Annotated in this window: 103 protein-coding genes (2 of these 103 running past the window's edge); 39 read left to right on the top strand and 64 right to left on the bottom strand. The window is 69.1% G+C overall.

Going from position 1 to position 112277, the window contains the following annotated elements:
- The 5 genes from ACERLL_RS05960 to ACERLL_RS05940 form a co-directional block, all read left to right on the top strand.
- Positions 1 to 903, top strand: the 3' portion of a protein-coding gene (locus ACERLL_RS05960; protein ID WP_373655154.1) for an alpha-ketoacid dehydrogenase subunit beta. Its footprint begins 75 nt before the window's first position; only the last 903 of its 978 coding nucleotides appear in the window; the start codon falls outside the window, past its left edge; its stop codon occupies positions 901 to 903.
- Between the two features lie 2 nt (positions 904 to 905).
- Entirely contained in the window at positions 906 to 3575 is a 2670-nt protein-coding gene (locus ACERLL_RS05955; RefSeq protein WP_373655153.1) for an FAD-dependent oxidoreductase, read from the top strand.
- A 169-nt stretch (positions 3576 to 3744) separates the two neighbouring features.
- Positions 3745 to 5292 carry a conjugal transfer protein TraF gene (gene traF / locus ACERLL_RS05950; RefSeq protein WP_373655152.1) on the top strand — a complete coding sequence of 516 codons (1548 nt, stop codon included), beginning with the start codon at positions 3745 to 3747 and terminating at the stop codon, positions 5290 to 5292.
- A gap of 163 nt (positions 5293 to 5455) precedes the next feature.
- Complete coding sequence (gene traF, locus ACERLL_RS05945) at positions 5456 to 6997, top strand: conjugal transfer protein TraF (RefSeq protein ID WP_373655151.1); 1542 nt, start codon at positions 5456 to 5458, stop codon at positions 6995 to 6997.
- A 78-nt stretch (positions 6998 to 7075) separates the two neighbouring features.
- Entirely contained in the window at positions 7076 to 7555 is a 480-nt protein-coding gene (locus tag ACERLL_RS05940) for a peroxiredoxin (protein WP_373655150.1), read from the top strand.
- 397 nt (positions 7556 to 7952) lie between these two features.
- Here ACERLL_RS05940 and ACERLL_RS05935 read toward each other — a convergent pair whose 3' ends face one another.
- Both ACERLL_RS05935 and ACERLL_RS05930 read right to left on the bottom strand, forming a co-directional pair.
- On the bottom strand, positions 7953 to 8741 hold the full coding sequence (locus ACERLL_RS05935) for an ABC transporter permease (protein ID WP_373655149.1): 789 nt from the start codon (positions 8739 to 8741) through the stop codon (positions 7953 to 7955).
- Positions 8742 to 9722: an ATP-binding cassette domain-containing protein gene (locus tag ACERLL_RS05930; protein ID WP_373655148.1), complete on the bottom strand. Its 981-nt coding sequence runs from the start codon at positions 9720 to 9722 to the stop codon at positions 8742 to 8744.
- A 65-nt stretch (positions 9723 to 9787) separates the two neighbouring features.
- On the opposite strand from ACERLL_RS05930, the gene ACERLL_RS05925 reads away from it, so the two are divergent.
- Entirely contained in the window at positions 9788 to 11023 is a 1236-nt protein-coding gene (locus ACERLL_RS05925) for a TraB/GumN family protein (RefSeq protein ID WP_373655147.1), read from the top strand.
- Between the two features lie 187 nt (positions 11024 to 11210).
- Here ACERLL_RS05925 and ACERLL_RS05920 read toward each other — a convergent pair whose 3' ends face one another.
- The 11 genes from ACERLL_RS05920 to ACERLL_RS05870 all read right to left on the bottom strand — a co-directional run bounded on the left by ACERLL_RS05920 (position 11211) and on the right by ACERLL_RS05870 (position 25287).
- Positions 11211 to 12374: a GNAT family N-acetyltransferase gene (locus ACERLL_RS05920; protein WP_373655146.1), complete on the bottom strand. Its 1164-nt coding sequence runs from the start codon at positions 12372 to 12374 to the stop codon at positions 11211 to 11213.
- A gap of 112 nt (positions 12375 to 12486) precedes the next feature.
- Positions 12487 to 13236 (bottom strand): lysophospholipid acyltransferase family protein, encoded by a 750-nt coding sequence (locus ACERLL_RS05915; RefSeq protein WP_373655145.1) that lies wholly within the window; start codon positions 13234 to 13236, stop codon positions 12487 to 12489.
- Positions 13230 to 13802, bottom strand: coding sequence for a D-glycero-beta-D-manno-heptose 1,7-bisphosphate 7-phosphatase (gmhB, locus tag ACERLL_RS05910; RefSeq protein WP_373655144.1), 573 nt, complete (start codon positions 13800 to 13802; stop codon positions 13230 to 13232). The genes ACERLL_RS05915 and gmhB overlap by 7 nt, the downstream gene beginning before the upstream one ends.
- A gap of 5 nt (positions 13803 to 13807) precedes the next feature.
- Positions 13808 to 16006 (bottom strand): glycine--tRNA ligase subunit beta, encoded by a 2199-nt coding sequence (glyS, locus tag ACERLL_RS05905; protein ID WP_373655143.1) that lies wholly within the window; start codon positions 16004 to 16006, stop codon positions 13808 to 13810.
- Positions 16003 to 16881, bottom strand: a complete 879-nt coding sequence (gene glyQ, locus ACERLL_RS05900) for a glycine--tRNA ligase subunit alpha (protein WP_373655142.1) — start codon at positions 16879 to 16881, stop codon at positions 16003 to 16005. The genes glyS and glyQ overlap by 4 nt, the downstream gene beginning before the upstream one ends.
- 204 nt (positions 16882 to 17085) lie before the next feature.
- The gene (locus tag ACERLL_RS05895) at positions 17086 to 18579 is read right to left on the bottom strand and encodes a hypothetical protein (protein ID WP_373655141.1); all 1494 of its coding nucleotides are present in this window, start codon (positions 18577 to 18579) and stop codon (positions 17086 to 17088) included.
- Between the two features lie 52 nt (positions 18580 to 18631).
- Positions 18632 to 19870, bottom strand: a complete 1239-nt coding sequence (locus ACERLL_RS05890; protein ID WP_373655140.1) for a murein transglycosylase domain-containing protein — start codon at positions 19868 to 19870, stop codon at positions 18632 to 18634.
- A 78-nt stretch (positions 19871 to 19948) separates the two neighbouring features.
- On the bottom strand, positions 19949 to 20521 hold the full coding sequence (locus tag ACERLL_RS05885; RefSeq protein ID WP_373655139.1) for a hypothetical protein: 573 nt from the start codon (positions 20519 to 20521) through the stop codon (positions 19949 to 19951).
- A 47-nt stretch (positions 20522 to 20568) separates the two neighbouring features.
- The gene (locus ACERLL_RS05880; RefSeq protein WP_373655138.1) at positions 20569 to 21624 is read right to left on the bottom strand and encodes a hypothetical protein; all 1056 of its coding nucleotides are present in this window, start codon (positions 21622 to 21624) and stop codon (positions 20569 to 20571) included.
- A 302-nt stretch (positions 21625 to 21926) separates the two neighbouring features.
- Positions 21927 to 22862, bottom strand: a complete 936-nt coding sequence (locus ACERLL_RS05875) for a prenyltransferase (RefSeq protein ID WP_373655137.1) — start codon at positions 22860 to 22862, stop codon at positions 21927 to 21929.
- A gap of 184 nt (positions 22863 to 23046) precedes the next feature.
- The gene (locus tag ACERLL_RS05870) at positions 23047 to 25287 is read right to left on the bottom strand and encodes a primosomal protein N' (RefSeq protein WP_373655136.1); all 2241 of its coding nucleotides are present in this window, start codon (positions 25285 to 25287) and stop codon (positions 23047 to 23049) included.
- 73 nt (positions 25288 to 25360) lie between these two features.
- Here ACERLL_RS05870 and ACERLL_RS05865 point away from each other — a divergent pair, with 73 nt between their 5' ends.
- Positions 25361 to 25948: a DUF1054 family protein gene (locus tag ACERLL_RS05865; protein WP_373655135.1), complete on the top strand. Its 588-nt coding sequence runs from the start codon at positions 25361 to 25363 to the stop codon at positions 25946 to 25948.
- An 89-nt stretch (positions 25949 to 26037) separates the two neighbouring features.
- The gene (locus ACERLL_RS05860; RefSeq protein WP_373655134.1) at positions 26038 to 27414 is read left to right on the top strand and encodes a glutamate--cysteine ligase; all 1377 of its coding nucleotides are present in this window, start codon (positions 26038 to 26040) and stop codon (positions 27412 to 27414) included.
- 62 nt (positions 27415 to 27476) lie between these two features.
- Here ACERLL_RS05860 and ACERLL_RS05855 read toward each other — a convergent pair whose 3' ends face one another.
- From ACERLL_RS05855 to dinB, 4 genes are all read right to left on the bottom strand, one after another.
- Positions 27477 to 27908 carry a hypothetical protein gene (locus ACERLL_RS05855; protein WP_373655133.1) on the bottom strand — a complete coding sequence of 144 codons (432 nt, stop codon included), beginning with the start codon at positions 27906 to 27908 and terminating at the stop codon, positions 27477 to 27479.
- Positions 27909 to 27944: 36 nt separating this feature from the next.
- Positions 27945 to 28634, bottom strand: a complete 690-nt coding sequence (locus ACERLL_RS05850; RefSeq protein ID WP_373655132.1) for a class I SAM-dependent methyltransferase — start codon at positions 28632 to 28634, stop codon at positions 27945 to 27947.
- A gap of 547 nt (positions 28635 to 29181) precedes the next feature.
- Positions 29182 to 29781, bottom strand: a complete 600-nt coding sequence (locus tag ACERLL_RS05845) for an NAD(P)H-dependent oxidoreductase (protein WP_373655131.1) — start codon at positions 29779 to 29781, stop codon at positions 29182 to 29184.
- Positions 29782 to 29827: 46 nt separating this feature from the next.
- Positions 29828 to 30928 (bottom strand): DNA polymerase IV, encoded by a 1101-nt coding sequence (gene dinB / locus ACERLL_RS05840; protein WP_373655130.1) that lies wholly within the window; start codon positions 30926 to 30928, stop codon positions 29828 to 29830.
- A gap of 105 nt (positions 30929 to 31033) precedes the next feature.
- Here dinB and ACERLL_RS05835 point away from each other — a divergent pair, with 105 nt between their 5' ends.
- On the top strand, positions 31034 to 31393 hold the full coding sequence (locus tag ACERLL_RS05835) for a DUF488 domain-containing protein (RefSeq protein WP_373655129.1): 360 nt from the start codon (positions 31034 to 31036) through the stop codon (positions 31391 to 31393).
- A 55-nt stretch (positions 31394 to 31448) separates the two neighbouring features.
- Positions 31449 to 31913, top strand: a complete 465-nt coding sequence (gene rimI, locus ACERLL_RS05830) for a ribosomal protein S18-alanine N-acetyltransferase (RefSeq protein ID WP_373655128.1) — start codon at positions 31449 to 31451, stop codon at positions 31911 to 31913.
- Between the two features lie 21 nt (positions 31914 to 31934).
- On the opposite strand, the gene ACERLL_RS05825 is transcribed toward rimI, so the two are convergent.
- Positions 31935 to 32600, bottom strand: a complete 666-nt coding sequence (locus ACERLL_RS05825) for a class I SAM-dependent methyltransferase (protein WP_373655127.1) — start codon at positions 32598 to 32600, stop codon at positions 31935 to 31937.
- A 133-nt stretch (positions 32601 to 32733) separates the two neighbouring features.
- Here ACERLL_RS05825 and ACERLL_RS05820 point away from each other — a divergent pair, with 133 nt between their 5' ends.
- The 3 genes from ACERLL_RS05820 (at position 32734) to ACERLL_RS05810 (ending at position 35115) form a co-directional block, all read left to right on the top strand.
- Positions 32734 to 33456: a TIGR04219 family outer membrane beta-barrel protein gene (locus tag ACERLL_RS05820; RefSeq protein WP_373655126.1), complete on the top strand. Its 723-nt coding sequence runs from the start codon at positions 32734 to 32736 to the stop codon at positions 33454 to 33456.
- A gap of 26 nt (positions 33457 to 33482) precedes the next feature.
- A complete protein-coding gene (locus ACERLL_RS05815; RefSeq protein ID WP_373655125.1) occupies positions 33483 to 34343 on the top strand; it encodes a patatin-like phospholipase family protein in 861 nt (286 codons plus the stop codon).
- Positions 34344 to 34404: 61 nt separating this feature from the next.
- Positions 34405 to 35115 (top strand): hypothetical protein, encoded by a 711-nt coding sequence (locus tag ACERLL_RS05810; RefSeq protein ID WP_373655124.1) that lies wholly within the window; start codon positions 34405 to 34407, stop codon positions 35113 to 35115.
- Between the two features lie 74 nt (positions 35116 to 35189).
- Here the strand turns inward: ACERLL_RS05810 and ACERLL_RS05805 are convergent, their stop codons facing one another.
- The gene (locus tag ACERLL_RS05805; RefSeq protein ID WP_373655123.1) at positions 35190 to 35333 is read right to left on the bottom strand and encodes a DUF3096 domain-containing protein; all 144 of its coding nucleotides are present in this window, start codon (positions 35331 to 35333) and stop codon (positions 35190 to 35192) included.
- Positions 35334 to 35423: 90 nt separating this feature from the next.
- Between ACERLL_RS05805 and ACERLL_RS05800 the strand changes: the two genes are divergently transcribed.
- Positions 35424 to 36710: an aminopeptidase P N-terminal domain-containing protein gene (locus ACERLL_RS05800; RefSeq protein WP_373655122.1), complete on the top strand. Its 1287-nt coding sequence runs from the start codon at positions 35424 to 35426 to the stop codon at positions 36708 to 36710.
- A gap of 20 nt (positions 36711 to 36730) precedes the next feature.
- On the opposite strand, the gene ACERLL_RS05795 is transcribed toward ACERLL_RS05800, so the two are convergent.
- From ACERLL_RS05795 to ACERLL_RS05780, 4 genes are read right to left on the bottom strand one after another with little or no spacing between them, the layout of a single operon-like run.
- Complete coding sequence (locus ACERLL_RS05795) at positions 36731 to 37336, bottom strand: LEA/WHy family protein (protein WP_373655121.1); 606 nt, start codon at positions 37334 to 37336, stop codon at positions 36731 to 36733.
- Positions 37333 to 38700 carry an NAD(P)(+) transhydrogenase (Re/Si-specific) subunit beta gene (locus ACERLL_RS05790; protein WP_373655120.1) on the bottom strand — a complete coding sequence of 456 codons (1368 nt, stop codon included), beginning with the start codon at positions 38698 to 38700 and terminating at the stop codon, positions 37333 to 37335. Before ACERLL_RS05790 ends, ACERLL_RS05795 begins: the two co-directional genes overlap by 4 nt.
- Positions 38697 to 38990, bottom strand: coding sequence for an NAD(P) transhydrogenase subunit alpha part 2 (locus ACERLL_RS05785; RefSeq protein WP_373655119.1), 294 nt, complete (start codon positions 38988 to 38990; stop codon positions 38697 to 38699). Before ACERLL_RS05785 ends, ACERLL_RS05790 begins: the two co-directional genes overlap by 4 nt.
- The gene (locus tag ACERLL_RS05780; protein ID WP_373655118.1) at positions 38987 to 40120 is read right to left on the bottom strand and encodes an NAD(P) transhydrogenase subunit alpha; all 1134 of its coding nucleotides are present in this window, start codon (positions 40118 to 40120) and stop codon (positions 38987 to 38989) included. The genes ACERLL_RS05785 and ACERLL_RS05780 overlap by 4 nt, the downstream gene beginning before the upstream one ends.
- Positions 40121 to 40749: 629 nt before the next feature.
- Between ACERLL_RS05780 and ACERLL_RS05775 the strand changes: the two genes are divergently transcribed.
- A complete protein-coding gene (locus ACERLL_RS05775; RefSeq protein WP_373655117.1) occupies positions 40750 to 41265 on the top strand; it encodes a hypothetical protein in 516 nt (171 codons plus the stop codon).
- Between the two features lie 311 nt (positions 41266 to 41576).
- On the opposite strand, the gene ACERLL_RS05770 is transcribed toward ACERLL_RS05775, so the two are convergent.
- The 3 genes from ACERLL_RS05770 to ACERLL_RS05760 all read right to left on the bottom strand — a co-directional run bounded on the left by ACERLL_RS05770 (position 41577) and on the right by ACERLL_RS05760 (position 46451).
- The gene (locus tag ACERLL_RS05770) at positions 41577 to 45071 is read right to left on the bottom strand and encodes a pyridine nucleotide-disulfide oxidoreductase (RefSeq protein WP_373655116.1); all 3495 of its coding nucleotides are present in this window, start codon (positions 45069 to 45071) and stop codon (positions 41577 to 41579) included.
- 135 nt (positions 45072 to 45206) lie between these two features.
- Positions 45207 to 45824, bottom strand: a complete 618-nt coding sequence (locus ACERLL_RS05765) for a hypothetical protein (protein WP_373655115.1) — start codon at positions 45822 to 45824, stop codon at positions 45207 to 45209.
- Between the two features lie 27 nt (positions 45825 to 45851).
- Positions 45852 to 46451 (bottom strand): hypothetical protein, encoded by a 600-nt coding sequence (locus ACERLL_RS05760; RefSeq protein ID WP_373655114.1) that lies wholly within the window; start codon positions 46449 to 46451, stop codon positions 45852 to 45854.
- 1010 nt (positions 46452 to 47461) lie between these two features.
- On the opposite strand from ACERLL_RS05760, the gene ACERLL_RS05755 reads away from it, so the two are divergent.
- The 3 genes from ACERLL_RS05755 to kaiC are packed head-to-tail and all read left to right on the top strand — an operon-like array spanning position 47462 to position 51722.
- Positions 47462 to 49933 (top strand): putative bifunctional diguanylate cyclase/phosphodiesterase, encoded by a 2472-nt coding sequence (locus tag ACERLL_RS05755; protein ID WP_373655113.1) that lies wholly within the window; start codon positions 47462 to 47464, stop codon positions 49931 to 49933.
- Positions 49934 to 49942: 9 nt separating this feature from the next.
- The gene (gene kaiB, locus ACERLL_RS05750) at positions 49943 to 50251 is read left to right on the top strand and encodes a circadian clock protein KaiB (RefSeq protein WP_373655112.1); all 309 of its coding nucleotides are present in this window, start codon (positions 49943 to 49945) and stop codon (positions 50249 to 50251) included.
- Positions 50244 to 51722, top strand: coding sequence for a circadian clock protein KaiC (gene kaiC / locus ACERLL_RS05745; RefSeq protein ID WP_373655111.1), 1479 nt, complete (start codon positions 50244 to 50246; stop codon positions 51720 to 51722). Before kaiB ends, kaiC begins: the two co-directional genes overlap by 8 nt.
- On the opposite strand, the gene ACERLL_RS05740 is transcribed toward kaiC, so the two are convergent.
- Positions 51696 to 52559, bottom strand: coding sequence for a YceI family protein (locus ACERLL_RS05740; protein WP_373655110.1), 864 nt, complete (start codon positions 52557 to 52559; stop codon positions 51696 to 51698). The two genes, kaiC and ACERLL_RS05740, sit on opposite strands and share 27 nt — an antisense overlap.
- A gap of 694 nt (positions 52560 to 53253) precedes the next feature.
- Here ACERLL_RS05740 and ACERLL_RS05735 point away from each other — a divergent pair.
- Both ACERLL_RS05735 and ACERLL_RS05730 read left to right on the top strand, forming a co-directional pair.
- Positions 53254 to 53523: a high-potential iron-sulfur protein gene (locus ACERLL_RS05735; protein WP_373655109.1), complete on the top strand. Its 270-nt coding sequence runs from the start codon at positions 53254 to 53256 to the stop codon at positions 53521 to 53523.
- A gap of 537 nt (positions 53524 to 54060) precedes the next feature.
- Positions 54061 to 54975, top strand: coding sequence for a hypothetical protein (locus ACERLL_RS05730; RefSeq protein ID WP_373655108.1), 915 nt, complete (start codon positions 54061 to 54063; stop codon positions 54973 to 54975).
- A gap of 102 nt (positions 54976 to 55077) precedes the next feature.
- On the opposite strand, the gene ACERLL_RS05725 is transcribed toward ACERLL_RS05730, so the two are convergent.
- Positions 55078 to 55329, bottom strand: a complete 252-nt coding sequence (locus ACERLL_RS05725) for an SHOCT domain-containing protein (protein ID WP_373655107.1) — start codon at positions 55327 to 55329, stop codon at positions 55078 to 55080.
- Positions 55330 to 55519: 190 nt separating this feature from the next.
- On the opposite strand from ACERLL_RS05725, the gene ACERLL_RS05720 reads away from it, so the two are divergent.
- The 3 genes from ACERLL_RS05720 (at position 55520) to ACERLL_RS05710 (ending at position 57607) form a co-directional block, all read left to right on the top strand.
- A complete protein-coding gene (locus ACERLL_RS05720; protein ID WP_373655106.1) occupies positions 55520 to 56017 on the top strand; it encodes a cyclic nucleotide-binding domain-containing protein in 498 nt (165 codons plus the stop codon).
- Positions 56014 to 57060 (top strand): AI-2E family transporter, encoded by a 1047-nt coding sequence (locus tag ACERLL_RS05715; protein WP_373655105.1) that lies wholly within the window; start codon positions 56014 to 56016, stop codon positions 57058 to 57060. The genes ACERLL_RS05720 and ACERLL_RS05715 overlap by 4 nt, the downstream gene beginning before the upstream one ends.
- A 157-nt stretch (positions 57061 to 57217) precedes the next feature.
- Positions 57218 to 57607, top strand: a complete 390-nt coding sequence (locus ACERLL_RS05710; RefSeq protein ID WP_373655104.1) for a DUF302 domain-containing protein — start codon at positions 57218 to 57220, stop codon at positions 57605 to 57607.
- A gap of 54 nt (positions 57608 to 57661) precedes the next feature.
- Here the strand turns inward: ACERLL_RS05710 and ACERLL_RS05705 are convergent, their stop codons facing one another.
- Positions 57662 to 58087 (bottom strand): NfeD family protein, encoded by a 426-nt coding sequence (locus tag ACERLL_RS05705; RefSeq protein ID WP_373655103.1) that lies wholly within the window; start codon positions 58085 to 58087, stop codon positions 57662 to 57664.
- 139 nt (positions 58088 to 58226) lie between these two features.
- On the opposite strand from ACERLL_RS05705, the gene ACERLL_RS05700 reads away from it, so the two are divergent.
- The gene (locus tag ACERLL_RS05700) at positions 58227 to 58655 is read left to right on the top strand and encodes a hypothetical protein (protein ID WP_373655102.1); all 429 of its coding nucleotides are present in this window, start codon (positions 58227 to 58229) and stop codon (positions 58653 to 58655) included.
- A 12-nt stretch (positions 58656 to 58667) separates the two neighbouring features.
- Here the strand turns inward: ACERLL_RS05700 and ACERLL_RS05695 are convergent, their stop codons facing one another.
- From ACERLL_RS05695 to senA, 10 genes are all read right to left on the bottom strand, one after another.
- Positions 58668 to 59078: a MerR family transcriptional regulator gene (locus ACERLL_RS05695; protein WP_373655101.1), complete on the bottom strand. Its 411-nt coding sequence runs from the start codon at positions 59076 to 59078 to the stop codon at positions 58668 to 58670.
- Positions 59079 to 59468: 390 nt separating this feature from the next.
- Positions 59469 to 61082 carry a mercury(II) reductase gene (gene merA / locus ACERLL_RS05690; protein WP_373655100.1) on the bottom strand — a complete coding sequence of 538 codons (1614 nt, stop codon included), beginning with the start codon at positions 61080 to 61082 and terminating at the stop codon, positions 59469 to 59471.
- An 814-nt stretch (positions 61083 to 61896) separates the two neighbouring features.
- Complete coding sequence (gene arsC, locus ACERLL_RS05685) at positions 61897 to 62322, bottom strand: arsenate reductase (thioredoxin) (protein WP_373655099.1); 426 nt, start codon at positions 62320 to 62322, stop codon at positions 61897 to 61899.
- Positions 62323 to 62350: 28 nt separating this feature from the next.
- The gene (locus ACERLL_RS05680; RefSeq protein ID WP_373655098.1) at positions 62351 to 62878 is read right to left on the bottom strand and encodes an arsenate reductase ArsC; all 528 of its coding nucleotides are present in this window, start codon (positions 62876 to 62878) and stop codon (positions 62351 to 62353) included.
- 189 nt (positions 62879 to 63067) lie between these two features.
- Positions 63068 to 63370: a CC/Se motif family (seleno)protein gene (locus ACERLL_RS05675; RefSeq protein ID WP_373655097.1), complete on the bottom strand. Its 303-nt coding sequence runs from the start codon at positions 63368 to 63370 to the stop codon at positions 63068 to 63070.
- The gene (arsB, locus tag ACERLL_RS05670; protein WP_373655096.1) at positions 63367 to 64455 is read right to left on the bottom strand and encodes an ACR3 family arsenite efflux transporter; all 1089 of its coding nucleotides are present in this window, start codon (positions 64453 to 64455) and stop codon (positions 63367 to 63369) included. The genes ACERLL_RS05675 and arsB overlap by 4 nt, the downstream gene beginning before the upstream one ends.
- Positions 64456 to 64554: 99 nt before the next feature.
- Positions 64555 to 65004, bottom strand: a complete 450-nt coding sequence (locus tag ACERLL_RS05665) for an ArsI/CadI family heavy metal resistance metalloenzyme (RefSeq protein WP_373655095.1) — start codon at positions 65002 to 65004, stop codon at positions 64555 to 64557.
- 75 nt (positions 65005 to 65079) lie between these two features.
- A complete protein-coding gene (locus ACERLL_RS05660; protein ID WP_373655094.1) occupies positions 65080 to 65433 on the bottom strand; it encodes an ArsR/SmtB family transcription factor in 354 nt (117 codons plus the stop codon).
- 92 nt (positions 65434 to 65525) lie between these two features.
- Complete coding sequence (locus ACERLL_RS05655; protein WP_373655093.1) at positions 65526 to 65873, bottom strand: YnfA family protein; 348 nt, start codon at positions 65871 to 65873, stop codon at positions 65526 to 65528.
- A gap of 108 nt (positions 65874 to 65981) precedes the next feature.
- The gene (senA, locus tag ACERLL_RS05650) at positions 65982 to 67319 is read right to left on the bottom strand and encodes a selenoneine synthase SenA (RefSeq protein ID WP_373655092.1); all 1338 of its coding nucleotides are present in this window, start codon (positions 67317 to 67319) and stop codon (positions 65982 to 65984) included.
- An 86-nt stretch (positions 67320 to 67405) separates the two neighbouring features.
- Here senA and senB point away from each other — a divergent pair, with 86 nt between their 5' ends.
- Complete coding sequence (senB, locus tag ACERLL_RS05645) at positions 67406 to 68365, top strand: selenoneine biosynthesis selenosugar synthase SenB (protein ID WP_373655091.1); 960 nt, start codon at positions 67406 to 67408, stop codon at positions 68363 to 68365.
- Between the two features lie 88 nt (positions 68366 to 68453).
- Here the strand turns inward: senB and selD are convergent, their stop codons facing one another.
- The 3 genes from selD to ACERLL_RS05630 form a co-directional block, all read right to left on the bottom strand.
- Positions 68454 to 70808, bottom strand: coding sequence for a selenide, water dikinase SelD (selD, locus tag ACERLL_RS05640; protein WP_373655090.1), 2355 nt, complete (start codon positions 70806 to 70808; stop codon positions 68454 to 68456).
- A gap of 2 nt (positions 70809 to 70810) precedes the next feature.
- Complete coding sequence (locus ACERLL_RS05635) at positions 70811 to 71926, bottom strand: cobalamin-independent methionine synthase II family protein (RefSeq protein ID WP_373655089.1); 1116 nt, start codon at positions 71924 to 71926, stop codon at positions 70811 to 70813.
- Positions 71927 to 72088: 162 nt separating this feature from the next.
- Positions 72089 to 72316, bottom strand: coding sequence for an RND transporter (locus ACERLL_RS05630; protein WP_373655088.1), 228 nt, complete (start codon positions 72314 to 72316; stop codon positions 72089 to 72091).
- Positions 72317 to 72427: 111 nt separating this feature from the next.
- On the opposite strand from ACERLL_RS05630, the gene ACERLL_RS05625 reads away from it, so the two are divergent.
- The 4 genes from ACERLL_RS05625 to ACERLL_RS05610 are packed head-to-tail and all read left to right on the top strand — an operon-like array spanning position 72428 to position 76265.
- Positions 72428 to 73873 (top strand): dihydrolipoyl dehydrogenase family protein, encoded by a 1446-nt coding sequence (locus ACERLL_RS05625; protein ID WP_373655087.1) that lies wholly within the window; start codon positions 72428 to 72430, stop codon positions 73871 to 73873.
- 43 nt (positions 73874 to 73916) lie between these two features.
- The gene (gene arsS, locus ACERLL_RS05620; RefSeq protein ID WP_373655086.1) at positions 73917 to 74882 is read left to right on the top strand and encodes an arsenosugar biosynthesis radical SAM (seleno)protein ArsS; all 966 of its coding nucleotides are present in this window, start codon (positions 73917 to 73919) and stop codon (positions 74880 to 74882) included.
- A complete protein-coding gene (locus ACERLL_RS05615) occupies positions 74875 to 75579 on the top strand; it encodes a TIGR04283 family arsenosugar biosynthesis glycosyltransferase (protein ID WP_373655085.1) in 705 nt (234 codons plus the stop codon). Before arsS ends, ACERLL_RS05615 begins: the two co-directional genes overlap by 8 nt.
- Complete coding sequence (locus ACERLL_RS05610; RefSeq protein WP_373655084.1) at positions 75576 to 76265, top strand: TIGR04282 family arsenosugar biosynthesis glycosyltransferase; 690 nt, start codon at positions 75576 to 75578, stop codon at positions 76263 to 76265. Before ACERLL_RS05615 ends, ACERLL_RS05610 begins: the two co-directional genes overlap by 4 nt.
- On the opposite strand, the gene ACERLL_RS05605 is transcribed toward ACERLL_RS05610, so the two are convergent.
- Positions 76193 to 76879 carry an ArsR/SmtB family transcription factor gene (locus tag ACERLL_RS05605; RefSeq protein WP_373655083.1) on the bottom strand — a complete coding sequence of 229 codons (687 nt, stop codon included), beginning with the start codon at positions 76877 to 76879 and terminating at the stop codon, positions 76193 to 76195. The two genes, ACERLL_RS05610 and ACERLL_RS05605, sit on opposite strands and share 73 nt — an antisense overlap.
- 90 nt (positions 76880 to 76969) lie before the next feature.
- Between ACERLL_RS05605 and ACERLL_RS05600 the strand changes: the two genes are divergently transcribed.
- Genes ACERLL_RS05600 through ACERLL_RS05590 form a run of 3 tightly spaced genes read left to right on the top strand, consistent with a single transcriptional unit; the run spans position 76970 to position 79453 of the window.
- Positions 76970 to 77839, top strand: a complete 870-nt coding sequence (locus tag ACERLL_RS05600; protein WP_373655082.1) for a sterol desaturase family protein — start codon at positions 76970 to 76972, stop codon at positions 77837 to 77839.
- Positions 77826 to 78830 carry a VTT domain-containing protein gene (locus tag ACERLL_RS05595; RefSeq protein WP_373655081.1) on the top strand — a complete coding sequence of 335 codons (1005 nt, stop codon included), beginning with the start codon at positions 77826 to 77828 and terminating at the stop codon, positions 78828 to 78830. The genes ACERLL_RS05600 and ACERLL_RS05595 overlap by 14 nt, the downstream gene beginning before the upstream one ends.
- A complete protein-coding gene (locus tag ACERLL_RS05590) occupies positions 78827 to 79453 on the top strand; it encodes a class I SAM-dependent methyltransferase (protein ID WP_373655080.1) in 627 nt (208 codons plus the stop codon). Before ACERLL_RS05595 ends, ACERLL_RS05590 begins: the two co-directional genes overlap by 4 nt.
- Positions 79454 to 79535: 82 nt before the next feature.
- Here ACERLL_RS05590 and ACERLL_RS05585 read toward each other — a convergent pair whose 3' ends face one another.
- The 4 genes from ACERLL_RS05585 to ACERLL_RS05570 form a co-directional block, all read right to left on the bottom strand.
- Positions 79536 to 79742, bottom strand: coding sequence for a CopZ family metallochaperone (locus tag ACERLL_RS05585; protein WP_373655079.1), 207 nt, complete (start codon positions 79740 to 79742; stop codon positions 79536 to 79538).
- Positions 79743 to 79778: 36 nt separating this feature from the next.
- On the bottom strand, positions 79779 to 82298 hold the full coding sequence (locus tag ACERLL_RS05580; RefSeq protein WP_373655078.1) for a heavy metal translocating P-type ATPase: 2520 nt from the start codon (positions 82296 to 82298) through the stop codon (positions 79779 to 79781).
- Positions 82299 to 82412: 114 nt separating this feature from the next.
- On the bottom strand, positions 82413 to 82820 hold the full coding sequence (locus tag ACERLL_RS05575) for a heavy metal-responsive transcriptional regulator (protein WP_373655077.1): 408 nt from the start codon (positions 82818 to 82820) through the stop codon (positions 82413 to 82415).
- Positions 82821 to 82911: 91 nt separating this feature from the next.
- Positions 82912 to 83856, bottom strand: coding sequence for a DMT family transporter (locus ACERLL_RS05570; protein WP_373655076.1), 945 nt, complete (start codon positions 83854 to 83856; stop codon positions 82912 to 82914).
- Between the two features lie 239 nt (positions 83857 to 84095).
- On the opposite strand from ACERLL_RS05570, the gene ACERLL_RS05565 reads away from it, so the two are divergent.
- The 4 genes from ACERLL_RS05565 to ACERLL_RS05550 all read left to right on the top strand — a co-directional run bounded on the left by ACERLL_RS05565 (position 84096) and on the right by ACERLL_RS05550 (position 88915).
- Complete coding sequence (locus tag ACERLL_RS05565; protein ID WP_373655075.1) at positions 84096 to 85322, top strand: amylo-alpha-1,6-glucosidase; 1227 nt, start codon at positions 84096 to 84098, stop codon at positions 85320 to 85322.
- 129 nt (positions 85323 to 85451) lie between these two features.
- Positions 85452 to 87419, top strand: coding sequence for a copper-translocating P-type ATPase (locus ACERLL_RS05560; RefSeq protein ID WP_373655196.1), 1968 nt, complete (start codon positions 85452 to 85454; stop codon positions 87417 to 87419).
- Positions 87420 to 87556: 137 nt separating this feature from the next.
- Complete coding sequence (locus ACERLL_RS05555; RefSeq protein ID WP_373655074.1) at positions 87557 to 88096, top strand: Spy/CpxP family protein refolding chaperone; 540 nt, start codon at positions 87557 to 87559, stop codon at positions 88094 to 88096.
- Between the two features lie 243 nt (positions 88097 to 88339).
- Positions 88340 to 88915: a class I SAM-dependent methyltransferase gene (locus ACERLL_RS05550; RefSeq protein ID WP_373655073.1), complete on the top strand. Its 576-nt coding sequence runs from the start codon at positions 88340 to 88342 to the stop codon at positions 88913 to 88915.
- Here ACERLL_RS05550 and ACERLL_RS05545 read toward each other — a convergent pair.
- From ACERLL_RS05545 to ACERLL_RS05500, 10 genes are all read right to left on the bottom strand, one after another.
- Complete coding sequence (locus tag ACERLL_RS05545) at positions 88912 to 92013, bottom strand: efflux RND transporter permease subunit (protein ID WP_373655072.1); 3102 nt, start codon at positions 92011 to 92013, stop codon at positions 88912 to 88914. The two genes, ACERLL_RS05550 and ACERLL_RS05545, sit on opposite strands and share 4 nt — an antisense overlap.
- Before the next feature lie 274 nt (positions 92014 to 92287).
- Positions 92288 to 93901: an efflux RND transporter periplasmic adaptor subunit gene (locus tag ACERLL_RS05540; RefSeq protein ID WP_373655071.1), complete on the bottom strand. Its 1614-nt coding sequence runs from the start codon at positions 93899 to 93901 to the stop codon at positions 92288 to 92290.
- The gene (locus ACERLL_RS05535) at positions 93885 to 94181 is read right to left on the bottom strand and encodes a hypothetical protein (RefSeq protein WP_373655070.1); all 297 of its coding nucleotides are present in this window, start codon (positions 94179 to 94181) and stop codon (positions 93885 to 93887) included. Before ACERLL_RS05535 ends, ACERLL_RS05540 begins: the two co-directional genes overlap by 17 nt.
- Before the next feature lie 291 nt (positions 94182 to 94472).
- Positions 94473 to 94823: a DUF3147 family protein gene (locus ACERLL_RS05530; protein WP_373655069.1), complete on the bottom strand. Its 351-nt coding sequence runs from the start codon at positions 94821 to 94823 to the stop codon at positions 94473 to 94475.
- Positions 94824 to 94856: 33 nt separating this feature from the next.
- Positions 94857 to 96131, bottom strand: coding sequence for a TolC family protein (locus ACERLL_RS05525; protein ID WP_373655068.1), 1275 nt, complete (start codon positions 96129 to 96131; stop codon positions 94857 to 94859).
- 10 nt (positions 96132 to 96141) lie between these two features.
- Positions 96142 to 97107: a M56 family metallopeptidase gene (locus ACERLL_RS05520; RefSeq protein ID WP_373655067.1), complete on the bottom strand. Its 966-nt coding sequence runs from the start codon at positions 97105 to 97107 to the stop codon at positions 96142 to 96144.
- Positions 97104 to 97508 carry a BlaI/MecI/CopY family transcriptional regulator gene (locus ACERLL_RS05515; RefSeq protein ID WP_373655066.1) on the bottom strand — a complete coding sequence of 135 codons (405 nt, stop codon included), beginning with the start codon at positions 97506 to 97508 and terminating at the stop codon, positions 97104 to 97106. Before ACERLL_RS05515 ends, ACERLL_RS05520 begins: the two co-directional genes overlap by 4 nt.
- A gap of 83 nt (positions 97509 to 97591) precedes the next feature.
- Positions 97592 to 98236, bottom strand: a complete 645-nt coding sequence (locus ACERLL_RS05510; protein ID WP_373655065.1) for a cation efflux transmembrane domain-containing protein — start codon at positions 98234 to 98236, stop codon at positions 97592 to 97594.
- Positions 98237 to 98298: 62 nt separating this feature from the next.
- Positions 98299 to 98514, bottom strand: a complete 216-nt coding sequence (locus ACERLL_RS05505) for a GDCCVxC domain-containing (seleno)protein (protein ID WP_373655064.1) — start codon at positions 98512 to 98514, stop codon at positions 98299 to 98301.
- Positions 98515 to 98565: 51 nt separating this feature from the next.
- Complete coding sequence (locus ACERLL_RS05500; RefSeq protein WP_373655063.1) at positions 98566 to 99144, bottom strand: TMEM165/GDT1 family protein; 579 nt, start codon at positions 99142 to 99144, stop codon at positions 98566 to 98568.
- 254 nt (positions 99145 to 99398) lie between these two features.
- Between ACERLL_RS05500 and ACERLL_RS05495 the strand changes: the two genes are divergently transcribed.
- Genes ACERLL_RS05495 through ACERLL_RS05485 form a run of 3 tightly spaced genes read left to right on the top strand, consistent with a single transcriptional unit; the run spans position 99399 to position 101423 of the window.
- Positions 99399 to 99764, top strand: coding sequence for an ArsR/SmtB family transcription factor (locus ACERLL_RS05495; RefSeq protein WP_373655062.1), 366 nt, complete (start codon positions 99399 to 99401; stop codon positions 99762 to 99764).
- Complete coding sequence (locus ACERLL_RS05490) at positions 99757 to 101094, top strand: MFS transporter (protein WP_373655061.1); 1338 nt, start codon at positions 99757 to 99759, stop codon at positions 101092 to 101094. The genes ACERLL_RS05495 and ACERLL_RS05490 overlap by 8 nt, the downstream gene beginning before the upstream one ends.
- Before the next feature lie 2 nt (positions 101095 to 101096).
- Positions 101097 to 101423, top strand: coding sequence for a rhodanese-like domain-containing protein (locus ACERLL_RS05485; RefSeq protein WP_373655060.1), 327 nt, complete (start codon positions 101097 to 101099; stop codon positions 101421 to 101423).
- 220 nt (positions 101424 to 101643) lie between these two features.
- Here ACERLL_RS05485 and ACERLL_RS05480 read toward each other — a convergent pair whose 3' ends face one another.
- The 7 genes from ACERLL_RS05480 to dtd all read right to left on the bottom strand — a co-directional run.
- A complete protein-coding gene (locus tag ACERLL_RS05480) occupies positions 101644 to 104826 on the bottom strand; it encodes a sensor domain-containing protein (RefSeq protein WP_373655059.1) in 3183 nt (1060 codons plus the stop codon).
- A 169-nt stretch (positions 104827 to 104995) separates the two neighbouring features.
- A complete protein-coding gene (locus ACERLL_RS05475) occupies positions 104996 to 108106 on the bottom strand; it encodes an efflux RND transporter permease subunit (RefSeq protein WP_373655058.1) in 3111 nt (1036 codons plus the stop codon).
- 12 nt (positions 108107 to 108118) lie between these two features.
- On the bottom strand, positions 108119 to 109327 hold the full coding sequence (locus ACERLL_RS05470) for an efflux RND transporter periplasmic adaptor subunit (protein ID WP_373655057.1): 1209 nt from the start codon (positions 109325 to 109327) through the stop codon (positions 108119 to 108121).
- Positions 109317 to 110633 (bottom strand): TolC family protein, encoded by a 1317-nt coding sequence (locus ACERLL_RS05465; protein WP_373655056.1) that lies wholly within the window; start codon positions 110631 to 110633, stop codon positions 109317 to 109319. Before ACERLL_RS05465 ends, ACERLL_RS05470 begins: the two co-directional genes overlap by 11 nt.
- A gap of 73 nt (positions 110634 to 110706) precedes the next feature.
- Positions 110707 to 111024, bottom strand: coding sequence for a hypothetical protein (locus ACERLL_RS05460; RefSeq protein WP_373655055.1), 318 nt, complete (start codon positions 111022 to 111024; stop codon positions 110707 to 110709).
- A gap of 70 nt (positions 111025 to 111094) precedes the next feature.
- The gene (locus tag ACERLL_RS05455) at positions 111095 to 112168 is read right to left on the bottom strand and encodes a lipocalin-like domain-containing protein (protein WP_373655054.1); all 1074 of its coding nucleotides are present in this window, start codon (positions 112166 to 112168) and stop codon (positions 111095 to 111097) included.
- A gap of 4 nt (positions 112169 to 112172) precedes the next feature.
- On the bottom strand, positions 112173 to 112277 hold the 3' portion of the coding sequence (gene dtd, locus ACERLL_RS05450; protein ID WP_373655053.1) for a D-aminoacyl-tRNA deacylase. It continues 351 nt past the right edge of the window; only the last 105 of its 456 coding nucleotides appear in the window; the start codon falls outside the window, past its right edge; it ends in the stop codon at positions 112173 to 112175.

Here is a 112277-nt window from a genome sequence, read left to right as displayed (position 1 = left end):
GCCATGGGCGAGGACATCGGCCTGCCCGGGGGCACCTACAAGGCCACGCAGGGGCTTTTCGACAAGTACGGCGAAGAGCGGGTGATGGACACGCCGATCTCGGAGAACAGCTACACCGGCATCGGGGTGGGCGCCTCCATGATCGGCTGCCGACCCATCGTCGAGATCATGTCGGTGAACTTCGCCCTGCTGGCCACCGACCAGATCATCAACGCCGCCGCCAAAATCCGCTACATGTCGGGCGGCCAGGTGGGCTGCCCGCTCGTGGTGCGCAGCCCCGGCGGCGTGGCCCACCAGCTCGGCGCCCAGCACTCCGGCCGCCTGGAGAAGCTGTTCGCCGGCACCTCCGGGCTGCGCGTGGTGACTCCGGCGTTCCCGGTGGACGCTTACGGCATGCTCAAGACCGCGGTGCGCTGCGACGATCCGGTGGTGATCCTGGAGCACGAGGCCATCTACAACCTCAAGGGCGAGGTGCCCGACGAGGAGTACTTTGCGCCGCTGGAGGGTGCCCGGGTGGTGCGCGAGGGCACCGACGTGACCCTCGTCGGCTACCTCATGAGCACCCACTGGAACCTGGCCGCCGCCGACAAGCTGGCGGAGCAGGGCATCTCCGCCGAGGTCATCGACCTGCGCAGCCTCAAGCCCATCGACGGCGCCACCCTGCGGGCCTCCCTGGCCAAGACCCACAAGGCGGTGATCTGCACCGAGGACGAGGCGCCGGTGGGCATGAGCGCCGAGATCATGGCCGTTCTCAACGAGGAGTGCTTCTTCGAGCTGGACGCCCCGCCCGTGCGCGTCACCGCCGAGGACGTGCCCATGCCGTATAACCACGAGCTCGAGAAAGCCGCCCTGCCCGACGCGGACAAGATCGTCACCGCCACGCAGAAACTGCTGGGACACTGAACATGGCGAGCAGCTACACCATCAAGATGCCGCAGCTCTCGGACACCATGACCGAGGGCGTACTGGTGGAATGGGAGAAACAGCCCGGGGAGCACGTCGCGCGCGGCGACGTGGTGGCCCAGGTGGAGACCGACAAGGCCATCATGGACGTGGAGGTCTTCCGCGAGGGCTACCTCTCCGGCCCCATCGCCCCCGTGGATGCCACCGTTCCCGTGGGCGACGCCCTCGGCTACCTGGTGGAATCCGAGGACGAGGTGGTCCACGAGGAGGCCGAGGGCGGGGCCCCGGCCGCCAAGCCGGAGGCCGCTCCCGCGCCGGAGGAGCAGCCGGCCGCGCCGCAACAGCCCGCCACCGAGCAGCCGGCGGCCGAGGCGCCCCAGCAAGCGGGCGGCCCCCAGGCGCCCGCGCCGCGCCCCAAGGGCAAGAAGGCCACCCCCTATTCGCGCGTCCTGGCGCGCCTGCTCAGTGTGGATCTGGAGCGTCTGGTAGGCACCGGCCCCGACGGCGAGATCACCGCCAAGGATGTGGAGGCTGCCGCGCCCGCCGGTGCCGCCGCGGGCGGCGAGCCCGCCAGCGGCGCCGTGGCGCCGCGCCGCTCCATCCCGGGCCACGAGCGCGACATGACCTCCCTGGAGCGGGCGGTGGCGCACAACATGCAGGACGCGCTCACCATGCCGCTGTTCCGGGTAAGCATGCACGCCCACCCGGAGCGCCTGCAGCAGGCCGCCAAGTCCATGGGCATCAGCTTCACCATCCTGCTGGCGCGCGCCTGCGGCGAGGCCATCAAGAAGCACCCGGCCATGAACAACGCCTACCAGTTCGGCGACAAGGTGGTGGAGCGCTCCAACGTGGACGTGGGCATCGCCGTGGAGGCGGACAAGGGCGGCCTTGTGGTTCCCGTGCTGCGCGACGTGAACAACCGCGAGCTCTCCGACCTGGCTAGCGGCTGGAAGGACCTGGTGAGCCGCGCCCGCGGCCGGCGCCTGACGCCCGCGGAATACGAGCACCCCACCTTCATGCTCTCCAACCTGGGCATGTTCGGCGTGGAGCACTTCGACGCCATCCCGGTGCCGGGGGCCAGCGGCATCCTCGCCGTGGGCGCGGTCACCGAGCAGGGCATGGGCCTGACCCTGTCCTGCGACCACCGTGTCATCAACGGCGCCGACGCCGCCCGCTACCTGGGCGACCTCAAGACGCTGATCGAGAACCCGGATTCCTGGCTGGAGGGCGGCTTCCCGCTCATCCCGGAAGGGGACTGGGACGTGGAGGTGGCAGTGATCGGCGGCGGCACCGGCGGCGAGGACGCCGCCCGCGAGCTGGCCGAGAACGGCCACTCCGTGGCCCTGATCAACGACGACGAGCTGCCCGGCGGCGAATGCCTTTGGCGTGGCTGCATCCCCTCCAAGGCGTGGCGGGCGAGCGCCAACCGGCTGCGTGACCGCGCCGGCGACAGCCAGCTCGGCGTACGGGGTACGGACCAGGGGACCCTGGACTGGAACGCCCTGGAGACGCACCGCAAGGGCGTCATGCAATCCCGCGGCGAGATGGCCTACAAGGCGGACAAGGGCCTGAAGATCGACTACCGCCAGGGCCGCGCCCGCCTCACCGGCGATCACAGCCTGGCCTACACCGACGCCGACGGCAACGAGCAGCAGCTCACCTTCGGCGCGGCCATCGTCGCCACCGGCGCCCCGCCCTTCGTGCCGCCCATCCCGGGCGCCGATAGCGAGGGGGTGGAGACCTCCAACTCCATCTGGCACCTGCCCGAGCCGCCCAAGCGCCTGGCCGTAATCGGCTGCGGTGCCATCGGCCTGGAGATGGCGCAGATCTTCCGCGACTTCGGCGCCGAGGTGACCACCTTCGAGATCGCCGACCGGGTGCTCCCCGAGGTGGAAGGCGAGGTGGCCAAGAGCCTCACCCAGATCCTGGAGGGCGAGGACCGGCTGGCCCTGAATCTGGGCGCCAAGGTGGACAAGATCGACGGTGCGGTGGGCGACATGACCGTTCACTACACCGACGCCGACGGCAAACAGGGCACCGTGCAGGTGGACCGGGTGCTGGTGGCCACCGGAAAGCGGCCGAACTTCGACGGCTTCGGCCTCGACGCCGCCGGCGTGGACACCGAGACCGGCTTTATCAAGGTGGACGACCGCTGCCGGACCAGCGTGCCGCACATCTTCGCCGTGGGCGACGTGGTGCCGGGCCTCATGCTGGCCCACACCGCCGCCACCCAGGGCCGCGTGGCCGCCGCCAACCTCCTGGGCGAGCGCGCCCGCTACGATCAGGCGCTGGACTGCGGTGTGATCTTCACCCGCCCCGAGGCCGCCTTCGCCGGCCTCACCGAGGAGCAGGCCAAGGAGGCCGGCTACGATCCGGTGGCCGCCAAGACCCTGGTGAAGATCGACGCCATGGCCATGATCGAGGGCGAGGAGGAAGGCCTGATCAAGATGGTGGTGGACAAGACCACCCACCGGATCCTGGGCGTCCACATCCTTGCCGACCACGCCGACAACCTCATCGGCGAGGCGGTGATGATGGTTTCCGGCCGGCTGACCGTGGATCAGGTGGCGGAGGCCATCCATCCCCACCCGACGCAGACCGAGATGTTCGGCGACCTGGCCCGCCGCCTGCTTTCGCGCCTCAAGCGCGCCGCCAGGAAGGCCAAGGCCTGAGCGCGGCGGGGTCCGGAACCGGACCCCGAAACCGCCCGCCCGTGGCCCCGGTCCGGTGACCGGGGCCATTTTTTTATCGGTATCCCCGGAAAAATTCGGTATATTCCCCGGTATGATCGGGGTTTTCCCCGATGAACAACGGGCTTTCCAGCAAAGGGGATCGGAAGCCATGCCTGCATCGCCGCGCAAAGACCGCGGGCGGGCACCGGGAATCCGATACGGGCGGGCCTTCCTGGCCGGGATCGTCGCCGCCTGTACCGTTCCGCCGGCGCACGCCCTGGACACCTTCTTCGTCGGGCCCCGGGCCCAGGGCATGGCCGGAGCCCTGACCGCCGCCGTGGACGACACCGACGCCCAGTACTACAACCCCGCCGCTTTCGGCTTCTTCCACCGCGACGCCAGCATCCGCTTCGACAACAACGACCTGGCCCGCAAGCTCTACGGGCACGGCGCCGACGCCGGCATCGGCCTGCGCGCCTCCGGGAAGATGGGCGAGTACCTGCACACCCTTTCGACCACGGATCTCGACGCCCTCACCAACGGCATCGATTCCCCATCGGAGGCCGAGGACCTGCTCGCCTTCACGGAGAGCCTCGGCGGCATCGACGACAAGGGCACCGGGCTGATGGTGGACAGCAACGCCGGCGCCGCGGTGCGCTTCCGGCACTTCGGGATCGGCATACGGGCGCTGGGCCAGGCCTCGGCGCAGGTGACCGAGCTCGATTCCGCCAATCTGGGCATAAGCACCGACCAGCTCGATACGGAAATCCAGAACAACGTCACCAGCGACGGCTCCAAGACCATCGACGACCTTACGGTCCTGAGCGCCGATCAGAAGGATAGCCTCGCCGCCGCCGGCTTCGCCGACCAGACCATTGTCGACCTGGATACCCTCGCCGACGAGCAGGGGCTCAGCACCGAGGACGCCGATGCGGCGGTCCAGGTCCTCGACGACGTGGCCGGCTCCTCCGGCTCCGGGACCTCCAGCACCGTCTCCGAAAACGGCACGCTGCTCACCCTCAAGGGCTTCCTGCTCACCGAGGTGCCCGTCACCTACGGCCACGCCTTCAACGACCGCTGGGCGGTGGGCGCCAACCTGAAGCTCATGCGCGGCCGGGTCTACGGCAACCATGTGCTGGTCTTCGACAGCGACGCCGGCGACGTCCTCGCCAAGACCGACGAGCGCTACGAGGAGACCAGCCGGGTGGGCGTGGACGTGGGCATCATGGCCCGCTATCCGCGGGTCAACTTCGGCCTCATGGCCCGCAACCTCAACAGCCCCACCTTCGACGGCTTCACCTACACCGACGCCAACGGCGATTCCTATTCCATCTCCGACGTGGAAGTGGAGCCCCAGGTACGCGCCGGGGTCGCCCTCATCCCCTTCCACACGGTGACCTTCGAGCTGGACTACGACCTGACCCGCAACGACACGGTGCTACGGGGCTACGACACCCAGATGCTGGCGGGCGGCATGGAATGGGACATCCTCCGGATCGTGGCGGTTCGGGCGGGCGCCTACCGGAACCTCGCCGAGCGGGACATGGGCACGGTCTACACCGGGGGGCTGGGGCTCAACCTGTGGACCGTGCGCGCCGACCTCTCCCTGGCCATGTCCGCGGAGACCACCACTGTCAAAAATCTGGACATCCCCTTTTACGGCAACCGCCTGCCCAAGGAGATGCGCGCCAGTCTGAAGGTAAGCGCCGACTTCTGATTCCTCCGCTTGCGGGGTCGGCTCCGCCCGTGCGCATCCGTCCTGTGACCCGGATCACTGCCTTGGCCCGCCCGATTTTGGTAGGGTACGGATAATCCCGCACTGGATTACGGGCAAACACAGAGCACACTACTGGCCTTCCGCACAAAGGGGACTGGAAGTCATGGACAAGAAGAGCCGCCCCCCACGCCACGCTCTTTCCCATGCGCGCGCCCTGACCGTTCTGGGCAGCGCCGCGACCCTGGCCCTGGCGGCCACTCCCGCCAGCGCGCTGGACACCTTCTTCGTCGGCGCCCGCGGCCAGGGCATGGCCGGCGCCCTGACCGCCGCCGTGGACGACACCGACGCCCAGTACTACAACCCCGCCGCTTTCGGCTTCTTCAACAAGCGGACCGAGGGCGGCTACCAGAGCGAGAACGACAACAACAACCTGGGCCGCAAGGACTTCGGGCTGGGCCTGGACGTCGGGGCCGGCGCCCGCTTCCACGGCCGGATGGCCGACCACATGGATACCCTCTCCGATGTGGACCTGGATTCCCTGTCCGACGGCATCGACAGCAAGAGCGAAGCGGAGGAGCTGCTGAATCTGACCTCCAGCCTCTCCGGCGTGGACGACCCCAACAACGCCCTGCTGGCGGACGCCAACGGCGGCTTCAGCACCCGGATCGGCCATTTCGGCCTGGGCGTCCGCGTATACGGCCAGGTCAATGCCCGCGTCACCGAGCTGGACACCCAGAACCTGGGATTCAGCGCCGACGTGACTACCGTTGTTAATGGCATAAATAACAACACATCTGGGGACAGCAACCTGGACGTTTTCACCTCCGACCAACAAAGCACCCTGGAACAGACTCTGATCAATCAGGGGGTCAGCTCGGGCGATGCCCAGTCTGCGGTCCTCGCCCTTGACGATGCAGCCAAGGACGCCGGGGTAAGCTCAAGCCAGGCCGATGAGACTGTCGACCTTCTGGATACCACCCTGGGCAATACCGGTTCGTCTTCCTCAAGCACCGACCAAAACGCCACCGAGGTCACCCTGCGCGGCTTCGCCCTGGCCGAGGTGCCGCTCAGCTACGGCTACGCCCTCAATGACCACTGGTCCGTCGGCGGCAACCTGAAGCTCATGCAGGGCCGGGTGTACGGCAACCAGGTGATCGTCTTCAACGACGATTCCGGCGACACCATCGCCAAGACCGACGAGAAGTACAACGAGAGCACCAACGTCGGCGCCGACCTGGGCATCATGGGCCGCTACGACATGTTCAATTTCGGCCTCATGGCCCGCAACCTCAACAGCCCCACCTTCGACGGCTTCCGGGACTCGGACACCGGCCAGAAATACGATTCCATCACCCTGTCGCCCCAGGTGCGCGCGGGGGTGGCCTTCATCCCCTACAACACGCTAACCCTGGAGGTGGACTACGACATCACCGCCAACGAGACCGTGTTCCAGGACTACCACACCCAATTCCTTTCCGGCGGCTTCGAGTGGGACGCCTTCCGCTTCCTCGCCCTGCGGGCCGGCGCCTACAAGAACATGGCCGAGGACGACATCGGCACGGTCTACACCGCGGGGCTGGGTCTGAACCTGTGGGCCGTCCGCGCCGACGTGGGCGCGGCCATGTCCCCGGAGACCACCACCGTGGACGGCGAGGACATTCCCAAGGAATTCCGCGCCTCCGCCGAGATCACCGTGGACTTCTGATTTGCCGCGGATTTTTCGGTAGAATCCCGGGCCCGTCCCTAGACGGGCCCTTTTTCCGTTGAGCCAGGGAGGGATCGCATGAGCGAGGAAACGGTCATCGAGGGCGCGGCCGCCCCCGATTTCGAGCTGGAGGCTACCCGCGACGGCAAGGTCCGCCTGTCGGACCTGCGCGGCAAGCTTGTAGTGCTCTATTTCTACCCCCGCGACGACACGCCGGGCTGCACCCAGGAGGGCCAGGAGTTCCGGGACCGCTACCCGCAATTCCAGGAGCTCGGCGCGGAGGTCCTGGGGATCTCCCGGGACAGCCTGGCGAGTCACGAGAAGTTCGCCGCCAAACAGGAATTCCCCTTCCCCCTGCTGGCGGACCCCGACGAGGCGGTCTGCAACGCCTACGGCGTGATGAAGGAAAAGAACATGTACGGCAAGAAGGTCTGGAGCGTGGAACGCTCCACCTTCGTCATCGACGCCGATGGGGTGATCCGCCATGCCCACCGCAAGGTGAAGGTGGACGGCCATGTGGACCAGGTGCTCGAGGAAGTGCGGGGACTGGCCGGGTAAAACCGGAGTGGTCCGGTTACCGGGGGCGCGGATGCGCCCACGAGCTCCCTTGAAGGCCCCCATTGGGGGCCTTTTGCTTTACCGGTCTCCCACTCGCCGCTACCTGCCGGTCAGCGCGCGTCTCCCGCAGGCGAGCCCTATCCGGCACACCTTCGTCCGGCGTACCAGCCTTTTCCATACGCTTCCCAGAAGCTCCTGTCGCGGCCGGAGGCCGCTCCCACAGTTGCCCTCTGCAGGCTATGATTGGCACTCCAGGCGCAGCCTCCTTTTTACCCTTCCAGAAAAGGCCTTCGGGGCTGTTTCGGGTTCTATGGGAGCGGCCTCCGGCCGCGACAGGCCGTGGCGCTCCAGACCCCTCCGGGAATGCCCTCCCCGGGGAAACCGGATTCCCCGGCGATCACACCAGCAAACGCCGTCGAAGCTGCGCCACTGCTACCTGGTAGGCACCGAACAGATACAGGACCAGCACGCCGAGGTGCAGCGGCACTTCCCGCGGCATGGCGCCGGTCAGCATGGGGCGCACCAGCTCCACCCCGTGCACCAGGGGCAGGAACTGCATCCCTGTGCGCAGCCATCCCGGGAGGGTATCGATGGGATAGAAGACCCCCGAGAACATGAACATGGGGGTAATGAAGATGGTGAAATAGTAGAGGAAGAAGTCGTAGGAGGGCGCCAGGCTGGTGACCACCATGGCCAGGGCACCGAATACCAGCCCGATGAGGAAGACCACCGGCAGGGCGGCCAGGATCTCCGGCTCCGGAGGCACCGCCCCCAGGAAGAGCGCCACCACGAACAGGGTGGTACCGCTTATGAGGCTCTTGGTGGCGCACCAGGCCACCTCGCCTGCCACCACCTCCTCCACCCGCAGGGGCGTCGCCAGCATGGCGCCGTAAGTGTCCTGGCGGGTCATCCGGGTGAAGGCGGCGTACAGCCCCTCGTAGCTGGCCGTGTTCATGGCCGTGGCGCAGAGGATTCCGGAGGCCAGATAGACCAAATAGGGGATCTCCGACATGCCGGATATGAACCGGCCCAGCCCGTAGCCCAGGCCCAGGAGGTAAAGCAGCGGCTCGCCGAAATTGCCCAGCAGCGAAGGGATGGCGAAGCGCCGCCATACCCGGAGATTGCGGGCCCACACCGCCAGGAACGGGGGGCGGGGGACGGCTACGCCGATGCTTCCCCGCTTCATTCAGGCCTCCTGCAGCTCGTGCCCCGTCAACCGGAGAAAGACATCTTCCAGGTTGGCGGGGCGGTGGAAGTGGGTGGTGCTGCCCGCGGCGTGCAGATGCTCGAGCACCGGCGCGGCGTCGTGGGTGTAGAAGTAGGCCGTATCCCCCGCCGTCACCAGCCGGTAATCCAGGGACCGCGCCAGATCCGGCAGGGACTCCTGCTCCAGGGGCACCTCCACCACCTGCGGCTCCACGTTGCGGGCCACCAGCTCCCCCGGAGCGCCCAGGTCCAGGATGCGGCCCCGGTCCATGACCACCAGCCGGTCGCACAGCCGCGCCGCCTCTTCCATGTAATGGGTGGTGAGGAGGAGGGTCCGGCCCTCGCCCTTGAGCTGGCGGAGGCGCTGCCAGGCATTGCGACGCGCCTGCGGATCCAGGCCGGTGGTGGGCTCGTCGAGGACGACGAGCTCGGGGTCGTTGATGAGCGCCCGGGCGATGGCGAGGCGCCGCTTCATGCCTCCGGAAAGGGCCTCGATGGGTGCGTGCTTGCGTTTATCCAGCTGGAAGACCGCCAGCAGCCGGTCCATGCGCTCCCGCACCTCCCGGCGGCCCACGCCGAAATACCGGCCGTAGACCTCCAGGTTGGCGGCCACGGTCAGATCGATGTCGAGATTGTCGTGCTGGGGTACGACGCCACAGCGGGCCCGAATCCGGCGAACCGCCTCCGGAACCGGCTGTCCTAGTACGGTCAGCTCCCCGGCCGTAAACGGCGACAGACCCAGGATCATGCGGATGGTGGTGCTCTTGCCCGCGCCGTTGGGCCCCAGCAGCCCGAAGCACTCGCCGCGCCGGACCTCCAGGTCGATGCCGTCCACCACGGGGGCCGCCCCGGCGAAGCGCTTGGTCAGGCCGCGCGCCCGGATGACCGTTGCCGCGGGTGGCGGGGAGGTGCCTCCCGGGGCACCCGACCGGGCTTCGAATTCGCTCCGCTTGCGCGACATGGTTAGGCGAACTCCTTGGCCTCCGGTACCATTGCATCAAGGTCCCGCAAAAAGAAATTCTTTAAATGGATCAGGCTACCCAATCGTCCCCCCAGGAGGCCGCGGCCATTCCCACTGAAGGACCAACCCGGACCATCCAGCTGGGTGAAGCCCGCATTACGCTGCTGGGCACCGCCCACGTATCCAAGGCCAGCGCCCAGGAAGTCACCGATCAGGTCCAGAGCGGGCACTACGACGCGGTGGCCGTGGAGCTGTGCCCGTCCCGGTACCGAACCCTGACCCAGCCCGATGCCTGGGGCGAGATGGACCTATTCCGCGTCATCCGCGAGGGCCGGGCCGGCATGCTGGCCTCCCATCTGGCGCTCACGGCCTATCAGCAGCGCCTTGCGGACCAGCTCGGCGTCAGTCCGGGCGCGGAGATGCGCTCCGCCATCAAGGCCGCCGAGGGGGCGGATCTGCCCCTCTGGTGCGTGGACCGGGAGGTCGGCATCACCCTCAAGCGCCTGCTCTGGGGCGTCCCCTGGATCCAGCGCATGACCCTGATCGGCGGTTTAATGACCAGCTTCCTGAGCCGGGACAAGGTCACCGAGGAGGAGATCGAGCGGCTCAAGGAAGGGGATTGGCTGGAAAGCACCTTCGGCGAGTTCGCCGAGCATTCCCCGGTTCTCTACGACCATCTGGTACGGGAGCGCGATCGCTACATGGTAGCCCGGCTGCGCCAGGAGATCGGCGAGGCCGGCCCCCGCCACGTGCTGGTGGTGATCGGCGCCGGCCACCTGAACGGCATGGCCCAGCGCCTGGAAGGTCCCGCCGAGCACGATCCCGCCGCGGAGATCGCCGAGCTGGACCGCCTGCCGCCCCGCAAACGCTGGCTGCGGGCCATCCCGTGGGCGGTGGTGGCCGCCGTGGTGGCCGGCTTCATCATCGGCTTCCAGCGCAGCCCGGAGCTGGGCCTGCGGCTGGTGAGCGAATGGGTGGTCATCAACGGCGGCCTGAGCGCCCTGGGCGCCGCCCTGGGCGGCGCCCATATCCTGACCATCCTGGGCGCCTTCCTGGCCGCCCCCATCACCTCCCTCAATCCCACCGTGGGCGCCGGTATGGTGGTGGCCGCCATCGAGACCGGCCTGCGCCGGCCGCGGGTCGCCGATTTCACCAGCCTGCGGACCGAGGTTACCCGCCTGCGCGGCTGGTGGCACAACCGCGTGGCGCGCATCCTCCTGGTATTCGTGCTGTCCACGCTCGGCTCCGCGGCCGGCACCTATCTGGCCGGCTTCCGCATCCTGGGCCAGCTCGTAGGATAGGAAGGCGGAACGCCAAGGCGCCAAGAGCCCTAGGAGAACGATTGGAATGCCTTTGCGCTCGCCGGCTAAGCGGGCTCACCAGCCCCGGCCCTGGAAAGCCACTGACTCCTGCTAGAGCAGTTCTTGTTTTCTTGGCGATCCTTGGCGCTTTTTGGCTTCTTGGCGTTCTCTTGTCTTCGCCGTCTTCCTAGGGTCCTTCCATCACCCCCGGATTGCGCCCCTCCTTGAAGGGCAGGTGCCCCGCCGCCTGCTTGGCATAGGCGCGGACCTGCGGCGTCTCCCGCTCCAGGAATTCCGAGACCGCGTTCCGCAGGCCGGGATGGTCCACCCAGTGGGCGCTGGCGGTGATGGTGGGCACGAAACCGCGCTTGACCTTGTGCTCGCCCTGGGCGCCGCCCTCGAACCGTTCCAGGCCGTGCTCTATGGCGTAATCGATGCCCCGGTAGAAGCACACCTCGAAGTGGAGGAAATCGTGCTCCTCCAGCGCGCTCCAGTAGCGGCCGTACAGCGCCGTGTCCGAGCGCAGGTTCAGGGCGCCCGCCACGAGCGCGCCCTCCCGGTAGGCGCCCACCAGTACGACCCGGTCGCCGAGCAAACGGCCCAGCTCCTCGAAGAACGCCCGGTTCAGGTAGGCGGGCGCGCCGCGCATCTCGGTGGTGACCATGTAGCCTTCGTGGAAGGCCGCCCACTCCTCGGGAGACACCTCGCCGCCCTGGCGGACGGCGATCTCCAGGCCAGTTTCCTCCGCCCGCCGGCGCTCCTTGCGCGCCTGCTTGCGCTTGGAGGAGGAGAATTCCCCGAGAAAATCCTCGAAATCGGCGTAGCCGCGGTTGTACCAGTGGAACTGCACATCGCGGCGTCCCAGGTAGCCCGCCTCCTCCAGCGGCCCCAGATCCGACCGGCGGGGGAAGAGCCACTGAACCGCCCCGCACCGGTAGCGCTCGGCGAGCTCCATGGCGCCGGCCATGAGCCGCTCCCGCACGGCTCCGGCATCGGCGTGGTCGGCCACCAGCATCCGCGCGCCGGTTACCGGGGAGAAAGGCACCGCCGCCACCAGCTTGGGGTAATAGTCCAGGCCCGCCCGTTCCGCCGCTCCGGCCCAGCCCCAATCGAACACGTACTCGCCGAAGGAGTGATCCTTCAGGTACAGGGGCGCGGCCCCCATCAGCGCACCGCCGTCGTCCCGCACGCCGAGCGGCACGGGATGCCAGCCGGTGCCCGGACCGACGCAGCCGGTAGTCTCCAGGGCGCGGAGGAAGGCATGGGCAAGGAAGGGATCGGAGCCGGCCAGCGCATCCCATTCGGCGGTCGGGAAGGTGGCAACGCTATCACCGAATTCGATGTGGAGCATGGTCCGGGCTACTGCCTTCTGGCGGCCGGCGGGACGGGATCCGTACGCCGGCACATGGTCGGATTCGGGCCAGAATGCCCCATCACCCGGGCCCCAGGGAAGCGGCACGCGCTCAGGCGGGCGACACGGGCTCCCGCGCCGGCTCCGGCCGCTCCTCCAGCTCCGGCATCTGGGCCTCGATCCAGTCGCGCACGGCCCGATTCAGCCCCGCGGCGGAGTAGCCCTCCGGATCGAAGGCGGGACCGATGCGCACCGTGATGGTCCCGGGCCGCTTGCGCCAGCTCTCCCGTCCCCAGAAGCTACCGGAGTTCAGTGCCACGGGCACCACGGGGGCGCCCGCCGCCACCGCCAGGCGTGCGCCTCCCTGGGCGTACTTGCCGGTCTCCCCGACCGCCACCCGGGTTCCTTCGGGGAATACCACCACCCATCGTCCCGACCGGAGGTGGGCCGTACCCTTTTCCTCCACCTGCCGCAGGGCCTCCCGGCCCGAGGCGCGGTCGATGCCAATCTCTTCCAGCGCCAACAGGGACCAACCGAAGAAGGGGATGCGGAACAAGTCCTTCTTCAGCACCCAGGAAAGGTGGGCCGGAAACAGGGTTCGGAAGGCGATGGTCTCCCAGGCGGACTGGTGCTTGGAGAGGATGACCGCCGGGTGATCCGGCAAATTCTCCAGCCCCTCCACACGATGCCGGAGCCCGCAGGTGAATCGCAGCCATGCGAGCACCGCCAGGCACCACCCCCGGGCGATGGACTCGCGCACGGCGAAGGGCAGCGGCCGGGATGCCAGCAGCGGCAGGGCGAACAGCGGCGTCAGCGTCCCCATGCCCAGGTAGAAGAGAATGGAGCGCACGGCCGTCAGCACGCTGGCTCCTCCCGCGACGAATCCAGCAGGGCCTCCGTGTAGGCGGGCAGATCATCGAAGACGAGCGTACCCGGGGGCAAGGCCCCCTGCTCGGTGTCGCGCCCCTTGCCGGTGCGCACCAGGACCGGACGGGCACCGGCCGCCGCGGCGGCTTCCAGGTCCCGCCCGGCATCACCGACGAAGGGAATCTCTCGCGCATCCACGCCGAAATGGGCGGCCGCTTGGTGGATCATCCCCGGCAGCGGCTTGCGGCAGTCGCAGGCATCGGCGTCCACGTGGGGACAGTGGAAGACCGCGCTGATGCGGCCGCCCGCCGTCTCGGCCTCGCCGTGCATGCGCCGATGCACCGCCTCCAGGGTCTCCAGCGCCACGATGCCCTTGTTCACGCAGGACTGATTGGTGAGCACCGCCACCCGGATACCGGCGGCATGGAGCCGGGCCACGGCTTCCCGGGCGCCGGGTAGCCACACCCATTCCGCCACCGATTTCACGTAGTCGGTCCGGTCCTCGTTGAGCACGCCGTCGCGGTCGAGCAGGACCACCCGGGGCAGGGCTCGCTCCGTCATCGGGGCTACCCGGGCAGCTTGGAGAGGTCCGCCACCTGGAGGAAGGCGGCGTGGATGGTCTGCAGCAGCGCCAGCCGGTTGCGCCGCACGGCGTCGTCCTCCGCCATCACCAGCACGGCGTCGAAGAAGCGGTCGGCGGGCTCGCGCAGCTCGGCGAGGGCCAACAGCGCCGCTGTATAGTCTCCGGCCTGCACGGCGGCCTGGAAGCGCGGCCGCACCTCCTCGAAGGCCGCCGCCAGGGCCCGCTCCTCCGCCTCGCTCAGGGCCTCCCCGTCATAGCCCGCCGGGACCGACTCCTCGGCCTTGCGCAGGATGTTTCCAATCCGCTTGTTGGCGGCGATCAGTGAGTCGGCGTTGGGATGCGACAGCAGGGCCAGCAGGCCCCGCAGGCGCAGGTGGGCATCATAGGGGTCGGTGGGCCGGAGGCTGAGAACCGCGCTCACCTGGTTGCGGTCCGGACCGGCCACCGCGCCGGTGCCCTGCTGCCCCGCCACCTGCTCGGCACCGGCCACCACGTCCCGGTTCACCGGCTGACCGGCGGCCTCCGTGTACATGGGCTCGAGGCGGTCGTTTAGGAAATCGATCACCGCGTCCACGGTCTCGCCGGCGTCCCGCTCCAGGCGATCGCCGTAAGCGCGGTAGGCACGCGCCAGCAGATCCGGCAGGTCCAGATGGATGCCCTTCTCGATGGCCATGCGCTGGATGCCGATGGCGGCGCGGCGCAGGGCGAAGGGATCCTTGGTGCCGGTGGGCTCCAGGCCGACACCGAAGCAGCCCACCATGGTGTCGAGCCGGTCCGCCAGGGCAAGCGCCGTGCCGGTTCCCGTCTCCGGGAGGACATCCCGGGCGTGCCCGGGCCGGTACTGCTCGGCCAGCGCCGCGGCAACCTGGGGATCCTCACCGTCGCCCGTGGCGTAGTAGCCGCCCATGATTCCCTGGAGGGTGTCGAACTCGTCCACCATGTCGGTGAGGAGGTCCGCCTTGGCCAGCCAGCCGGCCCGCTCCGCCAGGCTGGCCACGGAGGGGTCGAAGGCCTCCGCCATGGCCGGCGCCAAAACGGCCAGTCGCTCCGCCTTGTCGAACAAGGTGCCCAGCTTGGCCTGGAAGACCACGTGCTTCAGCGCATCCACCCGATCGGCCAGGGGCCGCTTGCGGTCCTCCTCCCAGAAGAAGCGCGCGTCCTCCAGCCGGGCCCGAAGCACCCGCTCGTGCCCGGCGCGCAGCGCCTCCGGGTCCTTGGAGTCGATATTGGCCACGCCGATGAAGGCGGGCAGGAGGCTTCCCGCGCCGTCCTCCACGGGAAAGAACTTCTGGTGCTTCTCCATAGAGGTGACCAGCACCTCCTTGGGCAGCTCCAGGAATTTCTCGCCGAAACCGCCGGTGAAGGGCACCGGCCATTCCACCAGCCCAGTCACCTCATCGAGCAGGTCGGTGATCTGCGGGGTATCGGGGATCCTCCCCTTTGCCTTGTCAGCCTGATTGCGGATCTCCGCCTCTATCTGGCGATGGCGCTCGGTGGCATGGGCCTCCACGAAGTTCTCGCGCAGCAGTCCGGTATAGGCCCCGGAATCGGCAGCATCCAGATGAACGGGGTCCGGGGCGTGGTAACGGTGGCCCCGAGTGAAGCGGTCGCTGCTGATTCCTCCCACCTCGAAGGGCACCACATCCTCGCCAAACAGGGCCAGCAGGCAATGGATGGGCCTGGCGAAGCCCCACTCCAGGTCGCCCCAGCGCATGCGCTTGGGAACCGGCAGGGAATCGATCACCTGCGGCAGGACCTCGGCGAGCACCTTCATGGCCGCGCGGCCGGCCTGGTGCTCGGTATAATACAGGTACTCGCCGCCGTCGGTGGCGCGACGTTCCAGGGCCTCGGCCCCCACGCCGAAGCGGCCGGCGAAGCCGGTGGCGGCCTTGGTGGGATTGCCGGCGTCGTCGAAGGCCGCGGAGACGGGCGGGCCACGGTGCTCTACTTCCTGGTCAGATTGCCGGCTGAGCACGGCAGGGAAGAAGACCGCCAGTCGCCGAGGCGTGGAATAAACCCGCGGGGCCGCCTGCAGATCAAACGCCCCCAACAGGTGATGCTCGGTCAGGGCATGCCCCAGGTCAGTTTTGAGCTGCTCCACCAGTCGGCCTTGCATCCCGGCGGGCAGCTCCTCCACCCCGATCTCCAGCAGCAACGGAAGAGAATTCGCTCCCTCACTCATGCCCGCGCCTCCTTCAGGAGCGGATAGCCCAGCTCCTCGCGCCGGTTGAGGTAGACCTCGGCGCACGCCTTGGCCAGGTCACGCACCCGGGCGATGTAGCGGGCTCGTTCGGTGACGCTGATGGCATGGCGGGCGTCGAGCATGTTGAACACGTGCGAGCACTTCAGGCACTGGTCGTAGGCCGGCAGGGGCGCGCCCGCCTCTACCAGCCGCGCGGACTCGGCCTCGTGGGCGGTGAACTGGTGGAAGAGCAGGTCGGTGTCCGCCAGCTCGAAGTTGTACCGGGAGAACTCCACCTCGTTCTGGTGGGCGATCTCACCGTAGGAGAGGTGGTCATCCCAGGCCAGGTCGTATACCGACTCCACCGCCTGCAGGTACATGGCGATGCGCTCCAGGCCGTAGGTGAGCTCGCCGGTTACGGGGCGGCAATCGAAGCCGCCGGCCTGCTGGAAGTAGGTGAACTGGGCGATCTCCATGCCGTTCAGCCACACCTCCCAGCCCAGGCCCCAGGCGCCCAGGGTGGGCGACTCCCAGTCATCCTCCACGAAACGGATGTCGTGTACGAGCGGGTCCACGCCCATGCGCCGCAGCGAGCCCAGGAACAGCTCCTGGATCTCCAGCGGCGAGGGCTTCAGGACCACCTGGAACTGGTAGTAGTACTGGAGGCGGTTGGGGTTGTCGCCGTAGCGGCCGTCCGTGGGCCGGCGGCTGGGCTGGACGTAGGCGGCCCGCCACGGCTCGGGGCCGAGGGAGCGCAGGAAGGTGGCCGGATGGAAAGTTCCGGCGCCCACCTCCACGTCGTAGGGCTGCTGGATGACGCAGCCCTGCTCGGACCAATACCGCTCCAGGGCGAAGATCAGCTGCTGAAAGTTCACCCGGCTAAATCCTTGATCGCTTGGGCGGGAAACTGGCTCGGAGGCTCCGCGACCCGGACGCCCCTCCCGGATGGGGGGCCGCACGGATGGAAAAGCGCCCCGGAGCCGCTGTTTCGTATTGTACTAGCAGAGGGCCCGCTTGGCCGACCCCGGCGCTGGGAAGGGCGGCAGTTTGCTCCCTCCCCGGCCGGGCGTCAACGCGGCCTACCAGGCGGGCAGGATCTCGGGCTGAGCATCCGCGTAGCGGGGCATGGCGGTACCCAGGCCGGCGTTCACGTAGGTGGGATCGGCCACGTAGAAGCGCTTGCCCTTCCATTCCACGTACCGGCCCTGTCCGCCCTCGGGCAGGGCCACCGCCGTGGCCACGTGCCCGGGATAGTCCAGGGCCACCACCGGGTACCCGAGCAGGTCGTGGACCAGCCAGGAGAAGAGCACCGCCCGGTCCTCGCAGTCGGAATGGGAATAATGGGCGGTCTCCGTGGGGAGGAGGTAGTTCTCCCCACCGAACTGGTCCTGGTCCCGCTTGTACTGGAAGGCCTTCTGCACGAAGGCGAGCAGGAGCTCCACCTTCTCGCGGGGCGGCAGGCCCTGCAGCTCGGCCTTCAATTGCCGACGCAGGCCCTCACTGAATTCCGCGGGCGGCTCCATGAGGAAGTAATTGGCCAGGGAAAGCTGCGGCAGCGAGTCCTGGTAGGAAAGCAGATTGGGGTTCACCGGCACCCGAACCCGGTGGCGCTCGCCCTGGTACTTGAAGGTCAGCTCCCGGGCTTCCTCCTCCGGCGCGGCGTCCGGCGGCCGGCGGCTGGCCACCACCGCGGCCCGGACCTTTCCCGGGAAATCGCCCTTGTAGGAGCGCAGGCCGGAGGTTACCGGGTCACCGTCGGGGTCGTAGACGTAATACCGCTCGCCGTCGATGCGGAAATAGGGGGTCTCGAACAGGTGGTTTCGGCTTCGGAAAAGCACGGCCACCTCGCCGTTGGCCAGCCCCGCCCGCACCGCGTAGCCGGATTCCAGCAACAGGGCCCAGGCGAGGAGCCGGCTCTCGGCGTCGCCGGAGGCGGCCTTACGGCCGAGGTCGTGCACGAGGCGCAGATATCCCCAGTCCCCCAGGCTCCAGCGCTCGCTGGCGTCGGCCAGCGACTTCAATACGGGGCTTGCCGACGGCCCCTGGGCGAAGGCCTTCCAGAACTTGGCCACGCCCTGGGGACTGCGACGCTCCAGGCGCATCTTGCCCCAGGCGGCGGGCACCGCGACAGTCAGCTCGTGTCCCAGCGCCGAGAGCCTGATCCGCTTCTTCTCCGGAGTAAGCGCCTTCGGCTCCGGTTCGGGCTCGGGGGCCGGAACCGCCGGGGGCTCTTCCCTGGGCGCGGGCTCCTCGGGGGCCGGCTCGGTACGCTCCGGCTCCTTGGTGCGCACGGCCACCGGCTCGGGCGGCTTGTCCGGCTCGGGCTCCGCCTCGGGAATCTTGGAAGGCTTGGGGGCCGGATCCTCCACCTCCCCGGCGAAGGCCCGGAACTCCTCCCACTGCCGCTTCAGGTAGCTGTGGAATTGGCGGTCCCGCTCGGAGCGGAACTGCTGGAATTCGGCCCGCCGCTCCTTCATGAACTCCTGAAACGCCTCCTCCGACTGGGCTCCGGCCTGCGCCGCCGTAAGCAGCCCTGTCACCGCCAGCACCATCCAGCGTAAGCGACTTCCCATGCGGGGCTCCCTCTCGCTTTCCATCCTGGCCTCGCGCCTCCAAGCCCAGCCACTACAGCCGCTGGTACTTGGGCATCTTCTCCCGGACCTTCTGTATGTAATGGCGGGTTTCCTCGTAGGGGAGGTTGACCACCAGATGGTCGAAGACCTCGTCGGGGCCCATGCGATTAACGCGTCGCACCGCCGCTTGGCGGCCGCCAGCCTCGGCAAAGGTCCGATACAGATTGCCCGGCCCGGTATTGTAGGCCGCTACCGCGCACCAGAGCCGCGCCCGGTCGTCCTCGATACCCCGCATGTAGTCGTAATAGAGGCGGTGGAGGTAGGCCGCTCCCAGCTCCACGTTGTTCTGCGGATCGTAGAGAAACTGCTCGGAGGGCTTTTTATCCTTGCCGTGCACCATGCGGTAAGCCTCCAAACCGCCCGACACGGGAACGAGCTGCATGAGTCCGAAGGCGGGAATGGGGGAGCGGGCCATGGGGTTGAAGAAGCTCTCCGTCTCCATGACGGCGAAGACCAGCTCGGGAGCCAAGGAGCGCCGCTCGGCCTGCCGCTCCACCACCGTCTGGTACTTCTCGGCCCGCTTGCGCACATGGTCGGGGATCAGGGGAACCTCCGCGGTGACTGCCACCCGCTCGTGGCCATCGCCGCTTTCCACCTCCTCCACCCGCGCTTCCTTCACCACCTGCTCGGCGAAGTCCCGGGCCTGCTCGGCAGCCACCGGCCTTCCGGCATCGTCCGCCGCCAGACCGTCCAGGAGCGGATCCCCACCGGGTCGGGCGGCGTCGGGATCCTCGGCGATCTCCTCGATAGTGCGCTGGTCGGGCCCTCGCGTCAGGGAGTCGACGATGGCATCCTTTAGCCACGCCCGGGCCTGCGCCGTGACCTTCCGCTGACCGGGCTCCAGCGCCACCTGGAATCGCGCCTGGCCGCGCTCGAAGTCCACCACCCGGCGCTCCCGCATGCCGTGCCGGTAGGAGACCCAGGTCTGGCGATCCGGAACCAGATCCCGATCCCGGCCCCAGACGCGGGCCGCCTTGCGCTTATAGGCCGCGAAAGCCTCGCGGACACGCTCCCGGTAGGCGGCGAAGGCCTCCTCCTGACCGGACCGGTATGCCTCGAAGCCGTCCTGCTGCCGGTCCCGGTACGCCTCGAAACCGCCCGAATCCTGCGCTCCGGCCGCCGGAACCAGGGCCACCGCCAGGAGCAGGCCGGCGACCTTGCGGGCCACGCACGGCCTACCGAATATCCGCCCGGAGACGTACAGCGGAAGGCGCCCCTCGCTTCCGGACATGGCGTGCGTCCCCTTTCTTCGATGTTCCCGGGATGAAAACCGGATCGGGGCGGGCTTTCCGCCCGCCCCGCCGTTCCCTTACTCCTCGGAGGTGGCCGCCGTCAGCGCTTCCTGGGCTTTCTTCGCCTTGAACTCCTCGTAGAGCACTTCCTCGTCCTGGGGCGAGAGCTTCTTTTCGCTCTGTGCCACCAGCTCCTTGAACAGGCTCTCGGTGGTCTTGGGATCCATGGTCACCATGGCGCACAGGTTGCGCTTGCCGTTGATGTCCACGTAGTTGACCTTGGTGGCGCGGGAGCCGGACAGATACTGGTCGGCCACCTGACGGGAGACGCTCTCGAAGGTGCCGCCGGTGGTGGTGCCGGACTGGCTCTTGACCTTGCGCTGGTAGGTCTTGTCCATGGCCTTCACCTTGAGGTTGATCTGCTTGACCAAGGTGGCCCGGGCCTTCGCGGTGGCCTCGGCCTTGTCCAGGCTGAGGTCCTGGCTGGCCGGCACGCATTCGGTGGCGGCGATACCACCCTCGATGGTGGGGTTCATCACCCAACTGGGCAGACCGGCAGTGCCTTCCGTGGACTTGCCGCTGGAAGCGCAGCCCGCCATCAGCCCGCCCGCTCCCAGCACCAGGGCGCCCATTACGATTTGCTTCTTCATGCTTTTCCCCTTCAGTTCTTGGTTCCTGGCCATAGCCGGATGCAGCATCATCGCTGAGCCCTGCTTGCGGGCCCGGCCTCGACGACCCAGACGAACACCCGACCATCCGGCCGGGGATGAAAGCCCAACAGGCGAGCCCGCAGGGAAGTATCCACTTCGGAGGTGACACCTTCCAGATAGTAGCGGCCGCCACCGCCGTGACGAAGGTGCTGGATACTCTCGATATGGGCCCCGCGGTTTTTCGCCAAGGCGAAGATTCCCTTCTCGAACGCCCGCTCGATCTGGGTGGACAACAGACCGTCCGCCGTCCGAATGGACATCCCCACCGCCCCGTTCATCCCTTCCGGGGATGGCTCCCGCATCCAATCCAGGTCCTCCGGAGCCGGATATGGCGGGAGATCCGGGGAGACGAGCCAAACATATAGGACATCGCCCTGAATGCGCAATTGCTTTGTATAGAGGCGTATGTCTTTTGTCACACCGCCGGATTTCTCGATGTCGAACTCCGAGGTGCGCAGCCGAATGGTCCCCGCCGCGGTGGGGGCCCGCAGGAACCGTTCCGCCCCCTCCACCTGCACGCCCAGGGTGTATTCCAGGAGCTTGACGGCGTTGTTCGCCGCCAGCTCGAACTGGCGGGGCCGGGTGGCCGCGCGGAAGCTGACGCCCAGGACTCCGACGTGGTCGCCCTGGACGGGCGTGCAGATCCAGGCCGGACGACAGTCCCCGGGCGCCACGGCGGTTCTGTCCGGACAGGGGGACCGCCAGCTCCGGTCCAGTGGCTTCCCGCCGAGCACCGCATGGGCGTACAGGTAGCCCTTCCGTTCGAAGGGAGCCGCGAAACGCACCACCCTTCCGGCCAGCTCCGCCGTCCCACCGCGCTCCGCCATCTCCCGCAAGCGCTTGTCCAGTCCCTCGGGCAGGTCGTCCCCGCCCAGATACCCCAGGAGGCCCCGCGCAGCCCGGCGGCGGGCGATCACCAGCGGCGGGTCTCCTGCGGAAAGGGTCCGCGACACGCCGACGGCGCCGATCCGACCCCCGGGGGAAGGATGGGTCATCCAGCAGGGCTCGGCGCCGCTTTCCATCTCATTGCTTGGCGCGGACATGGTCTGACATCCGGCCAGGACCAGGACAAGTATGGCCGGGAAGAGCCGCCATGGGGACGAGAGAACGAGGGAACGCATGGCAACCTCGGGGCTGGGGGCATGCGCAGTCTACCTTTCCCGCCCACTTCGGGCCATCCCCCGCGCTGCAGGACGCCGCGGATATAGGGGTGACAGGGGAAGGACAATCAGTCGCGGGAACAGCGCCAACAGCGGCGCTCAGGCGCTCTTCCGGACCTCATCGCGGCACCCCGTGTCCCGATCATAGCCCATCCTTATGGGACGCCAAGCAGGCACGCCGACCTCTAGCCCCACCAGAGGCCGGCGGCCAGCAGCGCCCCGAAGGTCAGCATGGCGTTGATGCTGCGGCGCACGGCCGGCTCCAGCAGGGCCGGCGCATCCGCCCAGCGCAGCAGGTCCCGCCAGGCGCGCAGGCTCGGCACCGCCGCCAGCAGGGCGATCAGGACCAGATCCGGCAGGGCACCCAGATACACGGCCGTAGCCACCCAGGCGTAGGCCAGCAGGGCCAGGGCGCCGTAGAGCCAGCGTGCACGGCGTGGACCCAGCCGCACCACCCAGTGGTGCTTGCCGGTGGCGGCATCGGCCCGGTAATCGGGGAATTGGTTCATGAACAGCAGGTCGAGGGCGAGCAGCCCGAAGGGGACACCGGCCAGCAGGGATTCAGGAACCAGCCCGCCCCGCTGGACCCAGCCCGTCCCCACCGGGATGAGCACCCCGAACCCCAGCAGCACGGCCAGCTCTCCCAGTCCCCGGCCGCTGAGCCGGATCCAGCGCGCGGAATAGCCCCAGCCCACCAGAAGGCCGGCGGCCCCCACCGCCAGCAGCCCCGGACCCGCCCGCTGGACCAGCCCCAGACCGATACCCGCGGCCGCCGCCAGCAGGCCCCAGCCGAAGCGCGCCGTCGCAGCGGGCGACAGGACCCCGTTCTGGATGAACCGGCTGCCTCCCGTATAGGGGAACAGGCGCTCCGTATTCCGACCGTCGCTTCCGGACAGGGCGTCATAGTAATCGTTCAGGACATTCACCCCCGCATGGACGAGGACCGCCCCGAGCAGGGTGAGCAGGGCGGGGATGACCTCCAGACCGCCCTCCGGGCGCGCGGCCGCCAGACCCACCAGCACCGCCAGGACCGCCGCCGACAGGAATGCCGGGCGCGTAGCCAGCAAGTAGCGGGTCAGGGGGTTGGTGAGCGTCTCGGGAGTCGGCTCGGCTAGAGGCACGGGGGCTCCTTTTCCGGGAATTAACGTAAACAGGAAACGCCAAGGAAAAGAAAAGCCGAGGAGCCCGGAGAACCGGCCTGAGAAGCAAATGCTGGCCCAATCGGACACCTTCTCACGGCGTTTCGGGCATTACCCTCCTTGGCTTATTGGCTCCTCGGCGTTTCCCGGCCGTTTCGGATACCGCTCAAAACAGGTCCGCCGGGTCCACGTCCAGTGACCAGCGCAGGTCCCTTCCGGCCGGAATGGATTCCAGGCCCGGCGCCCAGGGCGCGAGGGCTCGATGCAGGGCTTTGCGGTCCGGGGCGGTAACCAGAAGCTGGGCGCGGCTGCGCCCCTCCAGCCGCTCTACCGGCGCCGGCGCGGGCCCCAGGAACCGGACGCCCTCCACTCCCTGGCTCCGCCCCATCTCCCGGGCGGCCTCCAGGAAGCCGTTGGCGGCGTCGGCGTCCGGGGCTTCGCTGCGCAGCAGGGCCAGGGGCGCGAAGGGCGGCAGGATCGCCGCCCGCCGCTCGGCCAGCTCCATCTCGGCAAAGGCATTGTAGTCATGGGCCTTCAAAGGCTCGAACACCGGGTGCTCGGGGTGGAAGGTCTGCACCCAGACCCTGCCGGGCCGCTCGGCGCGCCCGGCCCGGCCCGCCACCTGCAGGATCTGCTGGAACAGGCGCTCGCGGGCGCGGAAATCCGCCGAGTAGAGCCCGCCATCGGCGGCCACCACCCCAACCAGGGTGACACCCGGAAAATGGTGGCCCTTGACCACCATCTGAGTACCGACGATCACCTGTGCCTGGCCCGACTGGATGGCGTCCAGCTTACTCTCCAGGCTGCCCTTGCGGCGGGTGGTGTCGCGGTCCACTCGGACCACGCGGGCATCGGGTAGGTGGCGAGCCAGGGCCTGCTCCACCTGCTCCACGCCGTACCCCACCGTCTGCAGGTCCGGATTGCCACAGTCCGCCTCCGGACACTGCACGGGCACCGGCCCGTGGTGTCCGCACAGGTGGCAGAGCAGTAGCCGCCTGCTGCGGTGGAAGGTCATGGGGCGGTCGCAATGGGGGCACTCCTGCGTCCAGCCGCAGCCGGGACACAACAGCACCGGGGCATACCCGCGCCGATTGAGGAACAGCAGGGCCTGCTCGCCGCGCTCCACGGTGGCCACCACCTCCCGCAGCAAGGCGGGCGCCAGGCCGCCATCCTCGGCCACCCCGCGCATGTCGAGGAGGTCGATCCCCGGGAGCTGCGCCCCCCCGGCGCGCTCGGGCAGGTGGAGACGCTGGAAGCGACCCCGCTCCGCGTTGTACAGGCTCTCCAGGCTGGGCGTGGCCGTACCCATGACCACCGGCACCGCTTCCCGGGCACCGCGTGCCAGGGCCAGGTCCCGCCCGTGGTAGCGGAAGCCCTCCTGCTGCTTGAAGCTCGGGTCGTGCTCCTCGTCGATGACGATCAGGCCCGGATTGGCCAGAGGCGTGAAGACGGCGGAGCGGGTGCCGATTACCACCTGCGCCTCCCCCGAGCGCGCCGCCTCCCAGCCGGCGAGCCGCTCTCCCTCCGCCAGGCCCGAATGCAGGACCGTCAGGCGCGGCGTCAGGCGGCGGCGGAAGCGGGCCAGGAGCTGGGGCGTCAGGGCAATCTCCGGAACCAGCACCAGCACCTGCTCCCCCCGGTCCAGCACCGGCCGTATGGCGTGGAAGTACACCTCCGTCTTGCCGCTGCCGGTGACGCCCTCCAGAAGGAAGGCGGCAAACCCCTCCGCCGCCTTGATGCGCGCCACCGCCTCGGCCTGGGCCGGGTTGAGCTCGGGGCCGGGCTCCGGCTCCACGGTGGGCTCGGACACTCGGGCCCCGGCCCGGGCCTCGATCCAGCCCCGCTCGGCAAGGCGGCCCAGCGGCGGACGCAGGTTGGGCGCAACCGTGCGCAGCTCCGCCTCGGAGAGGGGACCGTCCTGCAGGGCCTCCAGGAGCGCCTGCTGACGGGGCGCCCGGGCCAGGCCGACGGGATCCACTTCCCGGCCGGCACCGGTAAGGCCCCACAGGCGCGGCGGCTCGGGTGGCTGACCGCCCCGGCCCAGGACGCCGGGCAGGGCGGCGTCGAACACCTCCCCCTCCGGATGGTGGTAATAGCCGGCGGCCCAGTGCAGGAGCGCGAACAGGGGCGCCGGCCAGAGGGGCTCCGTGTCCAGTGTCTCCGCCACCCGCTTGAGGCGCCCCTGCTCCACCCGGGCATGGGCCTCCACCGCCACCACCACGCCGATCCGGTCCCCGCCCCGGAACGGCACTCGGACCCGGACACCCGGAACGGGCGCGGGGCCCGTTTCAGGCGGCAGATAGTCGAACAGCCGGCGCAGGGGCACGGGAACGGCCACCCGCACCACCCCCGCTTCAGAGCGCTCGGACGTGTCCGCCCTGTCCGGCTGGAGCGGCCGATCATTCATGATAGGCTACCGGGCACCCTGGGACCGGCAGTTGCCCGGGATCTTGTTTCGCTTGCGCGCAGGAGCATCTGGCATGCCCAAGTTTTCCCCCGAGGATCTAGAGATATTCGCCATTCCCGGATTCGAGGAGCGCATGGGGGCCATCCGGGAATCCATCCATCCGCGCCTCAAGGAGCTGGGCGAGGAGCTGGCGGGCCCGCTGGCTGCCCAGACCGGCGAGCCCATGTTCGCGCACGTGGCCAAGCACGCCCGGCGCAGCGTGAATCCCCCCGAGGATACCTGGGTGGCCTTCGGGCCGGAAAAGCGCGGGTACAAGAAGTATCCCTACGTGGGCGTGGCCATCAGCCGCTTCGGCATCCACACCCAGGTGGTCTGCAAGCAGGAGTCCTGGGAGAACCGGCCCGCCATGGCGGACCGCCTGGACGCGCGCCGGCCGGCCATGCGGCTGGGAAATTTCCAGGACTGGAAGTTCACCGAAGCACCGCCGGAAGCGGTGGCCGACGATGAATTCTGGGAGCAGCGCCTGCACAAGATGCGGCTCAAGACCGGCGGGCTGGACCTGGGCCGCACGGTGGGAACGGAACGCTCCGACCCCGACCCGCTCCTTGAAGAGCTGCAGGATTTCACCGCGCTCTACCGGATCCTGCGCGGCCTGGAATAGCCGCCGCATTGAAGAGTCCGGCGGGAGGGGGCAGAATGACCATTCGGTAAGCCCTCCCTCGGCCTCTCATCCGACCAAGGAAGACCGCCTTGTCCCAGTCCAGCGGCCGCCCGGCACCGGCCTCCGACGAAACCGTCACCTCCCGCGACCAGTTGGTCCGCTACCTGGAATCCGGCGCCAAGCCCAGTTCGGCCTGGCGCATCGGCACCGAGCACGAGAAGTTCGGCTTCGAGGTGGATACCCTACGCCCTCTGGCCTTCGAAGGCGAACGGGGCATCGAGGCCGTGCTCCGGGGCCTGACCCGCTTCGGCTGGCAGCCCATGGAGGAGGGCGGCCGGGTCGTGGGCCTCAAGATGGGCAAGGGCTCGGTGACGCTGGAGCCCGGCGGGCAGGTGGAGCTCTCTGGGGAGCCACTCGATTCCCTCCACGATACCTGCTGCGAGGTGAACGAGCACCTCAAGGAGGTGAAGGAGGTGGCCGACCCGCTCGGGGTGGCCTTCCTCGGCGTGGGCTTCCAGCCGAAATGGCGGCTCGCCGACATCCCGCAGATGCCGAAGAAGCGCTACCGGATCATGACCCGGTACATGCCGACGCGGGGCGGCCACGCCCTGGAGATGATGTACCGCACCGCCACCGTGCAGGCCAACCTGGATTTCGACTCGGAGGCGGACATGATCCGCAAGTTCCGCGTCGGGCTGGCCCTGCAGCCGGTGGCCACGGCCCTGTTCGCCAACTCCCCCTTCACGGAGGGGCGCCCCAACGGCTATCTGAGCTACCGCTCCTCGGTTTGGATGGATACGGATCCCGACCGCTGCGGGGACCTGCCCTTCGTGTTCGAGTCGGGGATGGGCTTCGAGCGCTACGTGGACTACGCCCTCGATGTGCCCATGCTGCTCGTGGTGCGGGACGGCGTGGCCGTGGACGCCGCCGGGCAGTCCTTCCGGGACTTCATGGCCGGCCGGCTGCCCGCACTGCCCGGGGAGTACCCCACGCTGGACGACTGGGAGACCCACCTCACCACGCTGTTCCCCGAGGTGCGCCTCAAGCACTTCCTGGAGATGCGCGGCGCCGACGGCGGGCCCTGGGGCCGACTGTGCGCCCTGCCCGCCCTGTGGAAGGGGCTCCTCTACGACACCACTGCGCTGGACGCCGCCTGGGACCTGGTCAAGGAGTGGACGGCGGAAGAGCGCTGGCGCCTGCGCGCCGAGGTCCCGCACAAGGCCCTGAACGCCGAGATCCGCGGCCGGTCGGTACGGGACATCGCCCGCGAGGTGCTGAACATCGCCGAGGCCGGTCTGCGCCGCATCGATCGCCGCAACGACAGCGGGCAGGACGAGCGGGTCTTCCTCGCCGACCTCTTCGAGGTGGTGGACAACGGTCGCACCCCCGCCGAGCTCCTGCTCGACGAGTTCCACAATGACTGGCACGGCGACATCGATCCCATCTTCCGGGAGCACGCCTATTAACGCCGAACCTCCGAGTACGCCACGAAGGCGAATGCGGATTAAAGAGGCTGGGCATGGGGGCTTCAGCCGGGCTCCGGCACCCTAGCCGTGGGGATGGGGATGAACCACGCCGGCGTGATTGCTTCCGTATCCGTGCGCCTGTTCCCGGCCAGATACGGCGCCGGATCCAGCACCACCGGGCCTTCTGGCTCCCGAACGAACACCACCCAGTGCCAGAAGGGCCGGCCCCGGTCATAGTGGAGCTTGGTGGCGAGCAGCGCCCGTGCGGGCAATTCCGCCCAACCCGTGAAGGGGGCTTCCCCCGGCCGCGTCTCGATGCCGTAATGGCGCAGCAGTCGCCGGACGTAGGCCGTATCCGACCAGAGCGCCTCATCCGTCGCCCGGATCCCCATACCCGCCGCCGTGCGCCGTACGGCTTCGTAGCTTTCCCCGGCCAGCATGGCCACGCAGGCCAGGCCGCAGCCGGTCTCCTCCTCCTGGATCACCACTTCCACGGCCTGACTCCTGTACCGATGGGCGCGACCACGGCCCTACCCCTCCACCGCCCGGATGCGCAGCATCCGGTTTACGCCCTTCTGGGATTCATAGGACACCTTCACCGCCTCGCTGGCCAGCCCGGCCCTATCCAACGCCCGCCGGACCGGCTCAAGATGGGGAGAGCGGCGCGCATTGAGGTCCGCGAGCGGGAACACCCGCACCTCCCGGGCCTGCCCCGCCAGCTCCTTTAGCGCCCGGATGTGGAAGTCGCGGCCCAGATGGTCCCCATAGAGGAACAGCAGATGGGAGACCAGGGCCAGGTCGAACCGGCCCGGCTCGAAAGGCAGTTCCGGCAGAGAGGCCTCCACGTAGCGGCCCGCCTCCAGCCCCGCCGCGTAATCAGCCAGGAAGGTTTCCATGGCCGCGCGCCGCCGCGCCACCAGCTCTTCCGGGCTCCCGCTCCGGTCCCAGCGGAACTTGGCCCGGTTCCTGTGGAGCTGGGCCACCATCTCCGGCACCACCTCGTCGATGCGCGCGCGAATGGCCTCCCTTCCGAAGCCATAGACGGGATCCGCCGATACCACGGAGCCGCCGCGGCGGGCCAGCTCGGCGTTGAAGGCGGCCGGACCGCCGCCACAGTCCAGGACGTGCCCGGCAAGCTCGGACTCGCCGAGGGCGAACATATCGACGTACTCCCGGTAAGAGCGCCCGAACGGGACGATATCTTTCAGGTCAAAAGCCATTTTCATTCCCTTGTGCTTGGCTACCGGCTCGGAGCTACGGAGCCGGTTTCACCTTTTTCACCTTCGGCACCGGGCCACCGTGAAGCCCGCTTTCTCGTAGAAGACGAAGCTTCGCTCGAAGGAAGGCAGCGGCCTCGTGGCCACCTCCAGCCATCCCCAGCGCCGCGCCCGACCCTGTCCGCGACCAGGAGACCGCTGCCGGGCCCGCCTCGCTGATTCTCCATGCCGTGGCTCGTTCTCCGCACCGTCTTTGAAAGGGCAAAAAAAAGCCGCAGGTCCTCGCGACGAGGACCTGCGGCTTATCGAGATGGTATGCGGGTCAGGCTGTCAGCCGGCCGTCACACCCCCTTCCTCACGACGCGCAAGTCCCCGCCTGGCTCGGCCAGGCGCCACCAGCGGCGTCGAATGGAAACGGAAAGAACCGGCTGCATGAATGCACTATCGCCTATTGCATGTTGAAAACGGGAAAATACCCGCCCCCGGGCCCGGTTGCAAGCAGTCAGCCCGTGCGGAAATGGGGTCCGGGCCGCCGATCCGCCGGAGGCGGTCAGGAAACCGTGCCCACCAGATGATTGCGCGCCACGTAATCGGCCACCAGCTCGCGCGCCTCGCCGAGCCACTGCGTCCGGCCCTCCTCGGTGCTGTCCGCCACGGGTCCGAACACGCGGCGTTGGACACTGCCCACGCCGCAGGGTCCGAACACGCAGTCCCTCCAGATATGCTCCAGCGTGCCCCCGAAGCGATCCCGCTCCTCCTCGGGGGCGGTGTTCGAGGTGTTCAGGACCAGGGCCGCGGTGCCGGAAAGCAGACCCTCGGGAGACCTCCCGCCGCCTTCGGGATAGTGATACGCGACGTTGTCCTGGAAGACCAGGTCCAGGTACCCCTTCAGCATGGCAGGCGGCTGCCCCCACCAGTCGGGGTGGATGACGATATAGCCTCCCACCTCTTTCAGGTCGCGGGTATAGCGCTTGGTGAGCGGATCGCTGCTCTTGCGGAAGGATAGCACCGGATCGAAGCCGTCCTGGTACGGATCGTGGACCAGGTATTGTCCGCCGGCGTCGCTGATGGCGGCCTTGGCCGTCTGGGTGAGGGCCGCGTTGAAGCTGTCCGGACTGGGATGTCCGACGATGATCAGGATGTGGTTCATGGCTTCCCCCTTACCCGCCACCCTGAAGGAGAGCCCACGATACTTGTCAGAGCCCGTTCTGGGAACCGAAGAGGGAGAATTGTTCCGGTGCGCCCGCATTGTCCTCCAGATTGCTGACGGTGACGCCCAGCAGACGCACTGGACGGTGTCCGGCCTCCGTCCGCCGGAGAAGCTGACACGCCCAGAAGGCGATCTCCTCCGGATCCTGGCTGGGACGCTCCAGGGTCTGGCTGCGGGTCAGGGTGCGGAAGTCGGGGAAGCGCACCTTGGCGGTTATGGTCCGGCCGCGGAGCTCCTTGGCGGACAGCTGCTCCGCCACGTGTCCGGCCATTGCGGTCAGGCGGCGGTCCATCTCGGCCAGGTCGCCGATGTCGCGCTGGAAGGTGTCCTCCACGCCGAGGCTCTTGCGCTCCCGGGGAATCCCCACCGGGCGGGGATCGATGCCCCGGGAGAAATCGTGCAGCGTCACGCCGAACTGGCCCAGGGCCCCGGCGAGCTCCTCCCGGGAGCGCGCCCGCAGGTCGTCCACCGTGGTGATGCCCATGCCGGACAGTACCTCCCCGGTGGCGGGTCCCACGCCGTGCAGCTTGCGTACCGGCAGCGGCGCCAGGAATTCGGGGACCCGTGCCGGCCGGACCACGGTCAGCCCGTCGGGCTTGTCCCAATCGCTGGCGATCTTGGCCACCAGACGGGAATTGGAGACCCCGATGCTGACGGTAAGACCGGTCTCCTCCCGGACGCGGGCGCGGATGGCCTCGGCCACGGCGGTGGCCGAGCCGTAGGGGCCGAGGCGTCCGGTGACCTCCAGGTAGGCCTCGTCCAGGGAGGCCGGCTCCACGATCTCGGTGAAATCCCGGAAGATGTCCATGATACGGCGGGACTCCCGCCGATAGCGCTCCAGCTCCGGACGCAGGAACACGGCATGGGGGCAGAGGCGCTTGGCGGTGGCGGCGGGCTGGGCCGAGTGGATGCCGTATTCCCGGGCCGCGTAGTTGGCGGTGGACACCACTCCCCGACCGTCCGGATCGCCGCCGATCACCAGGGGCACCTCCCGCAGGTGCGGCTCGTCACGCATGTGCACCGCGGCGAAGAAGCTGTCCATGTCGCAGTGGAGGATGCGGCGCTGGCCGGTGTCCCTGATCTCCATGGCGCGACCCCTGGGTATTCTCCCCGGTTACTTGCCCGCCCCCGGGTGCACTAGGGTACCCTTTTCCTCCCCGCAATGCTGGCCCGGCCGGCAAAGGAGGGGCCCATGGGCGAATTCCGCCTCAAGCGCATCTACGAGACCGCCGAGCCCGGCGACGGCCAGCGCATACTCGTGGAGCGGATCTGGCCCCGCGGCATGCGCAAGGACGAAGCCCGGCTGGACGACTGGCTCAAGGAAATCGCGCCGAGCCCGGAGCTGCGCAAATGGTTCGGCCACGACCCGGAGAAGTGGCCGGAGTTCAAGCGCCGCTACCGGAAAGAGCTCGCCGGACGCCCCGGCCTGCTGTCGGACCTGCGGGAGCGCGCCCACTCCGGGCCGGTCACCCTGCTGTTCGCCACCAAGGACACCACGCACAACAGCGCCGTGGCGCTTCGCGAGGTACTGGAGGAAGAGGATTTCCGCTGAACGGACGCAGACGCCCCCCGCCCCGCCGGGGCCGGGAGAATGCCGCTTCCGCGCCATGGGCATCGCCGACCTGCCCGTGGTGGTGGTCAACGAGGCCCGCTGCCACTACTCCGCCTGGAACGCAGACATGCTGCGGGCCAGCCTGGGCTCCGGCTACCGCTGCCGGGTCCTGGAGGTGAACGGCGAGATCGCCGGCCACGCCATCCTGAGCGTGGCCGGCCCGGAGGCGGAGATCCTGAACCTGTGCATATGCACCAGCCTCCGCGGCCACGGCCTGGGCCGGGCGTTCCTGCGCCACCTCTTGCACACCGCCCGCGACGCCGGGGCCGAGGACGTCTTCCTGGAGGTGCGGGTCTCCAACGGCCGGGCACGGCGGCTCTATGAGACCGAGGGCTTCCAGCAGATCGGCGAGCGGCCCGATTACTATCCCGGCCCCCGGGGCCGCGAGGATGGCCTCGTGCTGGGCCGCCGCATCGCCGAAGGCCCGCTCCCCGAGCCCTTCGAGACCTGCCTGGCCTGACCGCCGCCCCGCGGTGTCTCCCTAGAGCGTACCCGCCACCAGCAAATGCCGGTCGCTCACGGCCTCCACCTCCAATCCGTCCAGACCGGCGGCTTGGAGCTGGGTCCGCACCTCTTCGGGCGTGAACGCGGCGAGCAGGGAGTTGTGGAAATCGGTGCGGAGCTGCTCGGGCTCGCCGGCCGCGTACTCCGCCACGATCTCCGCCGCCCGCTCCCGGCTTTCGGGGCGCCGCAGATCCATGACGTAGACGGCGGCGCCCGGTCCCGCCACCCGCTTGATGGCCTCCCAGAGGTCGGGCCCGTGATGGAGGTGGTGGAGCAGGCTGTTGGAAACCACCGCGTGGATGGCCTCGGACCGGGGCTCCAGCGCCTGCAGGGTGCGCTCCACCAGGGTAATGCGGGATTCCTCCGGCGCGCCGGAAACGGCCCGCCGCGCCAGGGCGAGCATGGCCCCGGAGCCGTCCACCGCCTCGACCCGCGCGCCGGGCAGGGCCCGCGCCAGGCGCAGCGGGATATCCCCGGGGCCGCAGCCAAGATCCAGCAGGAGCGGACGGCCGTCCGCCAGCGCGGGGAAGCGCCGCTGGAAGTCCGCCACGAACCCCGCGTTCACCGCCTCGAAATCGGCATCGGCGTAGGCCCGCGCCTGTTCGGGCTCATCCATCAGCTCCGGCTCGGGGATCCGATCCATGGCCTCCTGTCCCCTTAGTCTCGGTGTCCGTCCGGCGTACGCGGACCGGATGTGAAGAGATTCATGCCTCCCGCCCGCGGCATCTGATAGGCTTGGGCCCCAATATAACGCGCTGCAAAAGGGGAACCCAGCAATGGTTCGAATCCGCACGCTAGTCACCGCCGCCGCGCTCTGCCTGACGGCCGGCTCCGCACATGCCCTCCCCCTCGTGGACATCGAGGCGGGCGCCCGCTACTGGTACGCCAATCCCGGTGGCGAGATGGCCTACAACGGCCGCGACCTGGACGTCCAGGACGATCTGGGCTTCGAAAAGGAATGGACGCCGAGCTTCTACGCCCGCGCCGCCATCCCCTTCGTCACCCTGGAGGTGGAGCACACCGACCTCTCCTACACGGGAAGCACGGGCGACCGCAGCTTCACCTTCGGCAACCGGAACTTTACCGCCTCCGGCCAGGACACCAGCTTCGACATGACCATGCTGCACGGCAGCGCCATGTTCTCCGTGCCGCTGCCGGTGGTGGACATCGGCCTCGGCCTGGGCGCCACCCGGCTGGACGCCGAGGGTAAGGTGGGTAACGAGACCGCCACCGCCGAGGTTACGCTGCCCGTGGCCAAGGCCGAGGCGCGCGTGGACTTCCCCCTGATCCCCCTGATCGCTGTAGTGAAGGCCAACGGCATCGGCTACGACGGCAACAACTACCGGGATGTCACCGCCGAGATCGGCTATCAGATGGGCCCTCTGCAGATCCGCGGCGGCTACCGGGAGGTGGGCCTCAAGTACGATGACAACAGCAGCGACCTGGTGATGGACGCCCAGTTCAGCGGTCCCTTCGGCGGCCTCACCCTGGCCTTCTGATCGGGCCCGCGGCCCCGGGGAGCGGATTGCCCGAAACGCGCGCGCCCGGAACGGCCCCCGGAATCACCCTCGCCCTAGGCGGCGGCGGTGCCCGGGGGCTCGCTCATGCGGGGGTCCTGGCCACGCTGGCCGACGCCGGGATCCCGGTGCGGGCCGTGGTTGGAACCAGCATCGGCGCCGAGATCGGCGCCTTCTACTGCGTGGGCCTGGGCCCGGACCGGATCGAGGACATGGCCCGGGAAATGGACTGGATGGCCACCTTCAAGCTCTTCTGGCCGAGCCTGGAAGGAGGCGCGCTCACCTCCGGGCGCAACATTGAATCCTACCTGCGCGAGCGGCTTGGGAAGGCCACCTTCGCCGACTGCGACCCGCAGCTGCGGGCGGTGGCCACCGATATGGTGCGCGGCGACGAGGTGGTCCTGGACGAGGGCGGGCTCGTGGAGGCCGTGCGGGCCAGCATCGCCCTGCCCGGGCTCATCAAGCCTTTCCGGGTGAACGGCCGGCTTCTGGGAGACGGCGGGCTGGTCAATCCGCTCCCCGTGGACGTGGCCCGGCGGCTGTTCGGCGGACCGGTGGTGGCGGTGGCCGTCCATCCGGGCGCCCTGGGCCGGGAGGAGCAGCCCGACGACCCGGACCCCTTCCACGAGCCGCAGGAAGAATCCAGCGGTCCCGCCCTCATCAGCAACCTGCGCCGCGCCGTACAGATCACCCAGGCCCAGCTGGTAAGCTGGCGGGTAGCGGCCAGTCCGCCCGACCTCACCCTCAAGCCCGTGGTTCCGGGCATGGGCACGCTGGAATTCTACCGGGGCCGCGAGGCCCTGGAGGCGGGCCGGCAGGCCGCAATGGACAACCTGGACCGCATCCAACGCCTGGTGGAAACGGTCTAAGCCTTACCGGCGCCCTTCGGGGCGCACCCTGTACGATCCGCAAGCCCACGGGAGCCGTTCCATGGTTTTCGATAGCAGCATGCCCACCGCCCGCAACCGGTTCGTCCAGGCGGGCACGGCCATCACCGAGGCCTACGAGCGCTCGGACCTGGCCACCGGCGAGCAGGTGACCCCGCCGGACCTGGTGGAGGCCATCCGGCAGCTCCTGGAGATCCTGGAGCGCAACCCCGCCGACGACCCGACGCCGCCCATGCAGGAGGAAGGGGAAGCCGAGAAGATCGGCAACCATGCCATGAACTTCCTGCACGATCTGGGGGTGTACAGCGAGCGCCTGGAGCTTCCGGACACCACCGCCGAGCTGCAGCAGGTGGCCATCGCCGTGGCCATGTGGCTGGCCTCCTGGAACGCCTCCATCCAGCACATCGACATGGTGGTCAACGGCCTCGGCCTAGTGGCCAATCAGACCGCGGACGCCGAGGAGCTGCGCCGCATCCGGACCATGATGCAGCGGGTGGCCGACCACGCCAGCGCCGACATCAAGGCCGACCTGGAAACCGCCAACCCCCACCGGGCGTGGCGGATCCTGCTGATGAACGAGGGGATCGTGGCGGTGCGCGGGCAGGATCCCGAGGGCATCCGGCAGGCGTTCGATCAGCTGCAAGAACGATTGCCCGACGACGCGGCGGCCTTCTTCGCCGAGGCGGCCAAACAGGTCCAGCAGGACGAATACCCCGCGGAGGTGGCCGAGGTGGTGCGCGGCTACGCCGGCTAGGCCGAAGGCGCTCCGTCCGCGAACGCGTGGGCCGTCCAGTCCCGAACGGCGTACGCCCCGCCCGTCCGGCGAACCTACGTGATGTTCAGCAGCTCCAATACGGCAATGGCCACCAGATAGGCACCGATAATCCGGGTTCCCAGCTTGGCGGGCACAACGAGGGCGGCCAGGCCGGCAACCAGGGCCAGCAGCGGCTCGAGCTGGATATAGATATTCATGTCCTGTCCTCTCGGGCTGTGAAGCGCGGGGCCAATAGTACGCCACCTGTCCCGGCCGGGCCATGGTCGGCATAACGGAAGGTATCAGCCATGGACAGACAGATATTCGCGCAGCGTCGTGAGCGGCTCATGGAGCGCATGGGGGGCGGGGTCGCCATCCTGCCCAATGCCTCGGTGAGCCTGCGCAACCGCGACGTGGAATACCCGTTCCGCGCCAACTCGGACTTCCTCTACCTCACCGGCTTCACCGAACCGGACGCCGTGGCGGTGCTGGTCCCCGACCATCCGGAGCACCGCTACCTGCTCTTCGTGCCCCCCAAGGACCCCGCCAAGGAGGTCTGGACGGGTATCCGCGCCGGCGTGGCGGGAGCTGAACGGGACTACGGCGCCGACAAGGCCTACTCTCTGGAGGAGCTGGACGACGTCCTGCCGGAGCTGCTGGCGGACCGGGAGCGCCTGTACGTGCATTTCGGGCGTGACAGCGCCTTCGACGCCAGGGTCACCGGCTGGCTCAACGCCACCCGGGCCAAGGAGCGCGCCGGGGTGCGCGCCCCGGGGGAGCTGGTGGACGTGGAGGACCTGCTCCACGAGATGCGCCTCATCAAGGGGCCCGAGGAGCTGGATCGCATGCGCGAGGCCGCCCGCATCTCGGCCGAGGCCCACCGGCGCGCCCAAGAGGTCTGCCGGCCGGGCATGTCCGAGTACCAGATCCAGGCGGAGATGGAGTACGTCTTCCACTACAACGGCGCGGAGCGCCCCGCCTACCCCTCCATCGTGGCCGGCGGGGCCAACGCCTGCGTCCTGCACTACACGGAGAACCGGGCACCGCTCAGCGACGGCGACCTGCTGCTCATCGACGCCGGCTGCGAGGTGGAGGGCTACGCCGCGGACATCACCCGCACCTTCCCGGTGGGCGACGCGGTGACCGGCGCCCAGCGCGAGGTCTGGAACATCGTCGCCGAGGCCCAGAAGACCGCCATCGACGAGGTGCGTCCGGGCCGGACCTTCGACGATTACCACCAGGCGGCGCTACGCGTCCTGGTTCGGGGCATGGTGGACCTGGGCCTGCTGGAGGGCGAGGTGGACGGCCTCATCGAGCGCGGCGAGTTCCGCGATTTCTACATGCACCGCACCGGCCACTGGCTCGGCCTGGACGTCCACGACGTGGGCCGCTACAAGGTGGCCGCCGACCACTGGCGGACCCTGGAGCCGGGCATGGTCCTCACCGTGGAGCCGGGCATGTACATCCCGCCGGACGCCGAGGACGTGCGTCCGGAGCTGCGCGGAATCGGCGTCCGCCTGGAGGATGACGTCCACGTAACCGACGGCGAGCCCGAGAACCTCACCGCCGCGGCCCCCAAGGCGCTGCCCGCCTGACCCGCCCGGCGGCTCCGCTCCTACTCACCCGCCAGGATGGGGGACAGGGCGCGGCGCCAGGCCGGCAGGGTCTGCGCGCCCGGCTCCGCGCCGCCCTTGCCGTTCAGGTCCACGGCACCCGACCGCTCGAAGGGCAGCACGGCGGAGGAGCCGGCCAGACGCACCTGGCCGCTGAGCCGGTATTCCAGCATCTCCGGGGAATTCCGCCGCCAGCGCTGGATCCGGTTGAAGCTCGTCAGCAGGGTGCTGGTAATAGGCACGGGTACCACCCGCTCGCCGAAGGCGGGCACCTCCATCCCACGGTCCGTGGCGCCGGAGGCGAACTCCTCGCCATTCAGGGCCAGCTGGTAATCCAGCCCCGCGATGGGCAGGGCGAAGCCGTTGGGATTGCGCACCCGGACGGCCACGATGAAGCGCTGCTCGATCAGGGACAGCTCGGCGGCCTTCAGGCTCACCACCGAGACCCGCGGCGGGTCGGCGTTCAGCAGCTTCACGGACGTGCACCCCGCGGCCAGCCCGAACAGGGACGCCGCGGCCAGGCAGCAGGCGGCGGAGCGGAAGCCCCAGCCGAGGCCCCGCACCGTACGGCACGGCCCATCGGCCGGCTTCCGCTCCGCCCCGCTCATGCCTGCTTCAGGGCCTGCACCAGATCCGAGGCCCCTTCCAGGGCATCCCGGAACAGGATGCGGGTGTTGTCGGCGGTGAACAGCGGGTTCTCCACCCCGGAGAAGCCCTGGCCGCTGCCCCGCTTGATTACTATGGCGTTGGCGGCCTCGTCCACGTTGAGAATGGGCATGCCGTAGATGGGACTGTCCGGCATGTTGCGGGCGGAGGGATTGACCACGTCGTTGGCACCGATCACCAGGGCCACGTCCGCCTGGGCGAACTCCGGATTGATGGTCTCCAGATCGGCCACCAGATCGTACGGCACCCCGGCCTCGGCCAGCAGCACGTTCATGTGGCCCGGCATCCGGCCCGCCACCGGGTGGATGGCGAACTTCACCTCCACGCCGCGCTCCTCCAGGCGCTGCACCAGCTCCCAGACCTTGTGCTGGGCCTGCGCCACCGCCATCCCGTAGCCGGGAACGATGATCACCTTGCGGGCGTAGCCGAGCTGGATGCCCGCGTCCACGGGCTCGATCCCCTTGAGCATCCCGCCCTCCTGCGTGGCCGCCGCGTCGGCCTCCGGGGATCGGAAGCCCGCGCCCACCACCTGGAACACCGTGCGATGCATGGCCCGGGCCATGAGCAGGGTAAGCAGGGTACCGGCGGCGCCGACCACGGTCCCGGCGATGATCATGGCCGGGTTGCTGAGGAGATAGCCTTCGAAGGCCACCGCCAGGCCGGTGGCGGCGTTGTACAGGGAAATGACCACGGGCATGTCGGCCCCGCCGATGGGCATGGTCAGCAGGACCCCGAGGGCCATGGCCACCCCGAAGTAGGCGGCCAGCACGGGATCCGTCTGTACCCCGGCCATCAGGGCGATGCCCAGGCCCAGCGCGAATACCGCGAGCAGGCCGTTCACCAGCGGCATGCCGGCGAAGCGCAGGGGTCGCCGCATCCAGCCCTGCAGCTTGGCGAAGGCCACGCCGCTGCCGGTCAGGGAGACGGTACCGATCAGGGCGCCCAGCACGCCGAGCACCAGCGGCGCGCCCCCCGTCGCCGAACCGCCCACCAGCTCCACGGCGGCGATGGCGCCGGCGGCGCCGCCGCCCATGCCGTTGAACAGGGCCACCCCCTGGGGCATGGCGGTCATGGGCACCTGCCGACCGTAGACCGCCGAAAGGACACCGCCCAGCACCAGAGCCAGAAGCATCAGCCCGATGTTGCCGGTGCCGGTGTGGATGAAGGTGACGAGCACCGCCAGCACCATGCCCACCCCTACCCAGACCAGGCCGCGATGGGCGGTCCGGGGCGAGCTCATGCCGCGCAGGCCGAGGATCAGCAGTACCGCGGCCACCAGATAGCCGCTCTGGAGAACGTAGCTCATTCCCGGCCTCCCTGGCTGTGCTTGAACATGCGCAGCATCCGTTCGGTGACCACGTAGCCGCCCACCGCGTTCATGGCGGCGAGCAGCACGGCCACGAAGCCCAGCGCCTGCCCGGCCAGCGAATCCGCGTGGCTGAGGGCGACCATGGCGCCCACCACGACGATGCCGTGTGCGAAGTTGGCCCCCGACATGAGCGGCGTATGCAGGGTCTCCGGAACCCGGCTGATGATCTCGTAGCCGGTGAACGCGGCCAGGATGAAGATATAGAGCGCGACGAAGCCTTCGATCAAGTTGCACCTCCTTCCACCCGCTCGCGGACGGTTTCGGGGACTACGCTGCCTTCCCGGGTGAGCACGGTCTGGGCGACCACCTCGTCCTCCCAGTCCGGGGCCCACTGCCCGTCCCGTACCAGCAGGTCCAGGAAATTGGCCAGATTGCGGGCGTACATCTCGCTGGCGTGAACGGGCAGGCGGCCCGGGACGTTGCGCGGCCCATAGACCAGCACCCCCTCGTGGCGCACCGTCTCCCCGGCCTGGGTGCATTCGCAATTGCCGCCGGTCTCGGCGGCCAAGTCCACGATCACCGATCCCGGGCGCATGGCCGTCACATCCGCCTCCCGCACCAGGATCGGCGCTTTTCGGCCCGGCACCGCAGCCGTGGAGATCACCACGTCCATGTCGGCGATCCGGTCCGCCAGGAGCTCCTGCTCCTGGCGCTTCTCCTCCTCGGTGAGCTCCCGGGCGTAACCGCCCTCCGCCGAGGCGCCCACGCCAAGCTCCAGGAAGGTGGCCCCCAGAGAGGCCACCTGGTCCTTGGTCTCGGGCCGCACGTCATAGGCGGACACCGAGGCGCCGAGCCGATGCGAAGTGGCGATGGCCTGCAGGCCGGCGACCCCCGCGCCGAGCACCAGGACCTTGGCCGGCCGCACGGTCCCGGCGGCGGTGGTGAGCATGGGGAAGAACCGGGGCGCCAGGTCCGCGGCCATCAGCGCGGCCTTGTATCCGGCGATGCTGGCCTGGGAGGAAAGGGCGTCCATCGCCTGCGCCCGGGCCACGCGGGGCACCAGCTCCATGGCGAAGGCAGTGACCCCCCGATCGCGCAGCCGCGAAACCCGCTCCGGGCTGCCCAGGGGATCCAGGAGTCCCAGCACTGCCGTCTCCGGACCGAGCAGATCGATCTCCTCCAGGCTCGGGGGCTGGACCTTGAGCAGCACGTCCGCCTCGCGGTACAGGTCCTCCCGCTCCTCCACCATCCGCACGTCGTGGTAATCGCCGTCGGCGAAGAAGGCTCCGGCCCCCGCCCCCGGCTGCATCCGCACTTCCATCCCACGGCCGATGAGCTGTCTAGCCACATCGGGAACCAGAGCCACTCGGTTCTCGGTCTCCGTGGTTTCCTTGGGTACCCCAAGCGTTACGGCCATTCACTACCCCCTCAGAAATACGCCCTGGTCCCCCAACTAAGACACCAAACCCCCTGTCCGGTCAAATCAGCGGACGCTATACCCCCATTATTCCGGGCCTTGTCCGAAACCGACGGACCCGCCCGGAGACCGGACGCTGGGGGAATTCCGGTTCCCGAGCTCTCCCCCAGGTCGGGACTGGGCTGTCCCCTATTGGCACTTCGCCTGCAAACCATAAGCATCATTTTCGAGAACAAGCCGTGGCCGCGGGCGGTCAAGGCGCTGTGGTGGCATGTGCGCACATGGGACAGGCCGGGAGCGGGCCTTCCAAAAGCGGGAGGCCCTACAGGGCCGGGCCCGCTCGTCCCGGGGACGGGGGAGAGCTGCGGCGGGGAGAACGTGGGCGAGGTCCGGGAAGTGGTGGCCAGCAAGCAAGGCCAGCAGGTGGGCATGGCCCTGGCCATAGGCGGTTTCCTCGGCTTCGGCGGCCAGGAGGTCTTCGTCCCGGTTGAGGAGCTGAAGAAGCGGGAGCCGTACAAGGCGAAGAGGTTCCGCATTCCGTCCGCGGGACGGGAGCGTCCTCCACCGCTTGGCAGCTCCCCCGGAGACATGGGAATACATGGAGAAGGCCCATCGCCACGGACGCTTCCATGCCGCCTATTCGTTTCATCGCCTGTCTCGCCGGCGGGATCACCCTTTCCGGCGCCGGCCCGGTCCCGGCCACCACCGCGGACGCCGACCTGTCCGCCCGAGCCGGCACCTTCGTCTGCGGCGGCAATTACCGGTCGCCGGACGTCTCCGCTCTCTGGACCATCCGCAACATCAGCGCCTCCCGGGTCCTGCACCTGAAGCGCATGCGCCTGTACGCGGCCAGCGGCAGGCTGATCTACGACTCCCGGCAAAGCGAGGCGCCCCCCGCCTTCACCAACGTGGACTTCGGGGACCTTCAACCGCATCAGACGGTCCAGCTCCGCACCCAGGAGCTGGGCAACGCCGGGCTCCTCCCCCGCTTCCTGGAAAGCGGCGAGCGGCCGCTACAGGCCGTCTTCGATTGGGAATCCCGCTCCGGGGAGCCAATGCGCATCCCGCTGGCGATCTACACCCGGGTGGGGCCGGGCGGGACCCGGCATGCACTGAGCTGCCGTACAATCGAGATAAAACAGTAAAGCCCCGCCGAGTAAAACGGGCCAAACATACTGATAACCGGACTCGCCGTTCCTATCCACGCCCCCGCATGGGGGGCGACCGCTCTACCTTAAGTCACTGGCCAGGCGGGGAAAAGCAGGCGTCGTGCGCGAACCTCGGGCCACATCGCGGCCGGAAAAGCGCTCAAACCAGCAGAAAAAACTAGATGTTTGATTTTCAGGGGACCTTTCCGCGTGCGAACCCCCCGGGAGATCCCTGGTCGCTTGGGGTTCGCGCCGGAAAAAGGCCATAAGAAGGCCATACGAAAGCCCGGCGTGCTGGTCCTCAAGCCCTACTCTCCCTCAAGGAGGTGATTGAGCCACAGATCGGCCATCATGTCCGGGAGCCGGTTCTGGGTCTGGCGGGCCCAAAGGTTCTCCAAATCCAGGGCCAGGAGGGGCTGGTCCTGCTCCGCGCAGGAGAACACGGTCTGGGTACGGCGGCCCGTCTCCGGGTCCACCTGCCACTGCAGGCACTGCGAGCACACGCCCTTGAGCATGCACTGCATGGGGCTGCCAGCGGTGCCCTGGATCTCCACCCCTTCCCGGAAATACGGCGCCAGGGCCCCGTCCGGGGAAAGGGCCTGCTGCATGCCGTAGAGCAGTCCGGTGGAGCCCATGACCAGCACCTCGTCCACCTCTCCCAGGGGCAGGTGGGGTGCCTCGGGGCCGCTCAGCTCGCCGTCGCCATAGCGGCGAATCAGGTCCACCGCGTCCCCGGTGGAAACGCTGATGTCCTGTGGCCGGCTCGCGGGGATGGGCTCGCCGTCGGCGGTGGCCCAGACGATCTGGTCCGTGGCCGCCTCCAGCTGCTCCCGGTAATACGGCTCCTCGGCCCGGCGGAAGGCGCCGAAATAGATCACCCGATTGCCGGCCGCGCGCAGGGCGGGGCCCAGGGCCAGCATGACCGCCGCCCCCCAGCGCCCGGCCACCACCATGATGGTCTTGCCCGAGCCCATCTCCGTGGGCGCGCCGGTGGGGCCCATGAGCACCAGGGGATCGCCGGGCTTGAGACGCGCCGACAGGCGGCCGCCGATGCCGCCCTTGAGCACGAACAGGCGCATCAGGTCCCCCTCCACGCCGGCGCCGCTCACCGTCTGCAGCGGCACCTGGAGGCGCGTGTCCGCCACCTTGGGCACGTGGCTCTCGAAGGTCTGCATGCGGAAGAACTGCCCCGGCCGGAAGTTGCGCGCGGCCATGGGGGCGCGCACCCGCAGCTCCACCACTGCCGGATGACTGGCGTCCATCGACGAGACCCGCGGGGCGAGCATGTATTCCATGCGCTCCCGGAAGGCCCGATACGCCACCCAGTCGGCTTCCACCGGCCCCTGGTCGCGCAGGGCGGTCATGACGTGGGGATAGGTGCGCAGCCCGGAGGCGATGGCATTCACCACGCTGCCCGAGAAGGCGGGGTGGGTATCGCCGAGGAAGGTCATGTACCGGCCGTCGGCCCGATAGGAGGTGAACGGCCCGAACTCCTCCTCCTTGCAGTGCTGCGGCGTATCCACCGCCTGGAGCTCGTGGCGGTGGTGGACGTAGGGCCGGTAGTGGTTGTCCTCCAGCTCCGCGGTGCCGGGATGCTCCCGCTCGTAGATGGTGTTGGGCACGGTTCCGGCCGCCACGAAGATACCCCGCGCCGGCAGCTCCACGTCCTCCGGCACGGAAAGGGGCTTGCCCTGGGGGTCGCGCCGGCGCCGGAACTGCAGGGACTGCACGTGCCCGAAGCGGTCCAGGACGGCGTGGATGGGCTCCAGGCGCTCCTCGAAGTAGATACCCTCCTCCAGCGCCTTGACCACTTCCTCGTGGTTGCGCTTGTAGGAGGGGGACTCGTTCATGGGCCGGCGATAGGCCACCGTCACCCCGCCCCATTCGCGCAGCAGGGGCAGGAAGTCCGGCTTGCGCCCCTCCGCCGCGGCCCGCTCGCGCTCCGCCCGCACCGCCCGGCCGTGGGCCAGGAGCTCCTCCAGGATGCCGGCGTTCTCCTCGTCCAGCTTCTCCCAGAGGGACTCCTCGCCGTAGACGGCGGCCAGGCGCTCGTGGCGGTCCAGGGCCTTCTCCACCTGCTGGATGTAGTAGGCCTGCAGCTCGGTGGCGGTGTCGATGGCGGTGAGGCCGCCGCCGATCACCACCGCCGGCAGGCGCACCTGGAGGTTGGCCAGGCTCTCCTGCTTGGCGGCACCGGTGAGCTGCAGGGCCATGAGGAAGTCGTTGGCCTGGCGCATGCCCCGCGCCAGGCTGTTGCCCATCTGGATGACCCGCGGCAGCCCAGCTCCGCTGGCGTTGCAGACGTGATGGAAGCCCAGGGCCCAGGCGTCCTCAAGCGTCAGGGTGCCGCCCAGGCGCACGCCGCCGAACACCTGGAAGGTCTCCCGCCGCGCCAGGGTCAGGTAGATGAGCTTTAAGAAGTTCTTGTCCCAGCGCACCGTGATGCCGTACTCGGCCACCCCGCCGAAGCCGTAGTTGATGCGGCGGTCCAGGGGCTCCTCCAGCTCGGCGTAGTCACGGATAGGGCGGTCGCGGAACTCCTCCGGCAGGGGCTCGATCTTGAGGCCGTCCACCCCCACCACCGCGCAGCCCTCCATGGTCAGGTGGTGGGCCATGGTGAAGCCGGCGGGGCCCATGCCCGCCACCAGCACCTTCTTGCCGTTGTAGGCCTTCTGCACGTACTGCTCGTGGCGGAGGGGATTCCAGCGGGTGAGCAGGTCGTACACCTCCACGCCCCAGGGCAGATCCAGGACATCCGTGAGCACCCGGGTCTCGATCTGCGGGACATTCACCGGCTGCTGCTTCTGGAAGATGCAGGACTTCATGCAGTCGTTGCAGATGCGGTGCCCGGTGGCGGGCACCATGGGGTTGTCCACCATGGCCGTCGCCAACGGCGCGATGGTGTAGCCGTCCCGCTTGAGGAGGTCCATCTCGGAGATCTTCTCCTCCAGCGGACAGCCGTGCAGCGTGTTGCCGATGGCGCTCACCTTGAAGCCCAGCTCCGGCTGTCCCTTCTTCTCGGGAAAGCCCTTGGAGCAGAAGTCGCCGTCGTGGTCGTGACAGTAGATGCAGTAGTTCACCTCCCCCTGGGCCTCTCGGGCGGACATGCGCGGATCGGTGAGCTCGAAGCCGTCCCGCGCCCGGAAGCGGCCGGGGGACTCCACCGCGTTGGGGGACTTGTCCGTGGCCTTGCGTACCGGCACCAGGTGGTCCACGTCCACCCGGTCGGGGGTGCGGAAGCTCACCCAGTCGCCGGTGACGGCCCGGCCCTCTTCCGTCTCGCGGGCGCGCACCGCCCAGGCCGCCAGCCGGTCCAGCTCCGCCTTGTTGGCCTTGCGGTCCGCCGCCAGGGCCACGGTGAGCTCGCCCACCGCCAGCTCGCGGTCGGCGCGGTCGATACCATGCGCCTTCAGCCGATCGTCCAGCCAGGCATCCAGGTCGGCGAAGTCCTCCTCCACCTTCCCCCACAGGCGCTTGGTGCGCTTTTGCACCACCTCCTGCTGAAAGGCGAAGGGGGGATTCTGCGCCGCCGTGGCCACGCCGGCCTCCCGGGTGGCTGCGTCGATGCCGAACAGCGCGGCGATGAAGGCCTCCACGTGCGGGGCGAGGTCCAGCAGGAGCTGGCTGTGCTCCAGCGCGGGCGGCGTGCTCGCCGCCTGGCGGAAATCCACCAAGCGCCGCAGCAGCTCCGGGTCCTGCTGCTCCAGGTGCACGCGGAAACGCTCGTCCAGGCGCTGCAGACCGGCGGGTCCGCGGAGGTCGTTATAGGAGAGTCCGTCGAAACGGATGGGATCGTCGCTCATGGGATTCCTACCAAAGGGGTGCGTGTTCGGTCACGGCACTTCGAACGGGTATCCCACTTTGGTGCAGGATGCCGAGCCAGGGAAGGGGGATACGCCGATTCTGGGAGGAAAAAAGGGCGGCCCTGCCGGGACTTGCTAGCCCGCACAGTCCCCATCCACCACATCCAGGCCGACCCGGAGCACCCCGGGCTCGGTTTCCCGGCAGAAGATCACCAGGCACTCATGGACTTCCGCCTCGGCGTCCGCCACGGGCGGCAGCTCCAGGGTCGCCAGCTGACCCTCGGCAACCGGCTCCCCGGCGCGAAGACCGAACCCCAGGGCGGAGCGGTCCACCAGGAGCGCGTCCAGGGTAGAGCCCCCGGCGGGATGCACCCGGGCGGGCCGCGTCTCGGGAAAGCGGGGAACCAGACGCATATCCGGGGGCTCCTGCTGGTGAAGGAGAGTGGCCCGCAGGAGCACGGTCCGCAGGTATTCCGTTACAGCCGGATCGGCGCCCGCGCCAGCCGCCCGGTCGCCGATCGCGCCGAGCCGGTCCTGTAGGTCGGCCAGGCTCTCCACCGCCCCGGAGGAGGGCTCGCCCGCCTCCGGAACCGGCCCCCCACCCGGGCGGTAGGCCAGGAGCTCCTCCAGGCGCCCCGCCGCGGAAAGGAGGTAGTCCACGGCCCCGGGACTGAGGGACCCCTCGTGGACCCGTTCCGCCAGCATCCGCAGCTCGTTCGCCGGGAAAGGGCGCTCCCTCCGGGAATCGCTCATGGGAATGACTTTCTGCCGGGCGGGATGCTATTCATCGCCGGACCGCATGATCAGGGGCCGCGGCCCCTGCTCCGGGTCGCAGTGGAAGGCGATTCCCAGCGATCCCAGTCGCTTGGTCCAGGAAGGCAGGTTGAGCTTCGGGAAGCGCAGGATATAGAGACCGGACAGCACGCCCTCCCCCGTCCGCAGCACCTGCCTGTCCAGCTCCTCGGGGGAGAGCATCTCCATGGTCCCGGTGCGGATGCCGCTGTGCCAGCCCAGGGTCTCCAGCTTCTGGTTGAAGGCCACGCTGACGATGTTGAGGGTTTCCTGCGCGGCGTCCATCAGCAGCTCGTCGGTCTGGTTGAAGCCCACCTTCTCCCGGAGGTTGGGGTCGCGGACCATGGTGCCGCCGATGGCCACGGCCATGCGGATGCCGATGGCCATCCAGCCCAGCTCCACCGCCTCCTCTCCCTCCAGATTGTAGAGGGGCACCGCCAGCACCCCGCCGGAGCGGCGCGCCGCCTGCTTGAGCTTGTACAGCACCCACAGCTCCGGCCCCAGGACCTCCGAGGGAGTGCCCAGGCTGGCGGAAAGGTATTCGGCGATGGCTTCCGGTTCCGGAAGGAGGTCGGAAGAAGTTCCCACGTGGGCCTCGAGTGCTAAGGGCGCGCCCGGCATTATAGAGGGCCCCATCCGACAGACAAATGGACCCGCCTCCCTCCACGCCGCGAAATTCCGGACTGTCCCGTCGACGGAATTGACAGACTTTTCCCATGGGGCCCGCCGTCCCGGAACAGCGTCCTGAAAAATTTACGGAAACCAAAAAGGAACGCCTGATGCAGCTTCCGGGGTAGGGACCGAGGTATCCCGAAAGGCGGGGGGAATCCATGTCTGCAAAATATTCCGCTGCATCCGTTGGTTACACGCTATCGCTCGTTCCGGCCATCGTTCTGCTCGCCGCACCCGCGACCGTTTTCGCGGCCTCTGCGGGAAATCCGTCTGCCCATGGCGACAGCATGGCGCAAGCCGCCCAGCCACCGGTCCATTCCCGGCAATCCCGGGGCCGCGAAAGCATGTCCCCGGGCTCCAAGGAACGGATCCTTGTTTCCAACAGGCGACGGGATGGGGAAAATTCCGGATCCGCGCATGCCGCCCCCGGTGCCGGACCGCCGCGGGAGGCGGGGCAATCCTTCAGCCTCTCGGCCCGCATGGAGCGGAAAAGCACGGGGCGGACGCGCGAAGGACCGGGCTCGGCGGCCCCTGCCCGGGCCCCCGGGCAGGGGCAAGCGGCCACCGGCAACCGTTGGGGGATGAGCAGCCTGCTGGATCCCGCCGTGGTGGCGCTTCTCGTAGGGGCCCTCCTCACCCTGCGCTGGGGAACCCGGCGTTTTCCCTGAGCAGGACGGTACCGTGGCCGGCTCCATGCCGGCCACGGACTCCAGCACCTATGAGCCGGGGCCCGGGCCCGTGCCGGAGTCCGCACCCCGTTTCCCGGGCACCCGCCGGAAGTTGTTACCGGAGCCCTGGTTCGCTTCCCTGTCACCGGCCCGTTTCTACGAAACCCTTCGTAACCGCATAAGGGAATTGCGCAGATCGGCAGGTTCCGATAGGTTCTCGCGAAACCCCTTTTATAGCTCCACAGGGAAGGGCCGGGCTTGCTTACGCGTTCTTCCTCCGGCCGGCGGTACTGGTCCCGGCTCAGCGCCCGATTCGCCCTCACCCTCTCCCTGGTACTGGGCGTCCTCCTCGCCATCGGGCTCCTCCTGCTGCATACCCTGTACCAGAGCACCGTCATCGGCGAAAAGCGCCATCATCTGCAAGGCTTCGAGAAGGGCATGGTTTCGAGCCTGCACAGCCTCCTGCTCACTGGAAATGCGGAGCTTGTGCGGGAGTGGCTGGCGGAGACACGCACCCATCCCTCTTTGGAAAGCATTCAGGTCCTGCGGCCCGGCGGAAAGCTGGCCTTCCGGGACCGCCAGACCCTGCGGCGGGTCAACGCCTACTTGGGCGGGGAGGCCTTCACCAGGCCGGCCCGGCCCGGGAAGACCCCAACCGACCTCCCCGATGCGCTTCTTCAGAGCGCCTTGAAGGGGGAGCGGGTAAGCCGGGCCCGCTGGGAAGAAGGCCGCATCGACTACCTCTTTCCCCTGGTCAATGAGCCCGCCTGCGAGAGCTGCCACGGCTATTCGGACCGCTCCGTGCTGGGCGTGGTCCGGGTGAGCACCACCCTGGAGACGGCGAAGACCCAGCTGAGCGAGACTTATTGGAACGCCATCGGCTATGCGCTGGGCATGGTCCTGCTGGCCGGGCTCACGGTCTTTCTCCTGGTCCGTTGGCGCATACTGGGCCGGCTGCACCGCTTGAACGGCGTCGCCCAGGAATGGGGCCGCGGCAACCTGGAGTTGCGCGCCGAGGAGAACGGTAACGACGAGATCGGCGACCTGGCCGACAGCCTGAACCGCATGGCCGAGCGGCTCCAGGGCACCTTCCGGGAGATCCGCGAGCTCATCACCCAGTCCCAGACCGGGATGATGGTGGTGGACGACCAGAACGGGGGCATCCTGTTCACCAACCCCGCCGCGCAGCAGCTCATGAACCGCAGCGCCGAGGAGCTGGAGGGAACGCCCCTGGGCATCCCCGTGGTATCCGGCCGGAGCACGGAGATCGACATCCGCCGCAAGGACGGCAGCGCCGGCGTGGCGGAGATCAGCTTCCAGCCCACGGTATGGGGCGGGGGCAGCGCCTTCCTGGTGACCTTCCACGATGTCACCGAGCGCCAGCGGGCCGAGCAAGCGGCCCGCTACCAGGCCTACCACGACGACCTTACCGGCCTTCCCAACCGCACCAGCTTCCGCGGGGCCCTGGAATCCGCCCTGGAACGGGCACGGGAGGGCCGATCGCGCCTCGCGGTGCTCTTCCTGGACCTGGACCGTTTCAAGGAGGTCAACGATACCCTCGGGCACGCCGCCGGGGACCAGCTACTCCGCGAGGTGGCCCGCAGGCTGCGGGACGGCACCCGCGCCATGGACACCGTCGCGCGCATGAGCGGCGACGAGTTCACCATCATCCTCGAGGGTGTGGAAACCCGGGAGGACGCCCTGGCGGTGGCGGAAAAGCTCCGCGACAGCCTGGCCTCCCCCATGGACATCGAGGGCAACCAGATCACCCCCGCGGGCACCATCGGTGTCAGCCTCTATCCCGATGACGGCCGGGACCCCGAGACCCTGCTCATGCGGGCGGACACCGCCATGTACGAGGCCAAGGGCTCCGGACGCAGCCAGATCCAGACCTTCGTCCCGGACCAGGGAAAGGCGGCCTCGCGTCGGTTCCGACTGGAGCAGGGCCTGCGGCGAGCGGAGACCCAGGGCGAATTCCGGGTCTTCTACCAGCCCCAGGTCTCCCTCGCCGACGGCGGCCTGAAGGGCCTGGAGGCACTCCTCCGCTGGGAAGCACCGGAGCACGGCATGGTCTCGCCGGGCGAGTTCATCCCCCTGCTGGAGGAAACCGGACTCATCCATTCCGTGGGCGAATGGGTCCTCCACCAGGTCTGCACGGATCTCCGGGAATGGGACCGGGCCGGAGTAGGCGTGGACCGGGTCTGGGTCAACGTCTCCGCCCAGCAGTTGGTGTCGGGAGACCTGGTGGGGCTGGTGGACCGGGTCCTCCGGGAGGAGGGGATCTCCGGGGACCGCCTGGGCATCGAGCTCACCGAGTCCGGCGTCACGGGCGACATCCGGGAATCGGTGCGCATACTGTCCCAGCTCCGCCGTCGCGGGCTGCATATCGCCATGGACGACTTCGGCAAGGGCTACTCCGCCCTCACCTTCCTTCGCCAGCTGCCCTTCGACCTGGTGAAGATCGACCTGTCCTTCGTACGCGACCTCCCCGACTCCGCAGAGAATCGCTCCCTGGTGCGGGCCATCATCGCCATGACCCACGGCCTGGGCCTTTCCGTGCTGGCGGAAGGGGTGGAGACCCGGGCCCAGGCCTCCTGCCTCGCGCTGGAAAACTGCGATTTCGCCCAGGGATTCCTGTTCGCCAGACCCATGCCCCAGGGGCCCTTGATCGAGCACCTCCGCAGCCCGGATCATCCGTACTCCCCCGACACGCATCCCGCCAGCCGGTAGGAAGGCTCCATGGAGAAATACCTGCTCAAGCTCTACATCACCGGACCCACCCAGCACTCCCAGCAGGCCGTCGCGAACCTGCGGCGCATCATGGACGAGGAGCTGGCGGGCCGCTACGAGCTGGAGATCATCGACGTTCTCGAGAAGCCCCAGCTTGCCGAGGACGAGAAAATCCTGGCCACTCCGACCCTGATCAAGGAGCTCCCGACGCCCCTGCGCCGGGTAATCGGGGACCTGTCGGACAAGGACCAGGTCCTTCTGGGCCTGGACCTGCGCCCTCTGCACGGCCCCCACAACGGAGCGGACCCCCATGGCTGAAGCTTCCCCCGGCACCGCCGGGCAGGCGGTATGCAAGTTCCCAACGGATATCCCGGGCTTCGAGTTCATCTCCGACGGCGGCCTGCCCAGCGGTCGGGCGACCCTGGTGGCCGGCTCCTCGGGAAGCGGGAAGACGGTCTTCTGTGCCCAGTTCCTTGCCGAGGGGATCCGGCGCCGGGAGGAGCCCGGGGTCTTCGTCACCTGCGAGGAGCCGCCGGCGGCCATCCGCGCCAATCTCGCCGCCCTGGACTGGCCCGTGGCCGAGTGGGAGGAAAGCGGGCAGTGGGCCTTCGTGGATCTGGCCCCCGGCATGGACGAGGAATCGGTAACGGGCAGCTTCGACCTGGGCGCCCTCCTGCCGCGGCTGCGCCACGCCGTGGACCGGGTGGGGGCCCGGCGGCTGGTGGTGGATAGCCTGGGCAGCCTGTTCTCCCAGTTCAGCGACCAGCAGATGGTTCGCCGGGCGCTGGGACGCCTGATGGCGGCGGTTCGGGACATGGGCATCACCACCCTGGTCACCGCAGAGCGCACCGAAGAGTATGGCCCCATCGCCCGCTTCCAGGTGGAGGAGTTCGTCGCCGATTCGGTGGTGCTGCTCCGCAACGGCCTGGAGGGGGAGAAGCGGCGCCGGACCCTGGAGGTCCTCAAGATGCGCGGCACCTCCCACCGGACGGGGGAGTATCCCTTCACCATCGGCGCGGAAGCGGGCGGGCTCTCCGTGGTTCCGCTCTCCGCCATCGAGCTCAACCGGCCCGCCTCCGGCGCGCGCACCTCCTTCGGCGACACCGAGCTGGACCGTATGTGCGACGGCGGACTCCTGGAGGGCTCCATCACGCTGGTTGCCGGCCCCACCGGCACCGGAAAGACCCTCATCAGCACCCATTTCCTGAACGGCGCTCCGGAGGAATCCGCGCTGCTGCTGGCCTTCGAGGAGGGGGCGGACCAGCTCCGGCGCAACGCCCGAGGCTGGGGCATGCCCTTGGAGGATCTGGAGGCCGGCGGGCGGCTCCGCATCTCGGCCGCCTATCCCGAAACCGCCAGCCTGGAGGACCACCTGATCCGCATCAAGCACCTGCTGGAAGCCCGGCGCCCCCGGCGGGTGGTGGTGGACAGCCTCTCCGCCCTGGAGCGCATTTCCAGCCAGCGGAGCTTCCGCGAGTTCGTCATCGCGCTGGTGGCCTTCCTCCGCGAGCAGGGCATCACCGCCCTGTTCACCACCAACACCAATAACATCCAGGGCGGCTCGTCGGTCTCCGAGGATCAGGTGTCGAGCATGACCGATACCATCGTGCTGCTGCGCTACCTGGAGCAGGAGGGGGCAATCCACCGGGGACTGGCGGTGCTCAAGATGCGGGGCTCCAATCAGGACAAGGCGGTTCGCACCTTCACGGTGACGGAGCGCGGACTCCGCATAGGCGGCCCGGTCCAGGGATCGGGCACCAGCCTACTGGGGCTGCCCACCTTCGATTGAGCCCGGAGCCGCTCCGGCGGTGCCCTCGGGCCACGCTGGCACCGTCTCCACGACTCCGCCCACGGTGCAGCGCCTGGCCCCGCCCTCCAGGACGGAGCCGGCACCGGCCCCGTTCCACCGCTCCACGACCGTCGCGTGGACCAGGAAGCGCAGATCCAGCTCCTCCTTGACCCGCAGCTGCCCTGCCAGCGCGGTGAAGGGCTCCATGCCGAAGTCCTCGTGTCGCACGGAGAGCCGGCCCCGCACTTCCAGCCAATCCTCCGTGCGCCGCATCCGGACGGGTACGCGCCTGGTTTGGGTCTCCCCGTGAATGGTCAGGTCAACGGTCAGGGCCTCGGGCGGCGTGGGGGAATCCGGTGCCGGCGTGGCGTGGATCCGCACATAGGGATACTTATGGGCTTCCAGCACCTCCGCCAGCATGTTGTAGCGGGTCTGGGCCTTTTCCTGCTCGGAGAGCTCCGTGTCGAAGCCCGCTTCCTCCACCAGGCGGGGCTTGTCCACCTCAAGCGCGGTCACCGGCACGTAGATATCCGTCCGCCCCGACCCGCCAGCCGCCGGATCCAGCACGTAGCCGTGCAGCTCCCGGGTCGAGACCACGTGGTTATGGCCCAGCTCGGCCAGCGGTCCGCCCGCAGAGACGCGTATGGTGACCCGAGAGAGGCAGGGGTCCACCCGGTAAACCCGCTTCCCCGCCCGGAGCGCCTGCCTGTACGCGGGCGCGGGGAAGGCCTCCGGCGGCCCTTCCACCGCATGGATTCGCGGTCCTTCCCGGGCCCCGCAGCCCGCCAACAGTAGCCCCCCCAGGAGGGCCGCCGCACACACTCCGGAAACACGCATGATCCCCTCCCAAGCTGAATCCCCCTCCAACCATGGAACGCCCGATGCGAGGAAGGCAACGCGGCGGGGACCGAACCGGCCGGAAGCGCCCGACCGGCCCTCCGCTGTCCGCGGCTACGGTCTCCCTCATCGGGTGTCCGCCCGCTCCGCGCTCCGTGTCTGTAAAGCCCGGATATCAGCCCCCGTCGGAAGCCTCCTTGGTGGTCGGTTTTCTTTACACTTGGTTCCCCGCCACGCCGCGTCCATTCTGCAGCCTACTGATATGGAAGCTCTTTTTATTTGGGCATGCCGTATGCTTGGCGTCCCCGGAAGGCAACATTCCCAGCAAGAGGGAGCGACATGGGTCCCCCACACCCTGCTTCCCGCATTCCCTTCCCGGCGAACGGTCCTGTCCTCCGTTCGCCGGGCGGATGGGCCTCCTCGGCGCGGACATCCCGCGCCTGCGCCCCGCGGACCGACACCCGCCCGGCAACCGGCCCACGCCGCCTCCGTTCGCCCCGAAAGGTACCCGGTTCGGGACGGACCGGTCCTTGCCCGGTTTCCCCGGGTATGGGCCTCGGTTTCCTCCGCCGCCCTCCGGCCCCCTCGTGGCCCGACCCTGCCAGGCCCACCCGTAGAGACCGCGTTACGGCCCGGCAAAAGGCCCGGACGGCCCCACGGACCGGCGGCACAGTTGCCCCATGGAGGAAGCCCCATGCGCAAGAAAGACCGCCCCGTTCCCCGTCGGCGTTTCCTGGAGCACGTTCTCCGGACCGCGGCGGCATGCGCCGGTCTGGGCCTGACGGGCGTACCGGCGCGGGCCACCACCAAGGTGACCAAGGAGGCGGCCGCCTATCAGGATTCCCCGAAAAGCGGGCAGCAGTGTTCCGAATGCCAGTTCTGGCAGGGCGCCTACACCTGCGGGCGGGTGAAGGGACGCATCGCTCCGGACGGCTGGTGCGCCTTGTATAAGCCCAGCTCCTAGTTCCCCCCTTGGCTGGGAGGCCGGGCCCCGGATCTTTCCGGGGCCTTTTTTCGTCCCGGTCCCTTCCCCGGAACCGCCGATTGTTTATCGCCGTTACCGTCGGCGCCATGCGGCACCCGGCGACCCGTGCGGGTCATTCCCCACCCGGCAATGCCTTCTGATCGGCCCATTTACCTCCTCCCGGGCACTACTCCGCGGCACAGCCTCGGGAGTCCGCCGTATCCGAGCCCCGGATTCCGGGGTCAATCACCTTTACATCTTTACCTGCCCCGTGCACCCCACCCCGTCAACCGAATCGGAACCGCCGATCGGAAAAACATGAAAAATATGAAGCGTTAATACCCCATGCCCGGAAGCGAAGCCCGGCTGCCCCGGGTGTTCGCCTTTTTTACCCTGCGCGTCCCGGTGCCGCGCCTTTTTACACAAATCCTTGTTATTCCCAGCCGGAATCCGTTTGGCACATGTGTTGCGGAATATGGGGAGCAGGGCCCTGCACATTGGACGTATAAGGCCTCTTTCAAACCAAGGAGTGGACCAATGACCAGTTCGAAACAGCTCGGTCTTTTCGGCGTTGTCCTGTTGACCGCCCCGGCCATCGCCTGGGGCGTGCCGTACAGCGCCGACCTGCAGCCCCTGAACGATTCCGGCGTGAACGGTAGCGCCAACATGAATCTGGACGGGGATTCGTTGAGCGTGGATATCGATGCCTCAGGGCTGGAGGAGAACCAGACCCATCCCCAGCATATCCACGGCCTGTTCGATGACTCGGGCAACCCCACGGATTCGACCATTCCGGAAATGGGGGACGATACCGACGGGGACGGCTTCATTGAGCTGGAGGAAGGAGCCGCCTCCTACGGTCCGGTCATTCTGCCGCTCACCACTACCCAGGGGCAGAATGGACAGGGCCAGGAGGCCGCGCAGAATCAGCAAGGGAATCAGGGCCAGCAGGCCAACATGGATCAGGAGGCCAACCAAAACCAGCAGACTAACCAGAACCAGGAGGCGGAGGATAACGGCGAAGACGGCCAGCAGACCGCCGAGAATCAGGAGGACGGTGAGGAGGCCGTTTTCCCCACCGCCGACGGGGACGGCAACATCTCCTTCAGCGAGGTGTACGACCTCAGCGACGAGAGCATCTACGCCAACGACTTCACCCGGGACGACCTGCTGCCCCTGGAACAGCGGGAGATCATCCTGCACGGCCTGAGCACCTCTGAAGACGACGGTGCCGGCACCCCCGGCGAGGTGGACGGCACCGCCGGGTACAAGGACGTGCTCCCGGTGGCTGCGGGCACCATCGAGCCCGTCTCCGACGGCCAGGCCGGCCAGGACGGCGCGGACGGTCCCGCCCAGGAGATCCCGGAGCCGGGCATTCTGAGCCTTCTCGCCATGGGCGTTTTCGCCTTCATGACGGGGCTCGGCCGGCGTTTCCGGAGGGTGCTCGGCTAACCGGGCGCCCCGTTCCGGCCGGATGTTTCCGGTCGCTGATCCCTCCCCGGCGAAGGGGGCGGCGCCCTGCCGCCCCGCCGGGGCATGGTGTGCGCCCACAGCCTATTCCGACAGGTCCTCCTTCTTCTCCAGGAATTCCTCCCGGTCGATCTCCCCCCGCGCATAGCGCTCTTCCAGGATCTCCAGCGGCCGCGCCCGCCGGTCTTTCGCTTCAACTTCCCCACCGTCTCTCGCCGAGCCGCCCGGGCCCAACGCCAGCCAGCGCACCAGCGCGGCGATGGCGAGAATGGCCAGTACCCAGAACAGGATCATGAAGATCCCACCGAGGCCCCACATACCGTATCCGTCGTGCATCCACATCGTGCCTCCTTTCGGCCGGCGCCGGCCTTCCTTTCCATGCATGGGCCCGGAGTCCGGATTCCCGCCGTAATGCCCGGCCATTTCCGGCCCCGCCTCCGTCCACCATAGAAAATCCCATCCACTTGGAAAGCCCCCCCGGATCTGGCATTTTTCGCGGGTCGCCCCACCAGGAGAACCGCGCGCCATGCAGCCCCAGCACCCCCTGTGGACCAACCTGTTCCGCACCGGTCCGGACTGGATCACCGAGGCCGCGGAGCTGTGGCGCCGCACTCCCCTGTTCCGGGACCTGCCCAAGCGCCAGTGCCGAGCGCTGACGGCGGCCATGCACCTGCGCAGCTTCACGGCCGACGAGCCGGTCTTCCGTCAAGGGGACGTGGGCGCCGGAGCGGTGCTGATCCGCCGGGGGCGGGTGGCCATCCGCGCCGGCGGCCGGGACCTAGCGGAGCTCGGTCCGGGGGACTTCTTCGGGGAGGTGGCCCTGGTGGCCGAGGAGCGGCGCACCGCCGACGCCGTGTGCCTCGAGGCGTCGGAGCTGGTGTTCTTCCTGCGGCCCGACCTGGAGGAATGGCTGGGCCGGGCGCCCCGCCACGGGACCCGTTTCATGAGCAATCTGGCCGGTATCCTCGCCACCCGTTTGCGCCAGGCGAACCACCAGCTCGCCGATGCCGACACCACCCCATGAATACGCTCCTGCACCGCTACCCGCAGCTCCGGGTCCTGGGACTGTTCGGGCTGCTCCTCGGCCTGGCGGGCGTGCTGGCTTTCCTGCTTCGGCCCCTGCTGGTGCCCCTGGTCCTAGCGGTGATCCTCTACGCCGTGCTGGAGCCCTTCACCAGCCTCCTCGAGCGGCGCGGCTTCAAGCGCACGCCGGCCGCCCTCCTGGTGCTGGTGCTTTTGCTGGCCATAAGCGGTCTGGCCGCCGCCTGGCTCTTCCCGCACCTGGCGGCGCAGGTGGAGCTTTTGCAGGGCAACCTGCCCACCCTGTGGCAGACCCTCTCCCAGCTCGCGCAGCGCGTCAGCGAGCACCTGGCGAGCGCCACCGGGGTCCACCTGGATGTCTCCGCCGCCACCGCCGATCTGGCTCAAGGCGGCCAGGAACGCCTGACTCGGGCCCTGGTGCAGGGCTCCAACCTGCTTCTGGACGCCACGGCCACGCTGCTGCTGGTGCCGCTGCTCACCTTCTTCCTCATCCGCGACTGGAAGCTCCTGCGCAATCGCCTCCTGGACCTGCTTCCCAACCGCTCCTTCGAGCTGGGCTGGACCCTCTATTACCGGGTGGCCCGGCAGCTCCAGGCCTATATCCGGGGGGTGATGCTCCAGTCGGGTATCATGGCCCTGATCACCGGGAGCGGCTTCTTCCTGATCGGCCTCGGCTCACCGGTGCTGCTGGGCCTGCTGGCCGGGGTGCTCAATCTCATCCCCTACCTCGGTCCCGTGCTGGCCATGATCCCGCCGACCGTGCTCATCCTGGGCGACAGCGGTCTGGATCCCTGGGTCATCGGCAGCGCGGTGGGCGTGGTGTTCTTCGGGCAGGTCTTCGATAACGCGGTGGTGGTCCCCGGCGTCCTGGCCCACGCGGTGAACCTCCACCCGCTCATGGTGGTGCTGGGCATCATCATGGCCGGGCATTTCTTCGGGCTTGCGGGAATGATCCTGGCGCTGCCCGCCCTGGCCACCGGGAAGATCGTGCTACACGGCCTGCGCGAGGGTCTTCCCGCCGCTTGATGCGCCGCCGCGGCCCGCTTCGCCGCAAGGCGCCATGCGGCCCCCGCCGGGCGGATTGAATGGTCCCGCTTTTCCCCGGGTCCCAAACTAGAGACGCCTTTCAAACGGCGGTCCCGGCGGGCCGCCCCCGCGATCTTCCCATGGAGGAGAGGGATCTATGTACGGATTTCATACGGAGCTGCCCGGCGAGTTCGAGACCGTGCGGAAACAGGTCATTGAGGCCCTGGGCAAGGAGGGGTTCGGGGTGCTCACCGAAATCAACGTCGCCGACACCCTGAAAGCCAAGCTCGATTCGGACATGGCACCCTATACCATCCTGGGCGCCTGCAACCCGGCGCTGGCGGAGCAGGCCATCAAGGCGGACGTGGACATCGGCCTTCTGCTGCCCTGCAATGTGGTGGTTCGCGAGAACGAGCAGGGCCGCCAGACGGTGGGGTTCATGGACCCGGAGGTGATCCTCGGCATAACCGATAATGCGCGGCTGACCAAGGTGGCGCGGGAGGTCCGGGAGCGTCTGGAGCGCGTGCGGGAGAGCCTGGCGGGCTGATATCCTGCGGCTGATCGTGCCGGCTCGTGGACGCGAGGCCGTGCAGCCCGGCTGCTAGTCCTCGACCGAACGCCCGGCGGCGCCCGACTCCGACTCCGGAGAGACCACCAGAGTCAGGCCCTCCACCGCCCGGACGCGGACGTACTCGCCGTGCCGGGGCAGGGATTCGGTCCCCGGATCCAACCGCGCGGCCCATAGGGCACCGTGCACGTGGATTCGGCCGCGGGCCGCTTGCCGGGACTCCCCCGGCCGGAAGGAGGCGACCACCCGCGCCCGGGTGCCCGGCAGGGCCTCCCGGCCCAGGCGGGCGGGAACATGGCGCTCCAGCAGCCAGCCGAAGGGCCAGTCGCCCACCACCAGGAGCACGGCCAGTGCGCCCAGCAGGCCCCAAGGGCCCCAGAGCAGCGCGGCCGCCCCGGCCGTCGCCCCCTCGAGGGCGGCCAGGCCAACCATGGTCTGTAGCAGGCGATGTCGCGACAACGTTCCCTCCCGATCCCGGCGGCTCCCGGGCCCGGCCATTCTGCACCCGGAGGTGCTGGCTTCGCACTGGACTACCGGGCCGAACGTCTCTTTACCTTGGACCACGACGGCTCCGACTTCGCACCCCGGAGATTTTCCCATGACCGCCCGCTGCCCCGTGTGCGCCATGCGCGCGCTTTCGAACAGCAACGAGCTGGAATTCCGCGGCATGTATTTCCTGTTCTGCTCCCCCTCCTGCCAGGAGCGCTTCCTGCAGGACCCGGATTTTTTCCTGAGCCCCCGCCATGCCCGGGGCCACGGCCCGGAGGCCGTCAAACGCCGGCGCCTGCGGCTGGGACATCAGCCGAGCCGGGATCAGGCGGAGACGCTGCGCGATCTCCTGGAGGGACTCATGGGGGTGCGCACCGTAGGCTTCCGCGGCGACCGGCTCGAGATCACCTACGATGCCCGGCAGGCCAGCGTGGAGGGGTTGGAGCGGGAGCTCACCGAAGCCGGGGAACGGCTGGGCCCGGGGTGGGGCGAGCGGCTGCGCCGGGCGTTCGTGCACTATGAGGAGGAAATGGAATAGCCCGGCGGTGGGCTAGCCCTCGCCGGCGTCCGATCCGGTTTCCTGGCCGATTACCACCCGGATCAGGTCCCATTCGGTGGTCAGCTCGCCGCCGCGGCACTGTTCCAGCAGCCGCTCGAGCTCCTGGCGAATGGCCTGCAGATCGGAGATACGCGCCTCCACCTCCGACAGCTTGGCGGCGGCCAGGCCTTCCACGTCCTTGCAGCTTCCCGACCCGAAAGCCAGCAGCTCCCCCACCTCCCGGAGCGTGAAGCCCAGATACTGGGCACGCTTGATGAAACGGATGCGGTCGATGACCTCGGTCCCGTAATAGCGCACCCCGCCCGGCGGTCGCGGCGGCTCGGGCAGCAGGCCCTTGCGCTGGTAGTACCGGACGGTTTCCACGTTGACCCCGGCCTTCTGGGCCAGCACACCGATGGTCATATAGGGTTCGTATGCATCGTTCACGCTAGTCGGCCTTACGTTGCTGGAGCCCGCCAAGGGGCTGCCGTCCAATCCGCATGGCCCAGCCGGTCGGTCCCTTCACCGGCATGATCCGGGCTCGGGACCTCCCTTTTCTCCATACGCATGGGTGTGCATACCGGTTTCCGGAAACGGCACGATACGCCCCGCGGAGGACCATGGGCCCCGCCCGCGCGGTTTTCCGGATCCATAGGCATGGGGGGAGAAGCGTTCGGCGGCACGTAGGCGCGGCGGTGCGCCGCGCGAACGGGAGAAACAGCGACTGCGATGGGAGACGACGGGCTCATGAAAGCCCCCTCGCCCGGGGAACGGACCTCGGCAGGCACCCGGAAGGCGAAAGCCTGACGGCCGTCAATCCACACAAAAAGGCATCCGGGATAGCTCCTGCGAGAACCGCTGCGCGCAGAGCTTCAGCCCTTCCGCCATGGTCAGGAAGGGAACGATGCCCCCTGCCAGTTCCGCGACGCTGATGCCGTAGCGCAGCCCCAGGCAGGCGGTCTGGATGACCTCGCCTGCGCCTTCGGCCACCAGGTGCGCGCCCAGCAGACGTCCGCCGCCGCGCTCGGCCACCAGCTTCACCACCCCCCGCGCATCGCGGTTGATGACGGCGCGCGGCACCTGGCTCAGGGGAAGGACCCGGACTTCCACGTCCAGATCCTGCTCGCGGGCCTCCCGCTCCGTGAGCCCCACGGAGGCCACCTGGGGATCGGTGAACACCACCTGCGGAGCCAGGGAAAGCTCCAGCTCGGCGAAGCCGCCGGTCATATTCGTGGCCGCCCGGGCGCCGGCCGCGGCAGCCACGTACACCAGCCGCGGGTTCTGGTCGGTGCAGTCACCCACCGCATAGATGCCCTCGGCATCCGTCTGCAGCCGTTCGTTCACGTGGATGAAGCCGTCCCGGTCCGTGGGCACTCCTGCCCCCTCCAGGCCCAGGCCATCGGTGTTCGGCTCCCGTCCGGCGGCCACCAGCAGCCGGTCGCCGCGCAAGATCTCCCCAGTCCGGGTCTCCAGCGAGAAGCCGTCCTGGTAGGAAACCGAGTGAATGGTGGTATGGAGGCGGAGTGCCATTCCCTCCTCGGCGAGGATGGCGGCGAGCCGCTCGCCAAGCTCCGGCTCCATGTCCGCCAGCAGGCCGCGCCGGGTGATCAGAGTCACCCGGCTGCCCAGGCGCTGGAAGGCCTGGGCCATTTCCACTCCCACGTAGCCGCCACCCAGCACCACCAGATGCTCCGGGATGACTTGCGTCTCCAGGGCATCCACGGAGGTCCAGAAAGGCGTGGCGGCCAGGCCGTCAATGGGCGGCACGTAGGGAGCGGCGCCCACCGCCAGAAGGATCCGGTCGGCGTGCAGCTCCTCGGATCCTTCAGAGGTCTCTGTGGTGACCAGCTTGCGGCCCTGCAGGCGGGCGGACCCCCGTAGCCACCGGATACGCGGGTGGTCCTCGAGGACCTGGCGGAACTTGCAGTCTCCCAGGGATTGCGCTAACTGCTTCTCCTGGTCGATCAGGGCCCCCAGGTCCACTTCCGGCACCGTGGCGCTGATACCGTCGAACGCCGGTTTGCCGGGCCGGAAGGCGGTTTCCGCGGCCCGCAGGCGCAGCTTGGAAGGCACGGCACCCACATTGATGCAGGTGCCTCCCAGGTCGTTGCGCTCCACCACGGTCACCTCCGCGCCGCTGTCCGCGGCCTGGACGGCCGCCGCGGTAGCCGCCGGCCCGCCACCGATGACCACCACTCGCAGGGGGCCGGGCTCCTCGGTATCCACCCGATGGGCCTGGAAGCCGGCCTTCCGGAGCGCCGCGATCAGCTCGCTGTCGGGAATGGATTCCTGCGCGGCGACACGCACCACCCCCTCCGCGAAGGCGACCCGCCCAAAGACCCCGGGGATGCCGTTCAGCACCCTTTCCACCTGGTTGGCGCATTCCCGGCTGCGCAAATTCGGTACGCCCAGGGTCCTGTCGATCATATGCGCGCTCTCCAGCCGTCCAGGCGCCGTTTTCCCGATATGCCCCATCCGGGACAAGCCGCCGTCCATAGGCATGGCATGGGCCTCCCGTACCTCCCGGGCGGACGCAACTACCCCCTCCCCCGGTCCGCCATCCGGGCGGATGGACCGGACCGACTCTGGAGGGAAGCCCGCGGAGGAAACGGCCCCCGTAGGGGCGCGATCAGCGGAGCAGTTTACGCTCCGTACCGTGATACAGAGTCAAGGACCCAGTGCATGCCCGGAACGGCCGGAGCGAAAAGTTGTACATTTCTTATAAAGACCTTGGACGTCGGGCTTGGTTCAACGGCGGGGCGGCAGGAGGGATGAAGAACGCCAAGATAGCCGGACTTTCTGCCTCCCAGGAAGTCCGGCCATAACAGATGACGCGGGGCGTGCCTGCAATGGCCCCCCGGAAGGCGCGATTCCGCAGGCAAGCGAGGCCGGAGCCGAAGCACATCTGAATCAGGATGGGGATGGCGAGCAGGAGGATCACCTCCGGGTGGCGAGGCTCACCGGGGGACGATGTAAAGCCTCACAGACCGTAGCAGGGGCCAGGGCCCGGAAGTCCACCTTGAGCAGCATGGGCTGATCATCAGCCAAACAAGCCCCGTCACGGGGAATTCACGCGCGCCACCTCCAGGCCGGCCAAGGCCTGGAAGGCGCCCGGCTTGAGAGGGGTAGCTCAGCCCAATTCGTGCGACGATGCACAAGCCCACTTACAGCGACAGGTGACACGTGGGGAACGGCACCTCCTATCCTGCCGCCCGCTTGGCGGTGGCTTCGCTCTAGGCAGTCATATCGCGCCCTCTTTCCGGAGCCGCTCGATCAGATCCCGCGCCCGCCGTTTCACCTCGTCGCGGGTGGCGCGGAAGGTAGCCAGGACCTCCTCCTCACTGCCGGTGGCCTTGGCGGGATCCGATAGCGGCCAATGCTCCTTGGCAGTCCCCGGGGGAAGGACAGGGCAACGCTCATCGGCGTGGCCGCAGACGGTTATTACCAGGTCGGCGCGGGTCAGCATGGCATCGGTGAGCCGGGTGGACTCCTGGCCACTGATGTCGATGCCGGCCTCTTCCATCACGGCGATGGCGCGCGGGTTCTGGCCATGGGCCTCGATGCCGGCGGAATCGAAATGCAGGCCCGAACCGCCCAGGTGGCGGCCCCAGCCCTCGGCCATCTGGCTGCGGCAGGAATTCCCGGTGCAGAGGAAGAGGATATTCATGAGGATCTCCGGCGATTTCTGTGGCGGTTTAGTCGGCGTTCGGGTCGGAGCTATCCAGCGCGGACTCCCCGATCTCGTCGAGACGGCGCTGGAGACTCAGCCGGTCCAGGCGGTCCATCGGCAGGCTGACCAGCAGGCGGATGCGGTTCTGGATCTGACGAAAGACATCGGCGAACACCACCCGGCGCTCGGCCTCGGTGGCGGCCTGGTAGCCAGCCGGGTCCGGAAAGCCCCAGTGGGCCGACAGGGCCTGGCCTGGCCAGACCGGGCAGGGCTCGGCGGCGGCCTTGTCGCAGACGGTGAATACGAATTCCAGCGCCGGGGCGCCGGGCTCGGCGAGCTCGTCCCAGGACTTGGTGCGCAGGCCGGCGGTTTCGAGCCCCGCGCGCTCCAGCATCTCCAGCGTCAGGGGATGTACCGCATCGGCCGGGTGGCTGCCGGCGCTGTAGGCCCGGAACCGGCCTTCCCCAAGGCGGTTCAGCAGGGCCTCCGCCATCTGGGAGCGGGCGGAATTGCCGGTGCAAAGGAACAGCACGCGGTAGGGCTCGCTCGGCATGGGGCTGACTCCACATCACAGGCTGGACAATTGCACGCATTGAGTAGGCCAAAGGGGGTCCCGGTTTGTCGGGGGGTGGCAGCGACCGTCCGAGCCTTGGGCCCTGCGTATCCGGATATCCGATTATCCATATAAAAAAGGCGCTCTAATTCCGCCGAAGCACCCCTCTTCCGGCACCTCCAACGGGAATCAGGCCTCCCCCGACGCGGAGAGCTCAACGAACAGCCGTCGCCAGCCCAGGAGCCCCTCGGCGCGCACGGTGAACGGGCCCGCCTGCCCGGCCAGGGCCGGATCCAGGTAGACGGTGACGCCGTCCACGGTCCGGACCTCCCAGTCCGCCGGATCCTCGGGCCGACCCGGCTCCGCCACCGTCAGGTGGGCGGTGCCGCCGCAGCAGCCGTTACGCGGCGATGACCGCAGGGTGAGGGTCCCGCCCCGCTCCGCCACCCAGCGGGCGGCGTTCGGGTGCAGGCGCACCTCCGGGGCATTCATCCGCCCGCGCCTTCCACCGCCTGGAAGCGGTGGCGGGTGCGGTTGGCGATCTTCACCAGGGCCAGCATCAAGGGCACCTCCACCAGCACCCCTACCACGGTGGCCAGGGCCGCCCCGGACTGCAGGCCGAACAGGGCGATGGCCGCCGCCACCGCCAGCTCGAAGAAGTTGCTGGCCCCGATCATGGCCCCTGGTGCGGCCACGTTGTGCGGAACCCGCCACCCCCAGGCCCAGCCGTAGGCTAGGAGGAAGACCAGGAAGGTCTGCACGATGAGCGGGATGGCGATCAGGACGATGTGCAGCGGGTTGTCCAGGATCACCTCGCCCTGGAAGGCGAACAGCAGCACCAGGGTGAGGATGAGGCCCACCGGCGTCACCGCCCCGATGCGCGGCATGAAGACGTTGTCGAACCACTCGGCCCCGCGGCGCCGGATCAGGATCAGCCGGGTGGCGTAGCCCGCCGCCAGCGGGATTACGATGTAGAGCAGCACCGACAGGGCCACCGTTTCCCAGGGCACGCTGATGTCGGAGATCCCGAGCAGGAACACCACGATGGGGGCAAAGGCGAACAGCATGATCAGATCGTTCACCGCCACCTGCACCAGGGTGTAGGCGGGATCGCCGCGGGTGAGGTAGCTCCAGACGAAGACCATGGCCGTACAGGGCGCCGCTCCGAGCAGGATAGCCCCGGCCAGGTACTCCCGCGCCAACCCCGCCGGGATCAGCGGCGCGAACAGGACGATCAGGAAGAACCAGGCGATGGCGAACATGGTGAAGGGCTTGATGAGCCAATTCACCACGGTGGTGATGGCCAGCCCTTTGGGCTGGCGGCGTACCCCCAGGATGGAGGTGAAGTCGATCTGCACCATCATGGGGAAGATCATGGCCCAGATGAGGATCGCCACCGGAATGGAGACCTGGGCATACTCGAAGCGCGACAGCGCCGACGGCACCGCCGGGGCAAGCTGGCCCAGGGCCACCCCGGCGACGATGGCCAGGGCCACCCACACGGAGAGGTAGCGCTCGAACAGGCCCATGCCCTCGCGGACGTCGGGGGCCTCCAGGGCGGTTTCGCGTTGGTTCATGGTCGCTTAGCCATCCGGAGAAGCGGCCCGGAGCGCTTGGCCTCCCGGGCCGGTGTACAGGTACCCGGCACCTGCCCGCTGCGCGCCAGTGCCGGGGGATCAGCCGCAGCAGGAGGAAGAAGAATCCTCCGGCCGGGGCGCACAGCAGGCGCTCTCCCCGGATTCGACCTCCGCTTCGCCGAACAGGGGCGCTTCGCCGAGGGTATGGAAGGTTTCCCAGGCAATGCCCTGCGGGTCGGTAACCCAGTACTTGTCCGAGCGGGCATAGCAGCAGGTGGTGCCCTCCTGCTTCACCCCGGCGATGTCCGCCGTCTGCAGCCGCTCCTCAATCTCGGCACGCTCCTCCTCCGAGCCGGCCTGAAGCCCCACGTGGTCGAGGCCCGCCGCGCGGCCGCGCGCCGATATGGCAAAGTTCACCGCCGGGTCGGTCAGCTCCCACTTGGCGTAGTCGGGCTTGACCACGGCGGGCTCGGTGCCGAACAGGGCATTGTAGAAGGCGATATTCTTGTCCAGATCATCGACGGCGATATGTACATGGAATCGGTTCATGGACATTCCCTCCCGTGAGGCAAGTGGCTAGCGAGCCGTGGCCCCTCCAGATTGGCGGAGAGCCCGCGGGGGCGCTCAGGCGCAGCAGGTATTTTCGGGCCGGTCCGGCATGGCGTGCAGAACCCGGCGATCGTCCTCGAAGGGCGACGTCCCGGCGCAGCCGGCAACCCATTGGTCCAGGACGGCGCGCGCCCAGTCCGGAAGCTCCGGGTGCAGGCGGTAGTGCATCCAGGTGCCGCGGCGGTGGGACTCCACCACCCCGGCATGGCGAAGCTGACTCAGATGCCGGGAGATCTTGGGCTGCGCCAGGTCCAGGGCGTAGGCCAGCTCGCACACGCACAGCTCCCCCTCGGCGTGTAGCAGCGCGACGCAGCGCAGCCGCGTCTCGTCGCCCAGGGCACGGAAGAATTGGGCCGCCTCGCACTCCATATCCGCCTCCTTCTCTTGATGTCGTCATTATATCCGGATAGCCGGATATAGCAATATCCGTTTTTCCATATATATTGCCCATGGCTTGCTTTCTAAGTACCCCGAGGGGCCAGCAGGATGATCCCGGCGCCCACCAGGCAGACCGCCGCCCCGATTCCGTCCCAGCGGTCGGGCGTCTGCCCTTCTACCGTCCACAGCCAGAGCAGTGAAGAGGCGATATACACCCCTCCATAGGCGGCGTAGGCACGGCCGGCGAAATCGGCGTCGATGCGGGTCAGCAGAAAGGCGAATGCGGCCAGGGCCACCAATCCGGGCACCAGCCACAGGGCACTCCTGTCCAGCCGGAGCCAGGCCCAGAAAGCGAAGCACCCCCCGATCTCGAACAGGGCCGCTCCCAGGTAGTAGCCCAGCGGACGAAGGAAGGGAAGAACGGACTCCATGGCGTGCCCTTTCGTGGCATGCGGACCCGGCGCGCTTCCCGGAGTCTACATCCCGGGCTAGCCGCAGCCCATGGGCAATCGAGCAAGGGCCGGACCCTGCCGGGATACTCAGTCCTCGTCCAAGGCGCAGGTGCGGAACCCCGCCAGCACGTCGCACCGGCCCGGGGTGAAGAAATTGCGCCAGGTATTGCGCAACAGGCGGCCGCGAGTGGCCCAGGCGCCGCCGCGCAGCACCCGGTTGTCGCCGAACCAGGGCTGGGAATAGTCCCTGTAGGGGTCGGGGGTGAAGCCGGGAAAGGGCTCGAAGGGCGAGGCGGTCCACTCCCACACGTTGCCGATCATCTGTCGGCAGCCGAAGGCGCTGTCTCCCGCCGCGCAGTCCGCCACATCCAGGGTGCCGAGGTGGCGGCCGTCCAGATTCGCCCGCCGGGGAGCCGGCGGCTCCGCTCCCCAGGGGAAGCGCCGCTTGCCCTCGACCAGCGCCCGCCCGGAGCCATCGGGCTCCCCGGCGGCAGCCGCCTCCCACTCGGCCTCCGTGGGCAGGCGCCGCCCCGCCCAGCGGCAGTAGGCCTCGGCCTCGAAGGCGCTGACGTGGACCACGGGGGCTTGCGGCGGCAGGGGCCGCCAGCCGTCGAAGTCCTTCACCAGCCAGCCGCCGGTATCCTGCGCCCGCCAGTAGACCGGATGCGCCCGCCCCTGGGCCTGGAGCCATTGCCAGCCCACCTCGCTCCACCAGCGCGGCTCCCGGTAGCCGCCGTCCTCCACGAAGGCGGCGAAATCAGCGTTGGTCACCGGCGCCCGGGCGATGCGGAAAGGGCGCAGGTCCACGCGATGGGCCCACTTCTCGTTGTCGAATACGAAAGGCGCGTCCTCCGCGGCCCCCAGCCAGAAGACGCCGCCCGGCACCTCCACGTCCCCCGGCAGCGCCCCGGCCCTCGGCGGATCATCCGGGTCCAGCCCCCCACCGGTGCGGGAGAAATCCGGCCGCGGCTGTCCCAGGGTCTGCCGGGTATAGGTGAAGGCCTCGTCGTGCATGTCCTCGTGGTAGGTGGTGAGCTGGTAGAAATAGCTGTCCGACACCGGCGCCGGCCCGCTGCCCAAGGGCTCCAGGCGGGCAGCCAGGGCGTTGTGCACCGAGGTCATGTAGGCGATGGTATCCTCCAGGGACGGCAGGGGCAGGCCCCAGCGGTCGTCGTGCGGGATAGCGGAGGAATCGTAGAGGGCATCGGCATCGGGGATCAGCGGCTCGAGGCCGTCCAGGTGGCGGAGAATCCAATACTCATGGAACCAGGCCACATGGCCGATCTCCCACAGCAGCGGGTTCACCGTGGCCAGCATGGGCTCGGTGAGCTGCGGACCGTCCAGCCCCTCCACCAGCTCGAAGGTGCGCGCCCGGGCGTCCGCGAGCATGTCCAGCAGGGTGTCCGCTTGTACCGGTTGTGTCATGGCAATTCCGCTCCGCTTGCCCGTCACGTTCCCAAGTCGCGGCTGATAGCCGCTTCCACAAGGCTGCAGGTCATACGGGAGGCCCCGTGCGCATCCGCATGATCACCCCCGCCGCCCGCGGCTCCCGCTCGGGCAACCGCGCCACCGCCGAGCGCTGGGCCCGCTTCCTGCGCGCCGGGGGCCACCGGGTGGACATCGCCGTGGAGTACGGCGGCGAGCCCGCCGACGCCATGGTGGCCCTGCACGCCTGGCGCAGCGCCGATTCCGTCGCCCGGTTCCGGGCGGACCACCCGGACCACCCCGTGGTGGTGGCGCTAACCGGAACCGACCTCTACCGATTCCAGCACACCGACCCCGAGGTCACCCAGCACACCATGGCCCTGGCCGACCGCCTGGTGGCCATCCACGAGGCCGCGGGGGCCGACCTCCCCGAGCGCTTTCGGGCCCGACTCACCGTGATCCTCCAGGGAGCCACCCCGCCACCACAGGGACACCGGCCGGTACAGCGGGAATTCCGGGCCCTGGTGGTGGGCCATCTGCGCGACGTAAAGGACCCCTTCCGGCCCGCCCTGGCCGCCCGCGACCTGCCAGCGGACTCCCGGCTCCGGATCCACCACTACGGCCTCGCCCCGGACGAGGATTGGGCGGCGGCCGCGCGCCGAGAGGCAGCCGCCAATCCCCGCTACCAATGGCACGGCGAGGTGGCCCATTGGCGGGTCCGCCGCGCCCTGTCCCGCGCCCACCTGCTGGTGCATCCCTCCCGCATGGAGGGCGGCGCCAACGCCGTGGGCGAGGCGGTGGTGACCGGGGTCCCGGTGCTCGCCTCGGATGTCCCGGGCAACACCGGGCTGCTCGGGGTCCGCTATCCGGGCTCCTTCCCGGTGGCGGACACCGCCGGGCTGGCGGACCTTTTGCTCCGGGCCGAGCGCGAGCCCGACTTCTACGAAGCGCTGGCCACCCACTGCCGGATGCGCGCCCCGCTGTTCTCCCCGGAGCGCGAGGCGGCGGCCTGGCGGGCCCTGATGGACGAGCTCGCGGCTCGCTGACCCGCCCCGAAAGCGCGCCGGCCTTCCCCGTTGCCCAACAAACGCCCTCGGCCGCGGCGGAGGCACTTCCGGGAAGGCATTCCCCCTCTCAAGACGTGGTAACGCCCTGGGGCCAGCGCCGGAAACCGCCGGTCTCCCGGGCGGAGCCCGCGTCCTTCCACTCGCCGCCGGCGGGAATCACGGCCACCGATTCCTCGGCGCCGCTCGCCTCCAGGACCCGACCGAGGACCGCCGCCTCGGGATATCCGCCACCCCGCAGGGCAGCCAGACAGTCCTGCGCGCGCTCCTCCGGAACGCTGGCCAGCAGGCCGCCGGCGGTCTGGGGGTCGAACAGCAGCGGATAGCGCTCGTCAGCCCCAGCCGCCTCCGGATTCTTCACGGCGCGGCGAAGCCGCACGTTCTCCGGCTGCAGGGAGCTGAACACCCCCGCCCGGACGGTCTCCAGGGCACCATCGAGCACCGGCAGGTCCGCCAGCCGGACCTCGACGTCCACCCCGGAGGGCTTGGTCATCTCCACCAGGTGACCGAGGACGCCAAAGCCGGTGACGTCCGTGCAGGCGGTGGCGCCGTGCTCGAACAGTATCTCGGCGCCGCGCCGGTTGGAGGTGACCATGGTATCCAGGGCCCCGGCCACCCAGCGCCCCTTGGCCAGGTGGCGCATGTCGGCGGCGAACAGGGTGCCGGTGCCGATCGGCTTGGTAAGGATCAAGACGTCCCCGGGCCGCATGCCGCCCTTGCGCAGGATGCGCTCCCGCGCCACCAGGCCGTTTACGGCGAAGCCGAAGGCCAGCTCGGCGCCCTCGCCGGTGTGCCCCCCCACCAGGGCGGTGCCGCTGTCCTCGAACACGGACAGGGCGCCCGCCATCATCTGGTAGATCTGCTCCTCCACCTTCTCCTCGCGGCCGTAGGGCACGGTGGCAAGGGCCAGGGCGGACTGCGGGTCGGCGCCCATGGCGAAAACGTCGCCCAGGCTGTGATTGGCGGCGATCTGCCCGAACACGTAGGGGTCGTCCACCATGGCGCGGAAGAAGTCCACGGTATGCACCATCACATGGCCCTCCGGAACCTCCACCACCGCCGCGTCGTCGGGTGCGTCCAGGCCCAGCAGGATGTCGTCGCGGTCCACCGGGGTCAGGCGCGCCAGGGCGCGCGACAGCACCGAGCTGCCCACCTTGGCGCCGCACCCGCCGCAGCGCATGGCCGCCGAGGCGATCTCCTTCAGGGCCTCGGGCCCGCCCGCGAGCTCCTCGCGCACCCCGGGCTCGCCCTCCTCGTCCATCTGGGGCAGGTCGCGGTACTTCTCCATGAAACGCTCGTCGATCCAGCGCTTCATCCGCCACAGCCAGTCCGCTTCCACCGCCCAGCGGCCACGCGCCGCCACGGCGTGGCGGTCGCCGGTGCTGATGATGGCCAGGGCCCGCTTCTGCGGGATGTGGCGCCTGAGTCGGCGGCCCAGCAAAGCCCGGCGCAGATTCCGGGCCAGGGGCGGCCCCTGGCGAACCGCGTACACCCCGGATTTCGGGCGGGGATGGCCCGCCATGCTGGCGATGTCGCCGCTGGCAAACACCTCCGGGTGCGAGGTGGACTGCAGGTATTGGTTGACCTCGGCGAAGCCGGCCTCGTCGGTGGCCAGGCCGGCGTTCGCGATCCATTCCGGCGCGGCCGCCTGGGTCACCCACAAGGGCGCGTCGGTTTCCAGGATCCGCCCGTCCGCTAGGTGAAGCGCCCCCGGAGCGACCCTGGCCACGGGAACCCCCGTGTGCACGCGGACACCCCGTTCACGCAGGATCCGGGCGAACTTGGCCCGGGCGCGCCGATTGTGGGCGGGTAGCACCGTGTCCTCGGCGGAGACCAGGTCCACCCGCAGCAGATCCGGCTCGCCGCCGCCAGCCGCCAGCTCGCTGCGCAGAGCGAATCGCACGGACAGGGCCAGCTCCACGCCGCCGGCCCCGGCGCCCACCACGGCGATGCGATAGGCGCCGCCGGCGGCGAGGGCCCGCGCCTTGACCCGCTCCCAGCGCGCCAGCCAGCTATCGATGGGCTTCACCGGGATGGCGTGCTCGGCGGCACCGGGCACGTTGCCGGTATTGGGCCGCGAGCCGATGTCCAGGGAGAGCAGGTCGTAGGCCACCGGTGGGCGACCGGCACAGTGCAGCCGGCGGGCGTCCGGGTCCAGGGCGGTGGCCTCGGCGTGGATCAGCCGCGCCCCGGCGAAACGGGCCAGGGGGCGAAGGTCGATGTGGCAGTCGTCGTAGGCGTAGTGGCCGGCCACGAATCCCGGCAGCATGCCCGAGTAGGGCGTGTGGACATCGCGCGCGACGAGGGTGAGGCGCACCCCCGGCTCCGGCTTCATGCCGAATTTGCGCAGCACGGCGATGTGGCTGTGCCCCCCGCCTACCAGCACCAGGTCCTTGAGGACGGGGACGTCGCTGGTTCCTTGCAAGGCTACCCCCAGACTCGATCGGCCGTTTCACGGATGGTCGCCAGCTTGCGGCGCTCGTCCTCCACCGTAACCCGGTTGCCCACCACCGAGGTGGAGAATCCGCACTGCGGCGACAGCGCCAGGCGCTCCAGGGGAAAATGGCCGGCGGCGGCGTGGATCCGCTCCGCCAGCGCCTCCGGAGTCTCCAGCCGCGGCGACTTGGTGGTCACCAGGCCCAGGACCACCATCTTGTCCTCGGGCACCTGGGCCAGGGGCGCGAAGGAGCCGGAGCGCTCATCGTCATACTCGAGCAGCAGCCGCTGCGCCCGGGTCTCCCGGAAGATGGGGGCGGCGATGGGGTCATAGTCGCCCGATACCAGCCAGCGGCTGCCCTGGTTGCCCCGGCACAGGTGGAAGCCGAAGGTGATCCCCGGTGCCGCCTCCATCACCGCGTTGTCCAGCTCGATGCCCCGCGCCAGCCAGTCCCGCCAACCGCCCCCGCGCGCCTCGTAGAAGGCCCGGGTCCCGGGATCGAGCAGCAGGGGATAATGGGGCGCGTCGAGCTGCACGTATTCGGCGCCGAGCCGGGCCAGCTCCGCCACCTCCTCGCGCAGCAGCTCGGTGACGTCGGCCAGGAAGGCCGCCAGGGCGGGATAGGCGGCGGTGGAGCGCTCGGGATCCCAGAAGCTGGCGAACAGGCTGGGGCTGGGCAGGGTGACCTTGGGCACGGTGTCGGGGCCGACCCGGGCCCGCAGGTAGACGAATTCCTCCACGGACAGGAAGCGCCGCCGGCGCAGCGGCGCCTCCACGCCCAGACGGGCGGGCCGCTCCCGCGACCAGTCCCCGGTGGCCTCGTCGCCCTGCCAATCCCCCCACAGGAAAGCATCCAGGTCCCACGTACCGAAGCCGTCCACCGCCTCGGTCATCTGGCTCTGGAAGGACAGCCGGCGCATCTCGCCGTCGGTGGCCACCGCCATGCCGGCCTCCTCCTGGAGACGGACGGCGGCATCCACCGCCTCGTCCTCCCGCCGTTTGAAGGCCGCCGCATCCAGCCGGCCCGCATCCCGGTCTTCCCGGGCCCGGAGCAGCTCGGGCGGCCGCAGGAGGCTGCCCACCACATCCGTATGCGCCGAGATCATGGCCGCCTCTCCTTGGCAGAATCGCCACCATTGTTGAAGATGGCCCGGGCCCTGAAAAGCCTCGACCCTTCTTCCGGCCCCCATACTGGCAGGCCGGGCGGAGATATCGCCACGAAGCCATCATGCCACGAGGGAGATCAGGCATGGTGGGGAGCGGACGGATCAGGGTGCCGGGCGCCCCCGGGCGAGACGCACCAGACGGATGGCCAACAACAGCGGCAAAATGCCGTGGAGGAAGAGGTCAAAGATGTCGAGGGGACGGGTCAGGCTGCCGGCGGCGAGCATCTTCAGCTTCTGCCAGAGGTGGGGCTCCGGAGTGAAGGGGGCCAGGCCCAACAGCAGGGCTCCAATCACCAGCGGGCCCAAAGGGATGCGCTCTATCCAATGCATGAGTAGGGGAAGGTCCTTTCACGGCATGGGACATGTTGCCGGAGATTCTACATGCGAGGAGGCGGTCCCGGGGAGGAGCCTAGTCCCGGCCGTGCCGCCGGGGGGCGGCCCATGAGTGCGCCGGGCACCGGCGGGGAGCGCTTCGACCTGGTGGTGATCGGCGGCGGCTCCGGGGGGCTGTCGGTGGCAAGCGTGGCCGGCCGCCTGGGCCTGCGGGTGGCGCTGGTGGAGGCGAGCGGCGAGCTGGGCGGCGAATGCCTGCATACGGGCTGCGTACCCTCCAAGGCCCTGCTGCGCAGCGCGCGGGTGGCCCGGCTCATGCGGCGGGGGGCCGACTTCGGCCTGGAGGCTTGCGAGCCGGCCCCGGACATGGGCGCGGTCAGCCGGCGGGTGCATGCGGTGGTGGACCGGCTGCAGGCCCACGACGACCCCGATCGGTTCCGGAGCTACGGCGTGGAGGTGATTTTTGCCGCCGCCCGCTTCCTGGACGCCCACCGGATCGCCGCCGGGGACCGGGTACTGTGGGGGCGCCGCTTCGTCCTCGCCACCGGCTCCACCCCGGCGGTGCCCGAGGTCCCGGGCCTGGCGGCGGCCGGCTACTGGACCAACGAGAACCTCTTCGACGTGACGGAGCCTGCCGGTGAGCTGGCGGTGGTAGGCGGCGGCCCGGTGGGGGTGGAAATGGCCCAGGCCTTCCGGCGTCTGGGCTGGACGGTAACCCTGGTGCAGCGCGGCGCGCGCCTCCTGCCCGCCGAGGACGGTGGGGCTTCCGGGGTCCTGCGCGAAGCCCTGGAAGCCGAGGGGCTTACGATACACACCGGCAACAAGCTCCAGGAGGTGGTTCCGGCCGCCACCAGGGACGAGCGCCATGCCCTGCGCCTGGCGGACGGCTCCGAGATCCCCGCCCAGCGCATCCTGGTGGCCACCGGCCGGCACCCGACCACCGGCGGCCTGGACCTGGAGGCAGCCGGGGTGGAACGCACGGAGACCGGGGCGGTGGCGGTGGATCGCCGCCAGCGCACCACCGCCCGCCACATCTACGCCGTGGGCGATGTGTGCGGGCCCTACCAGTACTCCCACCTGGCCAATTACCAGGCCGGCGTAGTGATCCAGAACGCGGTGTTCCGGCTGCCGGCGCGGGCCGACCTCACCGCCCTGCCACGCGTCACATTCTGCGACCCGGAGGTGGCGCAGGTGGGCCTCACCGCCGCCGAGGCCGAACAGCGGTACGGGGACACGGAGGTGCATCGGGCGGACTTCGCCGATCTCGACCGGGCCCTGGCCGAGGGCGAGGCGACGGGCTTCGCCAAGCTGGTATTCCGGCGTGGCCGGATCATTGGTGCCACCGTGGTGGGCCCGCATGCCGGCGAGCTGCTGCCCCAGCTTGTGCAGGCGGTGCGCGGCAAGCTCCGCCCCAAGGACATTATCGGCGCGGTCCACGCCTATCCGACGCTGGCCGAGATCGCCAAGCGAGCGGTGGAGAAGTACTACGGCGAGCGATTGTTCCGGCCGCCGGTCAAGGGGCTGGTACGCTGGATCAATCGGCTTGTACCGTAAGGAGCGATGCCTTTATCTTCCCGGCCTCCCAAAGGAGCCGACCGTGCACGCTACCCTGCCTTACCTGGAGAACAGCGACTTCCCCGCGCTGAACCGGCGCGCGCCAGCCACCCTGCAGGTGAACCTGGGCTACCGGTGCAACCAGACCTGCGTCCACTGCCACGTGAACGCGGGACCCAACCGCACCGAGGTCATGGACCGGGAGACGGTAGGGGACCTGCTGGCGTTCATGGATGCCGGGGAAGTCCAGACCCTGGACGTGACGGGCGGGGCGCCCGAGCTGAACCCCCATTTCCGCGAGCTGGTGGCCGCGGCGCGGGAGCGCGGCGTCCACGTCATCGACCGCTGCAACCTGACCGTGCTGGAGGAGCCCGACCAGGACGGACTGGCGGAATTCCTGGCGGAGAACCGGGTGGAGGTGGTGGCCAGCCTGCCCTGCTACCAGGAGGCCAACGTGGACAGCCAGCGCGGCCAGGGGGTGTTCGACACCAGCATCCGCGCATTACGGCGGCTCAATGACTTGGGCTACGGCGATGGCGACGCCGGCCACCTGCTTACCCTGGTCTACAATCCGCTCGGCCCCAGCTTGCCACCCGAGCAGGGCCAACTGGAGGCGGCCTACCGCACGCATCTGGCCGAGGAATTCGGCGTCGCCTTCGACCGCCTGTTCACCATCGCCAATATGCCCATCCAGCGCTTCGGCTCCACCCTGATCTCCCACAATCAGTTCGACGACTACCTGGCGCTCCTCAAGGGAGCCCACCGCGATACCAATCTGGAAGGGGTCATGTGCCGCGACCTGCTTTCCGTGGACTGGCAGGGCTATGTCTACGACTGCGACTTCAACCAGATGCTCGACCTGCCCCTGGCGCGGGAAGGCCACCCCGACCGGGTGCACATCCGCGACCTGATCGGGGCCGACCTCGCCGGCAACCCGGTGGTGGTCCGCGACCACTGCTACGGCTGCACCGCCGGCCAGGGCAGCGGCTGCGGCGGCGCCCTTGGCTGAGGCCGCCGGCTGCCCGCTGAGCGTCATCGTCCCGGCCCTGGACGAGGCCGCCGGCATCGCCGCCACCCTGGAGCCCCTGCAGGTCTGGCGGGAACGGGGAGCGGAGGTGCTGGTGGTGGACGGCGGCAGCGGCGACGGCACGCCGGAGGCAGCCGCGCCCGGGGCGGACCGGGTCCTGGGGGGCGCCAGGGGCCGGGCGCCGCAGATGAACGCCGGCGCGGCCGCGGCCGGTGGCCGCGTGCTGCTGTTCCTGCACGCCGATACCCGGCCGCCGGAGGACGGCGACCGCGCCCTGCTGACCGCGCTGGAGGGCGGGCGGCACTGGGGCCGCTTCGACGTCCGTCTCACGGGCGCTTCCCGGCTCACCCTGCTGGGGCTGGTGGGCGCGATGATGAACCTGCGCTCGCGGCTCACCGGCATCGCCACCGGGGATCAGGCCCTGTTCGTCACCCGGGCGGCCTTCCGCGCGGTCGGCGGCTTCCCGGAGCAGCCCCTGATGGAGGACATCGCCCTGAGCCGCCTCCTCAAGAAGCATTGTGGCCGCCCCGCCTGCTTGCGGGAGCGGGCCCTCACCTCCAGCCGGCGCTGGGAGGATCGAGGCATCCTACGCACCATCGGCCTCATGTGGGCGCTGCGCCTGCGCTACTGGCTGGGGGCAGACCCGGCCGTGCTCGCCGCCCGGTACCACCGGGGATGAGCGGCGCGCCTCCGGAGCGGCTGCTGGTGCTCGCCAAGGCCCCCGTGCCGGGGCAGGTCTTCCGCCGCCTGGCCCCGGTGCTCACCGCCCGGCAGGCGGCCCGCCTGCATATGCGCCTGACCGCGGGCACCCTCCAACGCCTCGTCGATCCGCATCGATGGCGGACCCGGCTGTACGGCACCCCCGACACCCGGCACCCCTTCCTGCGGGCCTGCGCCCGCCGTCACGGAATTCCTCTCCGCCTGCAGCACGGGCGGGACCTGGGCGAGCGCCTGCACCGGGCGCTGGCCGAAGCGCTGGCGGGCGGCGGACCAGCGGTGCTGGTGGGCACGGACCTGCCGAGGCTCGACGCCGAATCGGTGGCGGCCGCCTTCCGGGCCCTGCGCGAGGGAAACGATGCGGTGCTCCTGCCCACCGAGGACGGCGGCTACGGGCTGGTTGGCCTACGCCGTCCCCTGCCCGAGCTGTTCCGGGAGATTCCCTGGGGCTCGGAGCGTGTGGCGGAGGCCACCCGAGAGCGACTGCGGACCACGGGGGCGGCATGGCGGGAGCTTCCGACCACCTGGGACGTGGACCGGCCCGAGGATCTGGACCGGCTCGCCCGGATCCCTGATCATTCTTCCTCCACGTCCCCCCGGAACGCTTCCCCCTCTACCGGATACCCCTCCAGCTTCCATTCCGGGTAGCCGTACTCCAGGCGGCGAGCCCGATAGCCCCGCTCCCGCAATCGGGCCACGGCCTCGTAGGCAAGCATGCAGTAGGGACCGCGGCAGTAGGCCACCACCTCCTGTTCGTGGGAAAGCCCCTCCAGGTAGGATTCCAGCTCTCCAAGCGGCACGTTCACGGCGCCCGGCAGGTGCCCGGCGGCGAACTCCTCTTCCGGTCGCACATCGAGCACCGTGACATCGCCCTCCCGGGCCCGGCTCAGGAGCTCCTCGGCCGCCAATGGGTCCGCCTGGTCCCGGCTTGCCAGGTTAATGGCGATTAGCTGCCCTACCTCGGCCAGGTTGCGCTCGGCCACCGCGCGCACCGCCTCCAGAAGCCTGATGACCTCGTCTCCCGCCACCCGGTAGTAGACATAGAGCCCCTCCTTGCGGGTGGTGACCAGACCGGCCTGACGTAGCTGTTGCAGGTGCTGCGAGGTATTGGCTACCGCCAGCCCCGACACGCGGGCCAGCTCCTCTACGCTGCGGTCGCCCTGGGCCAGGTACTCCAGCAGCTCCAGCCGGTTGGCATTGGAAAGCGCTTTGCCCACGCGGGCGAACTGCCCGGAGAGGGCGTGCTTGAAGTCACCGCTCATGGCTCACCTGATATTCAACCAATCAATTGAACAATGTATCATTGGACTACCCTGGTAGCCGATCGATCGCCGCGCAAGGAGAATAGGGCCATGACGGTGTCCGAAATGCTGCTTGCTTACGCGCCCCAGATTCGCCTCGGCTTCTTCCTCGGCATCCTCGGGGTGATGGCGTTCTGGGAGGCAGCCATGCCCCGCCGTCCCCGCAGCCAGCCACGCTGGGTGCGCTGGCTCAATAACCTGGGACTGGTGGTGCTCAACACCGTCCTGCTGCGCCTGCTGTTTCCCGCCGCGGCCGTGGGCACCGCCCTGTACGCCGAGACCCACGGCTGGGGACTGTTCAATCAGTGGGCCTTACCGGCCGTGCCGGCGCTGATCCTGAGCGTGGTGATTCTGGACCTGATCGTCTACCTGCAGCACGTCATGTTTCATGCCGTGCCGGCACTGTGGCGGCTGCATCGCGTCCACCACGCCGACCTAGACTTCGACACCACCACCGGCCTGCGCTTCCACCCCATCGAGATCGTGCTCTCCATGCTCATTAAGCTGGCCGCCGTAGCTGCGCTGGGGGCTCCAGCCGCCGGAGTGCTGACCTTCGAGGTGCTACTCAACGCCACCGCCCTGTTCAACCACGGCAACCTGCGGCTGCCCCCCGGTGTGGACCGGATCCTGCGCTGGGTCGTGGTAACCCCGGACATGCACCGCGTGCACCACTCCGTGGAGGGCGACGAGACCAACAGCAACTTCGGCTTCAACCTGCCCTGGTGGGACAGCCTGCTGGGCACCTACCGCGACCAGCCGCGCGCCGGCCACGAGGGGATGCCCATCGGCATCCACAGCGTGCGCGAGCCGCGCGCTGCGGTGTGGCTCGACGGCTTGCTGGTCGGCATCCCGTTCCGCGGCGGCACCCCCGAGTACCCCATCAACCAGCGCCTCAAGGAGACCACCGATGGCACCGCCTAGATGGCTGCGGTGGCTACTGGGCGGCCTGTTGCTCCTGGCCGTTGGAACCGCCCTATTCTACCGTGACCGGGTGGACCCGGCCGCCGTGGAGGCCTGGATCCAGGGCACCGGCGGCCTGGCGCCCCTGCTGTTCCTGACCCTGTACACCATCGGGGCGGTGCTGTTCCTACCCGGCTCCGTGCTCACGCTGGCCGGTGGGGCCCTGTTCGGCCCGGTGCTCGGCACCATCGTGAATCTGGCCGGGGCCACCATCGGCGCCACCCTGGCCTTCCTCATCGCCCGCTACCTGGCCTCGGACTGGGCGGCCGAGCACACCGGCGGCCGGCTGGAGCGGCTCAAACAGGGGGTGGAGTCAGAGGGCTGGCGCTTCGTGGCCTTTACCCGTCTGGTGCCCATCTTTCCTTACAACCTCCTCAACTATGCCCTGGGCCTCACCCGCATCCCGTTACTGTCCTACGTAATCGCCACCCTGGTGTGCATGGCACCGGGCGCCGTCGCCTACACCTACCTCGGCTATGTTGGCCGGGAGGCGGCCACCGGCGCCGAGGACTTGATCCGGAAGGGTCTTCTGGGCCTGGCCCTATTGGCCCTGGCAGCCTTCCTGCCCCGGCTGGTGGCCCGGCTACGGCAACGGTCCATGCTGGAAGTGGACGAAATCCACCAGCGCCTGGAGGCGGGGGACGACCTGCTGGTGGTGGATGTGCGCACGCCGGAGGAATTCACCGGACCGCTCGGCCATATCCCCGGGGCGGTCAACCTCCCCGTGGACGAGCTGCCTCGTCGCCTCGACGAGCTGTCCGGTGCCACGGATCGCCCCGTCGCCTTGCTCTGCAAGGCCGACCGACGCTCGGCCAAGGCCGCGGACCTTCTCGCCCGGAACGGCTTTTCCGACGTGCACATGGTCCGCGGCGGCATGACGGCCTGGAACGAGGCGGATCTACCGATAGAGCGGGTCAGCTCTTCAGCGGCTACCGAGGGGAAAGGGCAATGAATCAGGTTTGGGAGGCCCGGAAGGGGCATTGGGAGCGGATCTATCACGAGAAGGACGAATCCGAGGTGAGCTGGCACCAGGATCGACCACAAATGTCCCTGGCGCTCATCGGACAGGCCGGAACCGCGCCCGATGAACCGATCATCGACATCGGCGGCGGGGCGGCGCACCTGGTTGATGCCCTTTTGGACCGGGGCCACTCCGACGTAACGGTACTCGATCTGGCGGGTAGCGCCCTGGCCCAAGCGCGGGAACGCCTCGGCGAGCGCGCCGCCTCCGTGGCCTGGATCGAGGCCGATGTCACCGCCTGGGAACCGCCCCGGTGCTATCGGCTATGGCACGACCGGGCGGTGTTCCACTTCCTCACGGAGGCTGGCGAGCGCACCGCCTATCTCGAGCGCCTGCGCTCCACCGTGCCGGCCGGAGGTCACGTGATCATAGCAAGCTTCGGTCCCGACGGGCCCGATTGCTGCAGCGGACTCCCGGTAGTGCGCTACACCCCAGAGGGACTGGAGGAAGCCCTGGGTACCGGATTCGAGCTATGCGCCACCCGGTACGAAGCCCACCGAACCCCGGCCGGCAAACCACAACAGTTCGTGGGGGCCCTGTTCCGCCGAACCTAGCTCGCTGTGGCGGAAATTCGCGGCGAATTCAATGCCGGGGGAGCGGTGCAGGGCCCAACCGGCACCGGAGATAGGGCGCCGCCTAGGTTGCCACCTCCGCCTCGTAGCCCTCTTCGGCCACCGCCTTGATCAGGGCCGAAGGGTCGGCATTGCCGGTGACCTCGGCCCGGCCCTCCTCCAGGGAGACCTCGGCGCTTTCCACGCCGTTCACCTCCTCCAGGACCTCCTTCACGGCGTTCACGCAGTGGCGGCAGGTCATGCCCGTCACCTTCAGGGTGGTGCCCGCCATCTCGTCCTCCTTATCGCTCAAATCGACGTTTGAAATTCAGGCGGCCCTCGCCGGCGTGGCGTCCGCCTCGGGCTCCGCGGCGGGGACATGCCCCCCTTCCCCGGAAAGCCGGACCGGACGCATTCTACGCAGCCGCAGGCTGTTGGAAACCACGAACAGGCTGGAAAGGCCCATGGCCACGCCCGCCATCATGGGATTCAGGTGCCAGCCGAACGGCAGGTAGAAGACCCCCGCCGCCAGCGGGATCAGCACAACGTTGTAGGCGAAGGCCCAGAACAGGTTGCCCCGGATGGTACTCAGGGTGCGCCGAGCCACGTCCAGGGCGGTGACCACCCCGTCGAGACTGCCCCGGCTCAGGGTGACGTCCGCGGCTTCGATGGCGATGTCGGTTCCGGTGCCCACCGCCACGCCTACCTCGGCCTGGGCCAGGGCCGGGGCATCGTTGATGCCGTCGCCCACGAAGGCGATCCGCCGGCTCGCGCCCTGCATGGCTTCCACGGCTTCCGCCTTGCCGTCGGGCAGCACCTCCGCGCGCACCTCGTCGATGCCCGCGCGCCGGGCGATGGCCTCGGCAGTGGCGCGGTTGTCACCGGTGATCATGGCCACGCGCAGCCCGCGCTCGCGCAGTGCGGCCACGGCGGCGGCCGCCTCCGCCTTGAGCGGATCGGCCACGGCCAGCACTGCCTGAACCGTATCATCCACCGCCAGCAAGATGGGGGTCTTGCCCGCCCCGGCCAGCGCGGATGCGCGCCCCGCCCAGGCCGAGGCGTCCACGCCGTGCTCCGTCAGCAGGCGCGCCGAGCCCACGAGCACCCGGGCGCCGTCCACCTCGGCCCGCACCCCGTGGCCCGGCACCGCCTCGAACCCCTCGGCCTCCGGGATATTCAGACCGCGGCCGTCCGCGGCCTCGCGCACGGCGGCCCCGAGCGGGTGCTCGCTGGCCGCCTCCGCGGCGGCGGCCAGGCGCAGGGCACCGGCCGTTTCGCCGTCGGCGGTCTCCAAGTCGGTGAGTCGCGGCCGGCCCTCGGTGAGCGTGCCGGTCTTGTCGAACACGGCCGTATCCACCTCCGAGAGACGCTCCAGGGCCTCGCCCTTGCGGAACAGCACGCCCAGCTCGGCCGCCCGCCCGGTACCCACCATGATGGCCGCCGGCGTGGCCAGGCCCATGGCGCAGGGACAGGCCACCACCAGCACCGCCACCGCGCTCACCAGGGCCAGGGTGATTGCCGGCGCGGGGCCGAAAGCCAGCCACAGCAGGAAAGTCAGCACGGCCACCCCCAGCACGACGGGAGTGAACACCCGGACCACCCGGTCCGCCAGACCCTGGATGGGCAGCTTGGCCCCCTGGGCCCGCTCCACCAGGCGGATGATCTGGGCCAGCACCGTGTCACTACCTACCTGGGTAGCCTCCAATTGCAGGACACCGTACTGGTTCACGGTGCCGCCCACCAGCTCGTCGCCGGCGGCCTTGACCACCGGCTCCGGCTCCCCGGTGAGCATGGATTCGTCCACGTAGCTGCTGCCCTCGGTAACCCGGCCGTCCACCGGGATCCGCTCCCCGGGGCGCACCACGAGCCAATCGCCCACCTGAACCCGGCTCACCGGGACCTCTTCCTCCACCCCGTCGCGCAGCACCCGGGCATTTTTGGCCTGCAGGCCCACCAGCTTGCGGATGGCCTGGCTGGTGCGCCCCTTGGCCACCTCCTCCAGGTACTTCCCGAACAGGATCACGGTGACGATCACCGCTGCGGACTCGAAATAGAGACCGCGGGCCTCGGCCGGGAACAGGCCCGGGGCCACCACCACGCCCAGGCTGTAGAGCCACGCGGCCCCGGCGCCGGTGGCCACCAGGCTGTTCATGTCCGGGGAGCCCTGGCGATAGGCCTGGAGGCCCGGTCCCCAGAAGCGCCGCCCGGGAATGGCCAGCACCAGGGTGGTGAGCACCAGCTGCGTCCAATCCCAGGCCCCCGGCCACGGCTCCGCGGCGGCCAGCAGCTCGTGGAGTCCCGGCACCACCATGGCACCCATGGCAAGGAAAAGCACCGGCACTGTGAGTCCGGCCGCGATCCACAGGTCGCGGCGCATGGCTGCCAGCGAGCGGGCGCGCCGCGCCCCGGGATCCTGCTCCCCGGCCTCTTCCTCCAGAGGCCGGGGCTCGTAGCCGGTGTCGCTGATGGTCGCCGCGATGCCCCGCGGGGTCACGGTCTCCGGGAAATAGCGCACCGTAGCCCGCTCGGTGGCAAGATTCACGGTGGCCGTCACCACGCCCGGCAGCTTGTTCAGCTTACGCTCCACCCGGGAGGAGCAATTGGCGCAGGTCATGCCGCCCACGCCGATCTCGTATTCTGCGATCAGGGGCGCATAGCCGGTCTCGCTAACCGTCTCGGCGATCCGCTCGGCGTCCACCGCCTCCTCGTCGAAGCGCACGGTGGCCCGCTCCGAGGCCAGGTTGACGCTCGCCTCGGAGACCCCTTCCAGCTTGTTCAGGGCCCGCTCCACCCGCGAGGAGCAGGAGGCGCAGGTCATGCCTTCGATGCCGAGGTCCAATTCCTTCATGCGTTTCCCTCCCATGGGGAGCAAGCCGCCCATTGATTCAGCAGCAATTCCCAACGTGCCCGTTCAAGTATCGCGACCTGGAGGTCGCTCCTACAGGACTACGTTCCGGTTCTTCTACTCATCGTCCCGGTTCAGGGCGCTCAGGATGGGGCAGTCCGCAGTGGAGCCGTGCCCCGGACACTGCTCGGAGAGCGCCTTGAGGCCGTCGCGCAGATGCTCCAGGTCCCGGATCCGTGCCTCGATGTCGGCGATTCGGTTATCGGTGAGCGCCTTCACCTCGCCGGCGCCGGCTTGGGGACTGTCGGACATGGCCAGCAGCTCCGCCACCTCGTCGAGGCTGAAGCCCAGGGCCTGCGCCCGGCGGATGAAGCGCAGCCGCTCCCGGGCGTCTTCCCCGTACAGGCGATAGCCGGATCCCGAACGCCCGCTCGGGATTACCAGCCCGCGACGCTCGTAGTAGCGCAGGGTCTCCGTGGCCAGCCCCAGCTCACCCGCCAGCTGGCCGATGGTCATGGTGGACATGGGCACTCCTCCCCTCTATGCGGTGAGCCTCAACCTTACAACAAGTTGTAAACTTGAGACCACGGCCAGGTCAAGGAGTTCCCGCCGACCCCTATGCCCGGGAGGAGACGGCCCGGCTTCCCGATGCGCACTGATCGGGATGCACGGCCTGGCTCTCCCGGCCCCGCGACATCTCCAGGGTCAGCCAGAACCCGGCACCCAGCAGGATAGCTCCCCCGTAGATGGTGCTCCCGGCGGGCACCTCGCCGAAGACCAGATACCCCAGCAGGGAGGCCACCACCGGAGAGACGATGATGTCGACGAGCGCGTAGGCATTGGCGCGGAGTCGCTTCAGGACGATGGAGATGCCGAAATAGGCGAAGCCGGTGGAGACGATCCCCAGGCAGGCCGCCCACAACATCACCGGCAGGGAAGCCCCGAGGGTGGGGTACGGGATCATGGCCCCGACGGCGCCCGGACCAAACAGCAAGGGCGCGGGCGAGAGCAGCAGCGCCCCGGTCAGCATGGACCAGGCGATGTCGTTGCCCGCCTCGGTTTTCCCCTCGTGGCGCATGTAGGTGACCATGGCCGCATAGATGGCGCCGTCGCCCAGCGCCACGAGGTTGCCGGCCATGTTGCCCCCCTCGAGCGGTTTGGCCAGGACGATGCCGGTAAGGGCCAGGGCGAAGATCAGGATATAGCTCTTGCGCGCCTTCTCGCCGAGGAAGACGGCGGAGAAGATAAAGGTGAAGAAGGGCGCCACGCTCCAGAAGATCACCACGTTGGCGATGGGCGCCAGGGTCATTGCGAAGTTGAACACGCTGATCTGCAGGGCAATCAGTGCCCCGATGATCACGGTGTCCTTAACATTGTCCCGGGGAAAGCGCGGGGACTGTCCGGTGGCCAGCGGCAGGGCCGCCATGAGGAACGCCGCGGCGAAGGCCAGGGCGTAGAAATTGAGGGTCTGAATGGGGATCCGGCCATCGACGAGCTTCACGAAAACACCGATGGTGGCTTCGGATAGCGTGATAAGCAGGAGCAGAAGCAGGGTCTTCATGGTGGGCTGTCGTCCTTCGGCTCACGCCGGGTGTCGGGCGCCCGGTGCCGGCATCACCGGTCCGGACACCTTTATCCGCAATGTGCAGCAAACACCCGCCGGTACGCCACCCCCGCGCCGTTGCCGCCGCCGCGGAGAACAGGCCGCGAGGCCCTACGGGGATGCGGGTCCATCCTGGTAGGCCTCCAGGCCGCACCATATACCCTGGAGGCATGGGAGTCACCGAGAGCAGGAAAGCCATGGAGGACGACGGCTACCGCAGGGCCCTCGCGCTTCTCCGGAGCTGCAGCTCCCCGTCCGGGTTCCTCGCCAGCCCCGTGAAACAGGACAATTACCAGCGCGTCTGGGCCCGGGATGGCGGCATCGTGGGGCTGGCGGCCCTGATGACCGGGGACGAGGGGCTGATCGACACCTTCCGGCGGACGCTGAGCACCCTTGCCCGCTACCAGGGGCGCCACGGGGAAATCCCCAGCAACGTGGACCCCCGCGCCGACCGTATCAGCTACGGCGGAACGGCCGGACGGGTGGACGCCGACCTCTGGTTCGTGGTCGGCTGCGGGCAGTATTGGCGGGCGACCGGTGACGACGGCTTTCTGGATGCCATCACGCCGCACCTGGAACGGGTCCAGTTCCTGCTCGGGGCCTGGGAGATGAACAACCGGGGCCTGCTCCACGTGCCCCAGACGGGCGACTGGGCGGACGAATACCTGCAGCACGGCTACGTCCTCTACGACCAGCTCCTCTATCTCCAGGCCCAATCGGAGCTGTGCCGCATCCATCAGGCACTGCACGGCTCGGCGGACCACCCTCTGGAGGAAAAACGGGCGCGGCTCCACCATCTGATCCGGGCCAATTACTGGTTCCCCGAGAGGGATGCCGAGCCGCCCCCGGACGCCTACCACGAGATCCTCTGGGAAAAGGGCCGGGAAGCGGCCTGCTTCTGCCACGGCCGGTATTGGCTGCCCTTCTTCTCCCCCTCGGGCTACGGCTACCGATTCGACGCGTTCGCCAACCTCCTGGCCTCCCTTCTCGGTATCGCCGACCCCACCCAGCAGGGAAGCGTGGACGCCTATCTGGACGGCATCCTTCCCGAGGAGCTGCCGCTGGCGCCGGCCTTCCACCCGGTCATCACTCCCCGCGACGAGGAATGGGAGGAGCTGCAGATGACCTTCTCCTATTCCTTCAAGAACCAGCCGCACGAGTACCATAACGGCGGGCTGTGGCCCATGCTCTCGGGCTTTCACGCGGCCGACCTGGCCCATCGCGGCCGGACCGAGCAGGCCCTGCGGGTCACCGAGGCCATTGACCGCGCCAACGCCCTGCCCATGGCCGGGGCGTCCTGGTCCTTCCCGGAGTACGTGCACGGACGACAGCTAACCGCCGGAGGAAACCAGCACCAGGCCTGGAGCGCGGCCGGCTCCCTCATGGCCCACCATGCCCTGGAGGGACGGCCGGTATTCCGATAGCACCTGCCGGAGGAAGCTTTGCAGCCTTCAACCACTTCCACGCAAGCCGACCAGCATGCCCGTGCGCCCCGCGCCACCGGTGATCACGGCAACGGCGGCCGGGCCCACGGAGATCATGCCCATGACGCCATGATCGCCGATTTCCGGCAACGGTTCTGGGTCTCGCTGGCCCTGACCGTCCCCATCCTGGCCCTTTCTCCCATGATCCAGTCCTTCCTGGGACTGACCGAAACCCTGGCCTTTTCGGGAGACGGGTACGTCCTGTTCGCCCTTTCGGTGGGCGTCTTCTTCTACGGTGGCTGGCCATTCCTTACCGGCCTGACCTCGGAGCTGAAACAAGGCCAGCCGGGCATGATGACCCTGATCGCCCTGGCCATCAGCGTGGCCTCCCTCTACTCCTCGGCGGTGGTATTCGGCCTCTCCGGCAGGGTGTTCTTCTGGGAGCTCGCCACCCTGGTGGACGTGATGCTGCTGGGGCACTGGATCGAGATGCGCTCGGTAATGGGCGCCTCGGGGGCGCTGGAGGCCCTGGTCAAGCTCATGCCCGCCACCGCCCACCGGCTCACCAAGGGAGGGGACCCCGAGGAAGTCTCCGTGGAGGACCTTTCTCCCGGGGACCGGGTGCTGGTGAAGCCCGGCGAGAAGATCCCCACCGACGGGGTCATCGAGGAAGGCACCTCCAGCCTCAACGAGTCCATGCTCACCGGCGAATCGAAACCCGTGAGCAAGGGCCCGGGCGATGAGGCCATCGGCGGCTCCGTGAACGGCGAGGGGGCGCTGACCCTGGAGATCGAGAAGACCGGGGCCGATACCTACCTCTCCCAGGTCATCGACATGGTCCGCCAGGCCCAGCAGTCCCGCTCCCGAACCCAGGACCTGGCCAACCGCGCCGCCGCATGGCTCACCTACATCGCGCTCACCGTGGGGGCGGTCACCCTGGCGGCCTGGCTGGCGGCCGGCTACGCCTTCGATTTCTCCCTGGAGCGCATGGTCACGGTCATGGTCATCACCTGCCCCCACGCCCTCGGCCTGGCGGTGCCGTTAGTGGTGGCGGTCTCCACCACCAAATCGGCCAAGAACGGGCTACTGATCCGCGATCGCGCCGCCTTCGAGCGCGCCCGGGACCTGGACGCCATCGTCTTCGATAAGACCGGCACCCTCACCGAAGGGCGCTTCGGGGTCAGCGAGGTGGTGGCCCTCGGAGGCCTGGATGAGAACGAGGCGCTGGCCCTGGCCGCCGCCCTGGAGGGCCAGTCGGAGCACCCCATCGCCCGCGGCATCGTCCGCGGCGCCCAGGACCGGGGGCTGACCATCCAACAACCGGGGGAATTCCGGAACCTGCCCGGCGAGGGCGTGGAGGCCGAGGTGGGCGAGGCCACCGTTCGCGTGGTCAGCCCCGGCTACGTGGAACGCCAGGGCTTGGCCGTGAACAGTGACCGTCCGGAGCGGCTCGCCGCCGACGGCCACACGGTGGTCTATGTGGTGCGGGATAACGAGGCGGTGGGGGCCGTGGCCCTCGCCGACATCGTCCGCGAGGAATCGCGGCAGGCCATCGACCGCCTCAAGGCCCTGGGGATCCAGTGCATGATGCTCACCGGCGACTCCCAGCAGGTGGCCCGCTCCGTGGCCGGCGAGCTGGGCCTCGACGACTATTTCGCCGAGGTGCTGCCGGACCAGAAGGCCAAACAGATCCGCGAGGTGAAGGACCGTGGCCTGACCGTCGCCATGGTGGGTGACGGCGTCAACGACGCCCCTGCCCTTGTGGAGGCCGATCTGGGCATCGCCATCGGGGCCGGTACCGACGTGGCCGTGGAATCCGCCGACATCGTGCTGGTGAACTCCGACCCCCGCGACGTGGCGGCGGTGGCGGAGCTGTCCGCCGCCACCTATCGCAAAATGATCCAGAATCTGTGGTGGGCGGCCGGCTACAACATCGTCGCTATCCCCCTAGCCGCCGGTGCCCTTTACTGGGCCGGGCTCCTCATGCCCCCGGCGGTGGGGGCGGCGGTGATGTCCGCCTCCACGGTGATCGTCGCCGTCAACGCCAAGCTGCTGGAACGGTTCCAGCCCAAGGGAGACGCCGCGCAGGCCCCCTGACGGGCTCCGGGCAAAGAGGATAGGAGCAGGGACTTCCCTTCTGGACCACGGAAAAGCACTTTGCACAGGGTGGTAAGGAAGCCCGAAGAAGCTTTGTTGCCCGGAACAATTCGCCGCTACACGGGAGGAAATGGGCCATGAACCGAATATTCCGCAATCTTTTTGTTTCCCTGGGCACTGCAACCGCGGTTTCCCTGGCCGCCCCCGCCCTCGCGAACGATTACGAGCACGGGGAGCTGCACGGCATGATGATGGGCCACGGTATGATGGAAGGCGGTATGTCGGACCACGGCATGGACATGATGGACCACGGCATGATGATGAAGGGCATGAGCGCCCTGGGCCTGGACGAGGGCCAGGTCCAGGAAATGGCGAATATCTACAAGGAATACGCCCAGCAGCGCGCCGGAATGAAGGTGGAGATGATGCAGCTCCGCTGGCAGCTCTACCAGGAGATGCAGAAGGACCAGCCCAGCCCCGAAGAAGTCGGCAAGATCTATGAACAGATCGCCCAGAAGAAGAAAACCCTGCTCCAGGGAAAGGTCCAGACCCGCAACGAAATGATGGGCGTGCTCAACCAGGAACAGATGCAGAAGCTGCAGGAAATGAAGAAGCGCATGCACAAAATGCACATGGGTGGCGGCAAGCACGGCTCCAAGCACGGGTACAAGCACTAGCGGGCGGCAGCTTCCGGCCCCGTCTCTACCCGGCGCCCCGGAGCACCCCGGGGCGCCTGTACAAGCCACCTCCTGCCCCGCTGCAAAGCTAGGCCCCCTCTCCCCACTGGCTCCGCTCAAGCTGCGCGGTTTAAGCTCGCTCCCGTCCCTATCAGGCAGGAGAACCGCATGGAGGCGGCGGACTACGAGGCTTGGTACCACACCCCGCACGGCGTCTGAATCGCCGGGCGGGAGGCGACGCTCATGCACCGCCTGCTGCAGCCGCAGTCCGGAGAGACCCTCTTGGATGTGGGCTGCGGTACCGGCCACTTCACCCGGCGCTTCGCCGGGGCCGGGCTGGCAGTTACCGGGCTGGACCCCGACCCCGCCATGCTGGACTACACCCGTCACTGGAGCCCCGAGCTGCCCTGGGTGCGGGGCACGGCCATCAGCCTGCCTTTCGCCGACCACTCCTTCGACCTGGTGACCGCGGTAACCAGCCTGTGCTTCATCGACAACCCGGAGGCGGCGCTGGCGGAGATGTGGCGGGTGGCGAGAAGGGCGGTGCTGGTGGGGCTGCTGAACCGGCGCAGCCTGCTCCACCGTAGAAAGGCCGGGCGCGGCGGCTACGCCAACGCCCGTTGGGACAGCCTCGGGGAGGCCCGCTCCTGGTCCAGCGCACTTTCTCCTGCCCCAGACGCAACACGCTGGGGCACGGTCATCTTCTCTCCCAATGCCGGACCGGTCGGTCGCGTCCTGGAGCGGATGCTCCCGGCCCACCTGCCCTTTGGGGCCTTCCTCGCCCTGTCCCTGCACAAGGACGCCTCGACGCCGATTTAAACCGTCCCCTCCCGGCCTGTCCGGCTCGCCGCCCCGAAGCGCAGATACAGCGCCGGGAGCACCACCATATTCAGGATGGTGGAGGACAGCAGCCCGAACAGGATGACCAAGGCCATGGGCGCCTGGATCTCGCTGCCCGGCTCCCCGGCGCTCAGGGCCAGGGGCAGCAGCCCCAGGCCGGCGGACAGGGCGGTCATCAGGATCGGCACCAGCCGCTCCAGGGTGGCGCGGCGCACCGCCGCCAGCGGCCCCTCGCCCTCCTGCCCGCGCAGGGTGTGGATGTGGCTCACCAGCATGACGCCGTTTCGGGTGGCGATGCCGAACAGGGCGATGAAGCCGATCAGGGTGGCCACCGAGATCACCCCGCCGGCCGCGAACAGCCCCGCGATGCCGCCGATCAGGGCCAGCGGCAGGTTGACCATGACCAGGGTGGCGTCGCGCGCCGAGTCGAAGGCCACATAGAGCAGCAGGAAGATCCCCGCCAGCACCGCCGCCCCCATCCACAGCAGGGCGCGGGTGGACTCCTGGGCCGCCCGGAACTGGCCGCCGTACTCGATGCGGTAGCCCGGGGGCAGCGCCACCTGCGCCGCCACGGCCTCCTGGGCGTCGCGCACCACGCCCACCAGATCGGATTTGGAGACATTGGCGATGACGATCATCTTGCGCGCCACGTCCTCGCGCAGGATGGTGTTGGGCCCGCGCGTCTCGCGGATCTCGGCGAGGGCGTGCAGCGGCACCTGGGTGCCGTCGGCAGTGGTGATGGGCGCCTCGCCGATGGCGTCGCGGTCCTCCTTGGCCTTTGGGGGCAGGCGCACCACCAGGTCGAAGGCCTTCTGGCCCTGGAGCACCCGGGAGGCGGTGGTGCCGGTGAAGGCGGTGCGCACCGCCCGCCCCACCTCGCCGGTGGTCAGGCCGTGGCGGACGATGGCGTCGCGGTCGAAGTCCACGGTGAGGAAGGGGATCTGGGCTCGGGGCTGGCGCGCCAGGTCCACCACCCCCGGCACCCCTTCCATGACGCCCTGCACCTCCTTGGCCAGCTCCCGCAGCCGGTCCAGTTCGGGGCCGAACAGCTTCACGGCGATGTTGGCGCGGGTGCCGGAGAGCATGTGGTCGATGCGGTGGGACAGGGGCTGGCCGATGACCACGTTGGTGCCCGGCACCGCCTGTAGCTCGGCGCGCAGGTCGGCCAGCAGGTCCGCCTTGGGGCGGTCGCCCAGGTCCAGGGAGACGTCGATCTCGCTGGCGTACACCGCCTGGGCGTGGGGGTCCAGCTGCGCCCGGCCGGTGCGCCGCGCGGTGGAGGTCACCTCCGGGTGCTCCAGGAGGATGGCCTCCACCATGCTGCCGAGCCGGTCGGATTCCTCCAGCGCCGTGCCCGGCCGGGTCACCACGCTGACGGTGAGCGAGCCCTCGTTGAACTCCGGCAGGAAGGACTGCCCGGCCCAGGTCAGGGCCGCCCCGGCCCCGGCGAGCACCAGCAGGGAAGCGGCGGTCAGCGCCCGCCAGCGATGCAGGGTGGCATCGAGGAGCGGGGCGAAGGCCCGCTTGGTGCGCTCCACCATGCGCGGCTCCAAGGCCCGCTTGACGGTCCGGGAGAACGGCAGAGTGATGCTCGCCAGGGCGGGTGTGACGGTGATCGCCACCAGCAGGGACGCGCCCAGGGCAACGATATAGGCGAAGCCCAGCGGCCCCATGAAGCGTCCCTCGATGCCGGGCAGGAAGAACAGCGGCGTGAACACCAGGATGATGATGAAGGTGGCGAAGACGATGGAGCCCTGGATCTCGCGGGTGGCCTCCCCCACCACCGAAATGGCCGGTCGGCGTTCGCCCTCCGGTCGGGCGTTGTTCTCCCGCAGGCGGCGGACGATGTTCTCCACCACGATGATGGCGTCGTCCACCACCGCGCCGATGGCGATGGCCAGGCCGCCCAGGGTCATGGTGTTCAGGGTGCCGCCCATGCCGCGCAGGGCGAGCACCGCCGCCACCAGCGACAGCGGGATGGCCACCAGGCTCACCAGCCCGGCACGCAGGCTCACCAGGAACAGCAGGACCACCGCCACCACCAGGATGGCGCCGTCGCGCAGCGCCTCCATCAGGTTGTCCACGGCGGTGTGGATGAAATCCGCCTGGCGGAACAGGTCGGCCTTGAGGGCTACCCCCTCCGGCAGGTCCGTGCGCAGCGCCTCGATCTCCGCATCGAGGCGCTCGGTGAGGGCCAGGGTGTTCACCCCCGGCTGCTTCTGTACGCCCATCACCACCGCGGCCTCGCCGTTGCGGGAACCGGTGCCGCGCACCGGGGCGGGCCCGATGGCCACCTCGGCCAGATCCCGGACCCGCACCGGATGGCCGTCGCGGCTGACCACCACCGTGTTGCCGATCTCCTCGGGATCGGACACCCGCCCCAGGCCATGGATCAGCAGCTCGCGGCCACTGTCCACGTAGAAGCCGGCGGAGACGTTGCGGTTGGTATCGGCCACCGCCGCCACCACCTTGTTCAGGCCGACGCCGTGAGCGGCCAGCCGCTCGGTATTTACCTGCACCTGGTACTGCTTGATGTCGCCGCCGATGGGGATCACCTGGGCCACGCCCGGCACCGCCAGCAGCCGGCGGCGCACCGTCCAGTCGGCGGCGGTGCGCAGGGCCATGGGATCGGCCTCGCCGGTCACCGCCAGGAACATCACCTCGCCCATTACCGAGGTCACCGGCGCCAGGGTGGGCTGGCCCGCCCCCGGCGGCAGCGCGCCCCGCACCCCCTGCAGCTTCTCGGACACCACCTGCCGCGCCCGGTAGATGTCCGTGCCCCACTCGAACTCCACCGTCACCACCGAGATCCCCACGCCGGTGGAGGAGCGGATGCGGCGCACCCCCGCCGAGCCGTTCAGGGCCGTCTCCACCGGGTAGGTCACCAGCCGCTCCACCTCGCGGGGCGCCATGTCGTGGGCCTCGGTGACCACGGTGACCCGCGGCGCGGTGAGCTCGGGGAAGACGTCCACCGGGCTGCGCATGGACTCAACGATTCCCCAGGCCAGCAGCAGGGCGGCCCCCGCCAGCACGAACAGCCGGAACTTGAGGGACCATTGGACGATTTTGCCGATCATGGAGGTTCCTAAACGGGGATGCGGAAAGGGTACGGCGGGCTGCTTACCGTTGTAGGAGCGATCTCCAGGTCGCGACTTCCAAAAGCGAAGCCGCCATTCCTGGTAGACGCTCTTCAGCCCTGCCCGCAGCCAGGCTTCCCGGAACTGGGTTGCGGTAGCTGCTCTTCAGCAAACCCGCGGCCTAATTAGTCAGTGCCAGCGGGTCGCGGCCTGGAGACCGCTCCTACACCTTCTCTACCGGGGGCGTCCCGATGCGCGAAATAGCCGGCTAGAGCTAATGCGCGTGGCCGTGTCCGGCCCCGGTATCGCCGCTGGCGGCCAGGCGGACCAGGTAGCTGCCCTGGGTCACCACCCGCTCGCCGGGCTCCAGGCCGCTGGTGACCGCCACGTACCCGCCCTCCTGGGTGCCCAGGGTTACCGGGCGACGGGCGAAGGCCTCGCCGCTGGTCTGGACGTAGACCACCGCCTCCCCGGCCTCCTTCTGCACCGCCGCCGTCGGCACGGCCAGGGACTTGGCGCCCTTGCCGGTCCAGACCCGCACCGCCGCGCTGGTGCCAGCGCGCAGGTCGCCCGGATTGGCCAGGGCGAAGGTCACCGGTACCGTGCGGGTCTCGGGGTCCACCGTCTGACCGGCGGACAGCAGGTGGGCGCCCGCGGCGGTGTCCACCTTGAGGGCGCGGTCGTGTCCGGTGGGCGTGACCCAGGCGCCGGTGGGCCGCTTCAGCCGGCTCGCCTCCGCCTCGGGGACCCGGGCCACCAGCCACAGCCGGCGCCGGTTCACCACTCGCATCAGGGCGTCCCCCTCCCGCACCTGGGTGCCCGGCGTGGCGCGCAGCTCGGCGACCCGGCCCTCGGCCCCGGCGAGCACCGGTACCCCGGCGGGCCCGTCGCCCTTCCCCTTTTCCGCCTGGTAGGCGGCGAGGCGCTGGCGGGCCGCCTCCAGCCGGGCCTGGGCCACCCGTGCCCGGGAGCGGGCCTCGGCCACCCGGCGCTCGGGCACCGCATCCTTGGCCAGCAGCCCCTCCAGACGCCGCCGCTCGCGCCGGGCCATGCGGTACTCGGACTCGGCCTCGGTCACCGCCAGGCGCAGGGTGGCCAGGTCAGTGCCCGTGCCCAGGCGGGGCACGATGCGGGCCAGCACCTCCCCGCTGGCCACCTGCTGGCCGGCCTCGGGGAAGCCCCCCTCCGGGGCCTGCAGCCGTCCGGGGACCGGGGCGGTGACCCGGCGATCGCCGGCCGGGGCCGCCTGCAGGGTGCCGGTGGCCGGCACCGTGGCACGCAGACGCCGCTCGGTGGCCACCGCCGTGCCGAAAGGCAGCCGCCACTGCTGCTCCTTGAGGAAGGTAATGTCCCCCTCCCCCCCTGCGGCCAGCTGCTTGGGCGCCTCCGCCCGGCTGGCGTAGACCCGGACGCCCTCCAGGCGGTGCACGGTGCGGCGGTCGCCTTCCTCCCAGGTCAGCACCATGGTGAAGGTGCCCGCCTCGCGGGGCGTGACCTCCGGGGTGTACAGCCCGCCCCGCGTGGGCCGCCCAACCCGGAAGCCGGCCACCACCTTGCCGTCGCGGTTCAGGGTTACGGTGAGCCGCCCCGAGTCCACCGGCTGGTAGCCGTCCAGCCAGGTGAGGTGGGCGGCGAAGCGAGAGGCCTCCCCGGCCACCAGCACCGGGTACTCCACGAACAGCTCGGTGGCGTCATTGAATCGGGTCACCACCCGGCTCGGCCGCTCGGAGGCTGCCGAGCTCCCGGGCTCGGCGACGTGGTCGTGACCACGCCCTTCCTCGCCATGGGAATGCCCCGCGCCGCCGTCGCAGGCGGCAAGCAGCACTGCCAGCAGACCGGGCAGCAGGACCGCGGGGCGGCGGAAGAAATGCTCAGTGGTCATGGCCATGCCCGTGGCTATCCTGATGGGCTTGCTTGTCGTGGCGCTCTTCGCCCTCGCCATGACCGCTGTGGCCTTCTTCGTGGGCTTCATGCTCGTGGTCGCCGTGGTCCTCTCCGGTCTCCCCCTCACCCTGGTCTTCACCCGGATAGAAGGCTTCGGTTTTGGGCTCGTCACTTGCACCGGATTCATGGCCATGACCGCCAGAATGGTCGTGGCCTTCCCCGGCGAGGGCGGTACCGGTGCTCAGGGCGATGGTGAGGAGGCTGATCAAGAGGTTGTGCTTCATTGTTTTCTCCCGTTTGGGGTAGAGATGGAAGAGGCCGCACGGCGATCCGGTGGGCCCTCTTGTTGAGGTCTTTGCTATTGGTCACGGGCAACCCTTCGGAAAAAGGGGACCGGTGCGCCGGCGCGGGAATTCGCCGCAAATGCAAACGCCCGGGAGGCGGGGCAAGGTCGTAGGGCGACTGAAGGGATGCCCGCAGGGCAGGGCCCCTTGGAGCCCGGAGGTTTTGCCCCGCCTCCCGGGCCCCTCCGAAAGGTTTTGAAAAGAATTCCCGCGCCGGCGCACCAGCCCCACTCAGAGCCGGATGCCGAATCGGGCCAGCACCAGGACCAACGCCCAGTAGGCGAGCGCCGTGGCCCCAATCGCCACGGTCAGGGCCAGGGGAAAGGACACGCCCCGGTGAAGCAACCAAGGGAGCACCACGAACAGCACCAGGGAGGGCAGCACCAGCCAGACGATGCTGCTTGCCAGGGCGCTGACCCTGGCCACGTCGCCGGTATCCACGTATAGCCAGACCATGGCCAGCACGGATGTAAGCGGCACCGAGGCCAGGATCCCCCCGATCAGGGAGCTGCGCTTGGCCACCTCGGAGATGGCGACCACCAGGATCGCCGTGATCACCGTCTTGGTCAGGTAATAGCCCATAGGACCTGTCCTCGGATTCCGGCTGGGCCGGGATTACGGGCGCGCACCGCCGGCGGTGCGCGCCAGGTCGATCCAGCTCGCCCGAGCGGAGCTCGCCATTTCCAAGGCACGCAAACGGGCGTCAAGCTGACCACGGTAGGCGTCCAGCAGCTCCAGGATGCCCAGCTCCCCGGCCCGGTAGGCGGATTCCGCGATCTTCGTCACCTCCCGGGACTTGGCCAGGGCCTGCTGCCGAAACTCGGTGGTAGCGGCGTCCAGCTCCCTGGTCTGCCGCCACAGGCCGCTTACCCGGGCCCGGGCCCGGTCCAGCAGCCGCCGGTAGCGGGCCTCGGCGCGGGTCTGGCGGGCGGTGGCGGCGGCCGCTTGGGCCTGACCCCGGTCAAAGACGGGCAGGGGGAAGGCCAGCTCCACTAGTGGACCGCCCCCCTCCCCCCCGGGCTGGTCCACCGTGGTGTAGCCCAGACCAACGGTGGGATCGGGGATCCAGGCCCGATTCGCCGCCTGCCGGCTGAGCCCGGCGGCGCGCGCCTCGACCTGCAGGCGCCGCAGATCGGCCCGCCGGTTCAGCGCCTCCCGGTAGCGGGCCAGTGAGGCCACCTCCCCGGGACGCAGGTTCCCCGCCACCTGCTCCGGCAAGGCGGCGGACTCGGGCATCAGGGCGCGCAGGGCGGACCAGGCGCGCTCCCGCTCGGCCCGGGCCTGACGCAGCCGGGCCTTTAGGGCCGCCCGCTCGCGCTCCAGTCGGCGCTGGTCATACCCGGAGGCCGCCCCCGCCCGGCGGCGTTCGGCGACAATGCCGGCCACCCGGTCTAGGCGGTCGAGGCTCTCCCGAAGGGCTGCCACCCGCCGCTGCTGGACCAGCACCGCGTAGAAGCGCTCGCGGACCCGGGCACGGCGCTCCAGGCGCGTCCATTCGTTGCCTCGGCGCACGCCCTCGGTCCGGATTCGCGCTGCCCGGATCCGCAGGGCGCGCTGGCCGGAGAGATCGAATTCCTGGGACAGGCTGTAGAAACGCTGGGTGGTGTCGCTGCCGTCCACCGAGAAGCGCTCCTGGGAGAGGTCCATCCGCGGATTGGGCCACAGCGAGGCCCCCAGGGCCCGGCTCTCCGCCAAGTCCACCTCCGCCCGGAGCTCCCGCTGCAAGGGGGCGTATTCCCCGGCCATTCGCAGGGCCCGTTCGATGGTGAGGGGGGAGCTAGCCACGGCCGAGCCCGGGGTCAGCCCGGTGAGCAGAAGCAGCCCCAGGAAAGAAAACCGACCGGCGATCGGTTTTTTTGCCATGGCAAGGGGAATTCGAGGTGCACCCATGGGTGTTCCTTTAGAGGTGGCCCAGGAGGGTTTCCAGCCCGTGGTGGAGCTGGGGGGAGAAGGCGAGCAGGGCCAGGGCAAAGCCCACCAGAGTGGAACCTGTCCCCCGCCAGGGCCGGCGACTGGCGGGAGCGTCCTCCAGAAGCGCCTGCACTCGGACCTCCAGGGGATTCCCCGTGAACCCGGGGCCCGGGGCGGGAACGGGACGCATACGGGCCACGGCCAGCAGCGCCTCGGCCACCGTGACCCGGTCGCCCACGATTCGCGCGGCCGCCTCGTCCGCGGCGCGTTCCACGGTTAGCCCGAGCTCCCGATACAAGGCCCGGCCTGTATCCGGGAGGTGCAGGGTCGTGCCCAGCCGCGCCAAGGCCAGCCGCAGAGGGTCCCGCCGGCGCCGATGGGCAGCCTCGTGGGCCCGTACCGCCCGGTCCTGCTGTGGGGAAAGGAGGTCCAGAAGGCCGCGGGAGAACAGCACCTGGGGCCGCAGCAGGCCCACCGTGGCCGCCACGGGCTGGGCGGTCTCCAGGATCCGGGTCGGCCCCCGGGGCGCTTGGCGGGCCATTCTTCGGAGCGTTCGCCACGGTCGATTGGCCCGTTCCAGCACGCGTACCTTGTACGCCCCGCTTAGGACCAGCCCGGCAGCCATCAGGCCCAGCAGGGCGCCCGCCCCGGGGATCTCAGGCGTAGTGCCGGGATGCAGTAGGCAGAGGTGGCTGTGGTGGGTGCCGTGCAGCAAGCAGTGATCGGCCGTCAGGCCCAGCGCGGCCGAGACGGAAGGGGCCACCACCACGGCCACCGCCATGAGGCCGGCCAGCAAGGGGAAGAGCGCCCAGACCAGCAGCAAATTGGCCTGTTGCTCCACGGGCATTCGCTGCAACAGGCCCATGACTTTGGGCCGGACAAGCTGGCTCAAGGCTGCGGCAGCCCCTGCCGCCGTCAGGCCCAGGACCACCAGGATCAGGATCAGGGAGGTCATGATCCGTCTGGGTCCTTGGCGCCCTGCGCCCGCTTCCGGGCAATCAGCGCCTCCAGGCGGTCAAGGGCCGCCTCATCCTTTTCGGCGGCGAAATCCACGAAGGCGGTAAGCAGGGTATCGGCTCCCTCCTCGCCGGCCACCGGCGCAGTGGCCCCCTCAATCAGGCGCGCCAGCAGCTCTTCGCGCTCCAGGGCTGGGCGGTAGATATAGGCGTGGCCCTCCTTGCTCCGGTGCAGGAGGTCCTTGCGGTACAGGCGCTCCAGGGTGGACTGAATGGTATTGAGGGAGATGCCGCGCTGCCCGCCGAGGCGCCCATGGACCGCCTTGGCATGATCCGCCCCGCGGGCCCACAGATCCTCCAGTACCGCCACCTCCAGCTCGCCCAACCGCAGATTCGTCATAACCGAACGTCCTCCCGCCCCAAAAACCGATCCATGATCGGTTTTTTACCCCAACCCACGCCGCGGGCGCAACTCCTCCGCGATTACCCCGTGGCGCCTCCGCCGTCACCCGCGGGGACCGTCCGCCATTGCCTCCAGGAATCAACCAGCACTTCCCAGGCGGAATGCAGGAATACGGCGGCGATCACCAGGCCCATGGCCAGGTCCGGCCATGGTGTGGCGGTAATCGCCACCGCGCCGGCGGCCAGGATCACCCCGGTATTGGCGATCAGGTCATTGCGCGAGCACAGCCACACCGATCGCATGTTGATGTCCTCGCCGCGATGGTGCCACAGCAGCGCGAAGCAGACCACGTTGGCGACCAAAGCCAGGGCAGCCACCGCCCCCATGGGCAGGGCGGCAGGCAGCTCCGGCAGAAAGGCCCGGTAGGCAGTCTGGCCCAGCACGAACAGGCCGAAGACCAGCATGATGAGGCCCTTGAACAGGGCCGCCCCAGCCCGCTTCTTCGTACTCGCGCCAACCACCGCCAGGCTCACACCGTAGGTAAGGGCGTCGCCCAGCATATCCAGGGAGTCCGCCAGCAGGGCCACCGAGCCGATCAGCAGCCCGGCCGTGAGCTCCACGCCGAACATGGCGGTGTTGATGCCCAGCACCGCCTTCAAGGTACGGGATTGTCGATGATTGGTGGCGTTGGGGGCGCAAGAATCGCCGCCGCAGCATCCGCTCATAACTGCTTCCTTCCCTGCCAGATTTGTATTCTCGAGGCGCGCCAAAGGGAAAGGTCACCAGCCTAGCAACAGGGGCCCCCTTGCTGTTGGACGGGCGGGCAAGGGACGGTGCCGAATGAGCAGAACACGCAGCAGTCCCCCGGCCTGGGCCGAAGCAAGGCCCCGCATCCCGGGCATTCGTAGAACCACTGGCAGGCCTCCAGCGGCATGGTTTCCGTCTCCTGGTGCCCACATTCCGGGCAAGTAATGGTGGACGACCTTACGGGATGCTCGCTCATGGCTTGGGCCCTCCGATAGAGAAGGGATGGTCAGTCCGGCCCGGGGTTTGTCTACCCCGTGGCCGCCCGGAACAGCGCCCAGGCGCCGAAGGCGAAGAACAGCACCGCCGCCACCCGGTGCACCCAGACGGCCGGGATGCGGCGCAGCAGGGTCGCGCCCACCGCCACGCCGAGCAGGGACACCAGCCACAGGGCCAGGGTTCCACCGATGAGCACCGCCAGGGTCTCCCCGGTGCTGGCGGCGAGGGCCACCAGGGCGAGCTGGGTCTTGTCGCCTAGCTCGGCGACGAAGATCAGGGCGAAGCTGCCCAGCGCCACCCGCCAGCCCCCCCTGGCGGCCACATCCTCCATCTCCTCGTCCTCCTCACCCTCGCGCCAGATGCGGTAGCCGAAGGCCAGGAAAAGCAGGCCCGCCGCCAGCAGGATCCACTGCTTGGGCACTAGCTCGAACAGTACCGCCCCCACCGCCACGGCCAGCACGTTCAGCACCAGGAAGGCGGTGAGGATCCCAGCCAGAACCGGGGCGGCGCGGTGGCGGTGGGCGAGGCTCATGGCCACCAGCTGGGTCTTGTCGCCCAGCTCGGCGACGAAGAGCACGGCGAAAGTGGAGGCGATGGTTGCCAGGCTCATTGGATTCCTCGGGAAGTAAAAGGCGGTACATGATACCGCCTCGGCCCGGCACCCTCCCACCCACTATGCCCGGGGATAGAAACCGGGGCAGAAGGGTGCTGCCCGTGGCTGTTTTCGCGTGGAGGCCGTCCGTGTCCCGTCGCAGAGTCCCGCGGCGGGCGAAACGGCATGGCTTTCCTCCGGCGCGGTTGACAGGATGGAGCGCCGAGGGCAAAAGAGTTTCTAAATTCCGCAACTCTTGGATTTTGAAACCCATGAGCCAACAGCCCGCCCGCTTCGCCCTGTTCTCGGAGGTCTTCAAGGCCCTCGGTCACCCCAAGCGCCTGGAGATCATTCACGCCTTGCGCGAAGGGGAGCGCACCGCCACCCAGCTCGCCGAAGCCACCGGCCTGTCCAAGACCGCCGTCAGCCAGCACCTGTCCGTGCTCAAGGCCCAGGCCCTGGTGCTGTGCGACAAGCGGGGCTCGTTCTGCTACTACCGGGTGGCCTCGCCGGCGGTTTTCTCCGTATGCGAGGGCGTGCGCCAGCTGGTGCTGGAGCAGGTGGAATCCTTCGAGGCGGTGCGGCCCTTCCTGGCCACCCTGGACGGCAGCCGCACCGGCGAGGACGGCGATGGCTGAGCTTCCGGAAGGCAAGGACCACGCCGCCTACACCCACGGCATCCGCGCCAACCTCGGCCAGTTCGGCTTCCAGATGCTGCAGGTCCTCTTCGTCGGCCTGACCATCGGCCTGCAGCGCAACGTGGTGCCCGCCCTGGCCGAGGAGGAGTTCGGTCTCGCACCGGGCTCCTATCTCCTGTTCATGGCCTTCATCATCAGCTTCGGCTTCGTGAAGGGAGCGCTGAACTTCGTCGCCGGGCGCCTCTCGGAGCGGGTGGGCCGGCGCCGGGTGCTGCTGTGGGGCTGGCTGGCGGCGCTGCCTATCCCATTCATGATCCTCTACGCGCCCTCCTGGGGCTGGATCGTCGCCGCCAACGTCCTGCTGGGGGTGAACCAGGGCTTTGCCTGGTCCATGACCGTCACCTCCAAAGCGGACATAACCCGCGCCGAGCAGCGCGGCCTGGCCACCGGCTTCAACGAGTTCGCCGGCTACACCGGGGTGGCCATCGCCAGCGTAGTCACCGGCTACCTGGCCGCCGACATGGACCCGCGCTGGGCGCTGTTCCTGTTCGGCCTTACCGTGGCCCTGGTGGCCCTGGCCACCGCCTGGCTGTTCGCCGCCGAGACCCTGCACTGGGCCCGCGCCGAGGCCCACGCCCATGCCAGCGGCGCCCACAAGGGGCCCCGGCCGCGCTTCCCGGACAACGTCTCCGACCACCCGGGGGCCCGGGAGATCTTCGGCCTCGTGTCCTTCCGCCACCGCACCTTCAGCGCCCTGTCCCAGGCCGGCTGCGTGGAGAAGTTCGTGGATGCCCTGGTGTGGGCTTTCTTCCCCGCCTGGCTGCATGCCCAGGGGCTAACGGTGGTGGCCATCGGCTGGGTGGTGGGCGTGTTCGGCGTGGTGTGGGGCGCCAGCCAGCTGTGGACCGGACCGCTGTCGGACCGCATCGGCCGCAAGCTCCCTATCGTGGCCGGCATGTGGATCTGCGGCGCCGGGGTGGCGGCCACCCTGCTCGTGGAGGGCTTCTGGGCCTGGTGCGCCACCGCGGCTGTGGCCGGGGTGGGCATGGCCCTGCTCTACCCCACCCTCATCGCCGCGGTGAGCGACATCTCCCATCCCAACTGGCGGGGCTCCTCCCTGGGGGTCTACCGCTTCTGGCGGGACTCCGGCTACGGCTTCGGCGCGCTCGCCATCGGCCTCGCCGCCGACGCCACCGGCGCCCTGGATACCGGCTTCTGGCTCACCGCCGGTGCCATGGGCCTCTCCGGGCTGTGGGTACTGCTCGCCGCCGACGAGACCCACCCGCGCTTGAACCCGGCTCCTCAATTGCAGCCCGGCATGGAGAAATGAGCATGGCCCGAAGCCATGAGGCGCTGCTGGACGGGACTGAGGCCCGCGTCCCCCACCTGGCGCCCGGGGAGATGCCCGGACTGGAGGTGGAAGGGTCCCTGGTCGTGGACGTCCGTACCCTGGCGGAATACGCCGAGGACCACCTCCCGGGGGCAGTCAACCTGCCCCGGGATACGCTGGAGGCCCGGATCGCGGACCATCTGGCGCGCCCTGAACCGCCGGTGGTGGGCTGCTGCGACGGGCGGGGCCGCTCCACCCTGGCGGAGATGGGCATGGACGTCCGGATCCTGCGGGGCGGGGTCGCGGCCTGGAGGGACCAAAAGGACTAAACCGCTAGTGGCCCGGCGCAGAAATTCGTAACCAAAATGGGCTCCTCGGGATGCGGGGTAAGCCCGAAAGGCGATCTATGGCCTGCTCCCGTTTTGCAAGCACCGACGGTTGGGGAGGGCCCCTTGGAGCCCGGAGGGCTTGCCCCGCATCCCAGGTCCGGCCCAAGGATTAGAGAGAGGATTTCTGCGACGGGACACTGGTCCCACCAGCGGGAGGGCATTACCCGTCCGGGTGGACCCCGTTCAGATGGGGCGCTAGCTGCTCCGGATCCTGGGGCCGGTGGAAAAGGAAGCCCTGGGCCAGGCGGACCCCTTTCTCCCGGAGCCACCGGGCCTGGGCCTCCTCCTCCACCCCTTCCGGCACCACGTCCAGCCCCAGGGTTCCGGCCACGGCCAGAATGGCCTCGGTGATGGAGCGGTCGTGCTCCACGCCGGGGAGACCGTCGATGAACGCCTTATCGACCTTGAGGGTATCCACGGGGAGCTGCTTGAGGTAGGCCAGGGAGCTGTAGCCGGTGCCGAAGTCATCGATGGCCAGTCGAATATCCAGCCCCTTGAGGCGGGTCATGGTCTCCGCCGTCTCCTCCAGGCTGGCCAGCACCCCCTCCTCGGTGATCTCCAGCTCCAGGCATTGGGCAGGGACCCCGGTTCGCCCCAGAACGGCCGCCACGTAACGGGGCCAATCCTCCCGCTGGAGCTGGGCGGCGGCCACATTCACGGATACCCGTCGGAGGGGGTAGCCCTTGCTCCGCCAGCAGGCGAGCTGGGCCAGAGCCTGCTCCAGTACCCAATCGCCGATCTGCACCACCAGCCCGGTCTCCTCGGCGATGGGAATGAATTCACCGGGGGAGACCAGCCCCCATTCCGGGTGGTGCCAACGGACCAGGGCCTCCAGGCCGTCGATCGCCCCGCTTTCCAGGTCCACCTGGGGCTGGTAGCAAACACGCAGCTCCTCCTGGTCGATGGCGACCTTGAGGGCCTCCTCGAGGCGCACCCGGCGCTGCACCGTCTGGTGCATCTCGGGCTGGAAGTAATGGATCTGGCCGTGGCCCTCCCTTTGGGCGCGATGAAGCGCGGTGGCGGCATTGGTAAGCAGGGGATCCAGATCCGTGCCGTCCTCGGGAGCCAGGGCCACCCCCATGTTGGCCTCCAGCCGAACCGTCTGCTCGCCGATGGACAGCGGCATGGAGAGGGCCTCCATGAGGGTGGTCAGCCAGCGCTCCAGCGCATGGTGCCGGGGAAGATCCTCCAGCAGGACCCAGAATTCGTCCGCCCCGGGCCGGGCCACGGTATCCTGATGGCGCAGGACCGCCTGCAGACGCTCGGCGGTCCGGCGCAGCACCTCGTCGCCTCCTTCGGCGCCGAAGCTGTCGTTGAGCGCCCGGAAGCCCTGGAGATCGATCAGCACCAGGGCCATGCGCCGCTGGCCCGACTCCAGGGCATGCTCCAGGCGTTCGCGAAACAGGGCACGGTTGGGCAGCCCGGTAAGGGGATCGTGGTAGGTCCGGAAGGTGAGCTCTTCCTGGGTCTGGTGGGCCTGCGTGATGTCCGCGAAGACGGCCACGTAGTTGGTCAGGGTACCGGATTCGTCCCGGACCTCGCTGAGCGTCAGCCATTTCGGGTACAGCTCGCCGTTCTTGCGCCGGCCCCAGATCTCGCCCTGCCAGTGGCCCTGGTTTTCGATATCGGCCCAGAGGGCTTCGTAGAATGCCTCGTCATGCAGGCCCGAGCGCAGCAGGTCGGGGGTGTGGCCCAGGACCTCGTCCGCTTCGTAGCCGGTGATGCGGGTGAAGGCGCGATTGACCTTCTCGATGCGAAGCTCGAGGTCGGTAACGAGGATGCCCTCGGCGCTGCTGTCGAAAACCGCCCCGGCAAGCCGCAGCTCCCCCATCTGCCGGTCCCGCTCGGCCCGGACTTGCAGGGTCTGGACGCCGAACCCCAGATCGGCCGCCAGCTCTTCCAGCAGCGCGATCTCCCGCGCATCGAAGGCGGTGGCATCGGTGGAATAGACGTTGAGGGCGCCGATGGGCCGATCCTCCCGGAAGATGGGCAGGGCAGCGGAAGCCTGGAAGCGGTGCCGATGGGCGGCCTCCCGCCACCGGTCGTAGTCCGGGCTCCCCTCCAGATTCCGCAGCACCTGGCGCTCGCCGGTGCGGATGGCGTTGCCGGTGGGACCCTGACCGGCCGCATCATCCCCCCAGCCGACGGTGATCTCCTTTAGATAGGCCTGCTCCCTTCCAGCCGCTCCGGCGACCCGGACCGTTCGCTGCGGGTCGCCCTCCGCCAGGCCCACCCAGGCGAGCGGATACCCCTTGCCGTTGGTCAGAGCCTGGCAGACCTCCTGAAACAGGACCGCCTCGTCGGTGGCATGGATCAGGGCCGCATTGGCCCGGGACAGGGCCCGCAGGGCATAGTCGGCGCGCCGGCTGGATTCCTCGGCGGCCTTGCGCTCGCTGATGTCTCGGGCGATGGCGTAGGCGAACTCCTCTTCCTCGTAGGCCAGGTAGATCACGCCCACTTCCACGGGGTAGTCGATGCCCTCCCGGGTGCGGTGGGTGGTCTCCAGGGCGAGGTGGCCCCGGGCCTTGAGCGAGCTCCAGTGGGCCCGCCAGTCCGCTGCCGAGAAGTTGGGGTCCACATCGGCGACGGTGAGGCCCATTAGCTCCCGGAGGCTGTAGCCCAGGTTTTCGCAGGCGGTATGGTTGGCGTCGAGGAGCCGGCCGTCGGGACTGATGCGATAGATCTCGTCGAAGCTGTTCTCCACCGCGTGGCGGCTGAGGTCCAGCTCGCGCTGACGGGCCCGGATATCCGACAAGTCAGTCATGAAGGCGAAGGAGCCCGTGACCCGGCCGGCGTCATCGCGGAGGGCGGTGGCGTGGACGAGCACGGGAACCGGCTCGCCGGCCCGGGTCTGGAGGGTGACCTCGTACTGGCGGGGCTCCGCCCGCGTATGGCGTAGGCCCTGATCACGCCCCTGCCCGAGCTGCTCCGCGAAGACCTCCCGCCCCTGGGGCGTTGCGAACTCGAAGGGGGTCCGGCCGTGCATTTCCTCGGCTCGGTAGCCCAGGAGGGCGGCCATGGATTGGTTCACAGCGCGGGTCCGGCCGCCGGCATCGATAAGCCAGAAGCCCTCCTGGGCCAGGTCGATAATGTCCTGCCAGTAGCGGTCCTTGGCTTCCCGATGCCGGACCTCCCGGGCGAGGAGCCCCAGGATCAGCCCCGTACTCAGGACCACATAGGCCATGCCCTTGTAGGATTGCAGCTGGGCGAGGGCCGCCCGGTCGGGGGCGAGCATCTGTACAGCCCAGTCCGAGAGCAGGATCCAGAGCAGGCCGAACAGCAGATAGCCCCCGGCAACCATGGCAAATATGCGCCACGCCGGGCTTCGGGAATCCTGGACCAAGGGTGCGGTCCTCTCCACGGATGAAGAAATTTGGCTTCCCGGCGCGGCGGCGCCGGGACCGGACAGTAGCTGAGGTCCTGTCCTCCGCAGGAGTCAGTGTCCGCAAATCTCCTCCGAATGTCCATGCTGTCTTTGGGCCCATTCGCCTTCCGGATGCCCGCCAACGGGGCTACACCGCCACCTCCTCGCCCGGCTCCGTGAACCAGCGGTAGACCGCCGGCAGCACCAGCAGGGTAAGGATGGTGGAAGTCACAAGACCACCGATCACCACCGCCGCCAGGGGCCGCTGGACGTTGGCGCCTATGCCGTCGGCCAGAAGCAGGGGAAGCAGCCCGAGGATGGCCACGGTGGCGGTCATCAGCACCGGCCGCATCCGGTGCTCGGCACCAGTCTTCACCGCCTCTTCCGTTTCCAGACCGCGCTCGCGCAGCTGGTTGATGTAGGACACCAGCACCACGCCGTTCAGCACCGCCACGCCGAATACGGCGATGAAGCCCACCGCCCCGGCCACGGACAGGTACATGCCGGAGACCCACAGGGCGAAGATGCCGCCGGTGACGGCGATGGGGACATTCAAAAAGATCAGGGTGGCGTAGCGCAGGCTGCCGAAGGCCGAGAACAGCATGAGGAAGATCAGCCCCAGGGTGAGGGGCACCACCAGATAGAGACGCTGCATGGCCCGCTGCTGGTTCTCGAACTGGCCGCCGTACTCGGTGAAGTAGCCGGCCGGCAAATCCACCTGCTCATCCACCTTGCGCTGCACTTCGCGCACCACACCGCCCATGTCCCGGCCGCGCACATTGAACTGCACGAAAACCCGGCGGCTCGCCTGGGAGCGGGAGATCTTCTTCGGCCCCACATAGGTCTCGATGTCGGCCACCCGCGACACCGGGATCAGACCGCCCTCGACGGTTCGGAGCGGCAGGTCGCGGATCTCGGCCAGCTGCAGGTCTTCGTCCGCTGCTTCCTCAAGCCGCAGGAAAATGTCGAAGCGCCGGATCTCCTCGAACACCTGGCCCACGGAGGCGCCCCCGATCCCGGTCTCGATGGTCTCCAGGACCTTGTCCACCGGGATGCCATAGCGGGCCAGGGCGTCGCGGTCGGGCCGGATGACGATCTGCGGCTTGCCGGATTGCTGCTGCATGCGCACGTCTACCGCGCCCTCAACGCCCCTGGCGACGGCGGCCACCTCCCGGCCGAGCCCGGCGAGCTCGTCCAGGTCCTCGCCGAACACCGACACCGCCACCTGCGCCTTGAGGCCGGAGATCAGCTCGTCGGTGCGCATCTGGATGGGCTGGTTGAAGTTGTTGGCCACCCCCGGCACCTGCTCCTTGACCCGGGCCGACATGGCGTTCTGGAGCTCCTCGTAGTCGCGGCCGCTGGTCCACGCACTCAGAGGCTTGAGGGTGACCACGGTGTGGATCCCGTTGACCGGGGTGGGCTCGCCGCCCACCTCGGGCCGTCCCACCCGCGAGTAGGTCCCGGTCACCTCCGGGAAGGTCTGCATGACCTCCTGGATGCGCTTGGCGTAAGCCTTGGTGGTGGGCAGGTTGGCCCCCGGCGGCAGGGTGGTGCGCACCATGTAGGTGCCCTCGCGCAGGGTGGGCACGAAGGTTGTGCCGAGGAAGGGGAACAGCGCCAGGCTGGCGGCGAAGGCCACGCCGGCGGCACCGATTACCCACGCCGGATGGCGATAGACGCTATTGAGAATGGGCCGATAGGCGGCCTTGATCCAGCCCACCAGGCGCGGCTCGCCCGGGGCCTCACCGCGTCGGAAGGCGTAGCCGGCCAGCACCGGAACCATGGTCAGCGCCAGGAACAGGGCGCCCACCAGGGCGAAGGCGATGGTGTAGGCCATAGGGGAGAACATCTTGCCCTCCACCCCCTGGAGGGTGAACAGCGGCAGGAACACGATGATGATAATGCTGATGCCGAAGGCGATGGGCCGGCCCACCTCGCGGGCCGCCTCACCCGCCAGGCGCAGCATGGGGACTTCCTCCCCCTTGCGCTGCTCCAGATGACGGAAGATGTTCTCCATCATCACCACCGAGCCGTCCACCATCATGCCGATGCCGATGGCCAGCCCCCCGAGGCTCATGAGGTTGGCGGTCATCCCCACGTAGTCCATGGCGATGAAGGCGATCAGGGTGGCCAGCGGCAGGCTGGCGATAACGATCAGGGTGGAGCGCACATTGCCCAGGAACAGGTAGAGGAAGATCAGCACCAGCACCGCCCCCTCCAGCAGGGCATCCTCCACCGTGCCCACGGCCTTGGCGATGAGGTCGGCCTGGGAGTAGAACGGCACCGCCTCCATGCCCTCCGGCAGGGCCTTGTTCACGGCCGCCAGCTTGTCCTCGACGCCCTCCAGCAGCTCCTGGGTGTTGGCATGGATCAGCTTGAGGACGGTGCCGCCCACCGACTCCTCGCCGTTGGCCACCTGGGCGCCGCGGCGGATGGCCGCGCCGAGCTCGACGGTGGCGATGTCGCCTATGGTTACCGGCGTTCCGCCGTGCTCGTGGACGACGATGCTGCGCAGGTCGTCCAGACCTGCCTTCCCGGAATCGATCCAACCATAGCCCCGAACGATGTGCTCCTCACCGCCCCGGTTGATGAAGGAGCCGCCCACGTTGCGGTTATTGCTGGCGATGGCATTGCGGACGTCCCCGATGGTCAGGTCATGGGCCTGCAGGCCCTGCCGGTCGAGCTTGACCTGGTACTGCTTGCGCTCGCCGCCCAGGGAAAGCACGCCGGTTACCCCGGGGATCGTCCGCAGCATGGGCTTGGCGATCCAGTCCTGGGCCGTCCGCTTCTCCATCAAGGTGTGGTCATAACCGTCCTGGCTCCGGATGGTGTAGAGCATCACCCGGCCCAGCCCGGTGGTGATGGGGCCGAGCCGGGGCTCGCCCATGCCCGGCGGGATGTTCTCCTTGGCCTTGGCCAGGCGCTCCATCACCAGCCGGCGGGCGAAGTAGATGTCCGTGCCTTCCTCGAAGTACACGTTCACCCGCGACAGGCCGAAGATGGAGGTGGACTGTACCCGCTTTAGTCCGGGCAGGCCGTACATGGAGATCTCGACCGGATAGCTGATCAGCGTCTCCACGTCCACCGGCGACAGCCCGGGGCTGGCGGTGTAGATCTGCACCATGGGCGGGGTGACGTCGGGGAAGGAGTCGATGGGCACGCGGTTGAAGGACATGTAGCCCGCCACCGCCAGCCCCGCCACCAGCACCAGCACCATGAGCCGGTTGCGCAGGGCCAGATTGATCAAACGCTCGATCATGGTGCCCGCCCCCTAGTGGCTGTGCGAGGTGCTGCGGCCGCTGGCCGTCAGCGCCGACTTCAGGTCGAAGGCACCGCGGGCCACGAACCGGTCCCCGGGCTTGAGCCCCTTCAGCACCTCCACGCGACCGTCGGCCTCCTCACCCAGAGCCACGGGGACGGCCCGGAAGTGGCCCTTTCTTTGCCCCGGGAGGAAGACCATGGGCTTGCCGTGAATGGTCTGGACCGCGTCCACGGGGATCATGGCGGCCTTGCCATTCAGCGAGGTGCGCAGGGTGGCCTTGCCGAACATGCCGGCGCGCAACAGCCCTCCGGCGTTATCCACCATCGCTCGGACCCGCACTGTCCGGGTCTGCTTATCCAGTTGCCGGGAGGTCCAATCGGTCCGGCCGCTGAAGGTGTGGTCCGGCAGGGCCCGGACGCGGAAGGCAACCTGCTGGCCCGGTTTCAACAGCGGCAAGTGCCGCTCGTAGGCCTCGATCATGACCCACACCTGACCGGTATCCACCACGTGGATGGGCGTCTCCTCGGGGGAGACCGTCTGTCCCGGGGTCAGGTCGCGCCTCTGGACCACCCCGGCCAGGGGGCTGGCAAGCTGGTAGCGGGACAGCGGCTGGTCGCCGCCCGCCTCGATGTCGCGGATCCGCGCGCGGGCCAGGCCGTACAGGCGCAGCTCCTCCATGGCGGCGTTGCGCCGCGCCCGTGCCTCCTGGAAACGGGCCCGGGCGTCCAGCAGCTCCGCCTCGGAGGCGATCTGCTCCTCCTGCAGCTTCTGCTGGCGCTCGTAGTCCGCCTCGGCCGTCTCATAGGCGGCCTGGGCGGTAAGGTAGCGGGCCTTGGCCTTGCCGAGGGCCACGCTGTCCATGACGACCACGGTCTCGCCGGCCTTCACCCGCTCGCCGAGGTCCTTGGTGACGCGGACCACCTTGGCCCGCAGGCGCGGGCCCACCTGGGCCACCCGATCCTGGTCGAAATGCACGGTGGCGGGCAGCACTAGGGCTCCCTCGGCACTGCCAAGCTCGGCCGGGGCGATCTTCAGATCCAGCCGATCCCGCTGCTTCTCATTCAAATGCACCCGGCGGGAGGCGCCTTCCTCGTTTCCTTGGGGGGCACCCGCCTTGCCTTCGTTATGGCTGCCATCTTCCGCTACGGCCGGAGCGGGAACAGCGATAAGCCCGCTCAGCAGAGCCAGGGCCGCAAGCATCTTCGAATTAACGCGCATGGGATTCGGTCTCCTGTTCGGTGGCAGCCGTGGTCCCGGGCCTGGGACCGAGGGCGATCAGCCCACCGGTGGCCCGCTCCAGGGTAGTCCCCGCCTCCACGAGGCTGCGTAGCGCGTCCAGGTAATCGCGGCGCACGTTCAAGAGATTGTCACGGGCGGTGGTCACCGCGGGCGCCCCCACGTTGCCGGCCTTTAGCGCGCGCTGGACCAGCTCCAGGTTCTCGGCGGCGCTCTCCAGCACAGTGCCCTTGAGGGCCTTCACCCGCTGCCGGGCCCCCTCGTAGGCGGCCAGGGCGCGGGTCACCTCGCGGCGCACGGTAAGGCGCAGGGTGTCCTCCTCCAGCCGGGCCTGCTGCAGGCGGGCGCGCGCCGCGCGCTGCTCGCCGCCGTAGCGGTGCAGCACCGGGATGGGGGCGGACAGGCCGCCGCCGGCGACGTCGGCGCCCTCCTCGCGCTTGTAGAAGCCGTACACGGTGAGGTTGGGGATGAGCTGGCGCTCGGAGAGCTTGAGCGCCTTGCGCGCGGCGGCCACCTGCCGCCCCGCCGCGGCCAGATCGGAGCGGCGCTCCAGGGCCCGGCGAAGCAGCTTTTCCCGGTCGGGCAGATCGAGCGGCCGCGTGGTCAGGTTACCCGCCACGCGGAGCTCTCGGGCCGGGTCCGCGGCCAGGAGCTGGAGCAGCCGCACCCGGGTGCGGGACACCTCGGTACGGGCGGCGGCCAGCGCGGCCCGGGCCCGGCCCGAACCGATGCGGGCGGTGTTCACTGCCAGCCGGGTGGCCTCGCCGGCCTCAAGGCGCTGGCGGGCGTATTCGTGAAAGGCCCGGGCGCTTTCCAGCACCTCCTCGGCTGTGGTAACCGCCTCCTTGGCGACCAGAAGGTCGAGAAAGGCCCGCCGGGTGCGGGCGACGGTGGCGGTCTGCAGGTATTCCAGCCGGGCCCGGGCGCTGCCGGTGCGGGCCTCGGCTACCGCTATATGCAGGCCACGCTTGCCGCCGGTGAACAGGGTCTGGGAGATCCGTACACCGATGTCGGTCGTGGCCTCGCTACCACGCGAGCGCCGGCCGGCGGAGAGCGCTAGCTCGGGGTTGGTGGGTACGATGCGCGCCGCATGCTCGCGGCGGCCGCGCAGAATGCCCACCTGCTGACGGGCCTGGCGAATGGTGAGATTGCGGTCCAGGGCCCGTTGGAGGGCCTGTTCCATACGCAGGGGCGCGGGCAGGCCGTCGTCGGGCGCTGCCATAGCCCGCGGGGCCGCTCCGGCCGCGATGGCCAGGGCGCCCGCTGCTACGATGCGGAATCGCGGCATGATCGGGAGTCCTCGGAATCACATTGGCCGATCCCGCCACGGCACGAGACCGGGCGGACGGAGGGTCGAGGACTCAGGCTGTGGGTGGCTGCTCGGGAGGTGCGGGCGAGAAGCGGGAGTGGCCCGGGGGAGCCGGAAGGATCCGGGCGGCGCCGGCGGCCGGGCCGGGCAGGAAGCTGTCCACCGGAATGGCCACGAAATGCACCGGGGAGTGCATACAATGGTGGCCCTGCCCACTATCGGCCTCGTCGGGGACCTGCTGCCCGGTGTGCGGACCGTCGGCGTGGACGTGGCCACCGCCCTCGAAGCCGCCGGCACTGCCCTCCCACGCCCAGGCCGACTGGGCGAAGAGCACGGCGAGCATGAGGAGTCCGCTGAGTAACCGGGTCATGGAATGGAATGTTCTCAGACACCGGGTAGCCGGGCAAGGCGCGCTTGGAGCCCTGCCCGGGGGAGCCTTCCTAGAACCGGGTCATCTCCAGGAAGCCCTCCCCGACGCGGTCGCCGCCGACCCGCATGGCCCCTTCCCAGTAGGTGGGATTGAAGGGGCCCGTGCCGCGCATCTCCTGGCTGTCGAACAGCGGCGTGACCCGCAGGGTCCGCCCCCCCGCCCGGATCTCCCAGGCCACCGGGTAGGTGCTGCCCGTCTCCGGGGAGGTCCATTCACGCAGGGGCCGCCACCGGACCCGGTCCGGGCCGAGATGCTCGGTGGTGCGGTCCGGCCGGATCCAGGTGCCGGCGGCGTAGGTCGTGCGCCCCTTCGGATCGCGGAAGCGGTAGGCCATGAGCCCGCCGCCCCCTGCGAACCGCAGACCCACCCAGTCCCAGCCGGCCGTACCCTCGGGCAGGAAGGTGGAGGTCCATTCGTGGTCGAACCAGGCGGTGCCCGTCACCTCCCGGGGCCGCCCGTCCACCGGTAGCGTGCCTCGCACCGCCAGGGCGGGATAGGAATAATAGTAGCTCGCCACGGAGCCGCTGGCGTTCTTGGCGCTTATGCCGTCCCGACCCTGGAGGACGGCCTTTCCGGTGGGCGAAAGCGCCAGGTCCCAGGCACCGGGCTCGCCATTCAGGCGCAACCGCCAGGACCCACCCGTCTCGGCCTCCAGGGCCCAGTCCCGGATACCGACACGCAGCCGGTCCGGGTCCGCCCGGCCGCCGTCCAGGCCGACCCGGGCCAGGCGCCGCCAGTGCCGGAAGGACTCCGTGGTCGGGTCGCCAAGCGCCGCATGCGCGCTCATCACCTGGCGCGGCGTGAAGGCCGAGGGATTCTCCAGCCAGCGCCCGGGCTCGGGGCGGTTGCGGAAAAAGGTCACCTCGAAGGTGCGCCGTCCGCCCCCCGCCAGGTCCAGGAACCCTGTGAAGTACCACCACTCGATGGCGTAGTCCGGATGGGCGGCATGGTCGGCGGGCAGGTTCACCGGCCGTTCGGGCGTGACCCGCGCGTAGCTCCGCTCCGCCGCCCGTCCTCCGCCGGCCAGCAGGAGCGGAGGCCCGGCGGCCAGCAGCCGGAGGAATTCCCGCCTGGATCGGCGCAAGGGGCTAGCCCTCCCGCTCCGGCGGCACCCGGAGCCAGAAGGTGACCGGCCCGTCGTTGGTGAGGCGCACCTGCATGTCCGCCCCGAAGCGCCCGGCCGCAACCTCGGG

The sequence above is a fragment of the Thiohalorhabdus sp. Cl-TMA genome (genome assembly GCF_041821045.1).
GTDB lineage: Bacteria > Pseudomonadota > Gammaproteobacteria > Thiohalorhabdales > Thiohalorhabdaceae > Thiohalorhabdus > Thiohalorhabdus methylotropha.
The sequence above is the reverse complement of the archived record's forward strand: the minus strand, read 5'-3'. Positions and strand labels throughout refer to the sequence as shown.

Excerpts from the sequence above, each read along its gene's own strand:
- ACERLL_RS05955 (WP_373655153.1), top strand. The coding sequence starts at position 906 with ATGGCGAGCAGCTACACCATCAAGATGCCGCAGCTCTCGGACACCATG.
- traF (WP_373655152.1), top strand. The coding sequence starts at position 3,745 with ATGCCTGCATCGCCGCGCAAAGACCGCGGGCGGGCACCGGGAATCCGA.
- traF (WP_373655151.1), top strand. The coding sequence starts at position 5,456 with ATGGACAAGAAGAGCCGCCCCCCACGCCACGCTCTTTCCCATGCGCGC.
- ACERLL_RS05940 (WP_373655150.1), top strand. The coding sequence starts at position 7,076 with ATGAGCGAGGAAACGGTCATCGAGGGCGCGGCCGCCCCCGATTTCGAG.
- ACERLL_RS05935 (WP_373655149.1), bottom strand. The coding sequence starts at position 8,741 with ATGAAGCGGGGAAGCATCGGCGTAGCCGTCCCCCGCCCCCCGTTCCTG.
- ACERLL_RS05930 (WP_373655148.1), bottom strand. The coding sequence starts at position 9,722 with ATGTCGCGCAAGCGGAGCGAATTCGAAGCCCGGTCGGGTGCCCCGGGA.
- ACERLL_RS05925 (WP_373655147.1), top strand. The coding sequence starts at position 9,788 with ATGGATCAGGCTACCCAATCGTCCCCCCAGGAGGCCGCGGCCATTCCC.
- ACERLL_RS05920 (WP_373655146.1), bottom strand. The coding sequence starts at position 12,374 with ATGCTCCACATCGAATTCGGTGATAGCGTTGCCACCTTCCCGACCGCC.
- gmhB (WP_373655144.1), bottom strand. The coding sequence starts at position 13,802 with ATGACGGAGCGAGCCCTGCCCCGGGTGGTCCTGCTCGACCGCGACGGC.
- glyS (WP_373655143.1), bottom strand. The coding sequence starts at position 16,006 with ATGAGTGAGGGAGCGAATTCTCTTCCGTTGCTGCTGGAGATCGGGGTG.
- ACERLL_RS05895 (WP_373655141.1), bottom strand. The coding sequence starts at position 18,579 with ATGGGAAGTCGCTTACGCTGGATGGTGCTGGCGGTGACAGGGCTGCTT.
- ACERLL_RS05890 (WP_373655140.1), bottom strand. The coding sequence starts at position 19,870 with ATGTCCGGAAGCGAGGGGCGCCTTCCGCTGTACGTCTCCGGGCGGATA.
- ACERLL_RS05885 (WP_373655139.1), bottom strand. The coding sequence starts at position 20,521 with ATGAAGAAGCAAATCGTAATGGGCGCCCTGGTGCTGGGAGCGGGCGGG.
- ACERLL_RS05880 (WP_373655138.1), bottom strand. The coding sequence starts at position 21,624 with ATGTCCGCGCCAAGCAATGAGATGGAAAGCGGCGCCGAGCCCTGCTGG.
- ACERLL_RS05870 (WP_373655136.1), bottom strand. The coding sequence starts at position 25,287 with ATGAATGATCGGCCGCTCCAGCCGGACAGGGCGGACACGTCCGAGCGC.
- ACERLL_RS05865 (WP_373655135.1), top strand. The coding sequence starts at position 25,361 with ATGCCCAAGTTTTCCCCCGAGGATCTAGAGATATTCGCCATTCCCGGA.
- ACERLL_RS05850 (WP_373655132.1), bottom strand. The coding sequence starts at position 28,634 with ATGGCTTTTGACCTGAAAGATATCGTCCCGTTCGGGCGCTCTTACCGG.
- ACERLL_RS05845 (WP_373655131.1), bottom strand. The coding sequence starts at position 29,781 with ATGAACCACATCCTGATCATCGTCGGACATCCCAGTCCGGACAGCTTC.
- dinB (WP_373655130.1), bottom strand. The coding sequence starts at position 30,928 with ATGGAGATCAGGGACACCGGCCAGCGCCGCATCCTCCACTGCGACATG.
- ACERLL_RS05835 (WP_373655129.1), top strand. The coding sequence starts at position 31,034 with ATGGGCGAATTCCGCCTCAAGCGCATCTACGAGACCGCCGAGCCCGGC.
- rimI (WP_373655128.1), top strand. The coding sequence starts at position 31,449 with ATGGGCATCGCCGACCTGCCCGTGGTGGTGGTCAACGAGGCCCGCTGC.
- ACERLL_RS05825 (WP_373655127.1), bottom strand. The coding sequence starts at position 32,600 with ATGGATCGGATCCCCGAGCCGGAGCTGATGGATGAGCCCGAACAGGCG.
- ACERLL_RS05820 (WP_373655126.1), top strand. The coding sequence starts at position 32,734 with ATGGTTCGAATCCGCACGCTAGTCACCGCCGCCGCGCTCTGCCTGACG.
- ACERLL_RS05810 (WP_373655124.1), top strand. The coding sequence starts at position 34,405 with ATGGTTTTCGATAGCAGCATGCCCACCGCCCGCAACCGGTTCGTCCAG.
- ACERLL_RS05805 (WP_373655123.1), bottom strand. The coding sequence starts at position 35,333 with ATGAATATCTATATCCAGCTCGAGCCGCTGCTGGCCCTGGTTGCCGGC.
- ACERLL_RS05800 (WP_373655122.1), top strand. The coding sequence starts at position 35,424 with ATGGACAGACAGATATTCGCGCAGCGTCGTGAGCGGCTCATGGAGCGC.
- ACERLL_RS05795 (WP_373655121.1), bottom strand. The coding sequence starts at position 37,336 with ATGAGCGGGGCGGAGCGGAAGCCGGCCGATGGGCCGTGCCGTACGGTG.
- ACERLL_RS05790 (WP_373655120.1), bottom strand. The coding sequence starts at position 38,700 with ATGAGCTACGTTCTCCAGAGCGGCTATCTGGTGGCCGCGGTACTGCTG.
- ACERLL_RS05780 (WP_373655118.1), bottom strand. The coding sequence starts at position 40,120 with ATGGCCGTAACGCTTGGGGTACCCAAGGAAACCACGGAGACCGAGAAC.
- ACERLL_RS05775 (WP_373655117.1), top strand. The coding sequence starts at position 40,750 with ATGCCGCCTATTCGTTTCATCGCCTGTCTCGCCGGCGGGATCACCCTT.
- ACERLL_RS05770 (WP_373655116.1), bottom strand. The coding sequence starts at position 45,071 with ATGAGCGACGATCCCATCCGTTTCGACGGACTCTCCTATAACGACCTC.
- ACERLL_RS05765 (WP_373655115.1), bottom strand. The coding sequence starts at position 45,824 with ATGAGCGATTCCCGGAGGGAGCGCCCTTTCCCGGCGAACGAGCTGCGG.
- kaiB (WP_373655112.1), top strand. The coding sequence starts at position 49,943 with ATGGAGAAATACCTGCTCAAGCTCTACATCACCGGACCCACCCAGCAC.
- kaiC (WP_373655111.1), top strand. The coding sequence starts at position 50,244 with ATGGCTGAAGCTTCCCCCGGCACCGCCGGGCAGGCGGTATGCAAGTTC.
- ACERLL_RS05740 (WP_373655110.1), bottom strand. The coding sequence starts at position 52,559 with ATGCGTGTTTCCGGAGTGTGTGCGGCGGCCCTCCTGGGGGGGCTACTG.
- ACERLL_RS05735 (WP_373655109.1), top strand. The coding sequence starts at position 53,254 with ATGCGCAAGAAAGACCGCCCCGTTCCCCGTCGGCGTTTCCTGGAGCAC.
- ACERLL_RS05730 (WP_373655108.1), top strand. The coding sequence starts at position 54,061 with ATGACCAGTTCGAAACAGCTCGGTCTTTTCGGCGTTGTCCTGTTGACC.
- ACERLL_RS05725 (WP_373655107.1), bottom strand. The coding sequence starts at position 55,329 with ATGCACGACGGATACGGTATGTGGGGCCTCGGTGGGATCTTCATGATC.
- ACERLL_RS05720 (WP_373655106.1), top strand. The coding sequence starts at position 55,520 with ATGCAGCCCCAGCACCCCCTGTGGACCAACCTGTTCCGCACCGGTCCG.
- ACERLL_RS05715 (WP_373655105.1), top strand. The coding sequence starts at position 56,014 with ATGAATACGCTCCTGCACCGCTACCCGCAGCTCCGGGTCCTGGGACTG.
- ACERLL_RS05710 (WP_373655104.1), top strand. The coding sequence starts at position 57,218 with ATGTACGGATTTCATACGGAGCTGCCCGGCGAGTTCGAGACCGTGCGG.
- ACERLL_RS05700 (WP_373655102.1), top strand. The coding sequence starts at position 58,227 with ATGACCGCCCGCTGCCCCGTGTGCGCCATGCGCGCGCTTTCGAACAGC.
- ACERLL_RS05695 (WP_373655101.1), bottom strand. The coding sequence starts at position 59,078 with ATGACCATCGGTGTGCTGGCCCAGAAGGCCGGGGTCAACGTGGAAACC.
- merA (WP_373655100.1), bottom strand. The coding sequence starts at position 61,082 with ATGATCGACAGGACCCTGGGCGTACCGAATTTGCGCAGCCGGGAATGC.
- arsC (WP_373655099.1), bottom strand. The coding sequence starts at position 62,322 with ATGAATATCCTCTTCCTCTGCACCGGGAATTCCTGCCGCAGCCAGATG.
- ACERLL_RS05680 (WP_373655098.1), bottom strand. The coding sequence starts at position 62,878 with ATGCCGAGCGAGCCCTACCGCGTGCTGTTCCTTTGCACCGGCAATTCC.
- ACERLL_RS05675 (WP_373655097.1), bottom strand. The coding sequence starts at position 63,370 with ATGAATGCCCCGGAGGTGCGCCTGCACCCGAACGCCGCCCGCTGGGTG.
- arsB (WP_373655096.1), bottom strand. The coding sequence starts at position 64,455 with ATGAACCAACGCGAAACCGCCCTGGAGGCCCCCGACGTCCGCGAGGGC.
- ACERLL_RS05665 (WP_373655095.1), bottom strand. The coding sequence starts at position 65,004 with ATGAACCGATTCCATGTACATATCGCCGTCGATGATCTGGACAAGAAT.
- ACERLL_RS05660 (WP_373655094.1), bottom strand. The coding sequence starts at position 65,433 with ATGGAGTGCGAGGCGGCCCAATTCTTCCGTGCCCTGGGCGACGAGACG.
- ACERLL_RS05655 (WP_373655093.1), bottom strand. The coding sequence starts at position 65,873 with ATGGAGTCCGTTCTTCCCTTCCTTCGTCCGCTGGGCTACTACCTGGGA.
- senA (WP_373655092.1), bottom strand. The coding sequence starts at position 67,319 with ATGACACAACCGGTACAAGCGGACACCCTGCTGGACATGCTCGCGGAC.
- ACERLL_RS05635 (WP_373655089.1), bottom strand. The coding sequence starts at position 71,926 with ATGATCTCGGCGCATACGGATGTGGTGGGCAGCCTCCTGCGGCCGCCC.
- ACERLL_RS05630 (WP_373655088.1), bottom strand. The coding sequence starts at position 72,316 with ATGCATTGGATAGAGCGCATCCCTTTGGGCCCGCTGGTGATTGGAGCC.
- ACERLL_RS05625 (WP_373655087.1), top strand. The coding sequence starts at position 72,428 with ATGAGTGCGCCGGGCACCGGCGGGGAGCGCTTCGACCTGGTGGTGATC.
- ACERLL_RS05610 (WP_373655084.1), top strand. The coding sequence starts at position 75,576 with ATGAGCGGCGCGCCTCCGGAGCGGCTGCTGGTGCTCGCCAAGGCCCCC.
- ACERLL_RS05605 (WP_373655083.1), bottom strand. The coding sequence starts at position 76,879 with ATGAGCGGTGACTTCAAGCACGCCCTCTCCGGGCAGTTCGCCCGCGTG.
- ACERLL_RS05600 (WP_373655082.1), top strand. The coding sequence starts at position 76,970 with ATGACGGTGTCCGAAATGCTGCTTGCTTACGCGCCCCAGATTCGCCTC.
- ACERLL_RS05595 (WP_373655081.1), top strand. The coding sequence starts at position 77,826 with ATGGCACCGCCTAGATGGCTGCGGTGGCTACTGGGCGGCCTGTTGCTC.
- ACERLL_RS05590 (WP_373655080.1), top strand. The coding sequence starts at position 78,827 with ATGAATCAGGTTTGGGAGGCCCGGAAGGGGCATTGGGAGCGGATCTAT.
- ACERLL_RS05585 (WP_373655079.1), bottom strand. The coding sequence starts at position 79,742 with ATGGCGGGCACCACCCTGAAGGTGACGGGCATGACCTGCCGCCACTGC.
- ACERLL_RS05580 (WP_373655078.1), bottom strand. The coding sequence starts at position 82,298 with ATGAAGGAATTGGACCTCGGCATCGAAGGCATGACCTGCGCCTCCTGC.
- ACERLL_RS05575 (WP_373655077.1), bottom strand. The coding sequence starts at position 82,820 with ATGTCCACCATGACCATCGGCCAGCTGGCGGGTGAGCTGGGGCTGGCC.
- ACERLL_RS05570 (WP_373655076.1), bottom strand. The coding sequence starts at position 83,856 with ATGAAGACCCTGCTTCTGCTCCTGCTTATCACGCTATCCGAAGCCACC.
- ACERLL_RS05565 (WP_373655075.1), top strand. The coding sequence starts at position 84,096 with ATGGAGGACGACGGCTACCGCAGGGCCCTCGCGCTTCTCCGGAGCTGC.
- ACERLL_RS05560 (WP_373655196.1), top strand. The coding sequence starts at position 85,452 with ATGATCGCCGATTTCCGGCAACGGTTCTGGGTCTCGCTGGCCCTGACC.
- ACERLL_RS05555 (WP_373655074.1), top strand. The coding sequence starts at position 87,557 with ATGAACCGAATATTCCGCAATCTTTTTGTTTCCCTGGGCACTGCAACC.
- ACERLL_RS05550 (WP_373655073.1), top strand. The coding sequence starts at position 88,340 with ATGCACCGCCTGCTGCAGCCGCAGTCCGGAGAGACCCTCTTGGATGTG.
- ACERLL_RS05545 (WP_373655072.1), bottom strand. The coding sequence starts at position 92,013 with ATGATCGGCAAAATCGTCCAATGGTCCCTCAAGTTCCGGCTGTTCGTG.
- ACERLL_RS05540 (WP_373655071.1), bottom strand. The coding sequence starts at position 93,901 with ATGGCCATGACCACTGAGCATTTCTTCCGCCGCCCCGCGGTCCTGCTG.
- ACERLL_RS05535 (WP_373655070.1), bottom strand. The coding sequence starts at position 94,181 with ATGAAGCACAACCTCTTGATCAGCCTCCTCACCATCGCCCTGAGCACC.
- ACERLL_RS05530 (WP_373655069.1), bottom strand. The coding sequence starts at position 94,823 with ATGGGCTATTACCTGACCAAGACGGTGATCACGGCGATCCTGGTGGTC.
- ACERLL_RS05525 (WP_373655068.1), bottom strand. The coding sequence starts at position 96,131 with ATGGGTGCACCTCGAATTCCCCTTGCCATGGCAAAAAAACCGATCGCC.
- ACERLL_RS05520 (WP_373655067.1), bottom strand. The coding sequence starts at position 97,107 with ATGACCTCCCTGATCCTGATCCTGGTGGTCCTGGGCCTGACGGCGGCA.
- ACERLL_RS05515 (WP_373655066.1), bottom strand. The coding sequence starts at position 97,508 with ATGACGAATCTGCGGTTGGGCGAGCTGGAGGTGGCGGTACTGGAGGAT.
- ACERLL_RS05510 (WP_373655065.1), bottom strand. The coding sequence starts at position 98,236 with ATGAGCGGATGCTGCGGCGGCGATTCTTGCGCCCCCAACGCCACCAAT.
- ACERLL_RS05505 (WP_373655064.1), bottom strand. The coding sequence starts at position 98,514 with ATGAGCGAGCATCCCGTAAGGTCGTCCACCATTACTTGCCCGGAATGT.
- ACERLL_RS05500 (WP_373655063.1), bottom strand. The coding sequence starts at position 99,144 with ATGAGCCTGGCAACCATCGCCTCCACTTTCGCCGTGCTCTTCGTCGCC.
- ACERLL_RS05495 (WP_373655062.1), top strand. The coding sequence starts at position 99,399 with ATGAGCCAACAGCCCGCCCGCTTCGCCCTGTTCTCGGAGGTCTTCAAG.
- ACERLL_RS05490 (WP_373655061.1), top strand. The coding sequence starts at position 99,757 with ATGGCTGAGCTTCCGGAAGGCAAGGACCACGCCGCCTACACCCACGGC.
- ACERLL_RS05485 (WP_373655060.1), top strand. The coding sequence starts at position 101,097 with ATGGCCCGAAGCCATGAGGCGCTGCTGGACGGGACTGAGGCCCGCGTC.
- ACERLL_RS05475 (WP_373655058.1), bottom strand. The coding sequence starts at position 108,106 with ATGATCGAGCGTTTGATCAATCTGGCCCTGCGCAACCGGCTCATGGTG.
- ACERLL_RS05470 (WP_373655057.1), bottom strand. The coding sequence starts at position 109,327 with ATGCGCGTTAATTCGAAGATGCTTGCGGCCCTGGCTCTGCTGAGCGGG.
- ACERLL_RS05465 (WP_373655056.1), bottom strand. The coding sequence starts at position 110,633 with ATGCCGCGATTCCGCATCGTAGCAGCGGGCGCCCTGGCCATCGCGGCC.
- ACERLL_RS05460 (WP_373655055.1), bottom strand. The coding sequence starts at position 111,024 with ATGACCCGGTTACTCAGCGGACTCCTCATGCTCGCCGTGCTCTTCGCC.